Consider the following 115,343-nt stretch of genomic DNA (forward strand, 5'->3'; position numbering starts at 1 on the left):
GATTATAGTAATTATTCAGCTATTGTTACGGCAAAACCGTTACCAGCTGTACCAAGTTCAGTTAAAGCCGCATCTTCTTCCTATAATAGTATTAAAACTAGCTGGGCGGCAGTAAGCGGTGCATCAGGGTATGAGATTTATCGATCGACATCAAGCGCAGGTACGTATTCTAAGGTTGGAACGACGACATCTACAAGTTTTATGAATAGCGGCCTGACAACCAATCAATCGTATTATTACAAAATGAGAGCATACCAAACGGTTGGAAGTACCAGAGATTATAGTAATTATTCAGCTATTGTTACGGCAAAACCGTTACCAGCTGTACCAAGTTCAGTTAAAGCCGCATCTTCTTCCTATAATAGTATTAAAACTAGCTGGGCGGCAGTAAGCGGTGCATCAGGGTATGAGATTTATCGATCGACATCAAGCACAGGTACGTATTCTAAGGTTGGAACGACGACATCCACAAGTTTTATGAATAGCGGCCTGACAACCAATCAATCGTATTATTATAAAATGAGAGCTTATCGAACGGTCGGAAGTACGAAAGTTTATAGCAATTACTCAGCTATTGTTTCGGTAAAACCGATACCCGCAACACCGATTTCAGTCAAAGCAGCTTCATTGTCTTATAATAGTGTAAGAACTAGTTGGACCGCAGTAAGTGGAGCAAGTGGGTATGAAGTATATCGGGCCACATCAAGCACAGGGACTTATTCTCTTGCAGGATCAACAACCTCAACAAGTTATACTAATACAGGACTTACAACGAATAAACCATATTATTACAAAATTAGAGCTTACAGGACCGTAGGAAGTATGAAGGTATATAGTAATTATTCAACTGTAGTTACTGTAAAACCAGTACCAACTGTTCCAACTATTTTTAAGGCAAGCAGAATAAGTTCAACCAGCTTAAAACTGACATGGGGCTCTGTATCTGGAGCAAGTGGCTATGAACTTTACAGGTCTACATCATTCTCAGGAACATATAATCTACTAAAAAGCACAACTTCCTTATATTATACAAATAGTAGTTTAACAACAGGAAAGACATATTATTATAAATTAAGAGCATATAGAACGGTTGGCACAGCAAAGGTATACAGTGGTTGGACAACAATAATTAGTGCCAAACCTTAATTATTATTACCTGAATATGTATAAAAAGCTGACAAAATCAAAGCCCCCACTTCATACAGGAGGGGGCTATTTTCTTTTCACGGACAATTTATCAATTAAGGTGTACCATTACTTTTAGTTCCGTTACATCTTCCTTGAGAGGTTGATAATCTAAAAAATGCCATTTCAAAAGCGTAAAAATACGCTTATAGTAAGGTGAACAAAGCTACATCATCACTTTATTATTTTTTCTACAATCAGCAGTCCGCACATGTTGAATGTGTCTCGCAGCTCATTTTAAAAGAAGGCAACTAACCCTTATGGGAGTTGCCTTCTTATGTTTATTGTAATGGATTTACAAAGCTGTATTTAATATGAATTGTTATGTCTAAGGGTGCGATTCCCAATAATGAAGGATCGCTTTTTCTTATTCGAGTAAAAGGAAGTTTTATGGAAGAAGGAGTTTGTGTATTATTTGTAGAAGTTTAAAAAGTTACAAACGAATGGTTTGAGGAATTTCTCTGAACGACCTAATTTTTATTTTAGGAGGGAACAACATGGAAGTTTTTGCGAAATATTTAGCGGGTATCGATAACCCCGAGCACTGCGAACGAACAGAGGAAATTTTGGCGTGGGTTGCTAATAAATTCCCCAATTTGGAATCACAAATCAAGTGGAATACGCCAATGTTTTCCGATCACGTTTATATAGGGAATTATTAAACTAACGAGTGCATTAACTTAAGATTAGAGCTGTCTTTAAGGCAGCCTTTTCTTTATGGAACTAAAGGGCCGGATTGTGGAGGATTGGAAAATTTTGATTCTACAAAAAAAATGGGGGATTGGAAGAAGGAAAGCTATGTATAATTAGTGATGTAAGTTTATGCTTTTTATGTAATAATTATTTTGTAGAGATGTAAAGTTACAATTCATACATAGTGAAGGTGGGGATCATGATGGCAACGGGAACGCATACTGTAGTAGTTCCAGTAGATGTACAAGCAGTTTGGGATTATGTCAGTGATCTCGAAAAATGGGCAACGACAGTACCAGCCTATAAAGAACATGAAATCATAAATGACAAGCAATCTATTTGGACGTTTGAAGGTAGTGTGAAAGGTATTAAAAAAACAATACAAGCACAGGTAGATATTACCGAATGGAATGAACCTTCAAATATTAAGTTTGAATTAAAAGGTTTATCAGATAATTTTACAGGAAGCGGTCACTTTACTGCAGAAGATGTTAATGGTGAAACAATAATGACTTGTACGGTGGAAATACATGCAGGCGGATTATCTGGTGCGGTGTTAACACCAATTATTAAATGGGCTGTTCCAAAAGTAGCATCTCGTTTAACAGAATCTATCGCACGTAAAATTGCAGTATTCTCATAGTTTTCAAAGATTGAAAGCCAATTCATTTTGGAGATACCTTCTCTGAAGTATAGATGGTAACATTCTGAAGTGACCAATATAATTATATCGAGAAATTTTATAATTAGCGGAAGGGGGGCTGTCCAAAAAGGATGGCCTCTTTTTTTCAATATTCCAGAATCGCTTTTCTTAATGAACTAACATGAGCGTTAGCTGAAGATCGAGCTGTCTTTAAGGCAGCTTTTTCTTTATGGAACTATCGGGGCAGGTTAGTTGAATAAGCGTAGTGTATTCCTAATGCGACATAGCAAAATATTGTTTCTGTTTCTTTTTTAAAATTTGTAAAATTATAAATAGGGATAGTCCAATGACTATCCCTAACATTACATATGATTTCGATTAACGAGTTCTTCCGCCTAATTGTTGTTCAGCCATTTGCACTAAACGTTTTGTAATTTCTCCACCAACAGATCCGTTCGCACGGGATGGTGTATCAGCGCCAAGTGTAACACCGAATTCACTAGCGATTTCGTATTTCATTTGTTCTAGAGCTTGCTCTGCGCCATTAACTACTAATTGATTACTGTTGTTATTTCTAGCCATGTTGTCAGCTCCTATGAATGTAATGTGTTGCTAGTCATAGGTTTTGATATTGTTAAGAGTTATATGCATAGAATTTAAAATAAATCAAGGCAGTGATTAAGTGAAATTAAACTCATCTGTAGCTCTAGAAGGGAAGAGTTACAGGAAAACATTGAAGCCACCGGCAAGGTAAGGGTTTCAGAAGCTCCGAAAAGCAAATAATCTGATGTAGAGGTTTTCTCCTCCTATTGCACAGTTTATATCATAGCCGAAGTTAAGGTAAAGAAAAGGCGATAATAAACGGGATATTAATTAATAATCAGAGCTGTTCTTAGACGGCTTTTTATTTTTGAATAGAAGGTACAGATTAGTGTGAGGAGGCACTGCCTTCTGTTAACAACGGAAGGCCTCCCTTATGCCGGCGGTCTCGGTTAGAATCAAAGGCTAAGAAGTTATAACATTAATTTGGAGCCGGTGTTTTAGCACTGATGATAACACCTGTAACGATTGAATAAATAGACTATTGTCTTTTATAAATCTAAAACGGGCGCAGGCAATTTCGTATAAAAAATTCACCATGAAGTATTATAGGAAGATAATATCTATTTCGAAGGAGGAAAAAATTGAGCGATCATATTAAAAGCGAATTATCATTATTCACCGAGTACCTTGTATCATTATTATTCACAGCTTGCCTTGCGGTTTTTCTCACAAAGTTCACTGATTCATTTCCATGGCTTTCCTTTATTGGTGTTTCAATAGGTCTTGCCCTCATGATTTACTGTTGGGAACAAAAGAAAAACCAATGGTCTCTTTTTATTACAGGCTTATTATTGAACACTGTTGTTTGGTCTATTGTTTTGAATTGGTCCTCATTTTTTTAAATATATTTATTCCTGAAAAATACAAAACAGCCTGATCCATATTGATTGGATTTGGCTGTTTTATTTTAAGTTTAATTAAGGCCTTTTTTTAGAAAATTGCCTACTCACTTTTTCTGTGATAACCACTCTGCCACGATTGCAGCTTCTTCATTTGAAATAACGCCTGCTGGCATCCCATTTTTACCATTATTAATAATATCCTCTATATCACTTTGTGAATATTTTGAACCAATTTTATTTAAAGCTGGACCAGCTCCTCCTTGTAAATTTTCTCCGTGACAAGATATACAACTATTACTCACAATTTCTTCAGGATTACCAGCTGAAGTATCCTGTGGTCCCCCATTTGAATTTGGAGAAGGTGAGGGTTGATGGCCTCTGTAAAAAAACAGTAAAAATATTAAACATCCTGCAAGAGCAATACTGACTCCAGAAGTAAACCAAATTTTTTTCATAAATACCTCCGTATTTAATGTAGAGTGGAGTAAAAATCTTTTTGATAAAAGAACAAAGAAAGTTTCTAATTTATCTTCTACATAATAATAGAATCCGTGGAAAATACATAAACCTCTAAGTTTTTATTTACTCTTCCAAAGTACTTAAGCATTATTATTTAATTCATATCTTTCCCCAAAGTTATTTTTGCATGAATACATTTTTACTAAAAGGTGAGGTTCTTTTAATCTAATCTCGGGTACCAAAAATTCCTTTATAACATTTCCAACTTTCTGCATGGTATTTAATAAAAGTTAATACATATGGTCGAATTACTGAAAAACTAATATGAACTATTAGAAAGATGAGGAATTTGGATATTGAACTGTAAACAAAACAGGCATGTATAAATATAAGCTAGGTATAAAATTGAGCAGTTTTGTGAATATATTATAAGGAATAAAAAAGGCAACTAACCACCCTTTGGTGTAAATAATAAAGTTTACTGGAAAGGTTACAAACGGTTTTTAGTAAATGTAACTGATGTTTTTTATGGAGGATTGACGTGATGTTTCAGAATATTGGGATTCCAGGCTTGGTCGTAATTCTTATCATTGCACTTGTTATTTTCGGTCCGAAAAAACTACCTGAAATTGGTCGGGCATTTGGACGGACATTAACGGAATTCAAGGGTGCAACAAATGGATTAATTTCTGATGAGGATAAACAGGAAGAGAAAAAACATGAGTTATCGACTGCTGAAAAGAAGATGCTGGATAAACAGTAGAGTCCATAGTGGATATGAAGGTGGGCATTTTTCATATAACAGGAGGAGGCCACCATGGAAAACAAAGATTCACATCTCATTGAACATCTTGATGAACTTCGGCAACGAATGATTAAAACTTTGATAGCCTTCGTTATCTTTTTCGTTGGTGCGTTAGTTTTTGTTGAAGACATCTATAGTTGGGTAATTAGAGATCTTGGGAGGGATTTAGCTATCCTAGGACCAAGTGATATTTTATGGGTGTATATGATTATTTCGTGTGTTTTTGCCATTGCAGCTACGATTCCTGTAGTTGCCTATCAGACTTGGAAATTTATAGCACCTGCCCTGACAAAAGAAGAACGCAAAGTGACTCTAAGGTTTATCCCAGGATTATTCATTTTGTTTATTATCGGAATCTCTTTTGGATACTTTTTGTTATTTCCCATTGTGCTAGGATTTTTAACAAATATGTCAGCGGGGCAGTTTGAAATGATGTTTACAGCAGATAAATATTTTCGGTTCATGATTAATTTGATTTTACCGTTTGGCATTCTATTTGAAATGCCATTGGTAGTGATGTTTTTAACAAGATTAGGAATTCTCAATCCAGAAAGGTTGGCAAAAACGAGGAAGATATCCTATTTTTTTCTGGTAGTCGTATCTATTATGATTACCCCTCCAGATTTCATATCGGATATGCTGGTCATTATTCCTTTACTGGTTCTTTACGAATTGAGTGTCACTATATCCAGGATTGTGTATAAGAAAAAGATAGTAAGCGATGCATTAATGTGATAAGGGAATTCACACCTTTTTTTAAAAAATAGGAGGGTTTTTTTTGTCGGATAAAGAGAAAAGTCAAATTGAAAAACAAGGTAGTACGAGACGTACCTTTTTAAAGAACTCTGGATTAGCTGTTGGAGGCCTCATTTTAGGTGGAGCAGTTGGAAGCATGTTTGATAGAAATTCGGAAAGTGGTGTGACAACAGAACGGAAAGGTCAAACTCAAACTCAAGCTAATAATCCGAATGAAGCCCTGATGTTTTTTTATCCAGAAGAATATCAGACGACAGCGGCAGCGGCAGAACGTATTTTCCCAAAGGACGATCTTGGACCAGGGGCTATGGAATTAAATGCGGCGATTTATATTGACCATCAACTTAACAGTGGGTGGGGAGTAAATGAAAAGGATTATAAACTTGGACCCTATTATAAGCCAGAAATAACACAAGGTGAACAGAATAAGCTTTACCGAAAAGATTTGTTTCGGCTAGGCTTAAAAGAATTGAATACATATAGTAACAAAAACTATAAAAAGAAATTTACAGAATTAGAGGCTAATGAACAGGATGAAGTTTTAGCTGCGTTTGAGAAAGGTAAAGCAAGTTCACTTTCTGGTGCATCTTCTTCGGCATTTTTCCAATTGTTAAGAACTTTGACCATTGAAGGTGTTTATGCCGACCCATTGTACGGAGGAAATAAGGAAATGCTAGGCTGGCAGATGCGAAAGTATCCTGGTTCTCGAATGAGTTATACAAAAGAAATCCAAAGTAAAGAATTTTTAAAGCTAGATCCAAATAGCCTTCAAAGTCATATGAAACATTCATGATAGAAAGGGATGAAAAACATGGCAAAAAAACTACCTAAGGTACCCGTCGTTGTTGTCGGGATGGGCTGGGCTGGAGGTATTATTGCCTCGGAATTAACAAAGGCAGGAATCAAAGTCATTGGACTAGAGCGCGGGAAAGAACGGGATATGAGTGATTATTTAATGGTGCATGACGAACTGCGTTTCCAACATCGTGAAGAGTTAATGCAAGATTTATCAAAAGAAACTATTACTCATCGTAATAACCAAAAAATGAGAGCACTCCCTATGCGTAATTATGGAACTTTTATCGTAGGTGAAGGTCTTGGGGGAGCTGGTAGTCACTGGAATGGACAGACCTACCGTTTTCTTCCTTATGATTTTGAAATTAAATCTCTAACTGAAAAAAGGTATGGTAAAAATAAAATTAAATCAGACTATCCGATTCAAGACTGGGGCATTACATATGACCAAATAGAACCATATTATGATACATTTGAAAAAATGGCAGGAATATCTGGTGAAACTGTTAAGTTATATGGAAAACGCTCAAATCCTTATCCAACAGGACCGATGATAAAAACACCTGTTTTAGCGGAATTCGAACAAGCAGCGAAGAAGCTTGGCTACAAACCATATATGATTCCATCTGCAAATCTATCAGAGAATTACGAAAACCCTGATGGTATTTCACGTTCAGCCTGTCAATATTGTGCGTTTTGTGAAAACTTCGGTTGTGAGTATGGTGCAAAAGCAGATCCAGTTGTTACGGTCATTCCTGTTGCAAAAAAAACTGGTAACCTTGACTTGCGCACATTCTCAAATGTCACCCGTATTTTAAATGATGGTACGAAAGCGACAGGTGTTATTTATGTGGACACCTTCACGGGTGAAGAATTCGAACAACCGGCAGAAGTAGTGGTCTTAGCGAGTTATGTATTTAATAATGTTAGACTTTTACTTAATTCAAATCTTGGAACACCCTATGATCCAAAAACCAGAAATGGGGTAATTGGTAAAAACTATTGTTACCAAGTGAGTTCAGGATATTCAAGCCTTTATTATAATGACCGTGAGTTCAATATATATGGAGGTGCAGGTGCATTAGGGATTGAGATTGCAGAATTCACAGGTGATAATTTTGATCATTCGGATGTAAACTTCCTTCACGGAGCAGGAATTCGTACAACCCAATATGGGAATAGACCTATAGCAAATAATAACTCACCGATAGGGACACCTTCTTGGGGTGCAGAATTCAAAAAGCAATCAATCAAATATGCCAATAGTATCCTGCAAGTCAAATCACAAGGTGCAAGCATGCCACACATACAAAACTACCTTGATCTGGATCCTACTTATAAAGATGTATATGGTATGCCTTTATTACGGATGACATATGATTATACTTCCCAAGACCGTGAGTTAGTAAAATACATGGCGAAGGTAACAAGATCGATTGCTAAAAAAATGAGTCCAGATCATATTGATACGGTCGCAGAACAAGCAGATTTTAACGTAAACACAGATACGAATACGCATAACACAGGAGGCGTCATCATGGGGGCTGATCCTAAAGATTCCGCAGTCAACACTTACCTGCAAATGTGGGATGCTGAAAATGTATTTGTTGCTGGTTCTTCGGCATTTCCTCATAACAGTTCGTTTAACCCAACTGGTACATTAGGTGCTTTTTCATATAGAGCGGCAGAGGGAATTGTAAAATACCTTAAAAAAGGGGGTTCTCTCGTATAAGTTCTTTTCTTTGACCTAAAAATCATGACCTGCTCCCACAATAATTGGGGGCAGTTTTTTAATTTTAGGATGCTAAAAAAAACAAACATGCATGCTCCATTTAAGACTAAGGGTATCGTTTAAGGTACATATTAAAATTAATACCAAAAACTTAAGATACGGAGGGTTATAAAATGAAAGGCAAATGGAAAATCACTATTTTATTCGCATTACTTTCGGTAAGTATTCTGTCAGCATGTAACGCTGGTAATAACGACTTTAATGATCAAGAGGAAGTAGATTATCGTCCTGTTCGAAATGACACTGACACGAATCCAAATAATAATGATGATAATAATCGATCATTTAAGCATGATGAAAACCCTGATCAAACAGATAAACAAATGGAAAAAGGCGATAACCTTGAATTTAATAAAACGAGAGGCGATTTATAGAACCCTAATAACTAATGTCTAAAGGCTTTTCGATTCGATTTCTGGTGAAGTTAGTCTAATGTTGTTGGAACTGTTTCCATAAAAAGACAAAATTTCATTTGGGATACCATTGGAAAAACTCCCAAAACCCGCTTATCCTCCAGTTTGACTTTATTTCTCATTCTTGCACAAATGTATTCCATGGAGTTGACATGATAAAATGAAATTTAACAAGAAAAAAATCAACGTTGTAGATATTAAAAAAGCGAAGAAAAGTGTGTTTGCTACAGGGGTAGGAAATGCTATGGAGTGGTTTGATTTTGGCTTATATTCCTATTTAGCTGTTATCATTAGTCAAAACTTTTTTAGTGCCGTTGAAAATGATGAGCTAAAATTAGTGTTCACCTTTGCAACATTTGCGATTGCCTTTTTAATGCGCCCGGTAGGCGGTATCATATTTGGTAAAATCGGAGATAAATTAGGAAGAAAAGTCGTTTTAACAACCACGATTATTTTGATGGCTTTTTCAACATTACTAATTGGTTTATTACCTACATATGATCAAATCGGTATATGGGCACCTATACTCTTATTAATAGCTAGAATTATTCAGGGTTTTTCAACTGGTGGCGAATACGCTGGTGCAATGGTCTATATTGCAGAGTCTTCTCCAGACAATAAACGTAATATGCTTGGAAGTGGATTGGAAATTGGTACGCTCATTGGTTATATATTAGCTTCACTACTTGCCAGTACACTCTTTATCACTCTATCTGATCAACAGATGGCCTCATGGGGTTGGAGAATACCGTTTCTACTTGGCTTACCTTTAGGGCTTATTGGGTTGTACTTAAGAAAAAGTTTAGAAGAATCACCGATTTTTGAAAATGAACTTTCTGATGATGAAGCCCAAGAGGAAAGCTTTCTATCTATTTTTAAAAATCACAAAAAGGATATTCTTGTATGTTTTGTAGCTGTTGCATTCTTTAATATTACAAGCTATATGCTATTATCATACATGCCTTCTTATTTAGATGAGATTATTGGATTATCTAGTACAGTAGGAACCCTATTAATTACGATTCTAATGATCATTATGGTGCCACTTACTTTAATGTTTGGAAAGCTCAGTGATAAAATTGGAAATAAGACTGTTTTCTTAATCGGTTTAGGCGGTTTAAGTCTATTATCTGCCTTTGCTTTTTATTTAATAAACTTGAATGCTTTAGTATTTATTTCGTTAGGTGTTCTAATTCTAGGTGTTCTGCTTTCAATTTATGAAGGCACAATGCCTGGATCGTTACCAACCATGTTCTATACTGATATTCGATATCGAACATTATCAGTGACATTTAATGTTTCGGTTTCAATATTTGGTGGAACTACCCCTTTAGTTTCCACATGGTTAGTTCACCAAACGGGGAATAACTTAGCACCTGGTTTCTATCTAACAGCCGTGAATATTATCGGATTTTTAGTGATATTATTCTTGTTCAATAGTACTTCAGGAAAATCCCTAAAAGGTTCTTACCCAACAGTTGCTTCTAAATCTGAATATCAAGAAGCTGTTGAAAATCCAAAAGATTCCCTATGGTGGAAAACGGAAAAAAGAGAAAAATAAATGGAATTAAAAAGCACCCATTCAATGGGATGACTACTCGAAATACAGACACTCAAACATGAGTGTCTGTATTTCGGGTTTTTGTTTTACTTATTGAGGTCTCGCCAGCTATTTAACATTTCTATAAAAGGGTGGTGAGGAATTATGAAAAAGAATTATACGGTTTTCTTTTTACTTTTGTTTATTGAAGCTATTTCTAGTGGTATGCCACTTAAAAATTATTTCGACTATTCTATGATTATTGGAATTGGTTTAGCGACAGTATATTCGCTTGGAAAAAAGATCAGGGTAAATAATTCACATCATTAAATGGTTTACAATTGGTAGTCAGGGCAGGTGAATAGTGTTTGAACGTTGGTTGAAGAAGAAATTGAAGATTGATAAAAGTTAGGGGGCATTTTATAAAGGTGTCAATCCATTTCAGAGGTGGACTGAAATTGCTATGATAATAGCATTTTTTTTTTAATATGGTTTGTTGATAATCCTATTTCCTGGCTTATTGGCTACTTTCTTATTTCATTAAGTTTTCGTGCTTTCATGGAATGGAAATATAAAAGGGAAGAAAAAGAATACATCTTAACTTTATACTCTATGTTTATATACCTTTTGGTTTTGGTCATAGGCTTTTATTTAATTTAATTTAATATTATCTAAATAAAAACAGCCCCAATAAGGGACTTTTTTTACTGTGTCCTTAATGAACTAACGGGTGCTTTAGCTGAAGATCGGAGCTGTCTTTAAGGCAGCTCTTTCTTTATCCAATTAACGGTGCAGGTTAGTTTGTTTAATAAGCGTAGTATGTTCGTACTGTGTAAAAACAAACACGAACATTTTATGGAAAAAATTACATTAATTAGTTAAAATGTTTACGAGGTGATTTTGTTTTGGGATACACAGGTTTGTTCGTAATGCTGGCAATTATCTTTTTAATAGTAATTTCCAATAGGCATTTATTTTGGTGGATAAAAGCCACAATAGCAGCCTATTATTTTGTGATTTCTTATATCTTTATCACTACTAAAAACAAAATTGATAAACAATATGAGAATATACTTCCTGTACCAGATACATATTGGGATATGAATTCAGGATGGGTTAATACAATGGTTGGTTATTATTTCTGGCCTTTGGCTGTAATTCTCCTTTTTATTTACTACAAATGGTATAGAAGTGTACAAAGCAGGATAGCAAAAGGATGGATTGTTGTTAGTTTCATTCCAGCAACTGCTATTTTTTTAATTATTACTTTTTTCTTTGGATTCGGATACGGGTACAGACCATAAGGTTTGTACCTTATTTTTATTTATAGTTTGTGTCAACTCTACACTAAGCCTTTTAGAACTAATGGGTGCTTTACTTCAATAAGGCAAGCCTTTTTCTTATGGAACTATCGGGGGAGAGGGCTGTTTGATCTTTAATTGGGCCATATTCTGGAGTAACTGATTGTGCAAATGACTAAAATTAGAAAAGAAACTGGTGGATAAAAAAGGTAACACTAAGTCTGCAAGTAACTCCATAGTTTTTCCCCCACTAATGGGTTCCTTTCCGAAATATCCATGCTGCGTGAATATTCCAGGCACGAGCGTTCCGCACTCTACTAGTAAAAAATTTTAAAAGAATTTATGGATTTGAATTTGTTGCCATACAATTTTATAATTGTATGATTAATGATTGTATGAAAAAGGATGAGGAATGTGCCGATTAATTCGTTTGAGGATTATCCAATGACATGGAAGCCGACAATAAATCGAGAAGACAGACCGATTTATCAGGCATTAGCTAAGCAGTTAGAATATGACATTATAGAGGGGCGCTTAGTGCCTGGCACGAAACTTCCACCACAAAGGGAGTTAGCGGATTACTTAGAGGTGAATCTAAGTACTATTTCGAAAGCTTTTAAAGTATCTGAGTTAAAAGGACTGGTCAGTGCGACCATAGGTAGCGGCACTTATGTTTCGTATGATGCGATTTCGAACGCTTATTTGCTAGCAGAAGAAAAGCCAAAGCATTTAATTGAAATGGGAGCAATTTTACCAGATCGTGTGTCGTATGGGCCTTTATTTGACTTATTGCAATCGATGTTACAAGAATCAGATTGTGCGAGATGGTTTGGATACAGTCGGCCAGGCGATTCGATTTGGCAAAAAGATGCAGGCGTCAAATTATTGAAATTTGCCGGTTTTGAAACGACCAGAGAACATATCTTACTTGCTAATGGCGGACAAAACGCCATCACAGCAACACTTGCAAGCCTTTGTCAGCATGGAGATCGAATTGGAGTAGATCACCATACATATCCAGGCTTAAAGACAGCAGCCGCGATGCTGGGGATTCAGCTTGTACCGATTCGTTCAGAGTCTGATGAAATGAGTCCGGAAGCACTTCTTTATGCATGTAAAAATGAAAATATTAAAGGATTATATATTATCCCAGATTATCAGAATCCGATGACATATACGATGAGCGTTGAAACTCGTAAGGCTATTGCTGAGATTGCTGTAAAGTATAATTTATTTATTATTGAAGATGGAGCGTACCATTTAATCCAAGAAAAAGTCTTGCCGGCTGTAGCGACATATGCCCCTGAGCATACGATTTATATAGCGAGTTTATCGAAATCGATGGCACCTGGACTCCGTCTTGCTTATGTGGCAGTTCCTTTAAAATACCTGAATTCTACTCGAAAGGCTCTTTATAATTTAAATATTTCCGTATCGCCACTACTTGCAGAGTTAGCATCACGAGTAATTGTATCGAATCAGTTTGAAAACATTGTTGCATTTCATAAAGAGGAAACAAAAGCTCGCAATCAGTTGGTTAATCAATATTTAGGTAAAGAGAACTGTTTAGGTGAAGAAACAGGGATTTTTCATTGGTTACATCTGCCGCATCAGTATACAGGTGACCAATTTGAACAACTAGCTGCAGCACAAGGTGTACAGGTATATAGTGGACGGCGATTTGCGGTAGGTAATGTCGCTCCAGCAAATGCCGTACGTGTGGGGGTTTGTGCTCCAGAAACGAGAGAGGAACTTGAAAAAGCTCTTATTATACTTAAAAAAATAATTGAAATGTAAAATAAATATTGTTTGCCATACAATAATTATATTGTATGGCTTTTTTTTTACGTGTTATGATAATTCAAACTTAGTTGGGGGATGAAAGGCAATATTAATTTTGGTGTCATAAGCTTATCATTGGAATAAGTTTATTATAAAAAATCTGAATATTCCAATAAAATCGGAATTGGGTAGGTAAAAAAAATTGAAATGTTAAAGGAAGGAAGGTTTACAAATGGATAATAAATTTGCTGAGAGGGCCCGTCTAGTTAATTCGTCTGAGACCCGTGAAATATTAAAAGTAACAGAAAGGCCAGAAGTCATTTCTTTTGCGGGAGGACTTCCAGCTCCGGAGCTGTTTCCTGTTGAAGCCCTTAAAGTTGCTTGCAATGTTGTATTGAATGAAGAGGGCGCGGCTTCTCTTCAATATAGTACCACTGAAGGCTATGGTCCTTTGAGAGAAGCTATTTGTCAAAGGATGAAAGCCATTGGGATTAACTCTGCTATTAACAATGTTCTTATCACTTCAGGGTCCCAGCAAGCGATAGATCTTACTGGAAGACTATTTATCAACGAAGGAGATACTATTATTTGTGAAAGCCCAACCTATCTTGCAGCAATTAATGCATTTAAATCATACAATGCAAACTTTGTGGAAGTTGCTATGGACAATGATGGGATGATAATGGAAGAGCTGGAGAGGAAACTGCAAGAGCATCCAAGCGCAAAATTCATCTATACTATTCCCGATTTCCAGAACCCTACAGGTCGTACATTAACACTTCAAAGACGTAAAAGAATGATCGAACTTGCTAATCAATACGATGTACTGATTGTAGAAGATAATCCCTATGGAGCTATAAGGTTTGCTGGAGAGGGGATACCGCCGGTGAAACATTTTGACACAGAGAACAGAGTAATTTATATGAGCACGTTCTCTAAAATTTTCACTCCAGGCATGCGAATTGGATGGATTTGTGCAGATCAATCGTTTATTGATAAGTACGTGGCTTTCAAGCAAACAGCTGATTTACATACTGACAGCTTTGCTCAAAGGATAACAGCAAAGTATATGGAACTTTACGATATGGAGGAGCATATTAAAAAAATCAAAGCAGTTTATAAAGCAAGATGTACAATAATGTTAAAATGCATAAAAGAATTCTTTCCGGAAGATTTGTCTTACAGTAAGCCAGAAGGTGGATTGTTTATTTGGATTGAGCTCCCAATGGGGATTGATTCCAAACATATATTTTCAGAGTGCTTGAAAAATAATGTTGCTTGTGTTCCTGGTGTTCCATTCTTTCCAAATGGCACACAGAAGAACACTTTACGTTTAAATTACTCGAATATGCCTGAAGAGCAAATCATTGAAGGCATGAAGCGTATGGGTGATGTATTACATCGTGAACTAAATAAAGAGACAATATGTTTGTAACTAAAGGAAACAAAATATAATTAAATCAAACACCAAAACCATTAATAAATACCTTCTAAATGTTTAATGAAAGCACTAATCTTAAAAATATCCAATTCAAAAAATAAGATTTTAATTATATTTTTTTATAAATCTTACATTTGAATAATCAGGAGGCTTATTATGCCAATATCATTTATAAATCCATATATTACAAAGTCCGTTTCTACATCACCACCACCACCGTTTACTCCTTTATATACGCTTATATATAAAACAGATTAAGAATCTGCGAAATATATAAGCTGTTTCGCAGATTCGAAGGAGTAGACGATGAAATCTAAAATTCAGTTTATATTATCAATGATTATTTTCGGTACAATGGGTTTAGTTGTGAAATACATTGATTTATCTTCGAGTGAAACAGCTTTTCTAAGCAGTTCAATTGGGTGTCTATTTTTAATGTTTGTATTTTTCATTATGAAGAAATCCATTCCATGGAATTTAGTGAAAGTTAATGCTTCTGCCCTTTTTCTTTCTGCTATTGCATTAGGAGGGAATTGGATTTTTCTTTATCAATCCTACGATCATACAACACTTGCTAATGCAACACTGGGGTATTATTTTGCGCCAGTGTTTGTCATGGTTCTCTCGCCATTTGTACTTAAGGAGCTTTTACCAATTAAAAAAATTGTTTGTATTGGTGTAGCGATATTAGGTATGTTATTGATTATTGGAAACGGCATTAGCGCCTCTGGTAAAGATGATCTACTTGGAATCCTTTTCGGATTAGTTGCGGCTGCATTTTACGCAGCCTTAATGTTATTAAATAAATTCATTCAAAACATGGGCATGTTAGAGATTACAATCATTCAACTTGGAACAACTGCTTTACTTCTCTTTCCCTATGTATTATTCACTGAGGGATTTGGTATCTTGGAAGTCTCAAGATCTTCCATTCCTTTTATAATACTATTAGGCGTTGTTAACACTGGTATTGGCTTTTGGTTATTTTTTTCTGGTATGCTAAAGTTAAAGGGACAAAGCATTGCTATGCTAAGCTATGTAGATCCTTTTGTAGCTATACTGATTTCTGCTGTAATCTTACAAGAAAAAATGACAATTGTTCAAATTATAGGTGGCACACTCCTTTTAGGTTCAACTTTTATTAGTGAAAATAATTCTATTAATTTTCGAAAACGACATACGAAGATTTTAACAAAATAAAGAAATGGGGCAGTGAGGGGAAATCCCGCACTGCCTTTTATTATGTTCAAGTAAAAAGACTAAGCTTTATTAATCACCTTACTTCCACCAAACTACTTCTTTATTTAACTTACGCAGAGTTTGTGTCACTCTACAATAAGTCTTAATGAGCAAACGGGGCAGGATAGTTCAATAAGATGTCGCAGCACACACTAAAAGAATGGTACAGCTTTCAAGAAAAATAGAAAGCGGAAACCAAAAATGGTTTCCGCTTGTTCATTTTGAACTTAGGATTTTAATTGCATGATATGCTTTTCTTGGAAAATACTTAAACTTTTTGAAACTTTTCTTGTTTATAGATTCCACTAATTAGTAAAGGGGGTCAAATAAGATGGAAATAGAAAGCCACCGGCTAGTTAAAAAAGCAATCAAAGGTAATAAAAGCGCCTTTGAAAAGTTAGTTCAACAACATTATGAAAGAATCTACCGTACTGCCTATCTTTATGTACATAACGAAGAAGATGCGTTGGATGTTGTCCAAGAAGCAACCTATCAGGCCTTTACATCTATCCATTCGTTAAAAAATCCGGAGTACTTTATGACCTGGCTCACCAGGATTGTCATACGGTGTTCGGGACATGTCCTAAAGAGAAAAAGCAATGTCGTTCCTTTGAGTGATGAGATATTGTCAAACCTGCCGGGTCAAGTAAATCCAAACATTGAAGAATCATTACAGCTGATTGATGCAATTCAGCAGCTGAAAGAGAATTACCGTACTGTTATTATTCTATTTTACTATTACGACTACTCGATAAAAACGATTAGCAGTGTCATGGAAATTCCAGAGAATACCGTAAAAACTTATTTAAGCAGAGGGAAAGCGGAGTTAAAAAAGTCCTATAAAAATGAGGAGGAGGACAAATGCCATGGATAAGAAGGAACTCAAAGAAGCAATCGAACAAATAGCTGTACCGAAAGAAAAAGTATTTAGTGCCATTTCCAAAGGGATAAACAAGGAAGGTAATAGTGGAAAGGCAAAGAAAAAAAAGGTTCTTGCAGGTGTGGCGACTGCTGCTGCTCTTCTTGGAATCACCGTAGCCTCAGGATTTGTTAATCCTACAATGAATAGAGTATTAGCTAATACCCCTTTAATAGGCGGGATTTTTCAAGAATTTAATGATTCAACAGGCGTGGAATTAGCTAACCAGGATGCAGTTACAGAATTAAACCAATCAATTACAAAAAATGGGGTAACTGTAAGACTGACCAGCGCTTACTTTGATGGCAATGTAGTATCAATTACAGGATTTGTAGATGAAGATGTTGAAAAGGGGCATAACGAAAAAGGAGAAGTAAGCTTTGATGTAAACTTTGAACACAATAAAGGGGATCATGACCCTTGGTTAAATGGAAAGTCAAATGACATTAAGAAAGTGGAAAATGGATATAACTTTCAATGGAAAATGGTATATCCTTATAAATCATTTAAGGAGAATTCTACTCTTCCCATAACGATTCATAATATCAACGGGATAAAAGGTGAATGGAATTTTGATATTCCAATTCAACAAGAAAAAAATCGTACATTAGCTATTAATCAAGAGCAAGGATACCCGGACGATGAGGTCAAAATTCGTATTAAAGAGATTCTTACCGCAAAAGCGTCATCTTCGCTTGTTTATGAGACCGTGGAGAAATACAAGGGTGATGACATTATTATATTAAAAGCTGTTGATGATAAAGGAAATGTGTATAGGTTTGGAAACCAAACAGTTCTCGAGGATTCTGAACAAAAAGATGGATATCATAGTACCGTTCGGACAGAGATGACCAAGCTGAATTCTACTATTACTTCCCTTACTTTTAATCCGCAGATAAATATCGCAGATCCAAAAGTAAAACAGCTTTTGAATATTAAATCTTTCACCTTAAAAAGCACACGGTTCAATTTAGGCCTGCAGGTAAATGATGTTACTCAAAAAGATGAGAAATTGGTAATAGATTATCAACTTACAGGGCTTCCGAAGAATTTGAGTAAAGGTAAACTTGAAATAATTAACCATAATTTGAAATACCTTTTCTGGTTGGTTGATAAGGAATATTTAACTAAGATCGACCCGGAAAATCCATGGCCTCCTAAAAACCACGGTATTCACTTTAATAAAGTAAAAATGATTGATAAGGAAACAGCACACTTCCAATCTACCTTTGACTTAAACGGAGAAGAAAGGATTGAGAATTTTAAGCTGGAAAATACAATGTTGCTATTTGATTTTTCAAGCTTGGTCCCAGCTAAGGAATTAAAACCATTTACTGTTGTACTTTCAGTGGGGAATGAATAAACAATTAAAGCAGCTCATTTTAGGGACCATATAGTTGACGAGTGGAATGCTACTAGTGCATTGAATAATTAGTAATATCGGGGCGATGACTTATATAAGTCACCGTCTTTTTTTATTAGTTAGAAGTCTGTGAAATATTGTACTTAAACTATAGGGTGCTTTAGTTCATTAACAGGGGTTGTTTCGGCAGCCTTTTTCTTATGGCACTAACGGGGCAGGTTAGTTCAAGAAGGTATTAGTAAATCTTTTGACGAAAATATAAAGAGCTTAGTAAGAAGCGCTTAAAATACCATTTAATAATAAACAGGAAAAAACTAACTGCTAAAAACTTTAGGGGGGAAAATATTGAAACAAACATTACTGATAATCGATGCTCAACAGGAATTAATAGAAGGTAATAAAGAAGAACAAGGAGTCTTTGAGAAAGAAAAAATCGTTAATAACATTAATACTGTAATTGAAAAAGCGATAAATGAAAGTATCCCCGTTGTTTTTATAAGAGATTTAGATGTTTCAAATGGAGAAGGACCTGGATTCCAGATACACAGGGATATTAAAATACCATCAACTGCTATCATATTTGATAAAGCTGCCACAAATTCATTTTATGGAACTCCATTACACGAACATTTAAGTAAAAACAATGTAGACCATATTGTAATAATGGGATGTAAGACGGAACATTGTATTGATTCAGCTGTTAGAACAGCAACAATCAATCATTTTGATGTAACATTAGTTGGTGATGGACATTCCACTTCTGACTCCAAAAACTTATCTGCAAAACAAATAATCCTTCATCACAATGAAACCCTTCACGGTCACTATAATGTAGACAATTTTTCACTTGTTAGAAATTCTAATGAAGAATTGTTTAAACCTATTCACAATAATTACCGATAATAATCATCTTCAATTAACGAATGCGTTAGCCGAAGATCGGAGCTGTCTTTAAGGCAGCTTTTTCTTTATGCAACTAAAGGGGGAGGTAATCCGATAATAAAAAAATACATATATAACGAGATTTGGTAAAATTAATTAGAGGCTTTAATCATCTTGGTTATTTGTTTCTTTTCTAGAAATATAACACAAGTGGTTGACCCTAGAGTAACAACTTTTCGTGTATTGATGATATGTGGAATCATTATATCTTTCTCTTTCTCTTTTCTCAGTGAGAAAGGACTTTGGAGAAAATTAGCTTAGGTCTTAGTAGATTTGTTGGTTTAGTTTACTTTATGGTTGTTGAATTAATGAGAATAATATTCCAGGGTAATGGATTTTAAATTGTTTATTCAACAAACAGGTGCTTACTTAAAATTACCAGGAGCTGATCAACAGCTCCTTTTCTTATGGGGGTACCCTAATAGTTCTCACATGTCACTGCAAAATTCTATATACTAAAATTAATTAAACTAGAATACACGAAGAATCTTTAAATAGAAGTGTAATACGAGGAGGAGATATCATGCTTATTACGGAACGGCATCAATTAATTTTAAAGCTATTAAAAGAAAAGGAGAATGTTAAGATTCATGAGCTAGTAGAATTAACAAATACTTCAGAATCTACTTTGCGTCGTGATCTAGATCAATTAGAAAAGCAGAACTACTTAAAACGTGTACATGGTGGAGCTTCACTTTTACATAGTAAACGAGACGAACCGAGTGTGTTTGAGAAAATAACGCAGAACCTTGAGGAAAAAGCTAAGATAGCAAAATATGCGGCAGAACTAATTTTGGACGGCGACTGTGTTTATCTTGATGCTGGAACAACAACGTATCAGATGATCAAACATTTAAGACAAAAAGATATCGTTGTCATTACAAACGGAATTGATCATTTAGATGCATTACTTGAAAATGATATCTGTACATATTTTATTGGTGGATTTGTTAAAAAGATTACCAAAGCAACAGTTGGGCGTTATGCATACGAAAGTATAAAAAAATACAGATTTGATAAGTGTTTCATGGGTGCGAACGCTATTCATTATAATTTTGGATTGACTACCCCAGATCCAGAAGAGGCGCAAATTAAAGAAAGAGCCATTTTTTTGTCACGTGAGGCCTTTGTATTAGCAGATCATACAAAATTTGGAGAAGTATCATTTTCTAAGTTTGCAGATTTAAACCAGACAAAAGTTATTACGAATGAAGAAGGTACAATAACGTTAGGAAAATATAAGGAGAAAACGGAGATAATTATTGTGAAGGACTAAAAACTAAATTTGCTATCGTTGAAGGAAAGCTGGTATTCGAACTGTCTGATTCAGACATTTAGAATACTAGCTTTTTTTTGAAGATTCCGAAATTATTTTATAAAAAATTTTCCCCTTGTTGTATCAATATAATAAAGAATGCTTGATTTATTGTAATGTGGCCAATTAACAATGAGGGAAAATCTGCTCCATCTATTAAACATTCCATTGAAACGTTTAATATTTTGTTTTATCAATATATTTTTTGTAATAATTGGAACCATTGACAATTACAAACAGCTTTAATATAATCAAAATCAATCAAAATCAATCAAATTCACTCAATTATAATTCTAATGTGTAAAGGGTGATTATATTGTTATACAAAAGATGAAAGCGTTATCAATCGATTAAGATGTCATTTTAAAAACTATCAAAATCAACCATATTTCCATTGTTTCAACCAAAAATATTTATTTAAGGAGGTGATCTAGTTTAAGAGATTGAGAGCGTTAACAATTTCTCGTTCTGCAGCTAATTATTTTCATCTTCAAAAACTAGGGGGGACTAATATGGTGAAATATTTAAAAGTAATAGGAATGCTAGTTTTGGCGTTTGTAATTGCCGCGATGACGGCATGTAGTGGGGCTAGTGAATCATCAAATGGATCAACAGACGGTAACGAAGGACAAAAAGGTAACAAACAATTAACGATCGGTGTAGCGGTGGGTAGTTTAGCAAACCCTTTCTTCGTCTCCATGGCTAAAGGTGCTGAAGAAGCAGGAAAAGAATTAGGTGCTGAAGTTCTAGTTGAAAGCGCTGAATATGATTTAGCCAAACAAGCAGCTCAAATTGAAAACTTTATTACGAAAAAGGTAGATATCATTCTTTTAAATGCTGTTGATACAAAAGGAATTGCGGCAGCTGTTCAACAGGCCAAAGCGGCTGATATTCCAGTAGTTGCTGTAGATACCAATGCTGAAGGTGGTGTCGATGCCACTGTTACTTCAGACAACTATCAAGCTGGTAAACTGGCCGGAGAATATGTGATTGAAAAATTAGATGGAAAAGGAAAAATAGTTATTATTGATGGACCTCCTGTTTCGGCTGTATCTGATCGTATTCAAGGATTTGAAGATGCAATAAAGGATTCCGAAATTAAAGTTATCGCGAAGCAAAATGGAGAAGGGAATCGCGAAAAGGCATTAACGGTGATGGAAAGTGTTTTACAAGCTAATTCATCAGGCTCTATTGACGCTGTATTTGCGATTAATGATCCAGAAGCAATTGGTGTTGAAATTGCTCAAGAGCAAGCGAATCGTAAAGATGAATTTTTCATTGTCGGAGTGGACGGTGCTCCTGAAGCCACAGAAGCAATGGCAAAGGAAGGAAGTACAATTGCTGCTACTTCAGCTCAGTCACCTAGTAACATGATCAAAAAAGCTGTTGAAATCGGAATGAAAGTGAAAAATGATGAAAAAGTTGAGGAGCTTATTAAAGTTCCAGTTGAGATTGTAACTCAAGATACATTAGATTCTTACCAAGGTTGGTAAGAATCTTTCAATAAATAGGCTGATAAGGATTCCTCCTTTAATCAGCCGATTCAAATCAATATAAGGGGTGAGATAAAGGTATGGCAGTGAATGAAATGTCCCTTAAAGGCCAACAAAGTCTAAAAAAGCCAGTGTTGAATATGGAAGGAATTGGTAAGACGTTCTCGAGTGTAACCGTATTGAACAATGTGAGAATTGAACTTTATCCAGGTGAAGTACATGCATTAATGGGAGAGAATGGCGCTGGAAAGTCAACTTTCATGAAAATCCTCGCAGGCATTCATACACCTGATGACAATGGTGGGAAAATCTACTTGAAAGGTCAACCAATTTTATGGAAGGACCCTACTGATGCAAGGAACAAAGGAATTAGTGTTATTCATCAGGAGTTAAACCTTTCTCCTAATTTAACAATAAGTGAAAATATCTTAATGGGTTCCACCTTTCCTAGAAATGGTTTAGGAATGGTGAAATGGGATAAGGTCCATGAACGTGCCCAAGAGGTGTTAGATTCAATGGGGTCGAATCTAAATCCACGCCAATTGGTTTCGACCTTAAGTGTTGCTCAACAACAAATGGTCGAGATCGCCCGAGCATTATCCTTTAATGCAGAGGTACTCATAATGGATGAACCAACCGCCTCTTTAACAGATAAAGAAATAAAAAAGCTGTTTGAAATTATTGATGATTTGAAAAAGCAGGGAGTTGCCATTGTATATATCTCTCACAGAATGGAAGAAATCTTTAAAATTTCTAATAGGTTCACTGTATTACGTGACGGCGAATGGATTGCAAGTGGGCCGATTGAAGAGACAAATCCTGATCATCTCGTAAAGTTGATGGTAGGACGGGATTTAAAGGACTTGTTTAATCGGTCAAAAGCCTTTGGCACAAAAAATCCAAAGGAAGTTTCACCTGTACTTGAATTGAAAAATGTTTCTGATAACACAATTGTAAAGAATGTATCTTTAAAAATTTACCCAGGTGAAATTGTTGGTTTAGCGGGGCTTGTTGGTGCTGGCAGAACAGAATTGGTTAGGGCCATTTTCGGTTTGTCCGAGTTGAAAAGTGGCGAAATATTGGTTGATGGTCAATCTGTTAGAATCAAATCCTCAATAGATGCTATTGCTAATAGGATTGCACATGTACCTGAAAGCAGGAAAGAACAAGGGTTATTTTTATCAATGTCCGTAAAAGAAAACATCATAATGGCTGAATTGAAAAAACACGCTAAAGCAGGAATTGTTAGTTGGAAGCAAGCAAATGAAAGCGCTAACCAATATATTGAAGACTTAAATATAAAAATAGCTTCCCCAGAACAGCAAGTATCAAACTTAAGTGGTGGGAATCAACAAAAGGTAGTGATCGCTAGGTGGCTATCAATTGCACCAAAGGTATTACTACTTGATGAGCCAACACGAGGGGTTGATATAGGTGCCAAGACTGAAATCCACAAGATTGTTTCAAAGCTTGCAGATGAAGGATTGGCCGTTTTAATGATATCATCTGAACTTCCTGAAGTATTGGGGGTAAGTGATCGAATACTTGTCATGAGTGAAGGAAGGTTAACAGGCGAGCTTTCGAAGGAAGAAGCTACACAGGAAACTATTATGCGTTTAGCTACCATAGGGGGAAGAGAGAAATGAGAGGGAATACGCAAACTATTACACATTCACAACGCCTAAATATAGGAAATGTCCTTTATTCTTTATGGAATAGGCTTGGCATGATCATGATTTTATTATTATTGTGTGTAGTACTTTCATTTACAGCACCAAATTTTTTAGATACAGCCAATTTATTGAATGTATTAAAACAAGTTTCCATTATTGCTATTTTAGCTGCTGGGATGACAATCGTTATTTTAACTGGTGGTATTGATTTATCAGTTGGTGCAACAGTTGCTCTATCTGGCGTTATCTCAGTCATGGTCTCTTCTGCAGGAGTTAATCCTATAATTGCGATGTTATCAGGCGTACTAGTAGGGTATGCAGTAGGACTGATTAATGGGTTTCTCACAGCCAAAGCAAAGTTACCAGCATTTATTGTTACACTAGGCAGCTTCACATATGTTCGTGGACTCGCTTATGTCATTAGTGGCGGTTATCCAATTGTTTTACAAAACGAAACATTTAAATTCATCGGTGGTGGAAGTATTTTCGGAATCCCCACTCCTATTTATATCATGTCTTTAGTATATGTCGTGATGTTTTTTGTTCTTAAATATACGATGTTCGGTCGTCATATTTATGCGATTGGTGGCAATGAAGAGGCAGCTCGGTTAACTGGAATTAAGGTTGAAAAGTCTTTAATCAATGTGTATTCGATTAGTGGTTTACTAGCTGGTTTAGGAGGAGTCGTTTTAGCGGGAAGGTTGTTTTCTGGACAGCCAACTGCTGGTCAAATGTATGAGTTAGACGCAATTGCTGCTGTTATTCTAGGAGGAACAAGTTTAACAGGTGGAAAAGGGAAAATAATAGGAACAATTATTGGGGTTTTAATTATGGGGGTAATCAGTAATGGGTTAACTCTAATGGATGTCAACTATTATTGGCAGTTAGTTGTAAAAGGTGGAGTCATTGTAGCAGCCGTTCTATTAGATCGATTGCGCGGAAATAGTCCAGCATAACGATCACATATCATTTTAGATTTTAAAAAAAGGGATGTGAAATAAAAGTGAAGAGGATCATTAGTATTCTACTAATATGTTCAACTGTCACTTGTTTACCATTTAATCGTGCATATGCAGAAGACCCTGAGTATTATAATGAACCATACCGTAATCAATTTCATTTTTCTCCTGAAGCTAACTGGATGAATGATCCGAATGGTATGGTTTTTTATAAAGGTGAATATCATTTGTTTTATCAATATCATCCGTATGGAACGACATGGGGACCGATGCATTGGGGGCATGCTGTCAGTAAAGATCTTGTTAATTGGGAGCATTTGCCGATTGCTTTATCGCCGGATGAAAACGGTCAGATTTTCTCGGGGAGTGCTGTTATTGATTGGAACAATACAGCTGGCTTTGGAAAAGAAGCAATGGTTGCCATCTTTACGCATGCAGGGGATAAGCAAGTCCAAAGTATAGCGTATAGCCTAGATAAAGGAAGAACTTGGGAAAAGTATAAAGGGAATCCCGTAATGCCAGACCCTCCTTCACAAGATTGGCGCGATCCTAAAGTATTTTGGCATGAAGAATCAAACCAATGGGTTATGTCGTTAGCGGCTAAGGATAAGATCATGTTTTATACCTCACCTAATTTAAAAGAGTGGGAGTATGCAAGTGAATTCGGCGAAGATGGTGGAATACAAGCAAATAGCTTAGACAGAACTTCTTATACCATGTCATCCCAGACAGGTGAATCATTTAGCTATGAGGGAGATATTACCCTTAATGAGAAGAATGGGAGAGAAGGGGTAGGCGGTTTAGTTTTTCGGTCAGATAGGCGTGCAAAGAACGGCTATGTTGCGAGCTTAGATGCCAAAAACGATGTCATAACATTAAGTAAGAATGTAGATGGAACAAACGAGGAAATTGCGAGAAAACCTTTTACCCTCAAAACTTCAACTACCTACCAGGTGAAGGTGGAAACAGATGGAGATCAAATTCAAGTCTCTGTAAACGATCAATCTGTTATAAACAAAACAGATAAAGAATTCGATTATGGATACTACGGATTGTCAGCGTGGAATTCAACGGCTGCCTTTCGAAATGTGGAGTTCAAGAATACATCTAACTTTGAAACCAATTTATCAAAATGGACAGATGTAAACGGAAGCTGGGAGAACACGATGGATGGAAAAAGTGGAACCTCTACGGAGGATGCTTTTGTAATGAGTGGTCAAACAGGGGATAACTTCTTTTATGAAGCAAACATTGAGATATCTGGGGAAAAAGGTGGCAATGGAGCTGGCTCGCTCGTTTTTCGTGCAGATCCTAATGCAACAAACGGTTATATGGCGAATGTCGATGCTTTAAACGATACAATAAAAATCATGAAAATCGAAAATGGAGACATATCCATTCTAGCTGAAAAAACAATAAATCTAGATACAGATAAAAGGTACCATTTAAAAGCAAGCACCCATGGAAAAAATATTAAAATTTCTTTAGATGGAAATCTCATTCATGATGTAAATGATTCAACTTTTTCATCAGGGCATTTTGGCTTAAATGTTTGGAATTCATCCACGTTATTCCAAGATGTTCAAGTTGGTAAGAACATCATGACAAATGAGAAGGAAATTATTAATCATGATTTTGAGACAGGTGATCTAACTGGGTGGAGTACAATCGAAGGTAATGCTTTCACAAAAGACCATGTGACAAATGTACCATCATACTGGGGAGGGGATTTCGGCCACCAAGGAAACTACCACTTATGGGGGTTTACTGATCTTCAAAAGGGAGATGACGCAACAGGTGAACTGCACTCCTCATATTTTAAACTAGATGGCTCTGGAGAAATCAACTTTCTGTTGGGCGGAGGTAATGATATCAACAACCGCTATGTTTCGTTAGTGAGAGCCTCTGATGATCAAGAATTAATTCGACAAACCAATACCAAATTTAAAGAAGAAAAATATCAAAAATACGTCTGGGATGCTTCTAAATACATTGGAGAAGTGTTATATATTAAAGCTGTAGACCAAGCTACAGGTGGTTGGGGTCATATAAACATGGATGATGTTAATGTTTATAATGAAGGGGCCATGCCAAATGAAGTAGACCAAGTTGCCAAAGAGCCTGAGAAAGACGATTCGAAAGAAAGCGGTATCCTTACAGACTGGTCTGCTGTTTCTGGAGAGTGGATACCTTCTACTCATGGTAGTAACGGAGGGATTTGGGAATGTCCTACTCTCATCGAATTACCAATTGATGGTGACCCTTCAAAAACAAAATGGGTACTACAGGTAAGCATTAATGATGGCGCTCCTGCAGGCGGGTCAGGTATGCAATATTTTGTAGGTACCTTTGACGGGAAAACGTTTAGAAATGAAAATCCTTCCGATAAAGTGTTATGGACTGACTACGGGGCAGATTATTATGCCGCAGTAGATTGGAGCGGAATTGAAGGTAAGAATGGCGAGAAATATTGGATTGGCTGGATGAGTAATTGGCAATATGCAAATAATACACCAACTTCGACTTGGAGAAGTTCAACGACATTGCCAAGAAAGATGGAACTAACTCAGACAGATGAAGGTTTACGTTTAAAACAAACACCAGTTTCTTTAAAAACCATTCGAGATAAAAGTGAAAAAATTTCATATAAAAATAAAGTCATATCTGGTGAAAGTAATCTCCTATCTAAACTATCAGAAGATACATTTGAAATGATAGCTGAGTTTGATGTAGATGATATAAAAGCAACTGAATTCGGCTTTCAAGTTCGTAAAGGGGCAACTGAATATACGACTATTGGCTATGATGTTGCCACCAAACAGTTATTCGTAGACCGTTCAAGTTCAGGAAGCTTTGATTATGGGAACAATGTAGTCGGTAAGCATGACGGACCGTTAAATGCATTAAATGGGACTGTGAAAATGCATATTTTCATTGATCAATCTGCTGTAGAAGTGTTTGGAAACAAAGGTGAAACGGTTATTTCTGATCAAATTTTCCCGGATCCATCAAGTAAAGGATTACAAATTTATAGCAAGGGTGGAGAAGTTACATTAAAGTCTTTGAAAATATACCCTTTAAAGAGTATATGGAAAAGATAGATGGGTTGATAGTAAGAGTTTATGAAGGCTGTCGAAAATGATCGATAGCCTTTCATTTTACCTAAATCACAAGAATGGAGATGTAATGTAAATGAATAAAACAAACCGCGCAGTCATATGCGTTGGGGAGCTTTTGATCGATTTTTATTGTACAGATATTGATGTTAATTTAATGGAAGGTAATCATTTTCTAAAGAAAGCAGGGGGTGCACCAGCGAATGTCGCAGCTGCTATTTCAAGGCTAGGGGGGGAAGCAAGTCTTATTGGAAAAGTAGGAAATGACCCATTTGGATTATTTTTAATAGAAACGATAAAAGAGGTGGGGGTTGATACATCGATGATTGTTACTGATGATTTGGCACCAACTACTTTGGCATTTGTTTCTTTACAAGCAAATGGTGAAAGGGATTTTGTATTCAATAGAGGAGCGGATCGAAATTTAACAGAGGATAACTTATACCCAGATAGATTAAGTGGTGCAAAGATCATTCACTTTGGATCTGCAACTGCATTTCTGGAAAACCCTTTTAAAACAACTTATTTAAAGGCAATGGAATTTGCACAAAATAGGGGGATATTTCTATCGTTTGACCCTAACTTCCGACATGATTTATGGAAAAATAGAATGGCTGAATTTATTAGTTTAGCCAGAAAGGGTATATCAATGGCTGACTTTGTAAAAGTAAGCGAAGTAGAGCTTGAACTAATCACGGGAAAAATGGATAAATATGATGGAATAGCAATGCTCCATCATTTAGGGGCAAAAATAGTGGCTGTTACCCTTGGATGGGAAGGCACTCTTCTTTCAAATGGAAGTGGAATGAGTGTAATAAACAGCGTCGAAGTAAATTCAATTGACTCAACTGGTGCTGGTGATGCATTTGTCGGTGCTGCTTTATTTCAATTTGCAAATCTTGAGTCCTATGACACAATTCTTAGTGATTTTAGTAAACTTAAAGAGATCATTCTTTTTGCAAATAAAGTGGGTGCCGTCGTGTGTACGAAGGTAGGAGCGATTTCTTCTCTACCAAACGAAGAGGATATATATAAGGTTTAGTCTACATCGTATTGTTTCGGATTTTTAGTTTATATTGGTCCCTTAGCGGATAAATATTATATATATATAAATAAGAAGAACCATGAACTGAAGTGAATTAGATTTTATTTTGATTAACTAGTAAAAAAACAGATGAATAACAAAATCATGCCTTAATCGTTACTTAGAACAGTAATTAGGTAATTACTAATAGTGCCTCGCCCATTTGGATTGAAGGCACTATTTAGTGATTTAAGAAAAATGAGCCCACTTAATGTGAACTTTGTGAAATATTGTACATAAACTAACGGGTGCGTTAGCTGAAGATCGGAGCTGTCTTTAAGGCAGCTTTTCCTTATGGAACTATCGGGGGCAGGTTTGTTCAATAAGGGACTTGAGTACAAGCTGCTAAAATAGTTAGAAATAGGCAGGGAAGGGTGAAGTAAATGTGTGGAATCAATTTCATTTTAGCTAACACTTATAAAGAAACGTATAAGGAAGAAACATATGTAGAATTTGAAGAGGGAATACATTCATATCTTTTAAGCAAGGAAAAGGACTCTAATAACGAGTTATGTTTACTTCTAAATCTTAATATTTATGGTGAAACAATATTGTATAGAGACGAGATTAATGAATTAAATTTTTTTTGCATAGAAGCGTTAGAGCGAAAAAAACATATATTTGCCATAGGTGATTAGTTTTAAAAAGTCTTAAACTTGGTGCGTTAATTCAAGATCGGAGCTGTCTTTAAGGCAGCTGTTTCTTATGGAACTAACGGTTTAATAAGGAATGCTATAATAGCCTTAATTTTCAAAACGATTTTAAGGAGTTAAACTCTTATGATAATAAAAATTGACTTTGGTGACGATTTTATTCAATACCTTTCTTGTTCAACAAAAGTAGGTAGGAAGATGAATAGTATTCAGGAGGACTTTCTAAATTGGATTTTTGACGAGGAAAAGAATACAGAACATTGGGCTTTAGAAAATGGGGAAAGAATTCACCCTAATTATGATGCAAAAGCAATTGTTGAATGGTTAAACAATGTAAGATTTAAGCGAGGAATGGCGAAAGCTAAATTAATCACGAATCCTCAATTATGTGTTAAAAAAAATTATATTTTTAGAGTGTTTTTTTAATATTTACTGGTCAAACCATAAGATTGTGGAAAAATGCACTTAAAATATCGGGGAAGGTTAGTTAAAGAAGGTATAATCAATTAATCAACAAGAATATGAGGAACACGAGGTCAAAAGTGATGTATCAACCATAAAAGGCTGTCAATTGGCGGCCTTTTGAAAGTAAATCAAAGTCATTGTTTTTTATTAAATCCTTGAAAATGTAAGCGCTTTCTATTATAATGATAATGGGTTGGATGGCATGTGTGGCTGTCATAGTATCTGGCGTAGGCGGGGCCGATACTAGGAAGAGGGCTTAGGCAATGTCCTTTTTTATTTGTTAAAACTAGTTTTTTTATGCGGTCAGAAGTCAAAATGTTAATGTCCAACGATGTATAAATACATACATAAACAATAAAAACGAAAGACATTAAACCCCTTGAGGCCTAAGGGGTTTTTAGCATGCTGCTTAATTACATTCGTTAAATTACACTATTATGGACCTACAGCATTCATAATTAGATAAATCAATGATTGAAATAGAAAAAGCTCTAGTGGTTAATCTAGTGGTTTTATTGATCATCTAGCAAACCCTTGCTACATCAAGGTTGTATAAAATCCTGAATATACGATAATAAATGACTAAGAACCAAACCCTTGATACACATGGGTTTGGCTTTTTTAGCTACTACCTAAAATAGAGTTGTATAACATATGCATTCGTTCCTTTGAGGTCTTCTTCAACGGGGCAGTTTATTTTCTTAATTTAATGGACAAATTATTATAAGTTGAATTGTGTAATGGTACGTTAGTACAAATAGGTTTATGTTAGTCAAAAAACATATAGAAATTGGAGAAAAATGAATAGTAAAATAGAGAACTTAACAAAACGACTATCTGCTGCTCAAATAATTGTTTTTTATTACCTAGTGGCTGTAGTGGTTTCAACCATTTTATTGCTGCTTCCTATTACTCAAACGCAGAATGCAGAGCTCTCATTTATTGATGGAGTATTCATTTCTATTAGTGCGGTAACTGTAACAGGATTATCTCCGGTAGATGTAAGCCAGCTGCTTAGTGTTCCCGGTACGTTTATTTTTGCAATCATCCTCCAGTTTGGTGGAATTGGGATCATGGCTTTCGGAACAATACTATGGCTTGCATCAGGAAAGAAAATAGGACTCAGGGCAAGAATACTCATGACGACGGAACAAAACAGCTCCACTTTTTCCGGGATTGTTCGGTTCATACGAATGATCTTCTTTTTCTTTGTCATGATTGAGCTATTAGGGGCTATTGTCTTCGGTACATATTTTTTGAAGTATTTCCCAACATGGCAAGAGGCATATTTACAGGGTTTCTTCGCCTCTGTGTCTGCTACGACAAATGCCGGTTTTGATATCACAGGAAAATCACTGATTCCGTTTGCAGACGATTATTTTGTCCTGACCCTTAATATAGTACTCTTTATTATCGGATCCCTTGGGTTTCCTGTTCTAATGGAGGTAAGTCAGTGGCTGAGGCATAAGGGTAAGATGCCATTCCGGTTCACCTTGTTCACAAAAATTACAACCGTAACTTTTTTCATACTGATCGTAATCGGAGCCATTTTCACTTATCTGTTTGAGTACAGTCATTTCTATTCAGAAACCTGGCATCAATCCTTTGTCCATTCTTTGTTTTATTCGATATCTTCAAGGACTGGCGGAATGGCGATCAGCGACGTCAACCAATTTTCAGTGCCTACCATTTTGTTACTGAGTATTTTTATGTTCATAGGGGCATCCCCCAGCAGTGCTGGGGGTGGGATAAGAACCACCACGTTTGCTGTGATGCTGCTTACCATTTACAACTATGCGAAAGGGAACAGAACAATAAAAATATTCAAAAGGGAGATCGATGAGGAAGATATCATCAAGTCATTCATCGTTTTCACAACAGGTATGATACTGTGCAGTTTGGCAGTTATCATTCTTGCATGCATTGAATCTGCCTTTTCCCTAATGGAAATTTTATTTGAAGTTTCCTCTGCTTTTGGCACTGTAGGCCTTTCGCTTGGCATTACACCGGAATTGAGTACTGCTGGGAAGGCCGTAATCATGATTTTAATGTTTATAGGGAAAATCGGGATGTTTACCTTCTTATTCAGTATGGGAGGCAAACCAGTTAAACATCCGTATCACTATCCCAAAGAGCGCATCATTATAGGATAAAAAATGTACTACAGCAAAGGTAATCAATTAATAAAGATATACAAAAGTGCAATAGTTGTATTGAAAATCCTTTTCTTCTTCAACTATCTCCTCCACTTATATTAAACAAGCAGTAAAAAGGATCCTTCAGTTTTGAAGATCCTTTTTTTATACCGTCTCATGAGGATAAATACGTATAAGAGACATATATAAATCAGACTCTCGAATATACCCCGTAATTCTTCTAATAATGCGTTCCAAAAAAATCGTGAAATCTTCATTATTTAAACATAATCAATTTTATTATGCATAACAATAAACGTAATTAACTTTTGTTTGCAATATAACAAACATAATAATATAATGTTTGTTAATTAGCGGGAGTAGAATGTGGTGTTTAAAATATGAATTTCGCCTGTCCTATGTTTATCAGAAATCTTAAATAAGAAGATAATTAGGATTTCTAAGCAGAAATTTCTGACGGAACATCGTATTGGGGGAAGGAAAAAAACGAAAAAATAAAAAGGAGCAATGATATGAATAAAGGTGAATATAAGTATAAATCAATTATCACTGTTGAAAATTACGACAAAGTAGATGGTAAGGCTGCCTATGGTAAAGAAATCGAATCGTTAAGCACAGGAATGCTACAGGGGAAATCGCCCAGAACAGGAGATATCGTTGGAAAAATTGTAATGATTGATGATTCTGCTCAAGAAATTGAGTTATCTGCCACTAGAATTTTAGATTTAGCCATCCTTATTTTATCGACCAACTTATATTTTAGAGATGCTTATAAATTTGAAAAACTGTATGATCCTGAAAATCCAATCGTTACAGCTTTAGGGTTGCAGGGAAATAAGATGCAATTAGAAATTGACACAAAAAATGAGAATTTAGATAAAGATATTCAATATTTTTATGATATGTTGCAATCGGATGGCGAAATTTTGGGAGAAAGATTTAGAATCATCAACGATATTATGAAGGAAATGGGATATCGGTAAGGAGAATCATAATGATAAGAGGATTTGTCGTTTCAGATGGCAGAAAATTTACAGAAGAAGAAAAACAAATGATTTGGAAAAAGTCTCCTAGCCATCAAGAAAGTGTGGAGGAATTACGTGTTGCAGATACAATCAATAGGAATTGGCATAATGGAGAACTGCGAGTCATCAATGTACTGCTAGAGGGGGATGCTGGCTCAGGTAAAACACAACTTGCCAAAGCTCTCTCTCATGATCTTCGATTGCCATATACGAAAATTACCTGTTTTGCCGACATGGATAAATCAGATATTTTCGGCTCACTTTTGCCAGTAATGGAAGAAGCACAAGTGGAAGATAAAAAAATAATTCAGTTTTTTGAAAATAATAGCACGGCGCAGCAGTTTTTAGAAAATTTGTCTTCCTATCTACAGTTAAATATGGCAGAAACGAAAGAATACTTGGCAAAACTTGAAAAGAAAATCAAAGACACCGGTAAGAATGTAACATATAAGTATTATCCATCAGAAATCGTTCGTGCACTACATGAAGGCTACCTGTTAGAGATACAAGAACCTACTGTCATTAGAGATGCATCGGTTTTAGTTGCATTGAATTCTGCTCTTGAAATTGATGGTATTTTAAATACTCCAACTGGAATGATCAAACGGCACCATGATGCTGTAGTAGTTATTACAACCAATAGAAATTATCAGGGGAATAGACCCCTTAATGAATCATTACGTGATCGAGTTCAACACACGGAACGAATGAATCTTCCTTCTAAGGGAGTGATGGTCAACCGGGCTCTCAGTAAAGTTGGTTTTGCAGATGAAGAGCTATTAGCAATGATGGCTGAAATCATTATTTTATTAGATGCTACTTCAAAAGCTAATGGAATCAAGGGTGTAGCAGGAATGAGAAGTTATTTCTATTGGGTGAATGCAGTGCATCAAGGAGAAAATATCTTTGATTCTATTTATCAAAAAGTCATCTATAAAATTACCACCGATGAAACTGAGATTAGAATACTAGAAAAAGAATTAGAAAGCAGTCAATTATTGGAGCGTATTCAATCTTATTTACTGAATCAAAAGAATCCAATGAATAAACCGCAAGCTCCTCCAGGGTCACCAATGGTAGATAATTATGAGGAACAACAAGACGGTGAGGAGGAACTTCAAAAAGATACATCTTCCATTTATTTTACAAAAGAAGAGGAGAAAATTCAAAATAGTGATTCCGCTCTGCCTCAACAAGAAAAAGGGGAACCCTTAGAGATTTTTTCTGAAAAGAGATCAAAGGACATTGAAATCGATAGTAATAAAGGAAAAGAGCATGAGGAATCTCAAACAGGTATTTCTCAGCAACAAGTAAAACAGTTGCCGGAAATACTAGAGAAGCAAGAAGCTGATAAGAAAAAAGAGTTGAATAAAGAAGCTCGAACGCTTATGAAAAACACGATTCATCAAAAAGAAGGGATCATTATCCACCGCCCTCATGCAACGAAGGAAAGTATGAGTGAAGCAGAACATATTAAAAAGGAAATAACACCTCTTGTGGAGAGTATGGCAAGAAAAATTCTTGCTGTATTAGAAAAAAAAGAGTCAGTAACATACACTCCAGGGAAGTTATACGGTACGCGATTTAATGCTTCTAAGGTTGCGATGGGAGACTATCGTTACTTTGATAAAAAAAATCCTCCAACTGAAAATCCCTCTCTAGCTATAGCGATACGTATAGATGAGTCTGGTTCCATGGTTCGGGCTCAACGAATGGAGAGTGCCAAAAAAGCAATAATCGCTTTAACAGAGTTTTGTAGAATGTTAAATGTTCCTTTGATGATTTATGGAGACACTGCAGATATTAGTCAAAGGGAAATGACTTCACTATACTCGTACAAAGAGTTTGATGATGGGTACGATGGGGCTATAGGGAAAATTGCGACAATGAAGCCTCGCCAAAATAATCGTGATGGTGTTAATTTACGAATATTGGCAGACAAACTATCGAAACAAATCGCTTCTACCAAGCTATTGATAAATATTAGTGATGGACAACCAAAAGCCATGCCTAATTATTCAGGGGATGCAGCGAGGGTGGATATCCAATCAGTTATTAGAGAATATGAAAGAAAAGACGTGCTATTCCTATCTGTTGCTATTGGAGAAGATAAAGAAAAGATTGCAGAATTACACGGAAGAGAGAGATTCCTTGATATGACTGACCTTAAATCGTTTCCTCAAAAATTAGTGGAAACAATCAGTCGCTTTTTATAGGAGGGATTTGAAAATGGTTGAAAAAAGCAAAAAGGCACTGGTACGGTATCAATAAAGATTTTTCCGTTTTTTTAACCCCGTCCTATATTTAGAACGGGGTTATGCTTGTTTGAGGTTTTAAAATTAAATAACTTTGTTGTCTTTGTGCAATTTTCTCGGTATTGTAAGCGAAAATTATAGTCTAACCATAACCTCAGTGCCGTCCTTAGCTTTGACATCTACTAGCACGATCCCCCTATAATTTTTCAGTTCCTTGACGATAGGCTTTAGCGTTTTTTTGTCTATTAGTGGAAAGGTAAAGTCCAGTTTTTTTCTTTCGAAGTGCACTTTTGTCCATTTGTTTGCATTTTGCTGAATAAATTTTGAAGATAAAATTGAAATAACAATGTTTAAAATGGCATATGGAATTGGAAGGGTAAACCGAACGCCTTTCGCTTTCACTTTAACATGCATCATAAGCGAATCACTAATCAATGATGACTGAAACGGTATCCCCGTTTGCCGATTTAATATCAACAATTTGTCCATCTAATTCGTTTTCGATTGCTTCAATAATAAGACTTATGTCTATATCTTTAACGTATTTTTCCGATTGAGGAATACTCGCTGCGATGCTGTGTCCAGCCACTAATACTGCCTTGACAAGTTTTATAGGCAAATTGACCGTGACATTATCATTTTCGGCGGATACAACACGAACTTTTAAGGTTTTATCTAAATATTTAGTCGGTTTTTCAAGAAGCTTGTTACCTGTTTCTTCTTTCTCTTTTAATATTTGAATCAGTTCTGATCCCTTATCTGCATCAATCTTCCCTTCTTGAACCATTGTTAACACTCTTGTAATTTCCTCTTTCATGATAAATTCCTCCCTATTCCTCTTTTAAGAGCTTAATGGCTTCTTCTGTTGTGATTTCGCCATTTTCCAACATGGTGACAACTTTTTTCTCGTCCACTTCATTTTTCTTCTTCTGTACATATCCAAGGGATGAAATGATGTCAGTTAGCTTGCCTCGAACCGTTGGATACGAAATCCCCAGTTCCTTTTCAACTTCTTTGATATTCCCTCTGCATGTTAAAAATACTTCCACAAAATGAAGCTGATCCTTTGATAAGGATGCCAGCTTAGATATTTCAAACTCATTTTCAATCGTAGTGTGACAATGAGAGCACTGCAACTTTGTAATTTTCAATGTTTTACTGCAAACAGGGCAATTTGTGATTAATTTATAAGCCATAATGAAATCACTTCCTTTTAGTTAATTCGATTATAAAACAAGGAATTAAAAATATAAATAATAAAATTTAAATTTTTAATAAAATAATTCAATAATATTAATTTAAGGTTTAATATTATTGATTATTCGTTTTTATTATCCATTCAAGTATTATAATGGTTGAAATTGTAGATATTTTTCTTGGGTAAAATAACCAGTCACATAATGAGCACAATTACATAGTCTTTGAGATGCTGTTCAATAATCCATTTGATATTAATATTCCAATTATGATGATTCAGCAGTCGGTGGCATTGATGTATTATTTATTGATTTAACTTGAAAATTATAAGCTTACGGGTTGATTAATCTCCGATTATGCAGTGAGTTGAGGACTTAGTCTTTATTAATGTGTGGAATGCCGTTTTCAGCTAAGCTCCTCTAATGTACCAAAACAAGGGTGATTAAGAATTTGAGATTTTCCAGTATTGTACTATGATAAATTTATATTATTTGAGTTTGGAAGGGTTTGGGGCAGTGACCATACTCTTACAGATTTATTTAAGGAGTGGTAAAATGGCACGTGTTTTATTTATTAATGCTGGATCAGAAGGACATATCAATCCAACTATTGGAGTTGTGCAAGAGCTTATTTCGCGTGGAGAAGAGGTAGTGTACTTTACGATAGAATCTTTTCGAGAACGTATCGAGAAGACGGGAGCTACTGTACGAACAATTGACGGTGAAAAATTTATAGAAGCTTTTCTCTCAGGCGGAAGAAATTATTTACTCGAAAGAATCAACGGTCTTTTAAATACGGTAGATATCGTCATACCTAGCGTTCTTGAACAGATCAAAGGAGAGCATTTTGATTACATCATCCATGATTCCATGTTTGGCTGTGGACGTTTACTTGCCCAAATCCTTAAGCTTCCCGCAATCAATTCTTGTACTTCTTTTGCGCAGACAAAAGCATCATTCGATAAAATGCTGGAACAGCTTTCTAAAGAAATTCCTCCAGAAATAGTTAAACCTATACACGATGAATTTCAAAGACTGACGGTAATGGTGAAGGAAAAATATGATGTGGAGATCCATTCTACTTACGAAGTTTTTTGTAATCCTGCACCACTTTCAATCGTTTATACAACTAGGGAGTTTCAACCTTTTAAAGAAGCATTCGACCAAACTTACAAATTTGTAGGTCCATCCATCTCTTCACGGTTAAAGCAGGATAACTTTGACCTTGCTGATATCAAAGGAAAAAGTCCCATTTACATTTCTCTTGGAACAGTTTTTAACCGGTCTCTTGATTTTTATAAGCTTTGTTTTGAAGCATTTGGAAATAGCAATCACACGGTTGTCATGTCGGTCGGTCAACAAACCCCACTAATTGAATTAGGAGAGATCCCCCAAAACTTCATTGTGAAAAAATATGTTCCACAAACGGAAGTGCTAAAATGCACTAAATTATTTATCACACATGGTGGAATGAATAGTACCAATGAGGGTCTCTACTACGGGGTTCCGCTAATTGTAATCCCACAAAGCGCGGATCAGCCCATAATTGCAGGGCAAGTTGCCAATATCGGAGCCGGTATTAAATTACAAATGCAAAGCTTGACTGCAAATCAACTGCGTGAGGCCGCAGATCATGTTTTAAACGACCCATCTTACCATAAATCTGTTTCAAATATAAGCGAATCCTTTCAAAAATCGGGTGGATATCACCAAGCTGTTGATGAGATTTTTGAATTTATAGGTCAATACGATATTTAAAATAAATTATCGGTGGCATTTTCTTAGTGGCAATTCTTTTTTTAATGTAAATGAAGGAATGAATCAATTTGTATTTTTGAAAGATGGAAAAGTGGTCTGCTATTTATATGGTTATCCTAAGAATAATGGATATGGTATATTTTTGAATCTGAGGATGCTGGCTAATTAAGGATGATTTAAAATTTCGAGTAGACAGAAATGACATTGTCGTATATTTGAGAAAATAGGCAAGGGTTTAATTGAGGGTTGCTGCGGCAGCCTTTTTTTGTTGAGCTAAAGGGGCAATTTAGCTGAAGAGTAGTGACATATAAAGGTATTGTCTTTTTTACATAGAATATTTTAAGAGAATAGCATGTGAATAAATGGGGGACATATATGGACATTTGTTTTATTGGTGGTGGAAATCACATGAATAATGAATTAGGCGAAGTGTTCCTGGAACTTTCAAAAATGATTAAACGTGATGCTAAGCTTTTAATCATTCCTTTTGCAACCGACAATTCCAGGTATGAAAGTTGGATGGCAAGTATCAGACAAGTCTTTTCAATCATGGATAATATAAGCGTTGATTTATTAAATGAAGATCTTTCAGACAAAGAAATGAAAAAGTCTATAAAAGAACATGATATTCTTTACTTTATTGGTGGAAAGCCAGAAAGGTTAATCCATGTTATAGAAGAAAAAGGACTTGTCCCCATTATCAAAGACTTTCAAGGTTTAATCATCGGATATAGTGCGGGTTCATTAGTCTTCAGTAATGATTGCATAATAACAAAAGATAAAGACTACCCAGTAACGGTAGTGATCAACGGCTTAGGATTAGTTGGGTTTAGCGTTGAAGTCCATTACGATGAAAGTATAGATGGAGAATTATTTCCCCTATCAAATGAACGAAAGATATATGCTATACCAAATGGAAGTGCGATTTTCTCCAAGAACGGGGAACTATTTAAAGTTGCAAATGATATCTATTCCTTTCAAAATATGAAAAAGGAAATAGTGAATTCCTAAGTCTTAAAGAACCAACAAGCTCTTTACCTCAATTGGAGCAAGGGCGCCGGGCGCTAAAGGATAGAGAAAAGGAGACTGCAATGAAAATAAATTTAATGATTTTCATTACATCAATAAAAGAACAAGAAAATGGTATATCAATGATGAAAACAGTTGAATCTGATATTCGTCCTGTTAAAGGGGATATAATGGATGATCCAGGATTCGATTCAGGATTTCATAATGGATATGAAGTTGTAAAGGTTTCGATTAATTATGCCTCAAATGAATGTTTTGTTTCGCTGCACCCGCTTGCGATTGAGATTAAGGAAATCAGGATGGAAACCTATATAGAGAAACTGGAAGCAAACGGTTGGCGTGCTGTCTCAAAAGAGGAATTGAAAAGTATGTAAAAAGGTAAACCCATAAAATTGACGTAAGGAGCATGTAAATGGAAAAATACTCAACAACCACTTTAAAGATGACAAGAAATTTTGATGTAGTGCCTGAAATGGTTTTTGATGCATGGCTGAACCCTGAGATGATGAGAAAATGGTTTTTTACATTGGAAGGGACAAATAAGGTGGCACAAAATGATCCTCAAGTGGGAGGTACTTGGGAAATTATTGATCATCGCGATGGAAAAGATTATCGGGCGATAGGGGAGTACCTTGAAATGGACCCTCCCAATAAATTAGTGTTCACTTTTAAAATGCCGCAATTCAGTGAATCAGAAGATACAATTACAGTTGAGCTGAAAGAACTTCAACAAGGCTGTGAAATGACATTTTCACAAAAAATCATCGTTCCTCATGAAGAAAATTGGACAGAATCCGATATCGAAAAAGCTCTTGGAGAGTATCACGATGGATCTGAACATGGCTGGAACTTAATGTTTATGGGACTGAAGGAACTGGTTGAAACTGGACAAGTTAGCTATAAAGGCTAATGATTCGAATTTCAGAGAGGGATGGGACAATGGAAAGTAAATGGCCAAATGATATGAAAGTAGCGCAAATGCGGGTTGCACGTCCTACTGATCAACTAAAAAAGGTTATAAACTTCTATTGTGAAGGATTAGGCTTGAAAAAAATCGGTTCTTTTGAAGGGCACGAGGGATATGACGGTATCATGATCGGTCTTCCTGATTCCAGCTATCATCTGGAGTTTACTCAACATAAGGATGGCAGTCCTTGTCCTGCCCCATCAAAAGATAATCTGCTTGTCTTTTATATTCCTGAACGTAAAACCATTGAGGAAATCACGAATAGGTTGAAAGGTATGGGATATGAACCGGTTTCTCCGGAAAATCCATATTGGGAAAAATCAGGTGTTACTTTTGAAGATCCGGATGGTTGGAGAATTGTATTGATGAATTCGCCCGGCATAGGAAATTAAATTTTGAAATGAAAACGACCGAAAAGCACCATGCTTTTCGGTCGTTTTGGGTTTATGAGGACATCGTGATCCCGCCATTGATGTGAATGCACTGTCCTGTTATATAGGCACCTTCATCAGATGCCAGCAGCACGTAGGCACCTGCATGATCTGCAGGCTGCCCGGGGCGGCCAAGCGGTGCCTCGGTACCAAATTCGGCAACGGATCGTTCGTCGAATGTCGCAGGGATGAGCGGAGTCCAAATCGGTCCTGGTGCAACCATATTGACCCGGATCCCTTTTTTAGCCACATTCTGTGCAAGGCTGCGTGTGAATCCGACGATTGCTCCTTTTGTCGCTGTATAATCCATCAAAGTTGCATGGCCTCTGTAAGGATTGATCGATGTTGTGTTGATGACCGAGTTGCCTTGTTTCATATGAGGAACCGCGTGCTTGCTCATGTAAAATACTGAATAAATATTGGTGCGGAACGTTCTGTCCCATTGCTCGTCCGTGATATCTTCAATGTTTTCCGTCGGAAATTGCACCGCAGCATTATTGACGAGGATGTCCAGCTTTCCGAACTCGTCCAGCGTCTTAGTAATCAATTCTTTACAATTCGCCTCCACGGAAACGTCACTTGGAAGTAGGAGGCAGCGAACGCCTTCCGCTTCAATCAGCTGCTTTGTTTCTTCGGCATCACCGTGCTCATCTAAATAATTCACAACCACATGGGCGCCTTCCTTTGCATAAGCAATGGCAACCGCACGTCCGATGCCGCTATCTCCGCCTGTAATCAAGGCAACGCGGTCCTTAAGCTTACCGCTTCCTATGTAATCCTTTGGCTGAATCGGAAGTGGATTCATCTCAGATTCAATACCAGGCTGTCTTTCCTGCGTTTGTCCGGGCTGTCCATTCTTTTGCTGTTCATATATATTCAATGAAATCTCCTCCTTTTAAACTATTGATCTAGTCATACTTTAGCCGGTAAAAAGTACGGTTAAACATCGACATTCCCACCGATTCCATCTGCAAACGATTACAAAAATATAGTGAAGAAGGACTTACGGTGTTCAAAGTTGAATTACATTTAAATAAAAATTTCAGGGGTGAAATATGAATTCGACAGGAACAATACAAGAATTGACCAAAAAAGAACAATGGTTAGAATCCTTTCCAATCATGAAACAGTTGCGTACTGACTTAACTCAAAAAACATATCTGGAGTTACTTGAAGAAATGAGGAAGGACGGATACTGTTTGTTTGCTTTATATAAAGATAACCAGGTTGTATCCTTGGCTGGTTTAAGCTGGAGAGTGAACTTTTATAATAAACGTCACGTGTTTATTTATGACCTTGTAACAGATTCTGCACACCGCTCATTTGGATATGGAGAGAAGTTATTAAGTTATATACATAACTGGGCAAAAGAAAACGGAGCTGCATATGTGGCATTGGAATCTGGGATCCAACGAAACGAAGCCCACCGTTTCTATGAAGAGAAATTAGATTATGATAAATGGTGCTACTCATTTAGAAAAACGCTGTGAGTAAGAATAGCGACGTAAAAGAGCTGAGTATTCAGCTTTTTTTGTGCCATTTTATGGAGTAAATGGAGTGAATGTAAGACACGTTGTCCACTATGTGTATTGGATTATAAACATTTTTAGTAAGAAGAGATCAATTAAAGATAAATTCACGAGTAAACACATGAAATTCACGAGTAAATTGCCAAAACTCCCGACGATTCACAAGTAAAAGTTCGAAATTCAAGAGTAAATCGCTGAAACTCACAAGAATAAGCCCCAAACTCACCGCAAATGCTCCAATACCCACGAAATTTAACAACTTATAGAAATTGGCACTTTTATTGCAAGTATAATAACGAATCCAATTCCTTTGAAAAAATATATTGAACTACTCATCTTACTAACGAGAATATCCTTCTGCTGCAGAGTTTGAACAAAAGTCCTTATTTTGATGTTTACGTCAGGATGAAAAGTGAGGAGTTCGATGAAGTGTTGGAAATGCTAGTTTGTTTCAATACAATTGGCTGTATAAGGGTGTAAAGGAGATTGAAGAAGACAATGATTTTCCTTTCATAAGCAGTTATTGGTTCTGGCGGATTTTGTTCATCGGAATCAGTTTATTCATCATCTTTACGACTGTAAATTCATTCTTTCGCTGAAAAACCCAAATTTTTGTAATGATTTATTTAGCCTTGGACATACTTAATTAAGATATCAAAATGTAACATTTAATTAAGGAGGAAACCAAATGGCTAACGAAAATATACAAATGAAAATGGAACATATTTGGCAGGATACCTGTGGTTCTTGGGAAAATTGTACGGAAACCACAATTCAGTCATTCTTGGCAAAATCCGAAGAAGGCAATATAGATCCGCAGTATTGCATGAGCTGGGTGGAACAACATAAAGCCCAAATACCCGAGTGGGATGCCGTTTCAAAAGTGTCGCTCGACTGGGTTAATCAACATACATCAACGGGTTCACCCATTTCAATCAAGGAAGATTATTAAAAGGCTTATGAATGGTTCGAATTCCACTATATTTAAGAGGTGAAGATAGTTGTCAAATAATGAGGAAAACGGTAAATCAAGTTGTCGGGATCCAGATTACAGAGTTAATGCTTGGGATGAAATGAATGGTGAAGATAAGTTTGTACAATCAGCCATCCAAGAGGAATTCAATAATCCAGTAATTGAAGAAACGATTTTGAAGTTCAATAAAATAGCGAATGAAGAAGAAAAGGAAACTTGATTTTTGTACGCGCCCTATAGGGCGTTTTTTTTTTGAAAATAGGAAGAAGGAGCTGCTAATAACTTATTATTCAAAAGCTTTATCTTTTAGATTTATAAAAAACAATAATATACAAATAAAGGGAAAAGGCATCTTGGTATCGTATAAAGCATAGTATAAATCGTTTTTAATAATAAGTTAGCAATATCATTATGGGAGTGAAGATCATGGAAGCTGCTGTAGAACGGATTTTTTCTAATGAATTGGTGAAATTGGCTGGAGATTTTTTTCAAGTGAATGCGGGGAATCCGGTTAAACTTGGAGATGCAGAGAACTACGTATTTGAGGTTTACAGGGATGGAACGCCATACATTTTAAGAATGACACATCAATCACATCGTACAAAAGCTCAAGTGCTTGCTGAGTTAAAGTGGATTGAGCATTTACAGAATAATGGTAGTGAAATTCCTAAGGTTCTCTTTTCGGAAGATAATAACTTAGTTGAAATTGTAAAGGGCTCGGATGGTTCAGAATTTTATTGTTGCCTGTTTGAAAAAGCTCCTGGTGTAAGAATGAAAGTCACCGATGAAAATTTCAATGAACCTTTATTTTTTGAATGGGGAAGAACCATTGGCCAAATGCACAAACAAACTAAAAGTTATAAGCCAAAAGCGGAATATAAAAGGCTGGATTGGCATGAAGAAGAATTATTGAATGCTCAGCTCTTTCAATCCGATGTACCGGAGCAATTGATGCGCCAACAAGAATTAGTCACGAAGAAGTTAAATGCCCTTCCGGTTCATCAAGATAATTTTGGATTGATTCATTCTGATATACATAACGGCAATTTCCATTTTCATGAGGGGAAGATTCATGTTTTTGACTTTGATGACTGTTCTTATCATTGGTTTGCCAGTGATTTGGCCATACCTCTGTACTATCTGATGTGGAGCTTGGAACGTGAAGGGACAAAAGGGCTCGATGAATATGCTGCCAAGTTCATGAGGGAATTCATAAAAGGCTATGAGACGGAAAATATTCTTGCGCCTATAGAATATGAAACGATTCCTCTATTTTTAAAGCTAAGGGATTTAACGTTATATAATTTTTTCCATAAAAAATACGATTTGAAGAATGCGGATAGTCCATTATACAAAACCGTTCAAAAAATCGAACAAAGAATCATCGAAAGCCGTCCTATTGTTCACTTCGATCCGAACATGGTTCATTAAGGGGGATTGGAATGTCAGATATAAAAAATAATGGGCTTGCATATAGAATTCGGACTGGTGTATTGGAAGATGCGGAAGCGGTTTTGGATGTGCAAAATTCCGTTATTTCCGAAGGCGAGTATTTTATTGCCGTATCGGAGGAGTTCAATAAAACATATGAACAGCAACGAGATTGGATACGAAGGTTATTGGAAAATGAACGGGAAACCATCATCGTGGCCGAAATAAATGATAAAGTGGTTGGATGGATAGCCTTTCAATCGGAGAATAGGAAGAGAATGTCCCACAAGGGTTCATTTGGGGTGATGATCAGAAAAAATTTCAGAGGGATGGGATTGGGAAAGGAGCTTATTGAAGCGTTATTGGATTGGGCAGAAGCCAATCCGTTGATTGAGAAGGTGAGTTTAGGAGTTTTTTCCACAAATCATCGGGCAATATCATTGTATAAAAGGCTGGGGTTTGTTGAAGAAGGCCGTAAAATAAAAGAATTCAAGATGAGCGAAAGTGAATACGTTGATGATATTATCATGTACAAAATGGTTTGATCAGACCGAAAGAGCATGAATGGATTCATTACATGCTCTTCCGGTTTGGTTATGTATCTATTTTTATAGTAAAACGATATTTATGTCATGCATTATTTAATTACTCTTACCTTCACTTGCTTTCTTCCCCACGTTAAAGCATCCGCTTCCTTCGCGATGAAGACATCGATTCTGTTTCCTTTGATCGCACCGCCCGTGTCTGCAGCGATAGCTTGTCCGTAGCCTTCGACTTCAACGATGGAGCCTAGCGGAATCACGTTCGGATCGACTGCTATCAGTTTGGCATCATCATATTTTTCTAAATCGACACCCATTCTTGTAGTGCCTGAGCATCCCTCGCAACTTGCTGTATATGCTGTACTTGTAACCGTCAGTTCTTTAACGGCTGAGCTTGCCGAACTGGCTCTTTCTTCTAATTTACTGATGGTCCGTGCACCGGCTATACCGTCAGCGGATAAGCCCTTTTGCTTTTGAAAGTTGATAACGGCTTGCTTTGTACCTGAACCATAAATGCCATCGACCGTTGATGAGTAAACATCCCAGGCTTTCAATAGCCTTTGCAGTTCAGCTACAGGCCTTCCCATATCCCCGCTTTTCAGTACCTGTATTTTCTGATTCGTTTGTGTTCCTGCTATTCCATCGACTTTCAGCCCTGATTTTTCCTGGAACTTCTTTACGGATTCCTTTGTAATCGGTCCGTAGTAACCTGTTGCTTCATGATAGGGAAAAACCCCTTTTGTCAGTAATAATTCTTGTAATTGTTTTACATCACTATTACTCATCCCAAATGAAAGTGTGCGATCCAAAGCAGCGGCTTCGCCTTTTGTTGGCATGCAAACTCCTAGAATGAATACAGAAGTCGTTAGGATCGTTAATAAAATTTTCTTCATGTTTATCCTCCTCGTTGTTTCCTGCAATTAAACCATTCGTTAAACTATCACTCTTTTAGGCGCAGTAAAGGAAAAACACCGCGAAGGCACTAAGTAATTGTTAAAACATGTAACATATAAAAAAGAAATGAGGCGGACATCGGGTTACCATATCCTTAGTGATTAACTAATTATGGGAAAAATCACCTTCATATGGAAACGGACCGGAACCGTTTGGTTGAACAGGGGCATTCATTCATGTACGTTTAAGTTAATAGAAGTTCTATTTTAAGGTTAAAGGAGGAAATCATTTGATTAAGGCAGTTATTTTCGACTTTGATGGTTTAATTTTAGACACGGAAACGGCTTGGTATGAGGCTTATAAAGAAACGATGGCTTTTTATGAATCTGATTTGCCCCTCGAACATTTTGTTACATGTATCGGAACGGATAATACTGAGCTTAATCAGTACTTTAAAGATCAGCTGGGGGCAAGGTGTAATATTGAAGAAATTGAATCCAGAGCAAAAAGCCTCCATGAAGTAAAGATGAAAACATCACAGGCACGTGAAGGTGTGAAGGATTATTTAGAAGAAGCAAAAAGAAATGGATATAAAATCGCCCTCGCTTCAAGCTCGACAAAAGAGTGGGTCACTCATCATTTGGCGGAACTCGGACTGTTACACTATTTTGAAGTTATTATCACAGGGGATGAAGTCGAGAAAGTAAAACCAGCGCCTGATTTGTATGTAAAGGCAATTGATGTTCTGGCCATTCAGCCGACAGAAGCCGTAGCATTTGAAGATTCGTTAAATGGGCTTCAAGCGGCCCTGACTGCAGGTTTAAAATGTGTGATCGTTCCTAATCCCGTGACGGAAGCTTTAGCTTTTGAAAATCATCATTTACGCCTCCGTTCCATGATGGATAAGAGCTTGTCTGACGTCATAAAACATATTGAGCAATAAGCGTTCGAAGGAAAGTATAGTATGATAAAGGGATGAAACCGAGCCGAAGATGGCAGAGTCTTCGGTTTTTCTGGTTTTAATGAAAGTTATATTTTGGTGGGGAGGGTGAGTTTATGGGATTGCATATCAATGACGAAGGAGTCCGGCTGCGGGAGGTCAATGAGAGCGATCTTCCAATCTTTTTCGAGCAGCAATTGGATCCTGCCGCAAACTATATGGCTGCCTTCACATCTAAAGATCCATCAGACAAGGCGGTTTTTTTGACACACTGGAAGAACATCTTATCGAACCGGGATATTCAAAAAATGACCATAATCCACAACGGATGTGTTGCGGGCAGTATTCTCAAGTTTGAACAGTTTGGTAACCCGGAAGTGAGTTATTGGATCGGGAAGCAATATTGGGGGGAAGGGATCGCTACAGGGGCACTGCTCCATTTTTTGCCGAAAATAAAAGTCCGCCCTCTTTATGCCCGCGCAGCCAAGGATAATCTTGGTTCCATCAGGGTGCTGGAGAAATGCGGATTTGAAAGATTTGATGAAGACAAAGGTTATTCCCATGCAAGAGGCAAAGAGGTTGAAGAATTCATTTTGAAACTTGAAAGTTAAGATAATAATAACAATATCGTTTAGCCTATGAGGAAACGGGTGACAGACAATGGGATATAAGATTTTTTCGATCATTTTTATTTTATGCGGTCTATTTGTAATGTGGTTCGCCATTTTTGGCAAAAAGAAAGAGATTAAAGAGATCGGCATACCAACGAATTTCATCGATGTAGTTTTAATGATGATATATAAGCTTTTACCTTCCAGTATTAGAAAAATCCTTCTTTTTGCATTGGGTCTGTCCATTTCTATCGGATTTACCTATATATTGATTAAGTTATGAAAAATTTTCCTTATTAGATTAAATAATCCTGAAACTTTATTCTTGCGGAATCGTATTAAATGGTAACGATATATAGGAGTTGTTGCTATTTCGAGGAAAAAAAGTGATGGCAGTGTTTAGGATAATTGGGGCGGGAAGTTGACGCAGACGGAAGGCTTGATGTTATTTCACAATAAGGTCAAGAACGGGAAACCATAAAATTCAAATCTATTGATTGCAGCTGATTCAAGGGGTATTTATATCCAAATGGAAGAATATCAGTATAGTAATAATATGCATAATATGGTAATGTTGAATTTGTGTGATTTTGGAAATTTATAAAAAAAGGAAGGTATTATATGTCTGAATCGGTTCTTAAGGTTCAATCCTTAACTAAAAAAATTGGAAAAGCAACCATCGTAGACAATGTTAGCTTTGAAATAAAAAGCAATGAAATATTCGGTTTGCTTGGTCCGAATGGAGCGGGTAAGACCACGATCATCCGTATGATCACAGGTCTCATCAATCGTACGGGCGGTACTGTCATGATCAATGGCAGTGACCTGGATAATGATTTTGAAGGTGCGATGAATCAATTGGGGGCCATTGTTGAAAACCCGGAGTTCTATAAGTACATGACAGGCAGAAAGAATATCCTGCATTATGCCCGAATGTCATCCAATGACATATCCACTGAGAGAATAGAAGAGGTCATTAAGCTTGTCAAACTGGATCATGCCATCGATAAGAAGGTTAAAACCTATTCATTGGGAATGCGCCAGCGCCTTGGAGTGGCACAGGCCATTTTACATAAACCATCGTTATTGATTTTTGATGAACCGACGAATGGCTTGGATCCGCAAGGGATCCGCGAGTTTCGTGATTATTTGAAAGTACTGGCAAGTGAAGGCGTCGGGATATTGATTTCATCACATTTACTATCGGAAATGCAATTGATGTGTGATAGTTTTGCCGTTATCGAAAAGGGAAAACTGATCCATACGAAAGAACATATTGTTGATGAAAAAACCGAAACGATCAATGAAGTTTCATTCACTGTCAGTGATGGGAAGCTAGCTAAAAAAATCCTTCAAGAACAGTTTGCGGATATTACGATTCTAAAAAATGGTGCGAAGACAATCTCCGTATCGGCCACCCGAGAACAAACGGCCAATATAAACCGGAGTTTTAATGTAAATGAACTGGATGTCTTTGAAATTGGCATAACCAGAAAATCGCTGGAAGATAAATTCTTCGAAATCACTGAGCAGGAAATGAGGGAGTCTGTATGATGTCCTTAGTAAAAAATGAATGGATGAAAATCTTCTCAAAAGTATCAACTTATATATTCATCGCTTTTCTATTATTGGCAGCATTAGGGGCTGCGGTCATCGATTATAAACTAAGTCCTGACGAAACGAATAAAGATTGGAAGCAAGAGTTAAACGCAGATATCCAAGAACAGGAAAAGGCTTTGGAAGCTAAGGAAATCAGTGAAGATGAAAAAGCCGCCATCATGGAAGACATTAATTACAACAAGCAACTGTTGGCTGATAATATAAACCCTGACTTAAACACGAATTGGACCTATATGGCTGAATGGACTACATCACTAACATCATTTGTCACTTTATTCGTCGTTATAGTTTGCAGCTCGCTCGTTTCTTCGGAATTTTCCGATGGCACCATTAAACAACTGTTGATCAGGCCTTATAAACGTTGGAAGATCCTATTTTCCAAATATATTACTTCCCTGTTATTTGCAGCGTTACTACTTGCGAGCCTTCTTATATTCAGTTATCTAATCGGAATCATATTCTTTGGCAATGGTTCGTATTCAGATAAAATCATGGATCCTGCATCTTTCGAATTCAGTCCGGTGGTAGTCGGCGAATATTTCGTAGACATGATCGTTTACTGGATACCAGGATTCCTAGTCATCACGACCATCGCTTTCATGTTAAGCACATTATTTAAAAACCAAGCACTTGCAGTAGGGATATCCATTTTCATCCTATTTGCATCTTCGACATTAAATATGGTCATTCAATCATTCATCGGAAAATACGAGTGGTTAAAATTCGTCTTATTCCCCCACCTTGATTTAAGGGGCTATATTTCCGGAACCATAGAAATGTTCGATGGAGCTACACTTGGATTCTCGATGGGTGTACTCGGCATCTATTATCTTATCTTTTTAGCGCTAACTTTCTTCTTCTTCCAGAAAAAAGATATCACTAATTAAATAGAGCGAAAAACCGAAATCAGTGGCTGATTTCGGTTTTTCTTATGCAAAAGGAATGTTGCTACTTAGAATCTGGCATAAAGTGAAACCTTTATCCAAAATTATCCGTATAAGATAATATGAGGATATTCAGTTGGGTGTAGGGGTGAAAAATGAATAAAAACAAGGTTCTATGAATTGGACTTATAGGATTTTCTTTATTTCTAATAGGCATGATGATTTCACAATGGACAGTTGCTGGCGTAGTGATCGGGATAGGCGGAGGGTTCATAATGTGGATCAGTTCCTACCTGCTTGCTAGTCAGTAGCTCCATGTACATATGAACAATACACTAGTTAATTGCGGGCTTCGCGGAAATAATCTGATAGAGATGGAGCAGATTTAAAGATGGGGAAAATGCATTATAAACGAAAGTTAGTCATTGTATTTATAATTATTGGAACAGCATTAGGGCTCTATGTGTACTCGGCATTCTCTGAAAAATTGACAAAATCAACAGATTTGTCTGATGAATCCATCGGGGGATTTAAAGTGTTGGATAACATATCGAGTCCAGAATTCATTAGGGAATATGGTGAACCCATCGATCAAGATAATAATAATGCTTATGATTATTATTATTGGAAGGGCGGGTTGAAAACGGCCTCTATCAATACAGACGAGGATAAAGGGAAAATCATGCGGTTGATCATTTCAAGTACGGACGACGCCCAATTTGAAAACTCCCTTCAAACAAGCAAAGGTATTAAATTAGGAAGTAAGAAAGCGGACGTCCTTTCGAAGTACGGGGATCATTATTATAAAAGTTATGAACAGGGAGCGGATATTATCGGATACATTGACCATAAACGAAATATTACCTTAGAATTCTGGTGTGTACCAGGTGGAAGGGTCGCAGAAATACGATTGGATGATGCAGATGTCATGTAATGTTTTTTCACCAGCGTCCCCGATTAAGGGTCTTGGCTGTTTAAGTGAATAAGAAAGCGATGCGATAAATAATATGTTCATAAAAAATTTCATCTATCATTACATCATTTTTCCAATCATATTTGTTGGGGTATATGCAGCATTTACCATTTTCAAACTTGATGATACCCCGGTTCCTATAAATGATGCTCTGCATATGGTTTTACTCTATTATTTTGCAATAAGTGTGTATCATGCTTTTCCTACTATAAATTCTAAGGGGAAACAGAAAAAATTTCCATTTTTTTCATGATCTCCGAAACCATTTATTACTTTATCCGTATATCTAAGTATGTACGGTGCTTAGGAGCACCGGTATTTATCGGCATTTATCATTTTAATAAATTGGGAGATGAAGGATCATGAGCGAAAAGGGTTGTATGAAATGCGGAAGCAATGATGCGGCTAAGAAGGATGTAGCCATGACAGGAACAGGCTTGTCAAAAATGTTCGATGTCCAGAATAATCAATTTACGGTTGTGTATTGCAAGCAGTGCGGTTATTCGGAGTTTTATAATAAGCAATCATCTGCAGGCAGTAATCTGCTGGATCTATTCTTGGGATGATCATTGGCAAAACAAGAATCCCCTTTTTCATGAAAAGGGGATTCTTGTTTTTTATTCATTTTAGGAAGAGAATTACTGATGGAACCGGACTAGGCCGCCAAAATAAAGGAAGGCAGGGAAGACGAGATCATGACAATCTTGCCGCGAGATAGCAGGTGTAAATTAAGTATTCCGGATCAAATGTGGGCGAATATCATTACTCGTGACGGCATGCCCGAGAAATGATAGTATTAATGTAAAAAATGGAAATTTCATGAGGGGAATTAAATGAATAAAATAGCACTTCTTCAACTGTCTCTAGCCATGACAATCTTCGGTTCTGTCGGTTTCTTTTCGGAACTATCAGGACTTCCTGCATTGGAATTGGTTTTTGTTCGCTGTATTTGTGCTGCCGTATTCTTATGTGCAGCCTGGATGATTACCGGACATTTCAAGAACGAAATATGGAATGGCAGGGAGGTAATGCTCATCATTTTCTGCGCGGTGGCGAACTTGTTAAACTGGATATTCCTCTTTAAATCTTTTGAGCTGATATCAGTGACAATCGCCATTTCGCTTTATCATTTAGCGCCGATCATTGTACTCATTATAGGGAGCTTCATCTTTAGGGAGAAAATGAATTTATTCTCCATCTTAGCCATTTCCCTTTGCTTCATCGGCACATTACTCATTATGGGAACAGATGGATTTCGATCATCATCTCCTGAATGGGAGGGCATCATGTATGGAATCATTGCTGCATTTTTCTATGCGGCAACCATGCTTTTAGGAAAGAGCATTACAAAGACCAGTGTATATGCGACCACATTTCTGCAAATGTTCATTGGATTTCTATTACTGATTCCTTTTGTCGATTATTCCGTATATACAACTTTAAATTCTTCCGAATGGTTTTATACGGTTCTTACCGGCATCATCCATACAGGCGTCGTGTATTTGCTGTTTTTTAATAGTATTCGCCATTTGCCTACAAATGTAGTATCTTTCATGATTTTTGTCGATCCGGCAGTTGCCATCCTTTTGGATATTCTGCTTTCAGGATTTAAACCGGACGGTATTCAAATTCTGGGTATTTCCTTGATATTTATTGGGGTGGTCTATTCACTTAAAACGACTAGACCGACTGAAAATGATGTCATGCAGAAAAGGCCGCACACAATGTGAGGCCTTTTTCCTTTATGAATTTACCTATTGATTAAAATGATAGACATCCCAAATGTCAGGGGTTTCTGATCCAATGTACCAAGCAGCTGCACCGCCTAGATGATTTTGTTTTACCAGGTCAATCCGGAGCTTGATCGATTTTTTATCCTCTATCCAAATTTGATGCTTTTTCCCTTTGGAAGTATACACCACGTAATTTTGTTGAGTCTTTTTATCCCATACCTTTTTAAGTTTTTGAGATGAAATGATTTTGTTGACCTCAGCCATGGTACGGTCATGACTTATCACTTTTTTGGTCGACAAATCGGTTACCCATTCTCTCGTATAAAATGGTACAGCCAATATGATCTTATGAGCAGGTACTTCTTTCATTAAAAGCTTGGTTCCTTCTTTGATCCAAGGTAACGAGGAAACGGACCCGGCTACTGGGCTCCCTCCCCAATGCTCGTCATAACCCATTATGATTATATAGTCCGCTATTTTGCCAAGTGCTTTCCTATCTAGACTTTTTGACCAATAAGGGTCGTCATTTTCTCGGGTGACATCCACAGACACTTTAATTCCATGCGGTTTTAGTGCCTTTTTTAGTTCGCCTATGAAAAGTACAAAGTCCTTCTTATTTTTTGGGTCGATGTTTTCGAAATCTACATTTATTCCATCACTTTTCGTTTTAACAAGTGAATCCCGTAAAGTTGAAACTATTTTCTGGCGTTTTTTTGTATTGCCTAGTACTGAACCAGTTAAAACAGGGTCAAATTTATTCCCGATTAGCTGCCAAACTTGTTTTCCTTGTTTATGTGCAGCTTGGATGTATTTTGTATCTACAGAAACCGAAACGTAATTACCGGTATCCGTCAGTGTATAAGAACGGGGAGAAACTACATTCAAATTGGGTTGTTTAAGTTGCTGGGTATAGTTTTCTTTCGATCCATTATGCTTCCAGCCCATGACGATACGGTTTTGCGCCTTTTTTTGAAGTTGGGATTTCTTTATCCATCCCTTTTTTCCGCCAAGCAATTGGACCTGGTAGTAATAATCCGGAACCTTCAATTTTTGGCCCACTTTAAGGGTAACCGAACCTAAGTTATTTAATTTCGTCAATTCACTTGTTGTTACCTTGTATTTAGTAGAAATCTTCCACAATGTATCTCCTGATACAACCTTATGAATCTTATATTTCTGGGGAATCTTCAGGTTTTGGCCGACAGTTATTTCGGAAGATGTTAATTTATTTTCTTTTTGTAGCGCACTTACTGTAACACCATATTGATTTGCTATTTTCCATAGTGTGTTTCCAGTCTTTACTTTATGAATGATGGGCCCAGCGGAATCCCCTACTGAAGAAGAAATGACGGGAAACGCCTCGCCCTTTTTTAAAGTCTTTAATAGAGTAGAACCTAATTTAGGAGAACTAAAAACTTTTGTATTGTCCACTTTAACAGAACCTATGTATTGGGTTTTACTTGATGAATGACCACTGGTTGGAAAGAGACACATACAAAGAAGGATTAACATAATAAAATATCCAAAGAATTTTTTCACAATTTTTTTATTCCCCTTTGTAAAATTTAACTTTACTAGTTTACTATGGAGAATAGCTTTAAAAATAGAGGTACATTGTGGAAAGGCATTTCTAACCTCGTGTGGGTTGAATTAATTCATGTGTAGGTCGAATTATTCGCTGTAGGTCGAATTAATTCATGTGTAGGTCGAATAATTTCGCTGTAGGTCGAATTAATTCATGTGTAGGTCGAATTATTTCGCTGTAGGTCGAATTAATTCATGAGTAGGTCGAATAATTTCGCTGTAGGTCGAATTATTCCGTATGAAGACCGTTAATTCGTAAGTTCTAGTCTATATATGAAGAAGGGGAGATTTCATATGTCACATTTTGCATTACAGTTTCATGATTTTAACGCATGGGCAAACGAACAAATCTTTAACCGCTTAAAAGAGCTTCCAAAGGATGTTTACCATCAAGAAGTACAAAGTGTGTTTCCATCGATATCGAGTGTGATGGCCCATGTGTATCTTTCCGATCTGGGGTGGGTGGAGGTTTTTTCCGGTAAAAGCATGAAACATGCATTGGAGTTGGCTGAACAACTGAAGGAACAAACAGAGTCAAAGGAATTAGAGGAAATGGAGGCCATGTTTTTTGAGTTGTCCGGTCGGTACAAATCGCTGCTTAGCCAAAAAGAAAATTTAGATAAGCCTCTTATAATTGAGAATCCAGCTGGCGGTCTAATGAAAACAGGTGTTGCCGAATTGATTCCGCATGTCGTGAATCATGGAACATATCACCGTGGCAATATCACAGCTATGTTGCGACAAATGGGTTATGCCTCTACTTCAACGGATTACGGTCTTTATTTATTTGTTAAAGGAGAGTAACTGGATTTCATTTGCTTACTGCTGGGACTTTTAGCCTGACATGAAAAATTGACAGTCCTGTTCTTAATGTGAGGTTACCTGTCATTTTGAAGATAATGAAATCCTATACATGTGAGCAGGTTAACCGGTTTTTACTGGTTGGCCTTTTTTACGTTTGCAGCTGGAAATGACTAGTACATGACATTTGTCATCTTCTAGTCATGACACCTGGTACTAATAATTTCAGGTTGATTTCTTTATACTATGTAATAACGACAAATAAAAGGAAGTGCAATTGAATAATGACCTTGCAAAATACGAAGAACTTGAAAAAACAAATTGCTCCTTTTGAACAATCAACGACAAAGCAAAGTATATGGCAGATCATCAATACCTTGGGGCCATTCATTATTTTATGGTACCTAGCATATATAAGTCTTTCCGTTTCTTATTGGTTAGCTTTAATTCCAGCTGTGTTTGCTGCTGGCTTCTTGACAAGAATATTCATCATATTTCATGATTGTACGCATCATTCATTTTTCAAAAACCGCCGTGCGAATAGAATAGTCGGTACAATTATGGGTGTTTTGACTTTATTCCCGTTTGATCAATGGGGACATGAGCATTCTGTTCATCACGCAACAAGCGGTAATTTGGATAAGCGGGGTACAGGGGATATTTGGACCCTTACGGTCGATGAGTATTTGGCTGCACCGTTTAAACTTCGTTTTGCCTATCGTTTTTACCGCAATCCAATTGTTATGTTTGGTTTGGGTCCGATTTATGTTTTCCTTCTTAAAAATAGATTTAACCGTAAAGGCGCTAGAAAGAAGGAAAAAAATAATACGTATTTGACGAATGCATTAATCGTCGTTTTAGCGGCATTGCTTTGCCTGGCAGTAGGCTGGCAGTCGTTCCTTCTTGTACAAGGTTCCATTTTCATGATTTCTGGTTCAGTCGGCATTTGGCTGTTTTACGTCCAGCATACATTTGAGGACTCTTATTTTGAAGAAAATGAGGAGTGGGAATATGTATTGGCAGCAGTGGAAGGAAGTTCTTTTTATAAGCTTCCAAAACTGATGCAGTTCCTCACTGGTAATATCGGTTACCATCATGTTCACCATTTAAGTCCAAGGGTACCTAACTATAAATTGGAAATGGCGCACAATAATACGCAGCCTTTAGAGAACGTTCCAACGATTACTCTTGCGACAAGCTTGCGCTCACTCCGTTTCCGTTTATGGGATGAGGAATCCAAGAATTTTATCGGTTTCAAAGATATAAAATATTTAACGAAAAAAAGCGTTCCCGCTCAAGTGAAATCTGAACTGTAACGTTCAGTATCATTCCAGACTCCCTTAATAATCCTCGGATTTGGGGGAGTCTTTGCTTCATATAAGGAACTCGATAAAGGAGAGAACTTAAAATGATTCGAATTGTCATTGCAGAGAATCAGCAAATGCTGTTAGAGGCAATAAGTTCTCTACTCAATCTTGAAGAAGATATAGAAATTGTCGGGCAAGCCGGTAATGGAGTAGAAGCGGTGGCCCTTGTACACCAATTACAGCCTGATGTGTGTATCATGGATATGGAGATGCCTGTAATGAGCGGACTTGAGGCAGCAGAAGCATTAAGGTCAATTGGATGTAAAGTGGTCATTTTAACGACATTCCGAAGAACTGGTTATTTTCAACTCGCAATAAAGGCTAATGTAAGTGGTTATTTATTGAAGGATAGCCCGGGTGAAGAGTTAGCTTGCTCGATTCGCAGCATAATGGATGGCAAGCGAATATATTCCCCAGAACTTATAGATGAGACTTCCAGCAATAATGGCCGGGAAATGGGAGTGTTAGGTTTGTTAGCCGATGGTCAATCAAAAATTGAGCCGTCAAATCAGCAAAGCGGCACAATTGGGACAGTAAGGAAATATTTTTCCACCATCAAAGATAAAATGAAGTTACCGGCTGGTTAGGATTTGTTTCTTAAATCCTGTTGACACGTTTTTTTAAATTGTGTACGATGGATTAAATTATAATATTGAAAATTCTGTGATGAAGAGAGTAGTTCATTTTGAAATGGCAAGCGAGTTAGGGATGGTGGGAGCCTAATGCAGGACGGATGAATGAAGCGCACTTTGGAGAAATTTCTTGAACCGTTTAGTAGGGAATATCGGGGAGTCACCTCGTTAACAATGGAAAGTGGTCACAATTTGTGGCAACTAGAGTGGTACCACGGGAATTCATGCTCTCGTCTCTTATTTAGAGGCGGGGGCTTTTTTGTTTAGGAGGGAAAATGACGATGAATAAACCAATTGCAGAATTGATTTCAACTGCTTTGAACAATGAAATGCCAGCTAGTGAAATAGAAAAATTAATGGAAAAGCCAAAATTGATGGAATTAGGCGATGTCGCCTTTCCATGCTTTACTCTTGCGAAAAAATTCAGAAAGTCGCCTCAGGTGATTGCGTCTGAAATAGCCCAACAATTAAATAGTAAGTTGATCCAAGAAGTGAACGTTGTGGGTGGTTATCTGAATATCTTCGTCAATCAACAGCTGGTGACGGAAAACGTGCTGCAAACGATATTAAGTGAAAAGGATCAGTATGGTTCGATGCAGCCTGTACAGGAAAATGTCGTGATTGATTATTCCTCCCCGAATATTGCCAAACCTTTTTCCATGGGGCACTTACGCTCAACGGTCATAGGGAATGCACTGGCTAACATCGCCGAAAAAAATGGCTACAATGCTGTGCGTATTAATCATTTAGGAGATTGGGGCACGCAATTCGGCAAGTTGATTGTCGCATATAAGCTGTGGGGCGACAAAGAGGCAATCGAAGCTTCGCCGATTCAGGAATTATTGAAGATCTATGTGAAGTTCCATGATAGAGCCGAAAGTGATGAATCGTTGAATGAACAAGCACGAGAAAGCTTCAAGTCGCTTGAAGATGGGGACGAGGAAGCACTGGCATTGTGGAAATGGTTCAGGGATGCGTCTCTAAAAGAGTTTGAGACGATTTATGATTTATTGGGCATCCGTTTTGATTCCTATGCCGGCGAAGCGTTTTACAATGACAAAATGGATGCGGTTGTCGGGGAACTAAAAGAAAAAGGCTTACTTACCCTATCCGAAGGTGCCTATGTCGTGCAATTGGAAGATATGCCGCCTTGTTTGATTACGAAAACGGATGGTGCGACACTTTATGCCACGCGTGATTTAGCTGCCGCCATGTATCGTAAAAAACAGTATGAGGCGAAGAAAACATTTTATGTTGTCGGAAACGAACAATCCCTGCACTTTAAACAACTCTTTAACGTCATTGAAAAAATGGGGTATGATTGGTCAAAAGATTTGCAGCACGTAGCATTTGGCATGATGTTAAAAGATGGTAAGAAAATGTCGACTCGTAAAGGGAAAGTCGTGCTCCTTGCGGATGTATTGGCAGAGGCGATCGAAACTGCGAAGCGCAATATTGAAGAAAAAAATCAAGCGCTTGAACAGAAGGAACTGGTTGCAAGACAGGTCGGTGTCGGAGCGGTAATTTTTAACGATTTAAAAAATAACCGCATGAACGATATTGATTTTTCATTAGAACAAATGATGAATTTTGAGGGAGAAACAGGTCCATATGTACAGTACACATATGCGCGAATTTCCTCATTGCTTGAAAAAGGTGAATTTAACGAGCAGGCCATCCATTTTGACGCTTTAGGTGAATATGCGTGGCCAGTCATCCAGCTGCTGGAGCAATATCCGAGCATTGTCCAAAAATCGTTTGAACAAGCCGACCCATCACAAATCGCGAAATTCAGCTTGCATTTATCGCGTGCATTCAATAAGTATTATGCACATACAAAAGTTCTAGTTGAAGACGAATGGAAACAAATGAAACTCTCATTCGCTTTTTCCGTAGCGATTGTATTGAAGGATGCGCTAAGTTTATTGGGAATTTCCGCGCCGAAAAAAATGTAAAGGTAAAATGAAAGAATCCATTTTGAACTTTCAAAATGGATTCTTTAAAATCTTATTCAATGACATCGAACCATAAGGGGGATTTATCATCAATTTCACCGTTGTAATTGATCGTGATTTCTTCGCCAGCCTTTATGTCTTTATGTGCATAAAAGTCTATCGTTAAATCATCTAAATTATTATCATACTTCGCATTCGGAGTGTATGAATGATTGAATAGCGATCCATTTCCTAAGGCAATGGCCGTTTCATCGTCATCTCCCCAATAGAAACAGTGATGAAAGAGTGACGTTTTCTTTAAATATTTCCATTCTCTTTTGGGTGAAATGATGACAGGTGATGCCTCAATGAGTTCATCCTTTTTAATATCCCTTACCGCATATATTCCCCTGCCGTATTTCCCCGTATTTTTAATACAGATTGGTGATACGGCCTCTATTGCTTTTTTCCAGTCCTGCTTGGCTTTCAGTTTTGTTTCGTCTAGGTCACCAAGATGCTTATTTAAGTAATCACTGCGATTGCGAATGAAATCGAAGATGAATTCTGGTTCCTTGTCAAATAGATCCACTTTATTCTTTTTATATGGATCAAGAAGGATGTGGGGGCGTATCGCCTGGTGCAGTGATAATACTTTATTTTCCATGTGATTCACAGTAAATGTGGTTTCCAATTGTTCAACCAAGAGGTCTTTGTAGAACTTGCGGTATTCCGGAACCTGCAATAGAAGATAACTAAGGTGATTTGTCCTTTTTCCTCCAATAGGGACATATGTGTGTTCCATGATCCCGCCACTGACTTTGCGTCCCCAAGTGGCATCATAATCCCAAGGAATGATTTCAAATAAGTTTGTTTCACTATTGCGATATAATGCATAGTTATGAGTGAAACCGTCGTTATTCATTGAACATACAGCTCCAGCCAGCCAGCGTAAGTATTTATGAATATCAAGATGCTGCGAGACTTCTTCAGGAAATTTGGCAAGCGGGGTGGTATTGATTTTTCTGATCAATTCAATAAGGTATTCATCGTCGGACGGTTTTCCAAACGCTTGTTTATAGCCTGATACAAGGGAATCTTTCGGTTTCCCATCCCTTTCCAATGAAAAGTTGGCATGATTGTTGACTGCATAATAAATGGGACCGGTAGGAAGTCCTCTTTTTTCCAAAAAGAATTCATCAACGGACTCCAGTTGTAAATATACCCCTTTACACGAGCCGTTACGATATAAGTCAATATGCTGACTATGGGGGGAAAGAACTCCAAGGTCTTGGAAGTAATCGAGTGAGAGTTTATTGCGAATGAGGGAAGGATCTTTGTATTCGGCATTGAGATGGATTTTGTGGGCACCAAAGAATTTTTCTGGCTTGATGAAATCAATCCAATAGGATCTTTTCCTGAATTTTCGGGTATAAGAGCCCCGATAGGCAATATCGATATCATAAATGTCGTTTTCCACTTTCAAATAGGCGGGAATGGGGTCATTACTCCATACGTCCGCACGTAAATCTTCTAGATCTTCTTCTTCAATCATTAAGAAATAAGATGGAATATGATAAGGCATACACTCACCTTCCTTTCTTGAAGATGTATTATGGTCAAGCGCAAACATGTAATGTATGAAAAAATTCAACTTAATCAACCAGAGATTGATCAAGTTGAAGCTTTTTAGATTTAACTATCTTCTTCTTTTTTTCTTTCCACTTCCAGTGGATGTACTAGATGTAGATGAGCTGCAAGTAGATGAGCTGCCAGTAGATGTGCTGCCAGTAGATGTGCTGCAAGTAGATGTGCTGCCAGTGGATGTGCTGCAAGTAGATGTGCTGCCAGTGGATGTGCAGCCAGTGGACTTGCTGCCAGTGGACTTGCTGCCAGTGGACTTGCTGCCAGTAGATGAGCTACAGCTGCTGCTGCTACAGCTGCTGCTGCTGCTACTGCTACTGCCAGATGAACCGCCTTTTCCTTTTTTTCCTTTCGGCATAAAGACCCCTCCTTTAATAAGGTTAATTTCATGATATGCAGTATGGTACAAACTTGAACACTGGTTAACGACAAAAGGGCTAATAAAAATGGCGGAGATTAAAATAGTAATGTAGAGTTATGGCGGGTCACTTCAATTAGAGTGTCTGCCTTTTCTGAAATGAAAAATGCCCCTTACTCCCAAATGGGAATAAAGGGCATGTACCGTGAACTTGTCACGGCGATCATGAATTAATAAGCCAAGCTGAATAGGGCTTTGATGTGTGATAGATAGCGAACATTACTTGCTTCTTTCATCAATGTAGCCGGAAGTCCTTTAAGGGACGTGTTATTGGCCCCAACCGTTGCCACCGCATCCTTACGGCCAAGGCTCGCAAGCGTACCTGAGTTTACAGGCGAAAATGCTTCAAGTTTCTTGCCTTCAAAGGCTGCAAATAGGTTGTAACCAACAAGCTCACCCATTTGCCAAGCATTTTGAGCAGTAGGAGCGTATGGCCGGCCGCCTTCTGGAGGGAAAGCCACGGCACTGTCGCCGACAACGAATACGTCTTTATGGGATTTGGATTGCAAATACTCATTAACGGTTGCTTTGCCGCGATCCACTTCAAGGCCTGATTCGCCTACGATAGGAAGAGCCGCAACTCCGCCTGTCCAAACAAGCGTATTGGCCGTTATCGTTTGTCCATCTTTCAATTCGATTTGATTGCCTTTAACACCCGTTACAGGCAGACCTGTCAAGAATTCAACGCCGCGTGCTTCCAAGCTTGTCATCGCACGTTCGATTAAGTGGTCAGGCAGGACCGGAAGGATTTTTGGACCTGCTTCCACAAGCTTGATTTTCAAGTCCTTGAAGTCCACTCCGAACTTTTTGGCGATTTTAGGGAAATGATCCACGATTTCACCGATTAATTCGACGCCCGTCAAGCCGCCGCCGCCGATCACGATGGTTGCGTCCGCTTCATTATTCGTTTGTGCATATTCGCGAATGCGATCTTCGATATGTTTGTAAATCTTGTTTGCATCATTTACGGATTTCAAGACCATGCTGTTTTCCTCAAGTCCCGGAATGCCGAAGAATCCTGTTTGGCTTCCCAAAGCAACAACTAGGGCATCATAAGATAAAGTGGAACCATTGGCAAGTTTCACTTCTTTGTTATCGACTGAGAAAGACTCCACTTTGGAAATGACAAGGTCGATATCTTTTCCTTTGAAAAGCTTTTCCAACGGAATGGAAACGGCTTGTTCGGAAATGGATCCGCCTGCAAGACGGTGCAATTCGGTGATGATTTGGTGCGTTGGAAATTGGTTCACCACTGTAACCTGCACTTCATCTCTTTTGTAATATTCACGTACGGATAAGGCAGTTAGCAATCCAGCGTAACCTGCACCTAAGATGACGATTTGTTTTGACATAGTTAATCCCCCGTCCTTACTGATTGAAAATTAATCAAATTATTTTTGGTTTTTACGTTCTGAAGAGACTTCAAGAAAAGCTTGGGCGAAACGGAAAAGCTTTTGTGCTTGCGGATCTTTCATCATTCTTAACAGACCAAAAAGACCGATCACATCAGTATTCGCTTCTGCACGATCCTTAGCTTCGATGGCATTAGCCGCAAGACCTTTCACTGAACCCACTACAGGTGTAGCGATCTCCGAAATGGCGCTGACCGTATCATTTTTCAAGACATCATCAGTCGCAACCGATTGAGCGAAATCATAAGACTTTGTTAAAATATTCACTAACTCAGTCAGTTTTGGTAACTGCTCAACTAAAGTGTTCAATGATTCCTGAACCTCAGGCTTTAATAATTGGTCCAGTACATCTAATTGTTTTTGGCGGGCATTAAGTTGTTCAGTTTGTGATTGGGTAATCGTTTCTGACATATCCAATTCTCCTTTGCAATAAGCATTTTGTTGAGGTAAATAGAAAAACTTGTAAAATATTACACAATGTGTGACCAGAAAAAATACTAACAAAAATGTAATAAATGCTATCCTATAGTATATCCCTTTAGTGGCTTGAAAACAGCTGATTTTTTAAAAAAGATTCATAAAATAATCTTTTCCTGCTTATTTTAAGTACAGATTCTAATGGTAGTTACCATTATTTACCTATAATGGACTTTAAGAGGGGGTCTAACATCGAAGCCTGTCATACATATTTCCATCTTGATTTGCCATCCTAAATGATGGAGGTGAAAAAATGTGACTGATTCAGAATCTAAACTTACAGAAGAGAATAATGATAAGAAGCTTCATAAACTGGTTGGCAGTATGGAATATACCAAAGCGCAACTATCGGAAGGTATGAATGGAATTTCTGAAGTTTACCTCAAAAACAGTGAGGAAGGCACATCGGTAACACCTGATAATTAATATTGTTGTGTAAGCATAGCGAAACAGTTATGCTTACTTAAAATATCAAAAACAACCGCAAACAATGGCTTGAGGAAAACATACAAAGCGTGGAAGATAAATTCGGCAAGGGAGAGCTGGATAGTCTCGATGTCATTCGCCAGTATGGTGTCATCATCGATTATGCAACGAATAAAGTCCTGCCAGAATCAACGAAACAGTTCCGTGAATCCATGAAAACCCGTTCGTTGGCATATTGGAAGTAACGTGAAAAAAATTAGGAACCTTAGACTGCAGACGAACTCGAAGAAAACGAGTTTGCCTGCAGTTTTTTCCCTTAAAAAAGATTTAGTTAGTTTCAGAAATTCGGCTCCCTTTCCGCCGACTGCCTGCGGAATGCGAGCGCCTGGATCGGAACCCAACATCCAAATTGTATAGGTTCCTAATACATTCTTAATGGAAACCCATCAATTCCTTCACATGTTCACAATTATCTCTTGAAGTGAGCATTTCCAAGAGCGTAAAGGCAACATCGAAAGCTGTGGATGGATTGTAGGATGTAATGATATTGTCCGTGACGACAATCGGTTCGTTTACGACAATCGCACCAAAATCTTTTAGCTGCCTTTGTCTCTTACTGGCTGGATGGTTGTATGTTGTGGCTTTTCTTCCATTCAATATCCCGCTTTTTCCTAGTGGGAGAGAACCTACACAAATGGTTGCTATGATTTTGTTCTTATTATGAAAATGCTTGATCACATCAAGAAACCTCTGATCATAGGCATCCTCATAGAAACCGGCTTCTTCAAAACCTCCTGGAATGGCCAAAGCATCGAAGTCATCCAGGTTCACTTGATCGAGGGTCAGTTCGGGCTGCACGATGAAATTCCATGTGCATTTCAATTGTTCGTGAAGTCCCACCGTAACCAGGTCTGTGGTGCCATCACCCTCTAATTTATTCCATCCCAATACATCTGTAAACACACTTGCTTCAACCGCTTCGAATCCATTGGATAGCAGCAGCAATACTTTTTTCATAGCAGTGTCCCCCTTGTTTATATTTGAATTAATTATATAAAAAGCAAATCCCCTAATACATACGATTAAATACGTAATCATTCCTTTTATATTTATTTTATAATGTATTTGAAAGGAATCGGTTTATAAAAAAAGTAGGGGTGATTGAATTGGATCGAACGGATAAAAAAATACTTTCCTTACTGGAGAATAATGGTCGCATGTCCATGAAAGAACTGGCACATGAAGTTTCCTTAACGGCTCCAGCAACGAAAGAACGTGTGAATAAATTAGAGGAAAGCGGAGTGATTAAAGGTTATAAAACAGAAATATCCCTTGAAAAACTTGATAGAAGCATAACGGCATTCATATTATTCGAAACGGATCGATGCAAAGACTTTTATCAATTCAGCTTGAACCATCCGGAAGTTCTGGAATGCCACCGGTTAGCCGGTCAATACAGTTATCTTATTAAAATAAGTACATTTTCCATGGAAACGCTGGAAGACTTCGTCGATGAAGCCATTAAATATGGGAAATCGTCCACCCATCTGATATTCTCTTCCGCATCGAAAAATGTTTTTTCAGGAGATGAGATCTAACCGGCTTTAACCCATTTACTTGCCAACTTTTTAATATATGACCAATTAGCAGGAAAAAACTCCACCAATATAGAAAGTAAATAGTAACAAAAATCACAGTTGGATGTTCAAAAAGGGAGTGGAGAGAGTGAGTTTTGTTTATGAGGAAGATAAAATAATGGAATTCCTTTTGCAAAATAAAAGTGAGTTTGAAGAATATCTTTTATCAGCAGCGGTCAATGTCAGGGATAAAATCGAAGAAATTTTACTGATTGGAAATGTCGACCTTTTGAATAATGCACATAAGCTCATTCGATATATAGTGGAACAGAATGAAACGGATATGATTGCCTTTGCCGAAAAAGAGGGAGTTACGTGGGCAACCCACTCCTTGACGCTTTCATTCAAGCTGGAATGGATTCAAGCCCTTCGCAGAACGCTTTGGACCTTTCTTTATAAGTTTGAACAAGATAAGAAAGCGTTTATTGAGGATTCCAAGGTCTTTTTTGAATTAGAGAAAAAAGTGAATGAGAGTGTTGATGTTTTTCTTAAATCCTTTTTCGTCAGTTACTCCGATTATAAAGACAAATTGATTCTCGCTCAGCAAAACTTGGTGGAAAATCTATCCGTCCCTATCATTCCCGTCACTTCCACCACCTGTGTCCTTCCTTTAATCGGGACAATTGATTATTCACGAATACAGATAATCGAAGAAAAAGTATTGATGGAGATAGGTAAACTGCGGATACAGACCTTGATCTTGGATTTGTCCGGTATCATCGAAATGGAAGTTGAAATGATCAATGATTTGATGAAAATCCTCGATGGTACAGCAATGATGGGGTGTAAAGCTGTGGTGACTGGATTACGCCCAGAGGTTGTTACGAAAATGATCCGTTCAGGAATTCAGCTCGATAATAAAGCAGAAACAAAGGGTACACTGCAGCAGGCCTTGAAGGACTATCTTGTAGTCACCTAAATCGTGAAGTGGAGTCGCCATGGTTTGGTGACTTTTTTTTGTGGGTAATTTGGAATATTAAGGTAATTTATTTGCTGTTTTATCATATCCGAATAAGTATATGGAATGGGGAACAGATGCTCCGAAAAGAACTGAATCTTGGTTTCAGAGTGAATCTATTCCGAACCCCCAATTGTTGATAAATTCAAGAAAATCCAGTTTGCCTCCAGTTTTTTCTAAAAAAATTCCATTTGATCTCCGCCGGAAACTTTATTCGACCTACCCAGCAGTTTATTCGACCTACCCGGCGGTTTATTCGACCTACCCAGCAGTTTATTCGACCTACCCGGCGGTTTATTCGACCGTTCACAAATTTATTCGACTCTACTTCGGATTCCGGAGCATTTGTCTTGCGGTCCACGCATTAAATCCCGCTCCCGATTGTTGCCAAGCCCTCATCAAAGCAAGCATCTAGCAGGTCTCGTCTAGCCAGTTATCGGCAGGAGTGCGCCAATTTCTTCTATGCAACCTTCCAAAGAAGGTTGGTTTCACTTCAGCAAGGAATAGACATATGTATCATGAGGGATACCGTTTTGGTAAATATAACTCCTTAATATTCCTTCCCGAATGAAGCCCAGCTTAAGCAAGAGCGCACTTGATGGCTGGTTTTCCAGAAAAACGACCGCGCCGATTCGGGTTAAATCAAGGTCGTTGAAACCGTAAGCGATAATTTCTTTAAGCGCTTCTGACACAAATCCTTTGCGCCAATGTGAAGGATGGATTTCATAACCGATTTCCGCTCGTCTGTATTTGGGACTGTGGGCATGAAAACCGATGGTGCCAATCAATTCCTGCGTATCTTTTCTTTCAATTCCCCATCTTATGGCTCGTTTTTCACGATGGTTTTTCGCAAAAGATGCTACAATATCCTTCGCTTGTTCGACATTTTCCAATGAGTCCTGGCCATAAAAGCGGGTGACTTCATCTTTTGATAAACATTGGAAAAGAGCTTCCGCATCACTTTCATGAATTTCCCGTAAGCGTAACCTTTCCGTGTTCAATAAAGGAAACATTTTTTCTCCTCCTCCTATATCAGTTTTCTATTTATTCGGGCTCCACGAAGGTTTTTCCTTTATTATGAAGTGCCTAATTTTCTGGTGATTTCGGTGATAATCGGACAAGCTAAAAAGGTTAGATGCATTAAACAGTTCAACCTAAAAAAGCATTAATGAAGGGGAGATAGATCATGGGAAAAAAACACCGCAACCGTATCGCTTCACCGAAAAAGAATAACCATATTCCGAAAGCGGATATCATTGCAGAACATGAAGCCCACGGTAAAGAATACTCTGCGAATAAACGAAAGAACGGTCCTGGCTCCAATACAGATTGAGTAACCTAGTGACCGCTCTAGCCTTTAAGGGCAGGGCGGTCATTTGTGTTTCTTGCCATCAAAGGGTTCATCCTATATCTTAAAGAATGAAGAACCATTGAAGGGAGTTAGGATGATGAAAGCACTTGTCTTTGAGGATTTCGGCGGGCCGGAAGTTCTGTCTGTAAGGGAAATTGCAGAACCTGAACATTCAAAATCAGCCGTGATCGTTCGAATGAAAGCAATCGGATTGAATTTTGCTGATGTATATAGAAGGAAAGGGAATTATCATTTGGTGGGTGATCCCCCATTCATTCTAGGGTATGAAGGAGCAGGGGTCATCGAATATGTCGGGGAAGAAGTCCGTCATGTGAAAGTGGGTGATCGCGTCGGGTTCGCTGATGTTCCCCATGCCAACGCGGAGCTGGTTTCAGTTCCAGCTGATAAACTTTTACCGCTGCCTGAGGGCATTTCCTTTGAAACGGCCGCTTCCGTTTTACTTCAAGGATTGACTGCCCAATATTTAACTCATGACAGCCATCCAGTTAAAAAAGGGGAAACCATTCTGGTCCATGCCGCTGCAGGGGGAGTCGGTCAATTACTGACACAGATGATCAGGATGAAGGGCGGTCAGGTCATTGGCTTGACCTCATCGAATGATAAAGCGGCTGTTGCCAAACAAATGGGTGCGGATCATGTTATCCTTTACGGATCGGACTGGGTGGATTCCATTAAGGATGTAACCGGTGGTAAAGGCGTTGATGTTGTTTATGAATCAGTGGGTCAAACCTTGATGGATAGTTTCAGTGCGACTAAGACTGGAGGAACTGTTGTATTTTTTGGGATGGCAGGCGGTGATCCAGAAAAAATCGACCCGAGAATGTTAATGGATACATCCAAGGCATTAATTGGTGGTGACCTTTGGAACGTCCTGACTACTCATGAAGAACGGACAAGAAGAACAGCAGAGCTATTCCAATGGATTCTGTCAGGGGAAATCCACATCAAAGAACCGACTCTTTTTTCGTTGGAAAATGGGGCGGATGCGCATAGACTTCTTGAAAGCCGGAAGAGTTCGGGGAAAATATTATTAATACCATAACAGGTCATGGGGCTTTCCATTCTAAATGGGGCCCATTTCTTTTACCTGTATAGCGTCCTGTCACATTCAATACCTTATTCATACTGATGAATCAGAACCTTTTTAAGTTCCTTATTATAGACCCATTCTCCCCTTAGAATAACTCCAGATAAATGTCCCTGTCCTTACAGGGGTTATGACCTGCTGTCAAAACAACTTGATGACCAAGTTGGCTTAACACAAGATTCATATGCAACACGCGAATTCAGAGGAGAAATCCACAATGGGCCAATCACCAAACAACAATCGTCATTCTTCAATCCACAGGCGTTCGTTACAAGCAAAAAAAGAGAACGGACCCGTTCCCTTGGAAAACTTATGAATAGCAGGATTAGGTAATGAGAGACAAACACTTTTTTTAGTGATCCTTGTGGTGCGGTGAATATATGAATGATCTGCCTTAAGTACTTTTCTGTCGTTCTGACTCCCGGGCCATCATATGAAGCGGGCTCTGGATGGCCCCGTCCCAATCACTGTGGAGCAATGCATACAATCACGTATCGAATTCAGTGGAAGATACATTCCTTAATAGGTATTGGTAAGTTTATTCATAAATCATAAGGCTTCGTCCCCTTTGGCATCCATCCTTTTATAGAGTCTATATAAACATTAAATCGGTAAAAGTAGCATCGTTGGGGTAAATAGTTTTGGAAGTATTTTGACGTTATTTCGCTATATTAAAAAAATAGTAAATTAGTTGCACAAAAGTGATAAAATGGGTAAATGGAAACATACATGACAAGGAGAGACATTTCAAACCATGATACTTTCACTACTCGGTTTCATCTTAAAAGGAATTTTAATGAAAATGCCATTTGCCATATTGGGACTTTCCTTGATTCCGCAGAGATGGACAAACGCAATCACCAAAAAAGATATACCTTTTTTCATTGAACAAGTGCTGAGACTTTTAGTTTCTGCTGCCGTATTGTTTTTTGTTATCGATATCATGCTGCTGGATCTTACTGCCGCTGCATTCTTTTCGTGTTTTGCCATTATTCTCGGGCTCATTCTCATCATCGATTCAAGAATGTATATGTACAGTGCCAGTGAATCTTCAAGCACCCGACGGAATCGGAGGGGAAATGAAGCGACAAAGCAGCCAAAAACACCTTGGAACGTACATTTCAACAGTTTGATGGGTGTCGTGTTGATTGCCGCATGGGTCATCATGCTGTTTTACCCGCTCACTTTTGCCGCAGATCTGCATGGATTGGCGAAGGTCGATAAGAAAAAAGAGCTGGAAGAAGTTCAAGATATAAAAACCATGCCGCTCGTTACAGTGAAAATGGCTGACGCAAAAGGCGATGCAGCGATTAATAAAATAGAAAATGCATCATATTTCACTGAAGGCGAATACCGTCTGACCAATATCAATGATGAATTGGCTTATACATCCCCAATTGAAATTGACGGGTTTTTAAAAGCCTGGAAAGCGGAATACACGCCAGGTTATAATCTGATTTCCGCCGTATCGACGGATAAAGGGGCAAGTACTGTCAAAGGGAAGATGCTGTATGCTCCCTCACAGTACCTCGATCATGATTTGGAAAGGACCATCCGCAAGGCATATCCGAATAAAATCATCCATGATTCATATTTGGAACCGAACGAAGATGGAAAGCCCTTCTTCGTAGCTTCAGTCGGACATTATTTGAAATACCGCAGCGGTCCAGTGGTGGACGGGGTGGTATTGGTTAATCCGGAAACGGGTGACACGAAATACTATCCAAAAGGAAAAGAACCTAAATGGGTAGATCGGACATTCACATTGGAAACAGCCCTGGAATATTGGACTTACTGGGGAAAATATGTTCACGGGTGGAAAAACCAGTCCTTGATTGGACCGAAGAAAGATGTCCTGATTCCTAATGAGGATAATATGCAAGTTACGTTTAACGAAAAAGGCGAATTGATTTATGTAGTGGACTTTACCCGGGCTAAATCAAAAGGCAACTCCAAAACCCTTGTAGGTTATGGTGTTTTCAATGCCAAAACCGGTGAAATGTCGTACTATAAAGGCGTCACTTCCGTTCTGACAGGAAAGGAAGCAAAATCCAACGCCAATGCGAGTGAGTTTTTGTCTAAATATCCAGGCTGGAAAGCCACTAATGGAATTTTCTATACGATTTACGGTGCTCCCACTTATGTCATTCCAGTTACAAAGGGCAGCAAGTTCCAAGGTGTGGCGATCGTTTACGCAAATAGCGATAATCCCCAAGTGGTCTTTGGGAAAACGAAAGACGAAGCTTTCCGTAATTATAAAAAGCTGATTGCCTCTTTAGGGAAAGTCAGCGGTGTGACGCCTCAAAAAGGTTTTGAGATGAAAGAAATAAAAGGGAAGGTATTAAGGATCAATGATGCCAATCTTTCAAATGGATACGTCTTCCATTTAATCGTCGAAGGCAATTTCAAGAGGTTCTCGGTGGACCCTGGTGTCAACGCGCTATCTGATATTGTGTTGACGAATGTAGGAGACAGGGTTGTGCTGAAGGTGATGGATATGGAAGAAGACATCGTTCCAGTCGATGAATTCACTAATCTGGATTTGCCAAGGAAATGATAATGGATCGTGGACATATAAACTGGCCATCTCCAATATAAGCATGAAAAAAAGCATTGTCATCCGCAATGCTTTTTTCATGTTTTCGAATGATTGTCATGATAAGTCCGATAAATTGAATGAATGGATGGATTCCATATAATATCCCTTTTGAATGACGGCTTTTATTGCAAAGTGCTCATTTAACCGTTTCCGCACGCGGTACAGAAGTGAAGCGATTTCCTCTGCCGTCACAATTTGCTCGGGATCACCGACTCGCTCTGGCCAGACTTGCTGAACAATTTCTTCCTTTGAAATAAGATTGTCCAAATTTTCATAAAGGAGCTTAAAGCAATTGAATTCCTTGGTCGGCATTTTAATGGGTGCTTCTTCATTGATGATTACAGTCTGAAGGTGCTCATTGATAGCGACGGTTTGCAGGAACTCGGGGTTCACCGGCGTGAAATCCATTGTTAAATCGTTGTCGATGGAGATTATGAATTCAATCAATCCATTGACCAAAGTAATCGAATCCCCCGGTTCAATGTGACATGGATTGCCCGGTACGAGCGGCATCTGGTTTACGGAGGTGCCGTGTTTGCTTGCCAAATCCTCAATGAGGAGCTGCCCTTCCTCCATATAAATCCGGCAATGTTCCCTGGAAACAAAGTCATTGTAAAGCCTGAAATCAGCTTTGGAGTGCTGGCTTGCTCGGCCGATCAGCAGGCTTTTCCCTTCAAATACATAGGCGAATTCCTCGGTTTGGCCTTTGTGCATGGTTCTCAATACAACCTTGAAAGTTTTATAGATCATTCACTTCATACCCCTTAAAAATCTGAAAATTTAAATTATTTTCATGAATTTATCATTTTGGCTACATGGCTGTTTAGTGGGTTCAATTTTATAATTATAAATTATCAGTCGCTTACTTACTAACGAAAAATGAAAAAAATCCAAATTAGGCACACAGCCATTATAACAAAGAGGAACGAAGGATGAAGAAGAAACTCTATTTTTGCTGATGTTCGCTTTGACTGTGGGAGAAGTGGTTCCTCAGCACCGGAAGAAGTTTGCGATGAAAATGTACCTTACGCTTGTGGAAAAGGAGTTGACCAAAGGTGAGTATGTGGAGAGATAGGATAAATGCCTTCAGCATCCTGCTGATGATCATTAGTATGATCGTATATATTATTTTTCCCCAGCCCTTTACCCTCATTCTGTACTGTATATTTGGCATTGCCTTTATCAGCCTGACTTTACTGAATTAAGACTACCTTTGAATGGGTGGAGGACGGAACCAATAAGAAGAAAAGAAACAAGCCTGCCGAATCAATGGCAGGCTTTTTTGATGCATAATGTTTCATGATGAAATTATAACTATTGGCATATGAAATTGGGGGAGATGGAGTTCTGAGCGAGATGCAATTTTCCTGGTTAGTAATGCGGGTAATATTGAACGAGGCCACTAAAGTGAGTATTCATATCATGATTTAAAAAATGAGATAGGAGATTTTAATTATGAAAAAATTAATAGTGCTAATAGGATCCTTGCTGTTTGGACTAATCTTAATGAATGTTTATACTGATTCAGGAACAATGGCACGTGATGGACTTGAAATTAATACATCATATATTAAAAACTCGAAAGAATTAGTGGCTGAAATGAGTGTCTCTGGCTATATTCATAAAAAGAAAACGCTAGAAATCAGAACTACTTTAAAAGAAAAGAATACAATTTACATAGATCAAACTGGTAGTGAATTAGAATATATAGTAATCGATTCAACGGGAGAAAAGGTATACTCTGAAAAAATAAAAGGAGATACAATTCGTGCATTTGAATCAATGTCAGGAGAAGGAATCATCAAAATAGTTTTAAGTAGCGGGAAACTTACTGCGATGATTAATATAAATGAAGATGAGCTTAATAATGAATAAAACAGATTCTTAAAATCTATACGGGAGCTAACCCGCTTCACAAGTGTAAAACGGAAGCTGATATTTAAAGGAGAAGAAGCAGGAACCGTTATGGGTTCCTGCTTCTTTCATTCAAAGGGAACCGATGAGGATATTTCCACACAATCGTACTATGAAATCCCGGGGCGCCATGGATTTAAAACGACTTTATAAGAGCCATTTTAATGCAGAAACGGTATAATTAATTGGCAGAAGTAGACATTAATATGGACTGCAACAGAGTTATACCGCGTGTTTTAATATGAATCTTGAGAGAAAGAACATTTATACAAAAGTCAAAGTAAGAAAAGGAGAAACCATGACTAATGAAACAGGATGGAATTTAGACAATAGCTATGCGCGTCTTCCGGAAAAGTTTTTCACGAGCACGAACCCGACTCCTGTACATTCACCGGAGTTGATCATTCTAAATGAACGTTTGGTGGATTCTCTTGGTTTGGACGTTAAGTCGCTGCAAAGCGAAGATGGTGTGGCGGTATTTGCGGGAAATGAGATTCCCGAAGGTGCTTCGCCGCTTGCTCAAGCATATGCTGGGCATCAATTCGGTCATTTTAACATGTTAGGGGACGGCCGGGCGATATTGCTTGGCGAACAGGTCTTGCCCGAAGGCGATAGGGTCGATATCCAGCTGAAGGGTCCAGGAAGAACGCCATACTCCCGCGGGGGCGATGGCCGGGCTGCACTTGGACCGATGCTGCGCGAATACATCATCAGTGAGGCGATGCACGGGCTCGGCATTCCTACCACCCGGAGTCTGGCAGTGGTGACGACCGGTGAAACGGTAATCCGTGAAACCGGGCTGCCTGGTGCCATCATGACTCGTGTGGCTTCGAGTCATCTTCGTGTCGGCACTTTTCAATTCGCTGCAAAATGGGGCACGATCGAGGAACTCCGGACACTTGCCGACTATGCCATTAAGCGTCATTTTCCAGACATTGAATCCGATGAAAACCGTTATCTTTCGCTGCTGCAGGAAGTGGTCAAGCGTCAGGCTGAGCTCATTGCCCAATGGCAGCTGGTTGGCTTCATTCATGGGGTGATGAACACCGACAACATGACGATTAGCGGGGAAACCATCGATTATGGACCTTGCGCCTTCATGGATGCCTATGACCCTGCAACGGTATTCAGTTCAATTGATAGACAAGGCCGCTATGCCTATGGTAACCAACCTGTTATTGGAGGTTGGAATCTTGCGCGATTCGCTGAATCCCTATTGCCGCTGTTGCATGATGACCAAGATCAGGCCGTTACTTTGGCCCAAGATAAGATTTCCGTTTTTAATGATCTGTATCATTCTAATTGGTTAGCGGGAATGAGGTCGAAACTGGGGATATTCAACGAAGAGACTCAGGATGAAGCGCTTATTAATGGCATCCTCAGTATGATGAAAAAGCATGGTGCCGACTATACTAATACCTTCCGTGCCTTGACCTTTGATAAAGTGGAGGATACGGTCCTTTTCGGGACACCGGAATTCGCTCAGTGGCAAGAGCTTTGGAAGGCGAGACTGGGCAGGCAGAAGGAATCGAAAGAATCTTCGAATCAGTTGATGCAGAACAGCAATCCTGCAGTGATCCCACGGAACCACCGGGTGGAAGAAGCGTTGGAAGCGGCAGTGGAGCAAGGGGACTACGGCGTGATGGAACGGCTGTTGGATGTTCTTGCAAATCCTTATGCACACTGCGAGGAACAAGCTGAATACGCCGCACTGCCTTTGTCAACAAAACCTTACCGAACTTTTTGCGGCACCTGATTATGAAACATGTATGAAGCAGCTCACGCGATTGAAGTCGATTCTTTGTCAACTTCAATTGCGGGAGCCTTTTTGTGTATTCATTAGTAAAAAAGTTTTGTTTGAAGAATGTCCAGGGCACGGTCAATTTCCGCTAAATCTTCCTTCGATGCATGTTGCAGCCGGCTTTGGAAACGGGATTCTACGATTGCAAAAGCCTCGTTCATCATCATTTCCCCCTCTTTGGAAAGGCGGATGTATTGTTTCCTTCTATCTTCCGAATCACTTATTTTTTCAATTAAATTCTTTTCGCTTAATTTTTTCAGTTCACGGCTCGTGTTAGGCATGGAGATATGCTGACAGTCACTGATTTCACTTGGTGTGACAGGCTGACTGACTGTTATATATTCAAGAATTTTATATTGTACCGGCGTGATGGAATCGGATTTGGCGTTTTGTGTCAATTCGTGTGTGACTTGATGTACGGAAGTCGTAAATGTGACCATTTTTTCAAAAAGAGCTTTTTTGTCCATAACTTTCACCTCTTACTGAGAAGATAACAAAAGTGTTATCAAAATACAATTATCATTTGACAACAAAAAAGGGGGTGTAATATGATTGTTATCAAATGATAAGTAAATAGGGGGTACGTCATGAACATGCTGGTCATCTACACATATCCTAATCATAAAAGCTTAAGCCATTCTTTTTTAGAAAAAGTCATTCAAGGAAGTCAGGAGAACCCTAACATAAAAGGGATTCAGGTCTTGGATTTATATGATGAGGGCTTCAATCCGATCTTGGAGTTCAATGAGCATAAACGAAGGCGTGATATGCATCGTGATCCTCAGCTTGAAAAATATAGAAATCAGATTACCTGGGCCGACCAGATTGTCTTTGTCTATCCAATCTGGTGGGGGAGGCCTCCAGCAATGCTGATGGGATACATTGATCAATTATTTTCTGCGAATTTTGCCTACAGGGACAAAAAGGGATTGTTCCCGGAAGGCCTACTGAAAGGAAAGTCGGTCGTATGTGTGTCCACGATGAAGGGACCTGCAAAGTATCCGCTTCTCTGGTTGAATGATGCGCATAAAATATTGATGAAAAGAGCACTATTCAATTTTGTCGGAATCAAAAAAGTGAAATTTTTTGAATTCGGAAATATGGAAAGTCCAAAGGGGAAACAAACCCAAAAGCTAGAGAAGGTTTATCGGTATTTCAGAAAGGTGGCAGTCTAAGTTTTTACGTGATTGATAGGGGCACTTGATTTGTATATTTTGCTATGAACCTGATTTGCTTTTTTGATTTCCACCCCAGGCACTCGCTTTCCGTGGGCGGTCCGGAAGCCTCCTCGGCGCTCTTTGCGCCTGCGGGGTCTCCCTTGGACACGTTTTCCCCACAGGAGTTCCAATCAACATTGGGTTGGGACTTTATGTCGGCGACCTTTCTTTTTTTATCTATTTACGTGTATCAGATTACATAGTTTGTTATGTAACCACTTTGCCGTGCAGCTTCGGAATCAATCCCGTTTTGTTTTCACGGATATCCATTTGTTCTTGATAAGCGTAAGGATCATACAAATCACTAGGATCGTAAATGAAGCTAATCCGCTGAACCATATGCTTTGGAATTCACTTACATAAGGCTGGATGATGTATGAAGCGACAATGGCCAGGACCGCGCTTATCGGTATGTAGTCAGCGACTTTCCCTTTGCTGAATACGATAACAAGGATTGGTGCAAGTAATGCCGAGTATATGTTGCCTGAGTAAAATAAGAGCTCCAATAGGTTGGGGGAATAGAAGAGTGTAGCAATGAAAACCAATCCTCCAATACAGATTGAAAGCAGGCAGGCCATCCTTATTTTTTGCTGGTCGCTTTTTTTTGTTTGTAATGGTTCAAGTATATTGGCTACGATCAGGCTTACCAATGAATGCAGGCAGGCACCGAATGTTGAGGTGATTGCACTGAAAGCGCAGAGCACAAAAAGGATGAAAAAGAATGGTGTCGTTATTTTGTTTGCCAATCCAGCCAGAATCGAGTGTATATCAGTGAAGCCGCCCGTAAAGATAACCATGATGAACAGGGATGAAAAGGAGAGCGGGAATATGATCCATATAAGGCCGGATAAAGAGAATGTCAATCGAACCTTTTTCATTTCTATCATGAATAATCGCTGCCATGATGTCAGGTCAAAGAAAAACTGGCCGAACCCGACTAGAAGCCCTGCAAAAAGAAAACTCCATAGATCATATTTATTGATTACGAGCATGTATGGATGGTATAAACGGATTCCATCATAAACGGGCTGAATCCCTTCCTTGACGAAAAAGTATAAGGGGATTAATATAACCGCGGCAAACATGAAGACGACTTGAAAAGCTGCGAATCCATGAATGAGCTTTAACCCGCCGAATCCAGCATAAAGGACACAGAAACCGAAAAAAAAGAACAGCCCGACATAGAGTGGCGTATCGAAAAGAAACTGACATAGGGTGGACGCAGCCATTCCCTGAATGAATAAAATGTGTAAGCTGGTTATGACCAGAATCACGATCAATATCCAATATCCGAGGGGATTGAGCCGGGCTTTTAAATAGTCCCCAATGGTCAAGCCCATGGGGAAGTCCTGCCGGACCCTCTTCCCGATGAAGCTGAACATGAACAGGGCGATCGCTCCCATCAGGGCGTATCCGATCCCTCCGAAAACTCCATACTTCACCATCGATTCGGGGGAGGATAATATCGTGGTTCCTGTCACCCAGCGTGCCAGGAGGGAGATGATCCCTAATCCCATCCCGATTTGAATGGGGCCTTGTACGTATTCTTGAAATGTACGTGATCGCAATGTTCATTTTCCTTTCTCGCGGAACTCCTTTGGCGTGATTCCCTCTATCTTCCGGAATAAAGTGCTGAAATAATGCTGGCTATTGAAACCCGATTTTTCAGCGACGTCTGATATGCTCCAGCTGGTGTTATTGGTTAAGGTCCTTTTTGCGGCCTTTATTCTATAGTGCATTAAATATTCCGAAAAGGAAGTGCCGACTTCTTCATGGAATTTCCTGCTTAAATAAGTCGGGTTGGTATGCACTTCACGGGCGATGTCCGAAAGGGAGAGTTTTTCGGCATAGTTTTCATGAATGAATGAAAGAGAATGGTGAATAAGGGTTGAATAATTGTGGGAAGATTCCCTTTTGTCATACTTGGCCAGGACTTTATGCAAATCACTTTCTATTACAGGTTTCGTTAAATAATCAACCACGCCTATCCTGATGGATTGCTGGGCATAATCAAAACTTTGATGCGCGGTCACCATGATGATTTCGACCTCTTTGTTTAATGCCCTTAGGTCTTCACCAAATTCAAGACCCGATCGCCCCGGCAGGTTAATATCAAGGAAAGCGAGGTTGATTTTATGATTTTGGTTGAGGGTCAGTGCCTGACAGGCATCAGCAGCTTTATGAAACTTCCAAAAAGGGTATATGGACTGAATCATATATTCCATTTGTTCAAGGACCAATGGTTCGTCATCAACTAATAATACATTCATTCCGGCTCCGCCTCCTCCGATTTCTTATCAAAAACCAGTGGCCATGATACCTCTACCTTAGTTCCCGAATCAGTAGAAGCTATATTCAATTGTGCACGATCATTGAAATACAAATATAAGCGCTTTTGGATATTATCCAGGCCATGGCCGCCTTCGTCCGTAACGAATGGTTCCTTTCCCATTAACCCATTATCCGCCACTTCCAGATACACCATCTGCGATTCCAGATAAAACCGGATATGCAGCAGGGCTTCACCCACTTTTTTTTCCAAACCGTGTTTAAACGAATTCTCCACCAATGTCTGAAGAATGAAGGGGGGAACAAGTGCGATTGCTAATGGTTCCGGGCAATCCATGTCAATCTTGAGCCGATCACCGAAGCGAAGGGTCTGGATGTCGAGATAATGCTGGGTATACTGAATTTCCTGGGAAAGGGGGATCAATGGTTCTGATGCTTTATATTTGAATTTCAGGAATTGCGAAAATGCCTCCAAGGCCCGTATCAATTCAGCCGTCCTGTTCAGGCGGGCCAAGCCCAATATGACATTTAGTGTATTAAACAAAAAGTGTGGCTGGATTTGCTGGTTCAATTTATTATATTGTGCTTCTTGCAGTGCTTGCTCCAGGCGGATCTCTTTGTTTTTATTTTCAAGAAGGTCGATCCTTTTCTCGAATATGAATAGAAATAAAAGAGCGATAGCTCCCATGATGGGAGCTAAAATGAAGAGCATGATAATTAAGGTGAATCCCTCGTAACTTAGCATGGAGAACCTCTGCTGGTTATATTTTTAAATAACTTGAATTATTCTGTTTATTAGTATCATACTAAAGACCCCTCCGGAAATCTACAGCTTATGACACAATGTGACAAGCGACTTGATGATTTTGTGCAGATTGTCTCAGTTCGGGTAGCTGTGTTTTGCAGATATCCTGTACGAAAGGGCACCGTGTATGGAAGCGGCAGCCGTTTGGAGGGTCTATGGGTGAGGGCACATCACCCGTCAATAGGATCCGTTCTCTTTCATGCACAGGATTCGGTACTGGGATGGCCGATAGCAATGCCCTTGTATATGGATGCTGGGGCTGTTCGAAAATGGACTTTTTATCGGCTATCTCGACTATCTTTCCGAGATACATGACCATCACCCGATCCGAGATATGTCTGACCACACCTAAATCATGTGATATGAAAAGAAAGGTAAGGTCGAACTGGCGCTGTAAGGATTTTAATAAATTCAGCACTTGCGCTTGAATGGAGACATCCAGTGCAGAAACTGCTTCGTCACATATGATCAATTTTGGATCCACTGCCAGAGCCCGCGCAATGCCGATCCGCTGTCTCTGGCCGCCGCTGAATTCATGCGGGTATCTTTCCATGGATTCAGGTCTCAGCCCTACATGTCCCAATAATTCTTCGATCCTGCTCTTTCGTTTTTCTTTAGGGACTACATTTTGTATCGCTAAAGCTTCTCCGAGAATTTGGCCGATAGTCTGTCTCGGGTTAAGGGAGGCAAATGGATCTTGAAAAATAACTTGCAGATCCTTCCTGGTACGCCTCATTTCTTTTTTTCCTAAACTCAGTAAATCCCTGTCCTGAAAGTGAATGCTCCCGCTTGTCGGTTCATCCAATCTAAGGATTGCCCTTCCGGTAGTCGATTTTCCGCAGCCGGATTCGCCGACTATGCTTAAGGTTTCACCCTGTTTGATATCGAAGGTAATGTCATCAACGGCTTTTACATGATTGATGGTTCTTCCGAAAAATCCGCCCTTGATCGGAAAATACTGTTTCAATTGATTCACTTTAAGCAGGACCTTTTTCTCTGCAGCTGGTACACCCATCATTAAACCCCTACCTTCTCTTGAGCGTCATATTCCTTCTCCCATTGGGGGGTGAACATCCAGCAGCTGACCTCGGTGCTTGGGCCGATAGCCTGGAGATCCGGTACGGCTTGTTCACAAATGCTCTTCGCATGTGCACAGCGGGGAGCGAAGCTGCATCCCTTGGGCATGTTGTAAGGACTTGGAACGGTCCCTGGAATTGTAGTCAGTTCTTCCTGGTCCATGTCAAGACGCGGAAGGGAGTTTAATAAACCGATTGTGTAAGGATGTTTTGGGTTTGTGAATATTTCCTTGGCCAAGGTGTATTCAACGATTTTCCCTGCGTACATGACAGCAACCCGATCACAGGTTTCGTATACGACTCCCAAATCATGAGTAATCAAAATGACAGCCGTCCCGAAATCCTTTTGCAGCGTCTTGATCAGTTCGAGAATTTGGGCTTGGATCGTCACATCCAGTGCTGTTGTCGGTTCATCCGCTATTAAAACCTCAGGATGGCAGGCAAGTGCCATGGCAATCATGACCCTTTGCCTCATTCCGCCGCTTAGCTCATGCGGCTCCTGTTTTGCCCTTTTTTCAGGTGAGGGGATCCCGACGAGCCGAAGCATGTCGACCGCTTTATTCCATGCTTCCTTTTTTCCCAGCTTTTGATGGAGCCTGATCGCTTCTGCAATTTGCTCGCCCGCTGTATATACGGGATTCAGTGATGTCATCGGCTCCTGAAATATCATCGAAATTTCATTACCGCGTATGGACCGCATCTGTTTTTCAGACTTCGTAAGCAGATCCTCCCCTTTAAAAAGGATGCTGCCACCGGCAATCTTACCGGGTGGCGATGGAATGAGCCTTAACAATGATAGTGATGTTATGCTTTTCCCGCTTCCCGACTCTCCGACGATTCCGAGCGTTTCCCCTTTATTGAGGGAGAAACTGATTCCATTGACTGCCTTACTCGTTCCTTCATCAGTGAAAAAGTATGTCTGCAGATTTTTTACCTCCAGTATTTTATCATCATCCTGTTTCATCATCATACCTCCTTAGTTCAAGTCTATTCTTTTGTTAAAGTATCGATAGAGGACATCCACCGCTAAATTCATGAATACGAAGATAACGGAAGCGATGAGGACCCCGCCTTGGACCATCGGCAAATCCCTCGTTCTGATTGCATCGACTATCAATCTCCCAAGTCCATTGATGGCAAAAACGGACTCTGTCAATACCGTACCGCCAAGGAGTGCACCGAACTGGAGGCCAACTACGGTAATGACGGGGATAAGCGCATTTTTCAGGCCGTGTTTATAAATGATGATATATTCTTTTAATCCCTTGGCTCTCGCGGTCCGGATGTAGTCCTGGCGAACGACTTCAAGCATGCTCGACCTGGTCATCCTGGCAACGATGGCCGCACCGCCGGCCCCAAGGGTTATGGCTGGGAGAACCATGTGGCTGAAAGTTCCCCAACCTGAAACCGGAAACAAATGAAGGTTCACGGAAAAGAAGTAGATAAGCATGAGGCCCAGCCAAAAACTAGGTAACGAGATTCCCAATAAAGCAACGATCATGATGGAAATGTCAGCTGCCGAGTATTGCTTGGTAGCCGAGATGATTCCTGCGATCATTCCAAGCACAACGGTTATGAAAATGCTGGCAAGTGCCAGTTCAAGGGTAATGGGCAAGCGGACCATGATTTCGTCCAAAACAGGGCGGCTGCTGCGGAGTGATTCTCCAAAGTCACCTTGAACGGCATGAAGGACATAGTCAACGTACTGATAGAGGATTGGACGATCCAATCCAAGCTCATGACGCAGTGATTCAATCGTTTCTTTAGTCGCTCCTTCACCTGCAAGCAGTGTTGCCGGGTCTCCCGGGACCATTTGCATGATGAGGAAAACAACAAGACTTACACCCAGTAAAACCGGTATGGTTTGAAGTACCCGTCGGATAATGAATACGAACATTTTCTCTCCTCCTTATTTTTTCATTCTTGGATCCAGGGCATCTCTAAGTCCGTCCCCGAAGATGTTGAAACCAAGTACCAGTGTTGATATCGCTATCCCCGGAAACAAAGCGATGTGGGGGGCACTGAACAAATAATCCCGTCCGCTGCTCAGCATCGCGCCCCATTCTGGTGAGGGCGGCTGGGCTCCCAGTCCCAGGAATGACAATCCGGCTGCCGACAGAATGGCCGTTGCCAGACGTAATGTGGCTTGAACGATGACGGGAGATAGAATATTCGGAAAAATATGCTTGCAGATGATCGTGAAGTCAGTTGCTCCCAATGCACGAATGGCATCGATATATTCCAGCTTCCTGACTGACAATGTGGAACCTCGTACAATCCGGGCAAACATCGGTATGGAAAAGACACCGACCGCTACCATTACATTGATTAAACTTGGACCAAGGGCACTAATGATCGCAAGTGCAAGCAGTATTCCCGGGAAAGCCAGCAGAACATCGACAATCCTCATAATGACGGTATCGATCCATTTTCCGTAATAACCAGCTGTTAACCCGAGGAGTATGCCAATGAACGCCCCGAAGAATACAGAGACAAATCCAACCGTTAATGAAAGCCGTGTTCCATATAATAATCTGCTTAAAATATCCCTTCCCTTATCATCTGTACCCATCCAATGTTCGGCTGACGGAGTCTGGAGTTTGTTGACTAAATCAATTTCATAGGGATCCTGAGGTGAGATCAAAGGTGCAAAGATAGCCAATAAAATATAAAAAAGTACGATGTACCCGCCTACCAATGCCAATTTATTTCGCTTGAATTTTTTATAAAAAGCTTTCCAGTGTCTTAGTTTCGGAGTTTTTCTTTCTTTTACATTCAATTCGGTATTATTGATGACGACCTCTGGCTTCATTGGATTTCCTCCTTTTCTTTCATTCAATTTATTCAAAAAAGGTATTGAAGTAAATATGATGCGGAAAAGCAGTAAAGATAATTAAAAAATGAGTAAAGATTCTGAAAATATAAAATTCGGTTTTTTTTTATAATTTACATTAAGCCCGATGTACTCATAGCTGAAAGTTACTTGGAGAAACAAAGGCAGGTTGAAAAGGGAGGAAATAGAATGAGAAAAAGTATGATTGGGTTGCTTTTTGCTTCTTTATTAGGCATCTCATCCGTTTTATCAGGCTGTGCAACAGAAGAAACCGGCAGTAAGGAAACAGTAGAAAAAGCGAAGGAAGGAGGAACGCTGATCGTCGCGCGATTATCTGATGCGACCACCCTTGACCCTCATTTCATAACAGACATTCCATCTGCAAACGTCGTTTATGAAAAGGTTTATCAAACATTGGTCGTTCCTGACAAAAACATGAACCCTAAACCGCTGCTCGCAAAAGAGTGGAAACAACTGGATGATGTCACTTGGGAGTTTAAATTGCAGGAGGGAGTCAAATTCCATGATGGAGCTCCATTCAATGCCGAAGCGGTGAAAACCAATTTCGACAGGGTACTGGATCCGGCAACAGCTTCTCCGCAGGCTGGTAAATTGGAAATGATCAAAGAAATTAAAGTCGTTGACGAAACGACTGTACAATTCAAGCTGAAATATCCTTATGCTCCGCTGTTATCGATTTTAGTGAGTAATGAAGGAAGCATCATCAGCCCTAAAGCGATTAAGGAAAATAGTGACAAACTGGCTCAAAACCCCGTTGGGACAGGGCCATTCGTTTTTAAATCGTGGAAGCCTGGTGAAGAAATCGCACTTTCGAAAAACAAGGACTATTGGGGGGATAAGCCTAAGATCGATGGGGTGGTATTCAAGGTTGTCCCTGAAGATGCCACGAGGATTGCAATGATAGAAACGGGTGAAGCACATGTGACCGATCAAGTGCCAGTGACGGAGATTGATAGAATCGAAGCGTCAGGCACGATGGATTTATATCGCACGGAGGGACTTGCAGTTGAATACTTAAGCTTCAATGTTAAGAAAAAACCCTTTGATGATGTACGGGTCCGTAAGGCGGTCGCACATGCCATCGAGGTTGATTCCATTATCAAAGGGGTTTATAACGACGTCGGTACGAGGGCGAATTCAACAATGAGCCCGAAGGTGTTTGGTTATGATCCGGATATAAAAGGCTACGACTATGATATTAATGAATCGAAGAAGCTCTTGACTGAAGCGGGGGTCAAGGATGGTTTGGAGTTTACATTGACGACGAGTGATCGTAAGGAAAGGATCAATATGGCCGAGGTGATTCAATCCCAGTTAAAAGGAATTGGAATTAAGGTCAAGATTCAAGTCCTTGAGTACGGGGCTTACATTGATGCGACAGCCAAAGGTGAGCACCAGGTAGCGATAGGCGGCTGGGGCAATGCTACCGGGGATGGAGATTATAATCAATACAATCTTTTCAATAGCAAATCCCAAGGTGCTGCGGGAAATAGTTCATTCTATAGCAATCCGGAAGTTGATAAATTGATTGAAAGTGCACGTAAAGAATCGGATGGAGATAAACGTAAGGAACTATATTCCAAGGCTCAGGCAATTGAAAGGGAAGAAGTTCCATATGTTCCTATCCGTAACTATGAACACTTGGCCGTATATGGCGGGACGGTTAAAGGACTTTGGCTGAATCCGGCAAATTATTTAATGCTTGATGACGTAACCGTGAAGTAGGAATTCATCACAAAAGGAAGGCAGCATAAGGAAGTTATGCTGCCTTCTCAATTAGGAGGGGAAAATATGATAGATTTACTGCTAATCCATGGGACCGTGATAACCATGGATCAAAACAGGAGAATTCTGCAAGATGGCGCCATTGCCATACATCAAGGAAGGATTTTAGCCGTAGATTCAACGGAAAAACTGAAATTGAAGTATGAGGCAGTTAAAGTCATGGATTGCAGCCATCAGTGCATATTGCCTGGATTGATAGATGTTCATGGTCATGGGGGGCATTCCATGTTCAAAACGATTGCAATGGAGAATATTGATTTTTGGATGCCGATCATGACGAATGCGTATAAGCATTTTGTTACGGATGACTTTTGGTATTACGAAGGAAAGCTATCCTCGCTTGAGAGATTAAAGGCGGGCGTGACAACTGGGGTTAGCGTGTTGGGATCCATGCCGCGGTCCGATGAACCGATTTTCGCCATCAATCATGCAAAAGCATACGCCGAAGTGGGAATCAGGGATGTGGTATGCACGGGTCCTTGCAACCCTCCATGGCCCCATTCATTCAGCCGGTGGATCGAAGGAAAGCGAGTGGTAAGGGAAGTTTCCTATGAAGAAGTGTTACAGGGGGCGGAAGCTGTAATCGAGGCGCTGAACCATGCGAATGAAGACCGCACGAGAGCCTTCATTACACCATTTGTCATCGTTACATCAGTGGATCCCTCGAATCCCACCTCACCGGACAGGCTTTATGGGCTGACTGATCATGACCTTTATCAAGCGAAGAAAATAAGGGAGATTGCCAGGAAATATAAAACACGCATTCACTCAGATGCCTTTGGCGGGATGATTCATTTAGCGATACAGGATAAGGAAAATGCCCTATTGGGTCCAGATGTCCATTTACAGCATTGTCGGGGCATTTCCTTCGATGAGGCAAGAATACTGGCTGAAACAGGTACCAACGTCAGTGCATCACCTGGTTTTGGCCAGGTTCATGCCCGTACCCCGATAACCGAATTATTGGAGATGGGGACAACTGTGGCAATCTCCACGGATGGGACTTCCCCTTCCACAAGCTTTGATATGTTTCAGGCAATGAGGAAAACACAGTTTGTTCACCAGGCAGCGCTTAGGGACTACTATTATTTACCTCCAGGCAAGCTACTGGAAATGATCACGATAGATGCTGCGAAATGCATTGGCTGGGATGATGAAATAGGCTCCCTTGAGATCGGGAAAAAAGCGGATGTCATTACGGTCAATCTGCATCAGCCTCATCTGACCCCTGAATTCATGCATGTTCACCGGCTTGTATTTCAAGCAGTGGCGAATGATGTGGAGCATGTCATCGTGGATGGCAAATTGATCATGGAAGGAAGGAAAGTACGGACGGTCCATGAAAGTACAGTGCTTGATGAAGCAAATGAGGAGGCCTTTTCAACGATAAAGCGTGCCGGGCTCGAAAAGTATATGCAGCCGACGAAATACTTCTGGGGGCATGCCAGGGCCTATGTAGATGAAAAGCGATATGACGAACGCGAAGACGCTGCCGTGATGGTGAAAGGGGAATAAGATGAAAACCAAGCTTAAAGGAAGATATGTAATTGGATATGATGGATACGATCATGTCATTTTGGAAAACGCAGAAATTGTTTATGAAAAAGACACGATTCTGTATGTCGGAAAAAATTATCCTGAAGAAGTGGACAAGGTAATGGATGCCGGTAACGCCATTATCAGTCCCGGGTTCATAGATTTAAATGCATTAGGGGACATTGACCATGATATTTTACATTTTGAGGCCGGTGCCGACAGACAGAAAAACCTTCTTTGGTCAGAGAATTATATAAAAAGCGGACATCCTGAATTAATGACCGAGGAAGAAGAAGCTTTTAAATCTCTATATGCTTATTCACAACTCATTCTTCATGGCGTGACGACGGCGATGCCCATCACTTCCGTTTTTTATAAAAGCTGGGCTGAAACCTATAATGAATTGGCAGCTGCGGCAGAACATGCCGCTGGATTGGGATTAAGGATTTACCTTGGTCCGAGTTTCCAATCAGGAATGAGAGTCATCCAGCCTGACGGGAAAATTAAACTGCATTGGGATGAAAAAGCCGGTGAAGCAGGGTTACGGAAAGCGGTCGAGTTTGTGGGGAAATTCGATGGAGCCTATGAAGGCATGGTCAGGAGTATGCTTGCTCCAGAACGTATAGAGTCTCAAACGGCAGAGCAATTAAAACAGATTAAATATTACAGCGAAAAATTGGAAGTACCCATAAAGCTTCATGCTGCACAAGGAAGTTTTGAATTCAACACCATATGGGAAGCCCATCAGGTTACACCGATCAGATATTTATACGACCTTGGCTTTCTCGGTCCAAGAACAGGGATCCCGCACTCCCACTTTGTATCAGGATATAGTAAAGCGAAATATGGCCAGGGCGATGACTTGAAGCTGCTTGCTGAAACGAATACAACGGTGATTCATTGCCCGCTGATCATCGGTAGGCATGGGGAAGGGTTGGAATCTTTCGCTAAATATAAACGGGCTGGGATCAATATAGCCCTTGGAACGGACACATTCCCTCCGGATATGTTCCAGAACGTTAGGACAGGCAGCATGCTCTCACGGCTGGCGGAAGGAGAAACGGAAGGCTCTGTATATGCCGATTTCTTTCGGTCAGCCACACTTGATGCGGCCGCTTTTCTTGGCAGGAACGATCTAGGACGCATCGCAGTTGGGGCCAAGGCGGATATCATCGCGATTGACTTGGACGGTTTCCATATGGGAGTAATCGATGATCCGATTCGAACCATGTTCTTAAGCGGGTCTGGGAGGGACGTTAAATTATCGATCATCAATGGAAAGGTGGTCATGAAGGATCAAATAATCCCCGAACTTGATTTAACGGAAATCAAATATAAGGGGCAGCAATATTTTAAAAAGATGAGAAAAGGATATATGGAAAGGGATTATCAGGAGCTTCCCGAGAAAGAATTGTTTAAGCCATCATTCAAGGTCGTGGAATCGATAAGCGATCCAGAAGCCATTTATGAAAACAAGTAAAGAAAATGAAAAACATAGTAAAGATATTCGAAATGAATAGTCAGAATATTTCCTATAATTAGATAAGTATTCAAAAAATGAAATTGGGAGGTCGAAGTCTATGGGGTTAAAACGTGGGACAGGAAAGTTTTTTCTAGTCATGATCATGGCCATCATCATTACAGGCTGTTCTTCTAACAATGACGTAAGCACAACAGCAAGTGATCCGAACAAAGCATCAAACGAAGGGGGTACATTGGTTATTGCCCGCTTATCCGACGCCGAGAATTTGGATCAGCAGTTCATGTCCACGATTAACGCCGCTAGCGTCACTCACCATAAAATCTATGAAGGTCTTGTACAACGGGATGAGAATAGTGAGATACAGCCAATGCTAGCAGAAAAATGGAAGCAAATAAATGACACGACCTGGGAATTCAAGCTTAGGGAAGATGTAAAGTTTCATGATGGCACACCATTTAATGCAGATGCGGTAAAAAAGACGTTTGATCGACTATTGAATCCGTTGGTCGCTTCTCCCAGAGCGGTAGTATTCGATATGGTAAAAGAGGTGAAACCGGTTGATGAATTTACCGTGCAATTCATTTTGAAGGAACCTTTTTCCCCTCTCCTTTCCATATTGGCGAATCATGAAGGCGGAATCATCAGTCCGAAAACGATTGAAAAGTATGGCAAAAAGATTATCCAGGAACCGAATGGAACAGGTCCTTTCGTTTTTGATTCATGGTCCCCGGGCCAGGAAATCATATTGAAGAAAAACGACAGCTATTGGGGAGATGAGCCAAAAGTGGACAAGGTCCTATTCAAGGTCGTCCCGGAAGACTCCACGAGGATATCGATGATAGAAACCGGTGAAGCGCATATCGCAGAGCCTCTTCCTGTTGCTGTAATGGACCAGGTGGAATCTTCACCGGCAATGGACGTTTACCGCAGTGAAGGGTATGGAACCGAATATTTAGGGTTCAATGTCAATAATGAACCGTTCAATGATGTAAAGGTACGTAAAGCTATTGCTCATGCCATTGAAATGGACTCGATCATCAAGGGTGTCTTTAATAATGTGGGAGTAAAGGCGAACTCCTTGATGGGCTCTAAAGTATTCGGGTACAACGAAGATCTCGAAGCCTATGATTACAACCTGAAGGAAGCAAAGAAACTGATGGCCGAAGCTGGATATTCTGAGGGACTGGATGCAACCATCCTGACAATGGACAGTAAAGAAAGAGTTAACTTGGCCGAGGTCCTGCAATCCCAACTGAAGGGTATCGGCATTAATTTGAAGGTACAGGTGATGGAGTACGGTTCGTTCGTGGAACAAGTGAATAAAGGGCAATCGGAAATGTTCATCATCAGTTGGAGAAACGCGACCGGCGATGCTGATTATAATCAATATAATCTATTTCATACCGATTCACAGGGAGCGGCAGGCAATACATTCTTTTACAGCAATCAAAAGGTTGATCGTTTAATAGATGCCGCGAGGAAGGAAAAAGAAGAAGAGAAGCGCAAAGAACTATACGCAGAGGCACAGGAAATCGAGATGGGTGACACCCCGTATATTCCTGTAAGGGTCATAGAAAATGTTGCTGCAGTCGCGAAAGATGTAAAAGGATTTTCAATCAGCCCTTCAGGCTATCTGGAGATAAATGACGTAACGATAAAGTGATGCGCAGATAAGAACAAAGGGTTCATCCATTTTAGGGTGAGCCTTTCATTTTGTAAACGAATGGGGTTCGGAAAACGATATTTAATCAAATGATGTTCCCGAACCAATTGACCCAAAGCATTTTCATTTCCTCAGATAAGGTTACGATCTAAATGTTCTAACAAAGTTGATTGGAACGGGTGTGCGAGACTCCTGCGGGAAAAGCACGACCCCACAGGCGCAAACGCCGAGGAGGCTCCCGGACCGCCCGCGGAAAGCGAGTGCCTTACGATTCAATCAACGTCTACAAAAAAAGGGAGCGGCTTTCTAAATCAATTGAACTTATTAAATAAAATACTGCAGGCAAACTGAGTTTTCATAGAGTTGTCTCCAATCTGAAAGAGTTCATCCATTTTAGGGAGCCTTTTCTTTGGCACAATAAGTAAAAATAACATAAAAACGAGTAAAAATTCTGAAATTATTTGCTGATCTTTAAAACTATAATGAAAGTGATGCATGTTCAATCTGAAATGGAAGGGTGAGTTTAATGTCTCAATCGTATTGGTTGACGAATGTACGCTTGGAAAATGGTTTTACTTATAATGAAAATGAAACGATCACCGGCACTGAAACCGGTCATTACCACATCAAGATTGAAAATGGAAAAATATCCTCCATTTTATTGGCGAAGGAATCGATAACGGATCAGGACCCGCAGCATGATGTTCATGGTCTCCTGATGGTCCCCTCGTTTAAGGAAATGCATATCCACATAGATAAAACCTACTATGGCGGTCCGTGGAAGGCTTGCATGCCTGCCATTAATGGCGTGAAAACCCGGATAGAGGAAGAGCAGGTTTTACTGCCAGAATTATTGCCTACCGCTAAAGTAAGGGCAGAGAAAATGCTGGATTTATTATTGGACTTCGGATCTACCCATATACGCACACATTGCAACATTGACCCCGTTATAGGACTGAAAAACTTAGAGGCGACCATTCAGGCACTGGAAGGATATAGTGATAAATTGACGTATGAAATCGTCGCATTTCCGCAGCATGGACTATTACGCAGCAATTCCGCTGGTTTAGTAAGGGAGGCCATGAGGAATGGGGCAAATCTGGTAGGAGGCGTGGATCCAGCCACCATTGATGAAAACATAGAGCGGTCACTTGAAACGATCATGGATATCGCGGTTGAATACAATTCCGATATCGATGTCCATTTACATGATCCGGATCACCTTGGTCTCTTCACCATGCAACGCCTAGCTTCACTTACGGAAGACGCAGGCTGGCAAGGAAGGGTAACGGTTAGCCACGCCAGCGGTTTGGCAGATCTTTCAGTCCCGGAGGCAACGGGCATCGCCGAAAGATTTTCGGAAACAGGCATATCGATTACATCCACAGTGCCCATCTTCAGAACGATCCCCATCCCCCTGCTTCATGAAAAAGGGGTGAAAGTCGAATTGGGTAATGATAGCATCACTGATCATTGGACACCCTTTGGCATCGGGGACAATCTGGAAAAGGCCGGTCGCCTTGCAGAGAGGTTCCGCATGATTGAAGAACGTTCCTTAGCGCAAAGCCTGCAATTCATAACAGGTGGGAAGACCCCATTAAACCAAGACGGGGTCAAGACATGGCCTAATGTCGGGGATGAGGCAAATATCGTTTTGCTTGAAGCAAGCTGTTCAGCGGAAGCGGTGGCTAGAAGGGCAAAGCGTGCCGCTGTCATCTTCAGGGGCAATGTTGTTAGCGGATCTATTTCATCTTTTGAGACGACAGGTGTTTAATCTTCTATTAAAGAGAGTGATTTGATGAATGAAGCATACTGGCTTACAAACGTTACGCTTGATAGTGGATTTGTTTTTGAGAATGAACGAATTGATCGGACGAAGACAGCTACATACAACATGTATATACAAAATGGGGTCATAAAGGATTTGCAATTGGCTTCAACTATGCCTTTGAAAACGGATGGTCCTGTTCACGACGCGGGAAAGCTGCTTGCACTTCCTCCTTTTAAAGAGATGCATAACCATCTTGACAAGACTTATTTAGGACTGCCATGGAAATCATGCACTCCGGTTCCGAACTTAATCGAACGCTTAAAATTAGAAGCAAAAGAGCTTGCTGAACTGGCTGAAACCGGGCGGCTCCGGGCTGAACGGATGCTTCAACTATTGTTAAGCGGCGGGGCAACGCATGTAAGGACGCATGTTAACATCGATCCATACATCGGTATGAAGAACTTGGAAGAAATTCAAAAGGCGCTAAGTAGTTTCAGTGGGAAAATGACATACGAGATCGTGGCTTTCCCGCAGCATGGACTGCTAAGAACGAATTCAAAAGGGCTGATGAGACAGGCGATGAAAGAAGGGGCGTCATTAGTGGGCGGCCTGGATCCTGGCGGAGTGGATAATAATATAGAAGCTTCCCTATATGAAATGGTTGATCTGGCCGTTGAATTTGATGCAGATATTGATATTCATATACATGATCCCGGTCATCTTGGTTTATATACGATCAAGAAACTGGCTTCTTTGATCGATGAAGCAGGGTGGAAAAACAGAGCGGCCATCAGTCATGCTTTCGCACTTGGTGATGTTTCAATCGGAGAATCAAATGAACTGGCCGGTGAATTATCAAACCTGGGGATAGCCGTCATGTCTACGGTTCCGATTAACCGGGTCATTCCCCCGATTGATTCACTGCATGAAAAAGGTGTCCATGTTGCTCTCGGATGCGATGGCTTTTATGACTCCTGGTCACCATTCGGTACCGGAGATATGCTGGAAAAGGCCGGCCGATTGGCCGAGAGGTATAACTGGAAGGACGAGTATGCATTGTCCCAATCGCTTCAATTCATTACGGGCGGGGTCAAGACACTGGACCATGAAGGTAATCGTTTATGGCCGAATGTGGGAAATGACGCAAGTATGGTTTTTGTGGATGCATCATGTGCTGCCGAGGCAGTTGCCAGGAGATCGACGCGTGCTGCCGTTATGGTCGATGGAAATGTGGTTTTTGGCGGACTCGATCGCGAATTTGCCTTGAAGAAGAATTGAAGGTCTATATCAAGAAGGGATGAAGATCATGAATACAATCTATTGGTTAAAGAATGTTCGTTTGGAATGTGGCTACCGAAAAGAGAATGGTAGAGTTACAGGAACGATGACCGGGCTATTTCATCTGTTGATCGAGGATGGGAGAATCACGAAGATTGTCAAAGATGGAGAAGCCATACGTGATGATTTACCAGTGGAAGATGCAAAAGGATTGCTGGCGTTACCATCCTTCATTGAAAAGCATGTTCATCTTGATAAAACACTGATGGGGGATGTTTGGAGGGCGTGCACTCCTTCTTCAAGTGTCATTGAACGCTTTGAAAATGAGAAGAGGGTGCTGCCTTCCATTGCAACAAGCACATGTAAACGTGCAGAATCATTACTGGAAATCCTTTTAGCTTCTGGATCTGCACATATCCGTACTCACGTTGATATCTATCCGGAAGTGGGCTTGCAAAACTTAGAGCAAGTACAACAGGCGCTTACTGGCTATTCCAATAGACTCAGTTCGGAAATAGTCGCATTTGCCCAGCACGGATTGTTGCGGTCCGGTTCTGTCAAGCTTGTCAGGGAGGCATTGCGAAACGGAGCAGGAATCGTCGGGGCGGTGGATCCAGCGACAGTCGATAACAATATTGAAGCATCGCTGGTTCAATTGATGGATTTAGCAGTGGAAGCGAACGCTGATGTGGATTTGCATTTACATGATCCAGGCCATCTGGGCACGTTCACCATGAAACGTTTGGCAGCTCTGACAAAGCAAGCGGGCTGGGAAGGCAGGGTGGCATTAAGCCATGCTTTCGGTATCGGGGACGTATCCAGGGAAGAAGCCTATGAACTGGCTGACGTTCTGAGGGATGCGGGGATTTCCATCGTCACCAGTGTCCCTATTAACAGGCAGATGCCCCCTGTCGATTTATTACAAGAAAGAGGGGTTGAAGTATCGGTAGGAAATGATAATATCTTTGATGTATGGTCACCTCTTGGGAATGGTGACATCCTAGAGAGAGCAGGGAGGCTCGCAGAACGTTTCAAATGGATTGATGAAGTCTCACTTTCCCGAACACTCGGGTATATAACTGGGGGAAAAACCCCATTGGATGAAAAGGGTAACAAGGTCTGGCCGAAGGCGGGGGATGCTGCAAGTCTTGTGTTGATTGACGCAAGCTGTTCGGCAGAGGCAGTTGCCAGGCGTTCTGAACGTAAAGCGGTCATTTACAAGGGGAACTTAGTTGCCGGTTCACTATATAAACAAAAGCAGTCAATTTAACGGTAGTACTAAACGAAAAAGGAATTCTGGATACTTCCGGATTTCCTTTTTCGTTTTGGGTATGGAACGGCTTCCATGTACTTTTACTTACTTATGTTATATGCTGAGGAAGTGTTTTTTTTGCTCTCATTTCATTACTGTTATACCCCAATTTATTTAAAACGGTCTCGCTTCTGATTGCCCATTTGCCTTGCAACAGTAGTCAAGCCAACAAATTAGCAGGGAGACTCAGTCTTTGTTACTATTAATGGTAACGTTATCATCTTGCATACGATCTGCAAAGATCATATGCCATAAAACATCTGTCCAGCAATGGCAGCGACCCTCGGGGGACCGCGTTTACTATCATGATGTTGCCCTATCGCCTTTGAAGGGAAGGGCAATTGAAATTCACCATGAGCTTTAAAAAGTATCATGTTCAAAGGAGATGGAATCTATGAAAAGTTGGAGATCTTCTGTGACTCTATTTTCTTCTTTTCAATGGTTGTTTTTTATTTTTGCAAATACGGTAGTAGTGCCCATATCTATTGGCGCAGCTTTTGATCTTCCTCCCAATGTCACGGAAATGACCATGAGAAGCTCGCTCATTTTCACCGGGATCGCTTGCGTGTTTCAGGGGTGGAAGGGGCATAAGTATCCACTTATGGAAGGTCACTCCGGTCTATTGTGGGGAGTGATGTTGAATTTAGGACTATCTGCACCATCCATAGGGCTAGGTTATGCCGAGATAGGAGGGGGAATTGCTACTGGACTCATTGCCGCTGGTGTCGTGACTGTCATTATTTCTGCCTTCAACCTTATTTCTTATGTCCAGAAGATTTTCACTCCCATGGTCATGACGGTTTATTTATTCCTTCTGACGTTCCAGCTCATTTTTGTCTTTTTTAAGGGGATGCTGGGGATAACGGAGAATGGGGAAATCAACATCCCGGTCAGTTTCCTATCAGTGGGGATTGTACTTTTAGTAAGTATACTAAAGATAAAAGGTCCAAGGACCATAAGCAATTTCTCGATATTGATCGGAATTATGGTGGGATGGATTTTTTACGAGCTGTTATTTCCGGAGGCCGGGGGAGAAATAGGCTCGACGGGTGCCGCTTTTTCATTTTTCCCATTAGGTGCTCCAAACCTGGAATTCGGGATCATAGCGATTTCCTTTTTCGCAGGATTACTGAATTTGTGCAACACGTTCGCTTCGATTCAGGCTGCATCGGAATTAATCGGCGATGAAGCTGAACACAAGCAGTATCGAAATTCTTTATTCATGACTGGCGGCTTTACCATTTTCGCTCCGGTGCTTGGTCTTGTTCCGTATACACCTTTTACTTCATCCATCGGATTTTTGCAGAGCACTCAAATCTATGAGCGGAGGCCCTTCTTACTTGGAGGCATGTTATTGACCATAATTGGGCTCATTCCTCCTTTCATCTCTTTCCTGGCCACCATGCCGATAACAGTCGGGAATGCAGTATTGTTCGTTGCTTATCTACAGCTGTTCGGTACGGCTTTCAACAGCGTCAAGGGTCAGCATTTCACCTCAGATACGATTTTCAGGCTTGCCGTGCCGGTATTGATTGGAGTAAGTTTGATGAACATCCTTCCTAATGCATTTTCGAACGTTCCCGCGCTTCTACAGCCCTTTTTGACCAATGGGCTCATAATGGGCGTATTAATATCAATCGTGCTGGAAAAATCGGTAAACTGGAATCGATATGAACAACTGCAGAACTAATTGGAAAGAGTGATGTGTGGAATTCTTATTAAGCACAAGAGGTAACTTCCTATTAAAGATTCTATACAGCTTTCTTATATTTTAAAAGACATGGAGAAACGCCTGATTGGATACGGCAGTACATAAGTGATTCTCCCATCAACAAGGGTGGGGCAATCTTTATAATAAGGATTTTTTCATTGTAAATGACGAAGAAAAAAGGTACTTGTAAGGCAATTAATATGAAAACCAGAAGGGTGTTGGGGCCTTCTGGTTTTTTTGATTGTGTTTAAGGTTTAACAATTTTATAGCATAAACTTGTTCGGTTTGAGACATCAAACTTTCTATAAAGATTTTGCAAATGTCTTTTTACTGTATTAACACTAATAAATAGTTCGCTGGCAATGGTGATATTGGTATGGCCTTTTAGAACCAGTTGTAATATTTCTGCTTCTTTTGATGTTAAATCTGGTTGTCTGAGATCTTGAGAACTAGCCAGAATCTTATTTTTCAAAGGATTAATGTTTTCTTTGGGAACGCTTACAGAAGGATAAGGGAAATCACTTGTTTTTTGCGATAAGAACCTAGAAATAACCTCTAAACACATAATATCGGATGTACTAAAAGGCTTCTCCTTTTTGGATCTAACGAAGTTCAGAACACCTTTAATGCTGTTTCTATCATATAAAAAAACACCCACATCATAATAAAATCCATATTTAAACATGAAATCATTGTAGTATACACTTTTTTCATATAATTCAGGCGGAAGTAAATCAAGGTTTTTTATAACAGTTTGTTTACTTGCTTTTAGCCTATTATATTTTGGGGCTAGCAAATCTAATTGATAAAAGTTATTAAGATAATCATCCATAACATATTTATCTATATTTAACGTAATAGGTTCGATCAAGTCATTATTATCATCACATAACCAAAAAACAGATTGGCAGTAACCAAATAAATTTTCAAAGGTCTGTAGTACTTTTTCACGGAAATTTACATTAGAAAAAGTAATTTCATCCATAAAAGATAAAATTTTTTTATAGCTGGGGTTAGACATATCCTTCATAGGCTTTCCTCCAAGTTAACTTTTTTTGATTATATAACATTTTAAAATAAAATGAATTACTTTTTGATATAAAATGACCCATTTGGGTAATAGTAAATTTTTTGATTTTTCTGGATAATATAAAATACTAACATGTAATAGTTCATAAATTAAAAGACTTTTTAAAATTAACCTAAGGAGATGAAAGGAACGGAAGTGTGTGAGGTAGGAAAATAAACATCTCCTTATCAAAACCGAATAAGTGGATGCATAGTACACTTCTGAGTTATTGAATTAAGGGTAATTGAAGGAGAGTAATGTTTATTTATATAACGTTTTTGTAACGGTTGTTGAATTTTTAGGTATATTTATGTGATTTTTAGAGTTACTAATTACTCTATCTCTTTAAAAAAATCAATAAAATAATGGAAGAGGTATGCTTTCATGGACAATTCAGAAATTGAAACGCTAACTCGTGCTGAAATAGAAGCACTGTAAATGAGCAGATTTCAGACTACATTATGACATATCTATCTGAATATAGAGTTTATCGAATGAAGTTTAAAGAGCTAAGGATTACTCCTGATGACATTCAATTTTAATGGATGCCATTTACCAAAAAACAAGACTTAAGAGTTCATTATCCATGTTGAAAAATCATAATAATGTAGTCGCTTTCAACTCTGTGTGTAAACAAAGTTAGGGGCTTTTAGCTTATTCAAGATACGCATCACATAAGGAAACCTAGCTATTTTTTTCAAAATTGTATGGTTAGTAATTTCGATTTTTTATCAAAAAAATAAATAAGAGGTGGAGAAAATGAATAAATATCAACTATTTATCGATGGAAAATGGACAGATTCACTCTCAGGAGAAACATTTGAAACGATTAATCCTGGCACAGGAGAAGTTTATGCCCTTGTTTCACAAGGGGGCGAGGAAGATTTAAACCATGCAGTTAAAGCAGCTCGAAAAGCGTTCGAATCCGGACCATGGGCGACTATGTCTCCTAGTGACCGAGGTAGACTTCTGTATAAAGCAGCTCAGAAAATGCGGGAGAATTCAGACTTTTTAGCGGAAGTAGAATCAAAAGATAATGGTTTACCAATCAATGAAACCAAGCATATAGCGCTTCCTTCTACCATAGATGTACTGGAGTTCTATGCAGGACTTGCAAACAAGGTTCAGGGTGATACATTAGCATCACCTCATAATCGTTTCAACTACACACTAAAAGAACCATTAGGTGTAATTGGCGCCATTGTCCCTTGGAACTTTCCTTTAATGCTGACGATGTGGAAATTAGCTCCTGCTTTAGCTGCTGGAAATACAATTGTAATTAAGCCAGCAAAAGAAACATCAACAAGTATTTTAGAGCTGGCTAAACTGTTCCAAGAAGTCGGTATTCCTGATGGGGTGATTAATATTGTACCCGGTCCAGGTTCAACCGTGGGATCTGCTTTAGCTTCTCATCCAGACGTCGATAAAATTGCCTTTACGGGGTCAACGGACACGGGTCGCTTAATTATGCAAGCAGCTACAAAAAACTTGAAACCAGTTTCGTTAGAATTGGGAGGGAAATCACCTAACATTGTATTTGACGATGCCACTCTTGAAGATGCAGTTAATGGAGCGATGTTTGGCATTTACTTTGCACAAGGTCAAGTTTGTGCTTCTGGTTCTCGTTTATTTGTCCAAGAAAGTATTTATGATAAATTTATGGATCTTTTTGCTAGTAAAGTACAATCAATACGGGTAGGAAATCCCCTTGAAGCGACAACACAAATGGGTCCACAAGTTTCCGCACAACAGTTAAAGACGATTGAAAAGTATGTAGCGATTGGTCTTGAAGAAGGTGCGGAATTAGTGACGGGTGGCAAAAGAGGCAAGAAAAATGGATATTATTTCACACCTACCATCTTTGGAGATGTAACCAACGAAATGACAATTGCGCGTGAAGAGATATTTGGACCAGTCGTGTCGGTTATTCGCTTCAAAGATGAAGAGGATGCTCTACGACAAGCAAATGATACTATTTACGGTTTAGCTTCAGGGATATGGACCAATGACTTAAAAAGAGCTCATCGTATGGCGCGCGGTATCCAAGCAGGAACTGTCTATGTTAATACGTACAGTATGCTAGATAGTACAACTCCTTTTGGAGGAATGAAACAAAGTGGATTTGGTAGAGAATTAGGGGTACAAGCCATGGATATGTATACACACTCAAAGAGTGTATGGATTGATTTAAGTGAAAAAGGCTTAAATTGGTACGGTGGCTAAGACTATTATTTCTAATGAAAGTTAAAAATATAAAATGAAAGGAAACATTCTATGAAAACAATGCAAAGAACTTTCAAAGCAGCAATTATTGTAATGACTGCACTAACTTTCATATTCTCTCCTTATTCACTAATTCATAATAACAATGCTTCTGCTCATGGCGGTGAAGTGGAATTAATTAAGCTAGAATCAGCTTTAGAAGGTACTGGTGCAACTGTTAAATCTGATTTTTGGAGTTTTTTCACAAAAAAAATCACCATCGAAAAAGATGATACGGTCATAAAAATAATACCTGATTCTGATAAAGCGTATATTAATGGAAAAGCGATTACACTCGAATCAAACGTGATAGAAAAAGATGAGAAAATCTACGTAACTGATCATTTTGTGAATGAAGTTCTCCCTGAAATCAAGCAAACAGCTAAAATAAAAGAAGCTTATCATCCTTTAGATCCTTTAACTCCTAAAGAAATTAAAGCAGTGGTTAATGTAATCAAAGAGGCAGGGAAATATAAAGATACTCTTCGTTTTACAGAAATTACACTGAAGCTTCCCGAAAAAAAGAAAGTGTGGGAGTGGGAGTACGATAAAGAGAAAAAAGACAACGCATTTACAAGAAAAGCAGAGTTCATTGCATTGAATGGCAAACAAGTTATTGAGGGTGAAGTGAATATATCATCAAAAAAACTAGTTTCATGGAATGAAATGGACGGCGTTCAGGGCATGGTAATTATGGATGATTTTGCTACTGTCCAAGGAGCCATTGAAGCAAGTGAAGACTATGCAAAAGCGCTAAAAAAGCGGGGGATAGATGACCCTAAAAAGGTCGTTGCGACCCCTTTGACAGTAGGTTATTTCGATGGTGAAGATAAATTGGAGCATGATAAGCGTCTATTGAAAATAGTATCTTATTTGGATACAGGTGATGGGAATTTTTGGGCGCATCCAATTGAAAATTTGGTCGCAGTTGTAGATCTTGAAAAGAAAGCGGTTATTAAAGTAGAAGATGATGGTGTCATTCCAATCCCGATGCAATTAAACGCATATGATGGTAGAGATTATGAGAAGAAATCCGATGTAAAACCGCTTAATATTACCGAGCCAGAAGGCAAGAACTATGAAATAAAAGGAAATACGATTAGCTGGCAAAACTGGGATTTCCATTTGCGATTGGATACTCGGGTAGGACCTGTGTTATCAACCGTTACTTATGATGACCATGGGAAAAAAAGAAAAATTATGTATGAAGGATCACTCGGTGGGATGATAGTTCCTTACGGAGATCCTGACGTTGGCTGGTACTTCAAGTCCTATTTGGATGCTGGTGAATATGGAATGGGCACATTAACTGCACCGCTGGAACTTGGAGCGGACGTACCAGAAAACGCCGTGCTGCTAGATGCAACAATTGCAGATAACTCGGGCAATCCTTACGTTATTAAAAATGCCATTGCAGTATTTGAACAATATGCGGGGCCAGAATATAAACATGCCGACCTTGCGACATTTAAAGAAGAAAATCAAAGCCGTGAACGCCGTGAATTAGTGGTTCGCTGGGTTAGTACAATAGGAAACTATGATTATATCTTTGATTGGAAGTTATCACAAAATGGAATAATTAATATTGATGTAGGAGCATCCGGTATTGAAGCAGTAAAAGGTGTTAAATCAAAAACAATGCATGACAAAACTGCAAAAGAGGATACAAAATATGGTACTTTGCTTGATAATAATATTGTCGGAACCACTCACCAGCACATTTACAATTTCAGGCTTGACCTAGATGTTGATGGCGAAAGTAATTCCCTAATGGAAATTAATCCAAAGGTAGAAAAAAATCAAGAGGGCGGTCCACGCAAAAGTGTTATGGTAACAGAAGAAAAAACAGTAAAGACGGAGCAAGAGTCGATTCAAAAATTTGATTCTTCCACTATTCGACTGTTCAGTAATCTTAATAAGGAGAATAAGGTAGGAAATCCTGTTTCCTATCAAATCATCCCTTTTGCAGGAGGCACTCACCCGATTGCCAAAGGAGCCTTATTTAGTGATGATGACTGGCTTTTTAAGCGAGTTAACTTTATGGACAAGCAGTTGTGGGTCACAAATTATGACCCGGACGAGCGATATCCGGAAGGTAAATATCCGAACCGCAGCAAAACAGATACAGGATTAGGACAATATTCGGCAGACAATGGTTCCATTGACAATACAGATAATGTGGTATGGATGACCACAGGTGCAACTCATATAGCACGAGCTGAAGAATGGCCAATGATGCCAACAGAATGGGTACACGCCATGTTAAAACCGTGGAATTTCTTTGATCGTACTCCAACATTAGATTTACCAAAAGAAAATTCAAAGTGATTAAATAAAGTCCTTGTATAAGTTAGTGCAAGGGCTTTATTTTGGTTCGAAGCGAGATTGAATTTCATACATTATTGTTTGGAGTAGCATCGTAATTCATAGATGAAAAGGATATTGAGGTTCTATGTTTCTAACTAGCAAAGGACCCCTTTTCGAGTTGATAAGCTAAGCTCCTATAGGCTTGCCAACTTAGTTCCAGGTTCTTTCAGCTTTGTCTCGAAGTTTTTCATTTGTACTAAGCCACATAATTAATATAGTGATTATCCTGTTTCCGTCTTGAACCGTTTTAAGGAGATTCAAGGAAATTAGGCGCTTTAATCAGTGGCAATACCCACTCCCCTGACATAATTTGTTGGAGGGAATACTTGATGTGGTGTTAAATTCCCTGACCATTTCGTTCAGGTTTCCTGTTCTAAGCATTACCTTTAAAAAAAAACGGAGGTTATATAAAATGTATGAATTTCAAAATCAATTGCAAAATCTGAATGTAGATGATTTCCAGGTGACTCAGCCAGTTCCTTGGGATCAAAACCAGTACAATCTGGATGATTCGTCCCGACAATTCATTGGTGTGGGTGGCTGCTTCGGCTGTTTTGGCTGTTTCTTGTGCTTTGGTTGCTTTGGTTGTGGCGGTCGCTGCGGTCGTTGTGGTCGCTGTGGTGGATGCGGACGCTGCGGAGGTTGCGGCGGTCGTTGCGGTCGTTGCGCCGGTTAAGTATCCAGGTTTTCTAAAGGAAGTCCCTGCATGTGCAGGGACTTTTCTTTATAGCATGAGACATAAGGGACAAATTGTCGTACATAGGATTAAAGTGAAGTGCTAATAGCAGTACTTAGAATGCTTCGGGTTAGGAGGAGCGGAATGGTGAATTTGACCCCTTCTATGCGTTTAAAAGTGAAAAGGGATACGTTTTTTCTTCCGGAACCAAACAGAGGTGTGTATTTCAGGAATAACATAAGTTCATTCCGTATGGAGGGCAGCTCGATCGTTCAATGGATTGAAAAGTTATTACCGATGTTCAATGGGAACCATACATTAAGCGAGTTGACGGATGGATTGCCTGGCCCATACCGGAACCGGGTGATGGAAATTGCCGAGGTTTTGTATGGTAATGGGTTTGTTCGGGATGTAAGTCAGGACAGTCCCCATCAATTAAGGGAACAAGTTCTTGAAAGGTATGCTTCGCAAATCGAGTTCCTGGAAAGTTGCGGCGATTCCGGGGCTTACCGTTTTGAAACTTATCGAAAGAAAAAGGCGTTGGCTATAGGCTCTGGTCCATTGTTCCTTTCATTGGTGTCCTCACTGATTGAATCTGGATTGTCCACATTCCATATCTTCATTACGGACACGGTACCGACCAATAGAAAGAGATTGAATGAAATCGTGGCACATGCACGTAAGACGGACGACGAGGTTGTGATAGAGGAGGTCGTGCTTGAAAAGGGAACAGAGATTGAATGGCGGGAGATCGTGCAGCCCTTTGACTCGATATTATATGTGTCACAGGAGGGTGATATAGAGGAATTAAGAGAACTTCATTCGGTTTGCAGGCAAGAGGAAAAGACCCTGTTTCCTGCAATGATCATCAATCAAGTAGGCATGGCTGGTCCGCTTGTCCATCCAGATTCAAATGGTTGTTGGGAGTCAGCCTGGCATCGTTTACATCAAGCTGAACTGGAAAAGAATCAGACATCATCTTCTTTTTCCGCCACAGCCGGAGCGATGTTAGCCAATATAATGGTATTCGAATGGTTTAAAGACGCTACAGGAGTTATGAAAGCAGAACAAGCCAATCAATTTTATCTGTTGGATATGGATACATTGGAGGGAAAGTGGCATCCGTTCATTCCCCACCCGGGGGTGACGGGAAAAGGGACTGCTGCATGGATTGAAGATTTTGAACGGCGGCTTGAACAGAATTTGGACCCGGTTGAACCGGGGAAGGTATTTATGTATTTCAGCCGGTTGACATCCTCGGAATCCGGTATCTTTCATCGTTGGGATGAGGGGGATTTAAAACAGCTGCCGCTGGCTCAATGCCGCGTTCAGGCTGTTGATCCGCTGTCGTCCGGTCCGGCAGAACTCCTGCCCGAAATCATCCGTTCAGATTTGACGCATGAGGAAGCGAGGAGGGAATGCGGTCTTGCAGGAGTTGAAGCATATGTATCCAGAACACTCAGCCAACTTGTTGCGACTCTTCCTCCGATTCGGGGAGCAGACGAAATAAAGGAATCGATCGGTGTCGGAGCAGGGGAAACATTTGCTGAATGTGTTTGCCGTGGACTGCAAAGCAGTTTGGATACAGAGTTTTTAAATAAGCGGTTCAACCAAGAGAAACTTGTGACAGTGCAATTGGCTCAAGTGGAAGATGAGCGCTGCAGGTATTATCTACAAGCGTTGACCCGGCTGCAGGGAGATCCGATCATCGCCTTGGGTGAGGGAGTGTCAGGCTTCCCGGTAGTTTGGGCAGGAACGAGCGATGGCTGGTCCGGCGCTGTCGGTTTGAATGTTACGATCGCATTACGGAACGCATTGCAAAAGGCCGTCATGAAAGTCCAAAACCAGACCGTTTGCTTAACAGCTCCAGGTTTAGTGGCATCGCCTGTTCTTGAAGAAGAAAAGGTCGATCTTGTGATTCCTTCATGCGGGGTGAAAGGGAATCTCGAATTGGTACAGTCCGCCATTCAAGTCTTGAAGAAGAACAGTAAGCGAATCCACGTTTTCGAAATAGATCTGGAACCTTTCTTGAAGGAAGAAATTGCAGGTGTGTTTGGGGTGTTTTTGCGAGAGGAGGAATCAGGGTGAAAACTGACGTATTGGTTGTCGGGGAAGGAGTGTTGGCCGACCATGTTCATGGGGACCTGTCCGGCCAATATCAGGTAAATCGCCATACCGATTTCGAGGCAGGAATCCCGCAAACGACGGCAATGGTCCTTCTGCTGCAAGACGCTTGGAATCCCGCTGACCATGTAAAGGCGGAAGAGGTGATAGGGAAAGCGGGCATTCCATGGCTGCGGGGGTTTGTATCATTTGGAGAGGGAGTGATAGGTCCGCTGGTGCGCCCGGGTGTTCCTGGCTGCTCACAGTGCGCGGACCAAAGGTATCTCATGGCTGGGCGTGATCGAAAGGAAATGTGGGGAATCCGCCAACAGCTGCAGGAAAATGGGGGGATAGAGCGTGATCCGGCGGCATCCCGCACAGGCCTTTTACAGATGGCCCACTTGATTTGTGCAGAGGTAAGGAAGGTGATGAAAGGAGAACGCGCCCGGTCGGAAGGGCATGTATCATTAATCAGCCTGAAAACGCTGAATGGTTCGTGGCACTCTTTTTTACCTGACCCATTGTGTCAGGTTTGCTCAACATTACCTGATGACTCGAAGGAGCGTGCAAGGATTTCGTTGAAGCCAAGTCCAAAAATCAGTCCCGAAAGTTACCGTACCCGTTCGATGGAGGAGCTGAATGAAGTTCTGGCCAAGGATTACTTGGACCACCGAACAGGATTCTTGAATAATAAAATGATAGACCTTGTACCGCCATTTGCCGATGTAAGTGTTAATTTGCCTTTGTTCATAGGAGATGAGGGATCGGCGGGCCGGACTCTATCATATGAGGTCAGTGAGATGACTGCCATATTGGAGGGACTGGAAAGGTATTGCGGAATGGAGCCCCGCGGCAAACGGACAGTCATTCATGACAGCTACAACAACCTGAAAGATTTTGCGCTCGATCCCATCAGGATAGGGGTACATTCGAAGGAAAATTATGCACAGAGGGATTTCCCGTTTCAACCGTTTAATCCTGACCGCTCGATAGATTGGGTGTGGGGCCACTCATTTTTGCAAGAGCGGCCAATCTTGGTCCCGGAATTGCTTTCCTATTACAGCTTGGGCTGCGGTCATGGATTTGTCTATGAAACTTCCAATGGATGTGCTCTAGGGGGAAGTTTGGAGGAGGCCATTTTCTACGGCATCATGGAAGTGGTCGAACGTGATTCGTTCCTGCTGACCTGGTATGCGCAGCTGCCCCTCACACGGCTTGATCCTTATTCAGCAAAAGACAAAGAACTGGAGCTGATGATTGACAGGGCAAGGGCGGCAGCGGGATATGATATCCATTTATTTAACTCAACGATGGAACATGGTATACCGAGCGTATGGGCGCTGGCAAAAAACAGGAAACAAAAAGGGTTGAATATTATTTGTGCGGCAGGGGCCCATCTGGATCCGGTCCGGGCGGTGAAAAGCGCGGTCTTCGAGCTGGCTGGCATGATGCTGACCCTTGACGATAAATTGGAAGAGAATCAGGATGAGGTTGAGAAAATGCTGCATGATTCCTCACTGGTACGGAAAATGGATGATCATGGCATGCTGTACGGTTTACCGCAAGCCGAAGAGCGATTGCAGTTTCTGCTGGATGATGACCGCTCGATGCGAACTTTCGCTGAAGAATACGGGGAAAAGGTCAATCATCCGGACTTGACGGAAGATTTGCAGGAAATCCTTCAGGAGTTTCGCCGCTTGAAACTCGAGGTGATTGTGGTGGATCAAACGACACCGGAAATTGCACGAAATGGACTACATTGCGTGAAAGTGATGATCCCGGGGATGCTGCCGATGACATTCGGCCATCATCTTACCCGCATAACGGGGCTTGAGAGAATACTGAGGGTTCCGATGGAACTTGGATATGCAAAACGGCCGCTTGAATTCGAACAGCTCAATCCGCATCCGCATCCATTTCCATAAGCGGTGACTTAGGAGGTTGGAGGATGAGTCTAGAGGCATTTTTGCAAAATTTGCATTTTGATATCGAAAAGGCAAGTCCGCCGGATTGGGAAGTGGATTGGGAAGATGCACCGCTAACGTATAAGCTTTACCGTGACTTGCCTGTTTTTCCACTCTCACTGGAGGTACCGCTGACGCTCGAGGGGGGAAGCGGGCCTTCACGGCAGGACCTTGAAGGAATCGGTCATTTCCTCTGGTACGCATATGGCCTGACCCAAGTCAGCCAGGTCCCGAGATCTTCGGAATCTGAGGACCTCATGCAGTCATTCCGGCGTTTTCCGCCATCAGGGGGAGCTTTGTATCCAAGTGAATTGTACGTATACTTGAAGATGGAGGGATTACCTGCTGGCGTATACCATTATGATGCAGCACACCACCGGTTGGTTTTGCTGCGGGAAGGGAATTTTGATTCCTATTTAACAAAGGCTCTTGGTGATTCCTTTGATATGTCAGCATCCTTTGGCACGGTTTTCGTATCGACGATGTTTTGGAAAAACTTCTACAAATATAATAACTTTTCATACCGTCTGCAAGGTCTGGATGCGGGCGTGCTTCTTGGACAGTTGCTCGAAGTGGCGAAACGGTTTGGAATCGCCGCCGGAGTGTGCTTCCAATTTCTTGATCGGGCCATCAATCATCTGCTTGGGCTTTCGGAAGAGGAAGAGAGCACGTATGCGGTGATCCCCTTATCGGCAGAACCTTCTTTTAGATTTAGAGAAGAAAGGAGTATGGACAGAAATGTCACCTCGACGGAATTATTGCTGGAATTGACGGATATCCAGCCTGAACACTATGTTCGGTCGCAGAGGATCAGGGAATTTCCGATGCTAACCAAAATGAATGAAGCATCCATGATGGCATCCACTCAATCATTCCGGCGGGTCAATCCAAAGAATGGGACGGAATTCGAAGGGAAAATTGTAGCCCTTCCTATCGTGAAGCGGTTGTCCTATGACTTGGCATCAGTTTGCCGGAAGCGATTTTCACCTGAAATGGACTTTGTACTCGGGAAAGTCAGTCAATCGCAGCTGGCCGCTCTCCTGCAGGAGGCAACCGCTTCGTTCTCCTATCGAAATGACTTGGATGGAACAAACGAGAACAACGAAAATCGCGTTTCCCTCTATGCTTGTTTATATAATGTGGAAGACATACAAGATGGTGCATACCATTATGACAGCACGACCCATTCATTACGACAGATACAACCAGGAGATCATCGGCTCCTATTGCAATACGGAATGTCCCTCGATATCATGAATTTTCAGCAAGTGCCGATCTGCATACATGTAGTTGGTGAGCGGGACCAATCCAAAACGCAACTTGGATATAGAGGATACCGCATCCAGCAAATGGAGGCGGGGATGCTCGTTCAGAAGCTACTGCTAGCGTCATCAGCCCTCGGAATGAACGGGCACCCGCTGCTCGGCTTTGATGTGAATATGTGTGATGAACTTTATAAGATAGACGGACCGCAAAGGAAAACGAGCCTGATCCAAATCCCGATCGGACACTATCTGAATCGCCCTTGGCTAAAGGGGAGTCTGCATAGTTGAAGAAGATGAAACGAAAGCCTCCATTTCATTTAAGAAATGGAGGCTTTCGTTTTTATTTTGTAGTACGGCAGAGTGCAATAATCTCTGCTGAAGATTATACTGAAATAAGAGGTTTTACTGCTTTTGGGAATGAATAAGTATATAAAGTTAATAATTTAGTATGCTTTTAACTAAATAATTTAAAGGATGTAGCTTATGGAATGGAAAACTGACAGAAAATCCAAGAAGCCTTTATATAAACAAATAGCGGCTTACATCGAGAGTGGAATAGCTGATGGAACATTTTTATTGGATAAGCCGCTACCGTCTGAACGCTTCTTGGCAAGTGAACTGGGAGTTAACAGAAGCACAGTTGTTGCGGCATATGATGAATTGGAAGCAAATGGACTGGTTGAACGAATAAAAGGTAGCGGAACGATGATCAGCAAGGATATCTGGGGAATTACACGAAAGCGCATACCCAGCTGGAATAGATATATCGAAGCGGGTTCTTTTTTGCCCAATATGCCAGTAACCCAAAGAATACGTAGAGAGGCGGAAGGGCATAACCTTATTAACTTAGCTAGCGGGGAGCTTTCAGAGGACTTATTTCCAGTCCAACCCTTACGTGAAATCATTTCCAATAGGTCCTTCATTGGTAGCTTGGGTTATGATCACCCTCAAGGCAATGCAATTTTAAGGGAAACGATAACCAATCATGTGAAACAGTATAGGAGAATTGACACGGATCCATCTTCCATACTCATTACTTCTGGTGCACAGCAAGCCCTGCATCTGGTGGTCCAATGCTTGTTAAAGCCAGGTGATACAGTCGTATTGGAAGATCCTTCATATAGTTACAACCTTCCCATCTTTCAATCCGCTGGCCTAAGAATTTTTCCTTTACCAGTTGATAAAGATGGCATCAACCCAGAGGATTTACTGGAACTCCATAAAAAACATCGGATCAGGATGATTTTTTTGAACCCTATATTTCAAAATCCTACAGGAACTGTCCTTCATATCAACCGTCGTAAAAGGATTCTTGAACTTTCATCCCAATATGGAATACCGGTCATAGAGGACGATCCTTATAGTTTAACTTCCTTTGCCGGTGAAGAAATTTCCACTCTTAAATCGATGGACAACAACGGAAATGTTTTATATATAAGCTCTTTGTCAAAAATTGTTGCTTCCGGTTTAAGAATTGGGTGGATCATTGGACCGAAACCAGTCATAGATAGACTATCTGATGCTAAGCAGCAGGTTGACTTCGGTCATGGCTCATACACTCAATGGATAGCAAACGATTTTTTGGATTCAGAGTATTTTCCTGCCCATATTGCCGGCTTAAGGGGGCATCTGGAAAATAGAAGGGATGCAATGGTTTCGAGTCTTCAACAATTCCTGTCAAAAAAAGTTGAATATTATTCGCCAAATGGCGGAATTCATTTGTGGTGTAAGCTGAAAGTGGCATTGAACGAAATAAAGTTACTGGAGGAATCCATCAAAAGGGGAGTCATATATGTTCCGGGTTCAACGCTAGGTACAGATGAGGGATACGTACGATTTACTTTTGCAAGGGAAAATGAGGCTTCCATTCACGAAGGCATCAAAAGGTTTGCAGAGGCGGTAAAAAGTTTATAATCATACGCTTTGATATTCACGAGAAAGAGTCATGATGATTCCAGACTGTAGACAAACTTGATGAAAACTCAGTTTGCCTGCAGTTTTTTTTATTAAAAAGTGTTGATTTCAGAAATCCGCTCCCTTTCCGCCGACTGTCTGCCAAGCCTCCTCGACTCAAGCGTCTGTGGGGTCTCGGCTAGCCAGTAATTCGGCAGGAGTGTCGCAAATTTCTTCAACCTAATGAGGGTTCCATCCATATAAAAAATAAAAAAACATGAAGGATAATCAGGTCTTCTTTAAAATCATGGTTCAGGATGAGACCATTTCGAACCATGATTTTAAAACAAAGTTGATTGGAACGTAAGGTACGAGACTCCTGCGGGAAAAGCGCGTCGAAGGGAGACCCCGCAGGCGAGCGCCGAGGAGGCTCCCGGACAGCCCGCGGAAAGCGAGTGCCTGAAGTGGAAATCAACATCTAAAAATTGTAACCATACCCGAGGGGTTGAAGGTCTTTTTTGTGGATACAAGTTAGGCATGAGTTCCTGCAATCCGCGGTATCTTAGCCATTTCTTCAGTAGCACTTTGCACTTTTCTATGTATATTACGAAAGAATTCAGCAAGTGGATGGTGGAAATTTCACTTAATTGGATGGTCCAAAAATTGGTTGTTCTTTTATTATAGAGAAGTGGGCTTTTTCTAATATATCTACTCATTAAACATGAAGCGCGATCTACGATGGGAATCGGAATGATTTTAAATGGATCAAGGTAATGGATAATAATATTTGGAGGCGTTGAATCATGACGATAAGTGTAATATTAGTAGTGGCCATTAGTTTAGTTGCTCTGGTTGGCACCCTTTCATTAACGGGGAAGAGTGATAGTAATTATTCTGCAGCAACGAGAGGGAATTTGTTGAACCTTAGTTATATTTATATTGGTCTTGCGCTAGTATTAACTGTGGGTATCATCTACTTCGTAATAAAATCAGCCTAAGAAAGCGTGAATGATTATTATAATAGTATATCAAAATGCATAGAAATATTGCCTTGATTCGTAAGACATACTCTATTTGCTTGTGAAAAAATGTGAATTTGTTCACAAATGTTACGGAATATGAACAAAAAGAATCTGATAGATGCCTTGAAACAATCACCTTTGTAAGCTGAGTGAACAATCCTTTCGACATAATTATGGATGAAAAATATATAGATGAATCATTAAATAATAGTGTAGCGGAGATGATCAAATATGACATGGCCTGTATTGATTTTGACAATTATCTTAAGTTTGCTTAAATTATTAGTTACCTGTCTTCCAACCGATGCCGTGAATTGGATTATGAGTAAATTTAAAATACATTCTGAAATTAGTGACGCGGATGCAATCGTGACCTTTGATGGAAAGCGCTTGGAAGGTGAAGATAAAATTCAAGTGCTTAATTACTTTAACGAAGCTAAGTTTTTGAAAAAAAATCATATATTTCCCGGGAACGAGAAATTGTTTTTGCATCCAGAGAACAGTGGGACTCCCATTATAATTGATGTAAAAAGAGGAAAAAACGATGTTAGATTATATGTGTATATGTACAACGACCATGTGGACGTAGTCAAACAGTACAAGAATAAAGTAGTGGCGTATAGTCTTCTTTCCGAGAGCCTTCAAGAACGTTCCATGCCAGTAATAAGGAATTTAGTTTAAAAGGAATAAAAGTGAACTGCACCCCAATTGGAGATGCAGTTTTTTTATGAAGAATAACGAAAAGGACTATCGCTCAGGTTCAGCTAAACAAGCAAACTGATAACTTTTAGATGCCAAAAGTCAGTCGGTCTCGGTTAATACCTTTAAAGTCTTTTCCCTGATGCTTATCCGGTTTTTATAATCTTTTGCTACCAACTCTGTATATAATAAATCAAAAAGCAATAGGAGCGGAAGCAATGGAGAGATGTTTTGTCCCATATGCATGCTGTTTTTGCTTGTGACCAATAGTGTTAGATCGCCAAGCTGGGAGAGCTCGGAATTCTTATCTCCAGTAAAGACCAAGATGCATGCGCCTTGCTTCTTTGCGATTTTAACTGCAGAAATCACTTCTTTCGTCGTTCCGGAAATGGAAATGCCGATGACAACACTATTCTCGTTACTTAAAGCTGCATCCATCATGGACTGATGGGGGTCTGTAATGGCTTCGACAGTTAAGCCGATACGAAAGAACTTAGACTTGAACTCCTGGGCCGCTATACCAGAACTCCCTATTCCATATACATGAATCTTATTTGCCTTTGTAAGGAAAGAGACAGCTTTTTGGATATTGTCATATGTCGTTATATGAAAGGTATTATCAATGATACCTAAGTGATCTTGATACAGTTTAGCGAAATAATCCACCTGCTTGATGTTCTTCATGTTTTTCGGCGTATTTCGGAGATCGACGAACCTTTTTAACTCATGCCTGAACTCATTAAACCCAGAAAAGGCTAATTTCTGGCAGAAACGCGTAATGGTTGCAGGTGAAATATGGAGCTTTTTAGCTATTTGGCTGATCGTTAACTGACTTACTTCTTCAGGGCGCTGCAGAATATAATGGGCCAATTCTTCCTCTGTTTTGGTGAACTTGTCCATGCTGCATTCTATGCCATATATGAGGTTTTCTGCTAGGTATTCCATTTGATCACCCATTTCGGATTTCTTATCTGTATTTATAGTTTAATGTATCCAGTAGGGACGTCAATAACCGGAGGAACGTTTGCAGCAATTTGAATCGAAAAAAAGACCCAAACTGCTGCCAGTCTGGGTCTTTTCTTTACCATGTGCCATTTTCTATTCTTGGATGGCGTCCACGAATCTTTTGGTGATTTGCTGCGGCCTGGTAATGGCACCGCCCACCACTACTGCATGGACGTTCATATCCAAAACAGAGCGGGCGATTTCTGGTGTGATGACATTTCCTTCAGCGATCACTTTCGCTTTGTTCACTGCTTTTACAATCTCTTTGAGCACAGCATAGTCATCCTGATATATTTTCTCGCCGAGAGTTTCGTTCGTATAGCCGTATAAAGTGGGCGCCACAATATCGAATCCTAAATCGTCAGCGTATTTGGCTTCCTCAATGGTGGATACATCCGCCATTAGCAGGACGTCCGGATATTTTGCTCTTATTTCACCATAAAACTGCTTTAGCGTTTTACCGTCCGGCCTTACACGGGATGTAGCATCCGTCGCAATGATTTCCGCTTTGGTTCCCATCAATGCATCAATTTCGGCCATGGTGGGAGTGATATAGACATCGTTTTGTCCATACACCTGTTTAATGATCCCTATGACTGGAAGGTCCACATTTTTCTTGATTTCCATTATGTCAGCTACAGAGTTTGCGCGAATGCACTTCGCACCGCCTTCTTTGGCAGCAATGGCCATGCGTCCCATAATAAAAGAGCTGTGCAGCGGCTCATTCTCCAATGCTTGACATGATACAATTAAGCCCTTGTGAATTTTATCCAGCACCTGTTGCATGTTTAACACGTCCTTATCGTTGTCTATATTCTCAATGTCCCAAGAATTCTTCCACTTCATTTTTGATGATCGTCACTTGGGGACCGTAAACTATTTGAATGCCGTTTCCTTTTTTTACGACACCTTTTGAACCGGTTTGTTTTATGACGTCTTCTTTCACCAATGTTTCATCCTTTACCGTGACACGGAGACGGGTTGCACAGCAATCGACGATCTCGATATTTTCCTGTCCGCCCAATCCATTAACGATGGTCTGGGTTCTCTCTGATGCCGTTACTTGTGTAACAGCGGCCTGCTCATCATCTTCACGGCCAACCACTTTCAAATTCTTCTTCCTGATCAAGAATTTAAAAGTGAAGTAGTATAGGAAAAACCACGGAATGCCGACGAGAAGTACATAAATCCAGTTTGTTTTACTGATGCCCTGGAGTATCCCGAATAAGGTAAAATCAATAAATCCTCCAGAGAAGGTTTGACCGATCGTTATATTGAATATATCTGCCATCATGAAGGCAAGTCCGTCAAACAAGGCATGAAAAACATAAAGGATCGGTGCGACAAATAAGAAACTGAATTCAAGCGGTTCGGTGATGCCTGTTAAGAAAGAGGTCAAGGCAGCTGAAAGCAGCAAACCGGCCACGACTTTCTTATTTTTAGGTTTAGCGCAATGGTAAATGGCCAATGCCGCGCCAGGCAGACCAAACATCATCGTGATGAACCGTCCCGACATGAACCGGGAAACACCCTCATAATATTTGACGGTAGTTGGGTCGGCCAATTGCGCAAAGAAGATATTCTGGGTCCCGCTGACAAGCTGCCCTTTAATCTCCATCGTTCCGCCTAAAGCTGTTTGCCAGAAGGGAAGGTAGAAGATATGGTGCAGCCCTAACGGCCCGAGCATCCGTAATATGAATCCGTAAAAGAAAGTCCCGATCGTACCTGTGCTCGTTACCAGCGCACCTAATTGGTTTATGAAAAGTTGGAAATAAGGCCATACGATAAAAAGCACGGCTCCAACCAAGATGGACGCGAAGGAAACGATGATGGGAATGAAACGGGAACCCCCGAAAAACCCTAACACTTGCGGAAGCTGAATTTTATTATATTTATTGTGCAAAAGTGCGGCAACGATCCCTACTACGATACCGCCGAACACACCGGTCTCCAGTGTCTGGATCCCGACCGCCATTCCTTGTCCGGCACCTGCCAAATTGTCTTTGGCAAGTTCCCCGGTTATTTGAAGCAGTGCATTTATTGAACTGTTCATGACGAAATAGCCAATCATGGCAGCCAGTGCAGCGGTACCTTTATCCGAACGTGCCAATCCTACTGCAACACCTACGGCAAAAATAACCGGCAAGTTGCCGAATACGATGCTTCCTGCAGAACTCATTATCGTGAAAATGGCCTGCAGCCAAGCAAAGTCTAAAAATGGATAGGCTTCAACTGTATTTGGATTGGAAAGAGCACCGCCAATTCCCAGCAATAAACCGGCCGCTGGCAAAACGGCAATCGGGAGCATAAAAGATTTACCGAATTGCTGCGCTTTCTCGAAAGCTTTCTTCATAATGATTCCTCCCTCATTTAACGAGCCTTTGATACTCTTTATTTTTTATCGCTCTATACTAGCTATATTAAATCCCTTTGAGAGCGTTTTCAATGCGATGCAAGGTTATATCAACTGTTTTCAATCTTGTGCTTATTTCTCTGAAAAAGTTTTCATTAATAGAAGGTGCTGGATTGGATAAAAAGTTATATGAATATATTGAAATCTTTATTGCTTATTTTTATAATTCGTGTATTGGTGAGTAAACGTACTATTTAATAAGAAAAAACATTTTTTTTATCCAAAATCCGAATATTATCTTGTGCAATTAAGAAAAAGTATATATAATTACCTCAAACGATAGTTTGGCAGGTGATAGTCATCTTACCGATAAACGCTAACGAAACGAAGAAATTGCTTTCTCATATGTATAATGAGGTATCGAAGGAATTGTTCGGCTTTGGTACGACGCTGCTGAAGGTTACTGTTGAGCAGAATGTGATTACATTTCAGGCCAAACATCGACGTGCCCCGCGCTCTGAAGCTTTAGAAGGGGAAGTTCCCAGCCTGAAGCAGGAGGTTGACTTTCATATGTCCCTGCTTTATAAAAAGAAACTGAAACAAAAGC

At 39.7% G+C, this 115,343-nt stretch carries 105 protein-coding genes, 3 pseudogenes and 1 other annotated feature (1 of these 109 cut by a window edge); of the genes and pseudogenes, 80 read left to right on the plus strand and 28 right to left on the minus strand.

What is annotated here, in order from left to right:
* From ACIROD_RS10675 to ACIROD_RS10685, 3 genes and pseudogenes are all read left to right on the plus strand, one after another.
* Positions 1–1,146, plus strand: a 1,146-nt coding sequence (locus ACIROD_RS10675; protein WP_402940550.1) for a fibronectin type III domain-containing protein, incomplete at its 5' end; no start/stop codon positions are given.
* Positions 1,147–1,682: 536 nt separating this feature from the next.
* Positions 1,683–1,826, plus strand: a pseudogene (locus ACIROD_RS10680) (iron chaperone); the annotation flags it as partial.
* Between the two features lie 254 nt (positions 1,827–2,080).
* Positions 2,081–2,521, plus strand: coding sequence for an SRPBCC family protein (locus ACIROD_RS10685; protein WP_089364937.1), 441 nt, complete (start codon positions 2,081–2,083; stop codon positions 2,519–2,521).
* Positions 2,522–2,899: 378 nt separating this feature from the next.
* On the opposite strand, the gene ACIROD_RS10690 is transcribed toward ACIROD_RS10685, so the two are convergent.
* Positions 2,900–3,103: an alpha/beta-type small acid-soluble spore protein gene (locus tag ACIROD_RS10690; RefSeq protein ID WP_402940554.1), complete on the minus strand. Its 204-nt coding sequence runs from the start codon at positions 3,101–3,103 to the stop codon at positions 2,900–2,902.
* Positions 3,104–3,705: 602 nt separating this feature from the next.
* On the opposite strand from ACIROD_RS10690, the gene ACIROD_RS10695 reads away from it, so the two are divergent.
* A complete protein-coding gene (locus tag ACIROD_RS10695) occupies positions 3,706–3,966 on the plus strand; it encodes a hypothetical protein (RefSeq protein ID WP_260356706.1) in 261 nt (86 codons plus the stop codon).
* Between the two features lie 104 nt (positions 3,967–4,070).
* Here ACIROD_RS10695 and ACIROD_RS10700 read toward each other — a convergent pair whose 3' ends face one another.
* Positions 4,071–4,421, minus strand: coding sequence for a c-type cytochrome (locus ACIROD_RS10700; protein ID WP_402940559.1), 351 nt, complete (start codon positions 4,419–4,421; stop codon positions 4,071–4,073).
* A gap of 548 nt (positions 4,422–4,969) precedes the next feature.
* On the opposite strand from ACIROD_RS10700, the gene ACIROD_RS10705 reads away from it, so the two are divergent.
* The 26 genes and pseudogenes from ACIROD_RS10705 to ACIROD_RS10830 all read left to right on the plus strand — a co-directional run bounded on the left by ACIROD_RS10705 (position 4,970) and on the right by ACIROD_RS10830 (position 35,668).
* Entirely contained in the window at positions 4,970–5,188 is a 219-nt protein-coding gene (locus ACIROD_RS10705) for a twin-arginine translocase TatA/TatE family subunit (protein ID WP_034312681.1), read from the plus strand.
* 54 nt (positions 5,189–5,242) lie between these two features.
* On the plus strand, positions 5,243–5,965 hold the full coding sequence (gene tatC / locus ACIROD_RS10710) for a twin-arginine translocase subunit TatC (RefSeq protein ID WP_402940562.1): 723 nt from the start codon (positions 5,243–5,245) through the stop codon (positions 5,963–5,965).
* Between the two features lie 43 nt (positions 5,966–6,008).
* Positions 6,009–6,779 carry a gluconate 2-dehydrogenase subunit 3 family protein gene (locus tag ACIROD_RS10715; RefSeq protein WP_101225724.1) on the plus strand — a complete coding sequence of 257 codons (771 nt, stop codon included), beginning with the start codon at positions 6,009–6,011 and terminating at the stop codon, positions 6,777–6,779.
* Positions 6,780–6,797: 18 nt separating this feature from the next.
* On the plus strand, positions 6,798–8,513 hold the full coding sequence (locus ACIROD_RS10720; RefSeq protein ID WP_402940566.1) for a GMC family oxidoreductase: 1,716 nt from the start codon (positions 6,798–6,800) through the stop codon (positions 8,511–8,513).
* A gap of 173 nt (positions 8,514–8,686) precedes the next feature.
* The gene (locus ACIROD_RS10725; RefSeq protein WP_230178574.1) at positions 8,687–8,947 is read left to right on the plus strand and encodes a hypothetical protein; all 261 of its coding nucleotides are present in this window, start codon (positions 8,687–8,689) and stop codon (positions 8,945–8,947) included.
* Positions 8,948–9,146: 199 nt separating this feature from the next.
* A complete protein-coding gene (locus ACIROD_RS10730; RefSeq protein ID WP_101225727.1) occupies positions 9,147–10,547 on the plus strand; it encodes an MFS transporter in 1,401 nt (466 codons plus the stop codon).
* Positions 10,548–10,691: 144 nt separating this feature from the next.
* Complete coding sequence (locus ACIROD_RS10735; RefSeq protein WP_230178570.1) at positions 10,692–10,856, plus strand: hypothetical protein; 165 nt, start codon at positions 10,692–10,694, stop codon at positions 10,854–10,856.
* Between the two features lie 189 nt (positions 10,857–11,045).
* The gene (locus tag ACIROD_RS10740) at positions 11,046–11,186 is read left to right on the plus strand and encodes a DUF4181 domain-containing protein (protein ID WP_402942866.1); all 141 of its coding nucleotides are present in this window, start codon (positions 11,046–11,048) and stop codon (positions 11,184–11,186) included.
* A gap of 245 nt (positions 11,187–11,431) precedes the next feature.
* Positions 11,432–11,830: a hypothetical protein gene (locus tag ACIROD_RS10745; RefSeq protein ID WP_402940571.1), complete on the plus strand. Its 399-nt coding sequence runs from the start codon at positions 11,432–11,434 to the stop codon at positions 11,828–11,830.
* A 411-nt stretch (positions 11,831–12,241) separates the two neighbouring features.
* Positions 12,242–13,624: an aminotransferase-like domain-containing protein gene (locus ACIROD_RS10750; RefSeq protein WP_402940573.1), complete on the plus strand. Its 1,383-nt coding sequence runs from the start codon at positions 12,242–12,244 to the stop codon at positions 13,622–13,624.
* 217 nt (positions 13,625–13,841) lie between these two features.
* Positions 13,842–15,044, plus strand: a complete 1,203-nt coding sequence (locus ACIROD_RS10755; protein WP_402940575.1) for an aminotransferase-like domain-containing protein — start codon at positions 13,842–13,844, stop codon at positions 15,042–15,044.
* Between the two features lie 312 nt (positions 15,045–15,356).
* Positions 15,357–16,250 carry a DMT family transporter gene (locus ACIROD_RS10760; RefSeq protein WP_101225732.1) on the plus strand — a complete coding sequence of 298 codons (894 nt, stop codon included), beginning with the start codon at positions 15,357–15,359 and terminating at the stop codon, positions 16,248–16,250.
* A 370-nt stretch (positions 16,251–16,620) separates the two neighbouring features.
* Entirely contained in the window at positions 16,621–17,163 is a 543-nt protein-coding gene (locus ACIROD_RS10765) for a sigma-70 family RNA polymerase sigma factor (protein ID WP_402940579.1), read from the plus strand.
* Positions 17,156–18,571 (plus strand): DUF4179 domain-containing protein, encoded by a 1,416-nt coding sequence (locus ACIROD_RS10770; protein WP_402940582.1) that lies wholly within the window; start codon positions 17,156–17,158, stop codon positions 18,569–18,571. The genes ACIROD_RS10765 and ACIROD_RS10770 overlap by 8 nt, the downstream gene beginning before the upstream one ends.
* 345 nt (positions 18,572–18,916) lie before the next feature.
* Positions 18,917–19,474 carry a cysteine hydrolase family protein gene (locus ACIROD_RS10775; RefSeq protein WP_101225737.1) on the plus strand — a complete coding sequence of 186 codons (558 nt, stop codon included), beginning with the start codon at positions 18,917–18,919 and terminating at the stop codon, positions 19,472–19,474.
* A gap of 562 nt (positions 19,475–20,036) precedes the next feature.
* Positions 20,037–20,789 (plus strand): DeoR/GlpR family DNA-binding transcription regulator, encoded by a 753-nt coding sequence (locus ACIROD_RS10780; RefSeq protein WP_402940586.1) that lies wholly within the window; start codon positions 20,037–20,039, stop codon positions 20,787–20,789.
* Positions 20,790–21,340: 551 nt separating this feature from the next.
* A complete protein-coding gene (locus ACIROD_RS10785) occupies positions 21,341–22,321 on the plus strand; it encodes a substrate-binding domain-containing protein (RefSeq protein WP_402940589.1) in 981 nt (326 codons plus the stop codon).
* 80 nt (positions 22,322–22,401) lie between these two features.
* Positions 22,402–23,967 (plus strand): sugar ABC transporter ATP-binding protein, encoded by a 1,566-nt coding sequence (locus ACIROD_RS10790; RefSeq protein ID WP_241637500.1) that lies wholly within the window; start codon positions 22,402–22,404, stop codon positions 23,965–23,967.
* An 80-nt stretch (positions 23,968–24,047) separates the two neighbouring features.
* The gene (locus ACIROD_RS10795) at positions 24,048–24,950 is read left to right on the plus strand and encodes an ABC transporter permease (RefSeq protein WP_225988884.1); all 903 of its coding nucleotides are present in this window, start codon (positions 24,048–24,050) and stop codon (positions 24,948–24,950) included.
* 56 nt (positions 24,951–25,006) lie between these two features.
* A pseudogene (locus ACIROD_RS10800) lies at positions 25,007–26,041 on the plus strand (glycoside hydrolase family 32 protein); the annotation flags it as partial.
* 999 nt (positions 26,042–27,040) lie between these two features.
* Entirely contained in the window at positions 27,041–28,054 is a 1,014-nt protein-coding gene (locus ACIROD_RS10805) for a glycoside hydrolase family 32 protein (RefSeq protein WP_402942869.1), read from the plus strand.
* 91 nt (positions 28,055–28,145) lie between these two features.
* Positions 28,146–29,111: a carbohydrate kinase family protein gene (locus ACIROD_RS10810; RefSeq protein WP_402940593.1), complete on the plus strand. Its 966-nt coding sequence runs from the start codon at positions 28,146–28,148 to the stop codon at positions 29,109–29,111.
* Between the two features lie 821 nt (positions 29,112–29,932).
* Positions 29,933–30,232 carry a hypothetical protein gene (locus ACIROD_RS10815; protein WP_101225743.1) on the plus strand — a complete coding sequence of 100 codons (300 nt, stop codon included), beginning with the start codon at positions 29,933–29,935 and terminating at the stop codon, positions 30,230–30,232.
* An 839-nt stretch (positions 30,233–31,071) separates the two neighbouring features.
* Positions 31,072–32,424: a TrkH family potassium uptake protein gene (locus ACIROD_RS10820; protein ID WP_402940597.1), complete on the plus strand. Its 1,353-nt coding sequence runs from the start codon at positions 31,072–31,074 to the stop codon at positions 32,422–32,424.
* A 515-nt stretch (positions 32,425–32,939) separates the two neighbouring features.
* The gene (locus ACIROD_RS10825; RefSeq protein WP_402940600.1) at positions 32,940–33,410 is read left to right on the plus strand and encodes a DUF6530 family protein; all 471 of its coding nucleotides are present in this window, start codon (positions 32,940–32,942) and stop codon (positions 33,408–33,410) included.
* Between the two features lie 11 nt (positions 33,411–33,421).
* Complete coding sequence (locus tag ACIROD_RS10830; protein ID WP_402940603.1) at positions 33,422–35,668, plus strand: AAA family ATPase; 2,247 nt, start codon at positions 33,422–33,424, stop codon at positions 35,666–35,668.
* A 174-nt stretch (positions 35,669–35,842) separates the two neighbouring features.
* Here ACIROD_RS10830 and ACIROD_RS10835 read toward each other — a convergent pair whose 3' ends face one another.
* Genes ACIROD_RS10835 through ACIROD_RS10845 form a run of 3 tightly spaced genes read right to left on the minus strand, consistent with a single transcriptional unit; the run spans position 35,843 to position 36,903 of the window.
* Positions 35,843–36,124, minus strand: a complete 282-nt coding sequence (locus ACIROD_RS10835) for a hypothetical protein (RefSeq protein WP_402940606.1) — start codon at positions 36,122–36,124, stop codon at positions 35,843–35,845.
* Positions 36,125–36,134: 10 nt separating this feature from the next.
* Positions 36,135–36,524 carry an SHOCT-like domain-containing protein gene (locus ACIROD_RS10840; protein ID WP_063236560.1) on the minus strand — a complete coding sequence of 130 codons (390 nt, stop codon included), beginning with the start codon at positions 36,522–36,524 and terminating at the stop codon, positions 36,135–36,137.
* A gap of 13 nt (positions 36,525–36,537) precedes the next feature.
* Positions 36,538–36,903, minus strand: a complete 366-nt coding sequence (locus tag ACIROD_RS10845) for a DUF2089 domain-containing protein (protein ID WP_101225747.1) — start codon at positions 36,901–36,903, stop codon at positions 36,538–36,540.
* Between the two features lie 555 nt (positions 36,904–37,458).
* Between ACIROD_RS10845 and ACIROD_RS10850 the strand changes: the two genes are divergently transcribed.
* The 5 genes from ACIROD_RS10850 to ACIROD_RS10870 all read left to right on the plus strand — a co-directional run bounded on the left by ACIROD_RS10850 (position 37,459) and on the right by ACIROD_RS10870 (position 41,049).
* Positions 37,459–38,661: a macrolide family glycosyltransferase gene (locus ACIROD_RS10850; RefSeq protein ID WP_402940611.1), complete on the plus strand. Its 1,203-nt coding sequence runs from the start codon at positions 37,459–37,461 to the stop codon at positions 38,659–38,661.
* 375 nt (positions 38,662–39,036) lie between these two features.
* Positions 39,037–39,672 (plus strand): Type 1 glutamine amidotransferase-like domain-containing protein, encoded by a 636-nt coding sequence (locus tag ACIROD_RS10855; RefSeq protein WP_402940614.1) that lies wholly within the window; start codon positions 39,037–39,039, stop codon positions 39,670–39,672.
* 80 nt (positions 39,673–39,752) lie between these two features.
* Complete coding sequence (locus ACIROD_RS10860; protein ID WP_101225754.1) at positions 39,753–40,064, plus strand: hypothetical protein; 312 nt, start codon at positions 39,753–39,755, stop codon at positions 40,062–40,064.
* Between the two features lie 38 nt (positions 40,065–40,102).
* Positions 40,103–40,600: an SRPBCC family protein gene (locus ACIROD_RS10865; protein WP_402940618.1), complete on the plus strand. Its 498-nt coding sequence runs from the start codon at positions 40,103–40,105 to the stop codon at positions 40,598–40,600.
* Between the two features lie 29 nt (positions 40,601–40,629).
* Positions 40,630–41,049, plus strand: coding sequence for a VOC family protein (locus ACIROD_RS10870; RefSeq protein WP_402940621.1), 420 nt, complete (start codon positions 40,630–40,632; stop codon positions 41,047–41,049).
* 52 nt (positions 41,050–41,101) lie between these two features.
* Here ACIROD_RS10870 and ACIROD_RS10875 read toward each other — a convergent pair whose 3' ends face one another.
* The gene (locus ACIROD_RS10875; RefSeq protein ID WP_402940624.1) at positions 41,102–41,968 is read right to left on the minus strand and encodes an SDR family oxidoreductase; all 867 of its coding nucleotides are present in this window, start codon (positions 41,966–41,968) and stop codon (positions 41,102–41,104) included.
* 175 nt (positions 41,969–42,143) lie between these two features.
* Here ACIROD_RS10875 and ACIROD_RS10880 point away from each other — a divergent pair, with 175 nt between their 5' ends.
* From ACIROD_RS10880 to ACIROD_RS10900, 5 genes are all read left to right on the plus strand, one after another.
* Positions 42,144–42,578, plus strand: a complete 435-nt coding sequence (locus ACIROD_RS10880) for a GNAT family N-acetyltransferase (RefSeq protein WP_402940626.1) — start codon at positions 42,144–42,146, stop codon at positions 42,576–42,578.
* Positions 42,579–43,305: 727 nt separating this feature from the next.
* Positions 43,306–43,569, plus strand: a complete 264-nt coding sequence (locus tag ACIROD_RS10885) for a hypothetical protein (protein ID WP_101225759.1) — start codon at positions 43,306–43,308, stop codon at positions 43,567–43,569.
* Between the two features lie 49 nt (positions 43,570–43,618).
* Entirely contained in the window at positions 43,619–43,810 is a 192-nt protein-coding gene (locus ACIROD_RS10890; RefSeq protein ID WP_402940630.1) for a hypothetical protein, read from the plus strand.
* 206 nt (positions 43,811–44,016) lie between these two features.
* A complete protein-coding gene (locus tag ACIROD_RS10895) occupies positions 44,017–45,021 on the plus strand; it encodes a phosphotransferase enzyme family protein (protein ID WP_402940633.1) in 1,005 nt (334 codons plus the stop codon).
* Between the two features lie 11 nt (positions 45,022–45,032).
* Entirely contained in the window at positions 45,033–45,566 is a 534-nt protein-coding gene (locus ACIROD_RS10900) for a GNAT family N-acetyltransferase (RefSeq protein WP_260356733.1), read from the plus strand.
* Between the two features lie 92 nt (positions 45,567–45,658).
* Here the strand turns inward: ACIROD_RS10900 and ACIROD_RS10905 are convergent, their stop codons facing one another.
* Positions 45,659–46,456: a peptidoglycan-binding protein gene (locus tag ACIROD_RS10905; RefSeq protein WP_402940636.1), complete on the minus strand. Its 798-nt coding sequence runs from the start codon at positions 46,454–46,456 to the stop codon at positions 45,659–45,661.
* Between the two features lie 293 nt (positions 46,457–46,749).
* On the opposite strand from ACIROD_RS10905, the gene ACIROD_RS10910 reads away from it, so the two are divergent.
* The 8 genes from ACIROD_RS10910 to ACIROD_RS10945 all read left to right on the plus strand — a co-directional run bounded on the left by ACIROD_RS10910 (position 46,750) and on the right by ACIROD_RS10945 (position 53,215).
* On the plus strand, positions 46,750–47,400 hold the full coding sequence (locus ACIROD_RS10910; protein WP_402942872.1) for an HAD family hydrolase: 651 nt from the start codon (positions 46,750–46,752) through the stop codon (positions 47,398–47,400).
* Between the two features lie 113 nt (positions 47,401–47,513).
* Positions 47,514–48,008, plus strand: a complete 495-nt coding sequence (locus ACIROD_RS10915) for a GNAT family N-acetyltransferase (protein WP_402940639.1) — start codon at positions 47,514–47,516, stop codon at positions 48,006–48,008.
* Between the two features lie 49 nt (positions 48,009–48,057).
* Entirely contained in the window at positions 48,058–48,291 is a 234-nt protein-coding gene (locus ACIROD_RS10920) for a hypothetical protein (protein WP_402940642.1), read from the plus strand.
* Between the two features lie 338 nt (positions 48,292–48,629).
* On the plus strand, positions 48,630–49,562 hold the full coding sequence (locus ACIROD_RS10925) for an ABC transporter ATP-binding protein (protein WP_101225767.1): 933 nt from the start codon (positions 48,630–48,632) through the stop codon (positions 49,560–49,562).
* The gene (locus ACIROD_RS10930; RefSeq protein ID WP_402940645.1) at positions 49,562–50,515 is read left to right on the plus strand and encodes an ABC transporter permease; all 954 of its coding nucleotides are present in this window, start codon (positions 49,562–49,564) and stop codon (positions 50,513–50,515) included. Before ACIROD_RS10925 ends, ACIROD_RS10930 begins: the two co-directional genes overlap by 1 nt.
* Before the next feature lie 388 nt (positions 50,516–50,903).
* Entirely contained in the window at positions 50,904–51,446 is a 543-nt protein-coding gene (locus tag ACIROD_RS10935) for a hypothetical protein (protein WP_402940648.1), read from the plus strand.
* 401 nt (positions 51,447–51,847) lie between these two features.
* On the plus strand, positions 51,848–52,051 hold the full coding sequence (locus tag ACIROD_RS10940) for a zinc ribbon domain-containing protein (RefSeq protein WP_137020214.1): 204 nt from the start codon (positions 51,848–51,850) through the stop codon (positions 52,049–52,051).
* Positions 52,052–52,318: 267 nt separating this feature from the next.
* A complete protein-coding gene (locus ACIROD_RS10945) occupies positions 52,319–53,215 on the plus strand; it encodes a DMT family transporter (protein WP_402940651.1) in 897 nt (298 codons plus the stop codon).
* Positions 53,216–53,239: 24 nt separating this feature from the next.
* On the opposite strand, the gene ACIROD_RS10950 is transcribed toward ACIROD_RS10945, so the two are convergent.
* Positions 53,240–54,649, minus strand: coding sequence for a LysM peptidoglycan-binding domain-containing protein (locus ACIROD_RS10950; protein ID WP_402940654.1), 1,410 nt, complete (start codon positions 54,647–54,649; stop codon positions 53,240–53,242).
* 447 nt (positions 54,650–55,096) lie between these two features.
* Here ACIROD_RS10950 and ACIROD_RS10955 point away from each other — a divergent pair, with 447 nt between their 5' ends.
* From ACIROD_RS10955 to argS, 4 genes are all read left to right on the plus strand, one after another.
* Positions 55,097–55,606, plus strand: coding sequence for a DinB family protein (locus ACIROD_RS10955; protein WP_260356740.1), 510 nt, complete (start codon positions 55,097–55,099; stop codon positions 55,604–55,606).
* Positions 55,607–55,887: 281 nt separating this feature from the next.
* Positions 55,888–56,919, plus strand: a complete 1,032-nt coding sequence (gene desA / locus ACIROD_RS10960) for a Delta(5) desaturase DesA (RefSeq protein WP_101225773.1) — start codon at positions 55,888–55,890, stop codon at positions 56,917–56,919.
* Positions 56,920–57,011: 92 nt separating this feature from the next.
* Positions 57,012–57,557 carry a response regulator gene (locus ACIROD_RS10965; protein WP_101225774.1) on the plus strand — a complete coding sequence of 182 codons (546 nt, stop codon included), beginning with the start codon at positions 57,012–57,014 and terminating at the stop codon, positions 57,555–57,557.
* A 67-nt stretch (positions 57,558–57,624) separates the two neighbouring features.
* Positions 57,625–57,843, plus strand: a binding site (T-box leader).
* Positions 57,844–57,877: 34 nt separating this feature from the next.
* Positions 57,878–59,557, plus strand: coding sequence for an arginine--tRNA ligase (gene argS / locus ACIROD_RS10970; RefSeq protein ID WP_402940659.1), 1,680 nt, complete (start codon positions 57,878–57,880; stop codon positions 59,555–59,557).
* 52 nt (positions 59,558–59,609) lie between these two features.
* Here the strand turns inward: argS and ACIROD_RS10975 are convergent, their stop codons facing one another.
* The 5 genes and pseudogenes from ACIROD_RS10975 to ACIROD_RS10995 all read right to left on the minus strand — a co-directional run bounded on the left by ACIROD_RS10975 (position 59,610) and on the right by ACIROD_RS10995 (position 63,418).
* Positions 59,610–60,026, minus strand: coding sequence for an SET domain-containing protein (locus ACIROD_RS10975; protein ID WP_232783037.1), 417 nt, complete (start codon positions 60,024–60,026; stop codon positions 59,610–59,612).
* 12 nt (positions 60,027–60,038) lie between these two features.
* A pseudogene (locus ACIROD_RS10980) lies at positions 60,039–61,118 on the minus strand (CotH kinase family protein); the annotation flags it as partial.
* A gap of 110 nt (positions 61,119–61,228) precedes the next feature.
* Positions 61,229–61,567 (minus strand): hypothetical protein, encoded by a 339-nt coding sequence (locus ACIROD_RS10985; RefSeq protein WP_402940662.1) that lies wholly within the window; start codon positions 61,565–61,567, stop codon positions 61,229–61,231.
* A 198-nt stretch (positions 61,568–61,765) separates the two neighbouring features.
* The gene (locus tag ACIROD_RS10990; protein ID WP_402940665.1) at positions 61,766–62,947 is read right to left on the minus strand and encodes an NAD(P)/FAD-dependent oxidoreductase; all 1,182 of its coding nucleotides are present in this window, start codon (positions 62,945–62,947) and stop codon (positions 61,766–61,768) included.
* Between the two features lie 39 nt (positions 62,948–62,986).
* Complete coding sequence (locus ACIROD_RS10995; RefSeq protein ID WP_101224421.1) at positions 62,987–63,418, minus strand: helical membrane plugin domain-containing protein; 432 nt, start codon at positions 63,416–63,418, stop codon at positions 62,987–62,989.
* A 321-nt stretch (positions 63,419–63,739) separates the two neighbouring features.
* Between ACIROD_RS10995 and ACIROD_RS11000 the strand changes: the two genes are divergently transcribed.
* Positions 63,740–63,910 carry a hypothetical protein gene (locus ACIROD_RS11000; RefSeq protein ID WP_157831108.1) on the plus strand — a complete coding sequence of 57 codons (171 nt, stop codon included), beginning with the start codon at positions 63,740–63,742 and terminating at the stop codon, positions 63,908–63,910.
* An 89-nt stretch (positions 63,911–63,999) separates the two neighbouring features.
* Positions 64,000–64,155, plus strand: coding sequence for a hypothetical protein (locus ACIROD_RS11005; protein ID WP_157831107.1), 156 nt, complete (start codon positions 64,000–64,002; stop codon positions 64,153–64,155).
* Between the two features lie 187 nt (positions 64,156–64,342).
* Here ACIROD_RS11005 and ACIROD_RS11010 read toward each other — a convergent pair whose 3' ends face one another.
* The gene (locus ACIROD_RS11010) at positions 64,343–64,927 is read right to left on the minus strand and encodes a DJ-1/PfpI family protein (protein ID WP_402940670.1); all 585 of its coding nucleotides are present in this window, start codon (positions 64,925–64,927) and stop codon (positions 64,343–64,345) included.
* A gap of 149 nt (positions 64,928–65,076) precedes the next feature.
* On the opposite strand from ACIROD_RS11010, the gene ACIROD_RS11015 reads away from it, so the two are divergent.
* Together ACIROD_RS11015 and ACIROD_RS11020 are read left to right on the plus strand one after the other, a co-directional pair.
* The gene (locus tag ACIROD_RS11015) at positions 65,077–65,508 is read left to right on the plus strand and encodes an Lrp/AsnC family transcriptional regulator (RefSeq protein ID WP_101224419.1); all 432 of its coding nucleotides are present in this window, start codon (positions 65,077–65,079) and stop codon (positions 65,506–65,508) included.
* Between the two features lie 127 nt (positions 65,509–65,635).
* Positions 65,636–66,466 (plus strand): STAS domain-containing protein, encoded by an 831-nt coding sequence (locus ACIROD_RS11020; protein WP_402940674.1) that lies wholly within the window; start codon positions 65,636–65,638, stop codon positions 66,464–66,466.
* 527 nt (positions 66,467–66,993) lie between these two features.
* Here the strand turns inward: ACIROD_RS11020 and ACIROD_RS11025 are convergent.
* Positions 66,994–67,518 carry a GNAT family N-acetyltransferase gene (locus ACIROD_RS11025; protein ID WP_402940677.1) on the minus strand — a complete coding sequence of 175 codons (525 nt, stop codon included), beginning with the start codon at positions 67,516–67,518 and terminating at the stop codon, positions 66,994–66,996.
* A gap of 173 nt (positions 67,519–67,691) precedes the next feature.
* Here ACIROD_RS11025 and ACIROD_RS11030 point away from each other — a divergent pair, with 173 nt between their 5' ends.
* From ACIROD_RS11030 to ACIROD_RS11040, 3 genes are all read left to right on the plus strand, one after another.
* Positions 67,692–67,838, plus strand: a complete 147-nt coding sequence (locus ACIROD_RS11030) for a hypothetical protein (RefSeq protein WP_100298038.1) — start codon at positions 67,692–67,694, stop codon at positions 67,836–67,838.
* Between the two features lie 115 nt (positions 67,839–67,953).
* Complete coding sequence (locus ACIROD_RS11035) at positions 67,954–68,919, plus strand: quinone oxidoreductase family protein (RefSeq protein WP_402940680.1); 966 nt, start codon at positions 67,954–67,956, stop codon at positions 68,917–68,919.
* Positions 68,920–69,760: 841 nt separating this feature from the next.
* Positions 69,761–71,521, plus strand: coding sequence for a hypothetical protein (locus ACIROD_RS11040; protein ID WP_402940683.1), 1,761 nt, complete (start codon positions 69,761–69,763; stop codon positions 71,519–71,521).
* A gap of 96 nt (positions 71,522–71,617) precedes the next feature.
* Here the strand turns inward: ACIROD_RS11040 and ACIROD_RS11045 are convergent, their stop codons facing one another.
* On the minus strand, positions 71,618–72,313 hold the full coding sequence (locus tag ACIROD_RS11045) for an FHA domain-containing protein (RefSeq protein ID WP_402940686.1): 696 nt from the start codon (positions 72,311–72,313) through the stop codon (positions 71,618–71,620).
* Positions 72,314–73,018: 705 nt separating this feature from the next.
* On the opposite strand from ACIROD_RS11045, the gene ACIROD_RS11050 reads away from it, so the two are divergent.
* Both ACIROD_RS11050 and ACIROD_RS11055 read left to right on the plus strand, forming a co-directional pair.
* Positions 73,019–73,438: a hypothetical protein gene (locus ACIROD_RS11050; protein ID WP_402940689.1), complete on the plus strand. Its 420-nt coding sequence runs from the start codon at positions 73,019–73,021 to the stop codon at positions 73,436–73,438.
* 337 nt (positions 73,439–73,775) lie between these two features.
* Positions 73,776–75,233 carry a protein adenylyltransferase SelO gene (locus tag ACIROD_RS11055; protein ID WP_402942875.1) on the plus strand — a complete coding sequence of 486 codons (1,458 nt, stop codon included), beginning with the start codon at positions 73,776–73,778 and terminating at the stop codon, positions 75,231–75,233.
* Between the two features lie 83 nt (positions 75,234–75,316).
* Here the strand turns inward: ACIROD_RS11055 and ACIROD_RS11060 are convergent, their stop codons facing one another.
* A complete protein-coding gene (locus tag ACIROD_RS11060; protein WP_230177115.1) occupies positions 75,317–75,745 on the minus strand; it encodes a MarR family winged helix-turn-helix transcriptional regulator in 429 nt (142 codons plus the stop codon).
* A gap of 120 nt (positions 75,746–75,865) precedes the next feature.
* Here ACIROD_RS11060 and ACIROD_RS11065 point away from each other — a divergent pair, with 120 nt between their 5' ends.
* Positions 75,866–76,453: an NAD(P)H-dependent oxidoreductase gene (locus tag ACIROD_RS11065; RefSeq protein WP_402940693.1), complete on the plus strand. Its 588-nt coding sequence runs from the start codon at positions 75,866–75,868 to the stop codon at positions 76,451–76,453.
* A gap of 281 nt (positions 76,454–76,734) precedes the next feature.
* Here the strand turns inward: ACIROD_RS11065 and ACIROD_RS11070 are convergent, their stop codons facing one another.
* The 7 genes from ACIROD_RS11070 to nikC form a co-directional block, all read right to left on the minus strand.
* Entirely contained in the window at positions 76,735–78,063 is a 1,329-nt protein-coding gene (locus tag ACIROD_RS11070) for a transporter (protein ID WP_402940696.1), read from the minus strand.
* A 3-nt stretch (positions 78,064–78,066) separates the two neighbouring features.
* A complete protein-coding gene (locus ACIROD_RS11075; protein WP_101224408.1) occupies positions 78,067–78,765 on the minus strand; it encodes a response regulator transcription factor in 699 nt (232 codons plus the stop codon).
* Complete coding sequence (locus ACIROD_RS11080; RefSeq protein WP_101224407.1) at positions 78,762–79,529, minus strand: sensor histidine kinase; 768 nt, start codon at positions 79,527–79,529, stop codon at positions 78,762–78,764. Before ACIROD_RS11080 ends, ACIROD_RS11075 begins: the two co-directional genes overlap by 4 nt.
* An 88-nt stretch (positions 79,530–79,617) precedes the next feature.
* Positions 79,618–80,604, minus strand: a complete 987-nt coding sequence (locus tag ACIROD_RS11085; RefSeq protein ID WP_402940701.1) for an ABC transporter ATP-binding protein — start codon at positions 80,602–80,604, stop codon at positions 79,618–79,620.
* A gap of 2 nt (positions 80,605–80,606) precedes the next feature.
* On the minus strand, positions 80,607–81,629 hold the full coding sequence (locus ACIROD_RS11090; protein WP_402940704.1) for an ABC transporter ATP-binding protein: 1,023 nt from the start codon (positions 81,627–81,629) through the stop codon (positions 80,607–80,609).
* Between the two features lie 12 nt (positions 81,630–81,641).
* A complete protein-coding gene (gene nikB / locus ACIROD_RS11095) occupies positions 81,642–82,562 on the minus strand; it encodes a nickel ABC transporter permease (RefSeq protein WP_101224404.1) in 921 nt (306 codons plus the stop codon).
* A gap of 12 nt (positions 82,563–82,574) precedes the next feature.
* Positions 82,575–83,477: a nickel transporter permease gene (gene nikC / locus ACIROD_RS11100; protein ID WP_101224403.1), complete on the minus strand. Its 903-nt coding sequence runs from the start codon at positions 83,475–83,477 to the stop codon at positions 82,575–82,577.
* A 210-nt stretch (positions 83,478–83,687) separates the two neighbouring features.
* Between nikC and ACIROD_RS11105 the strand changes: the two genes are divergently transcribed.
* The 8 genes from ACIROD_RS11105 (at position 83,688) to ACIROD_RS11140 (ending at position 96,037) form a co-directional block, all read left to right on the plus strand.
* Positions 83,688–85,244 carry a glutathione ABC transporter substrate-binding protein gene (locus ACIROD_RS11105; protein ID WP_101224402.1) on the plus strand — a complete coding sequence of 519 codons (1,557 nt, stop codon included), beginning with the start codon at positions 83,688–83,690 and terminating at the stop codon, positions 85,242–85,244.
* 66 nt (positions 85,245–85,310) lie between these two features.
* Complete coding sequence (locus ACIROD_RS11110; protein WP_402940709.1) at positions 85,311–86,819, plus strand: amidohydrolase family protein; 1,509 nt, start codon at positions 85,311–85,313, stop codon at positions 86,817–86,819.
* A 1-nt stretch (position 86,820) separates the two neighbouring features.
* On the plus strand, positions 86,821–88,320 hold the full coding sequence (locus ACIROD_RS11115) for a chlorohydrolase family protein (protein WP_402940712.1): 1,500 nt from the start codon (positions 86,821–86,823) through the stop codon (positions 88,318–88,320).
* Between the two features lie 100 nt (positions 88,321–88,420).
* Complete coding sequence (locus ACIROD_RS11120) at positions 88,421–89,986, plus strand: glutathione ABC transporter substrate-binding protein (RefSeq protein ID WP_402940714.1); 1,566 nt, start codon at positions 88,421–88,423, stop codon at positions 89,984–89,986.
* Between the two features lie 526 nt (positions 89,987–90,512).
* Positions 90,513–91,760 (plus strand): amidohydrolase family protein, encoded by a 1,248-nt coding sequence (locus ACIROD_RS11125; RefSeq protein ID WP_230177120.1) that lies wholly within the window; start codon positions 90,513–90,515, stop codon positions 91,758–91,760.
* A gap of 24 nt (positions 91,761–91,784) precedes the next feature.
* Positions 91,785–93,035, plus strand: coding sequence for an amidohydrolase family protein (locus ACIROD_RS11130; protein WP_230177122.1), 1,251 nt, complete (start codon positions 91,785–91,787; stop codon positions 93,033–93,035).
* A gap of 28 nt (positions 93,036–93,063) precedes the next feature.
* The gene (locus ACIROD_RS11135) at positions 93,064–94,305 is read left to right on the plus strand and encodes an amidohydrolase (protein WP_402940720.1); all 1,242 of its coding nucleotides are present in this window, start codon (positions 93,064–93,066) and stop codon (positions 94,303–94,305) included.
* A gap of 436 nt (positions 94,306–94,741) precedes the next feature.
* Entirely contained in the window at positions 94,742–96,037 is a 1,296-nt protein-coding gene (locus tag ACIROD_RS11140; RefSeq protein WP_402940723.1) for a uracil/xanthine transporter, read from the plus strand.
* 268 nt (positions 96,038–96,305) lie between these two features.
* On the opposite strand, the gene ACIROD_RS11145 is transcribed toward ACIROD_RS11140, so the two are convergent.
* Positions 96,306–97,088, minus strand: coding sequence for a response regulator transcription factor (locus ACIROD_RS11145; RefSeq protein ID WP_402940726.1), 783 nt, complete (start codon positions 97,086–97,088; stop codon positions 96,306–96,308).
* A gap of 798 nt (positions 97,089–97,886) precedes the next feature.
* Between ACIROD_RS11145 and ACIROD_RS11150 the strand changes: the two genes are divergently transcribed.
* The 9 genes from ACIROD_RS11150 to ACIROD_RS11190 all read left to right on the plus strand — a co-directional run bounded on the left by ACIROD_RS11150 (position 97,887) and on the right by ACIROD_RS11190 (position 111,360).
* Positions 97,887–99,350 carry an aldehyde dehydrogenase family protein gene (locus ACIROD_RS11150; RefSeq protein ID WP_402940729.1) on the plus strand — a complete coding sequence of 488 codons (1,464 nt, stop codon included), beginning with the start codon at positions 97,887–97,889 and terminating at the stop codon, positions 99,348–99,350.
* A 51-nt stretch (positions 99,351–99,401) separates the two neighbouring features.
* Entirely contained in the window at positions 99,402–101,717 is a 2,316-nt protein-coding gene (locus ACIROD_RS11155; RefSeq protein WP_402940731.1) for a copper amine oxidase, read from the plus strand.
* 451 nt (positions 101,718–102,168) lie between these two features.
* Positions 102,169–102,432 carry a heterocycloanthracin/sonorensin family bacteriocin gene (locus ACIROD_RS11160; RefSeq protein ID WP_402940734.1) on the plus strand — a complete coding sequence of 88 codons (264 nt, stop codon included), beginning with the start codon at positions 102,169–102,171 and terminating at the stop codon, positions 102,430–102,432.
* A gap of 144 nt (positions 102,433–102,576) precedes the next feature.
* The gene (locus ACIROD_RS11165) at positions 102,577–104,520 is read left to right on the plus strand and encodes a putative thiazole-containing bacteriocin maturation protein (protein WP_402940737.1); all 1,944 of its coding nucleotides are present in this window, start codon (positions 102,577–102,579) and stop codon (positions 104,518–104,520) included.
* Positions 104,517–106,460: a TOMM precursor leader peptide-binding protein gene (locus tag ACIROD_RS11170; RefSeq protein WP_402940740.1), complete on the plus strand. Its 1,944-nt coding sequence runs from the start codon at positions 104,517–104,519 to the stop codon at positions 106,458–106,460. Before ACIROD_RS11165 ends, ACIROD_RS11170 begins: the two co-directional genes overlap by 4 nt.
* Positions 106,461–106,483: 23 nt before the next feature.
* The gene (locus tag ACIROD_RS11175) at positions 106,484–108,052 is read left to right on the plus strand and encodes a SagB family peptide dehydrogenase (protein ID WP_402940742.1); all 1,569 of its coding nucleotides are present in this window, start codon (positions 106,484–106,486) and stop codon (positions 108,050–108,052) included.
* Between the two features lie 195 nt (positions 108,053–108,247).
* Positions 108,248–109,678 (plus strand): MocR-like pyridoxine biosynthesis transcription factor PdxR, encoded by a 1,431-nt coding sequence (gene pdxR, locus ACIROD_RS11180; protein ID WP_402940745.1) that lies wholly within the window; start codon positions 108,248–108,250, stop codon positions 109,676–109,678.
* A 782-nt stretch (positions 109,679–110,460) separates the two neighbouring features.
* Positions 110,461–110,655 carry a hypothetical protein gene (locus tag ACIROD_RS11185; protein WP_101224389.1) on the plus strand — a complete coding sequence of 65 codons (195 nt, stop codon included), beginning with the start codon at positions 110,461–110,463 and terminating at the stop codon, positions 110,653–110,655.
* A gap of 255 nt (positions 110,656–110,910) precedes the next feature.
* The gene (locus ACIROD_RS11190) at positions 110,911–111,360 is read left to right on the plus strand and encodes a YfmQ family protein (RefSeq protein WP_048687504.1); all 450 of its coding nucleotides are present in this window, start codon (positions 110,911–110,913) and stop codon (positions 111,358–111,360) included.
* 120 nt (positions 111,361–111,480) lie between these two features.
* On the opposite strand, the gene ACIROD_RS11195 is transcribed toward ACIROD_RS11190, so the two are convergent.
* The 3 genes from ACIROD_RS11195 to ACIROD_RS11205 all read right to left on the minus strand — a co-directional run bounded on the left by ACIROD_RS11195 (position 111,481) and on the right by ACIROD_RS11205 (position 114,736).
* The gene (locus tag ACIROD_RS11195; RefSeq protein ID WP_053537367.1) at positions 111,481–112,323 is read right to left on the minus strand and encodes a MurR/RpiR family transcriptional regulator; all 843 of its coding nucleotides are present in this window, start codon (positions 112,321–112,323) and stop codon (positions 111,481–111,483) included.
* Positions 112,324–112,476: 153 nt separating this feature from the next.
* Positions 112,477–113,169, minus strand: a complete 693-nt coding sequence (locus ACIROD_RS11200; protein ID WP_402940750.1) for an N-acetylmannosamine-6-phosphate 2-epimerase — start codon at positions 113,167–113,169, stop codon at positions 112,477–112,479.
* Positions 113,170–113,200: 31 nt separating this feature from the next.
* Complete coding sequence (locus ACIROD_RS11205) at positions 113,201–114,736, minus strand: maltose/glucose-specific PTS transporter subunit IIC (protein WP_048687501.1); 1,536 nt, start codon at positions 114,734–114,736, stop codon at positions 113,201–113,203.
* A 360-nt stretch (positions 114,737–115,096) separates the two neighbouring features.
* Here ACIROD_RS11205 and ACIROD_RS11210 point away from each other — a divergent pair, with 360 nt between their 5' ends.
* Positions 115,097–115,343, plus strand: the 5' portion of a protein-coding gene (locus ACIROD_RS11210; RefSeq protein ID WP_402942878.1) for a DUF2294 domain-containing protein. It continues 104 nt past the right edge of the window; 247 of the gene's 351 nt are visible here — the first part of the coding sequence; its start codon is at positions 115,097–115,099; its stop codon lies beyond the right edge, outside the window.

The organism is Peribacillus sp. NPDC101481 (assembly GCF_044767165.1).
Lineage (GTDB): Bacteria > Bacillota > Bacilli > Bacillales > DSM-1321 > Peribacillus.

Coding starts and splice junctions, on each gene's coding strand:
- ACIROD_RS10685 (WP_089364937.1), top strand. CDS start 2,081: ATGGCAACGGGAACGCATACTGTAGTAGTTCCAGTAGATGTACAAGCA.
- ACIROD_RS10690 (WP_402940554.1), bottom strand. CDS start 3,103: ATGGCTAGAAATAACAACAGTAATCAATTAGTAGTTAATGGCGCAGAG.
- ACIROD_RS10700 (WP_402940559.1), bottom strand. CDS start 4,421: ATGAAAAAAATTTGGTTTACTTCTGGAGTCAGTATTGCTCTTGCAGGA.
- ACIROD_RS10705 (WP_034312681.1), top strand. CDS start 4,970: ATGTTTCAGAATATTGGGATTCCAGGCTTGGTCGTAATTCTTATCATT.
- tatC (WP_402940562.1), top strand. CDS start 5,243: ATGGAAAACAAAGATTCACATCTCATTGAACATCTTGATGAACTTCGG.
- ACIROD_RS10720 (WP_402940566.1), top strand. CDS start 6,798: ATGGCAAAAAAACTACCTAAGGTACCCGTCGTTGTTGTCGGGATGGGC.
- ACIROD_RS10725 (WP_230178574.1), top strand. CDS start 8,687: ATGAAAGGCAAATGGAAAATCACTATTTTATTCGCATTACTTTCGGTA.
- ACIROD_RS10730 (WP_101225727.1), top strand. CDS start 9,147: ATGAAATTTAACAAGAAAAAAATCAACGTTGTAGATATTAAAAAAGCG.
- ACIROD_RS10735 (WP_230178570.1), top strand. CDS start 10,692: ATGAAAAAGAATTATACGGTTTTCTTTTTACTTTTGTTTATTGAAGCT.
- ACIROD_RS10755 (WP_402940575.1), top strand. CDS start 13,842: ATGGATAATAAATTTGCTGAGAGGGCCCGTCTAGTTAATTCGTCTGAG.
- ACIROD_RS10760 (WP_101225732.1), top strand. CDS start 15,357: ATGAAATCTAAAATTCAGTTTATATTATCAATGATTATTTTCGGTACA.
- ACIROD_RS10765 (WP_402940579.1), top strand. CDS start 16,621: ATGGAAATAGAAAGCCACCGGCTAGTTAAAAAAGCAATCAAAGGTAAT.
- ACIROD_RS10770 (WP_402940582.1), top strand. CDS start 17,156: ATGGATAAGAAGGAACTCAAAGAAGCAATCGAACAAATAGCTGTACCG.
- ACIROD_RS10780 (WP_402940586.1), top strand. CDS start 20,037: ATGCTTATTACGGAACGGCATCAATTAATTTTAAAGCTATTAAAAGAA.
- ACIROD_RS10785 (WP_402940589.1), top strand. CDS start 21,341: ATGGTGAAATATTTAAAAGTAATAGGAATGCTAGTTTTGGCGTTTGTA.
- ACIROD_RS10790 (WP_241637500.1), top strand. CDS start 22,402: ATGGCAGTGAATGAAATGTCCCTTAAAGGCCAACAAAGTCTAAAAAAG.
- ACIROD_RS10795 (WP_225988884.1), top strand. CDS start 24,048: ATGATCATGATTTTATTATTATTGTGTGTAGTACTTTCATTTACAGCA.
- ACIROD_RS10805 (WP_402942869.1), top strand. CDS start 27,041: ATGCCAAATGAAGTAGACCAAGTTGCCAAAGAGCCTGAGAAAGACGAT.
- ACIROD_RS10810 (WP_402940593.1), top strand. CDS start 28,146: ATGAATAAAACAAACCGCGCAGTCATATGCGTTGGGGAGCTTTTGATC.
- ACIROD_RS10815 (WP_101225743.1), top strand. CDS start 29,933: ATGATAATAAAAATTGACTTTGGTGACGATTTTATTCAATACCTTTCT.
- ACIROD_RS10820 (WP_402940597.1), top strand. CDS start 31,072: ATGAATAGTAAAATAGAGAACTTAACAAAACGACTATCTGCTGCTCAA.
- ACIROD_RS10825 (WP_402940600.1), top strand. CDS start 32,940: ATGAATAAAGGTGAATATAAGTATAAATCAATTATCACTGTTGAAAAT.
- ACIROD_RS10830 (WP_402940603.1), top strand. CDS start 33,422: ATGATAAGAGGATTTGTCGTTTCAGATGGCAGAAAATTTACAGAAGAA.
- ACIROD_RS10835 (WP_402940606.1), bottom strand. CDS start 36,124: ATGATGCATGTTAAAGTGAAAGCGAAAGGCGTTCGGTTTACCCTTCCA.
- ACIROD_RS10840 (WP_063236560.1), bottom strand. CDS start 36,524: ATGAAAGAGGAAATTACAAGAGTGTTAACAATGGTTCAAGAAGGGAAG.
- ACIROD_RS10845 (WP_101225747.1), bottom strand. CDS start 36,903: ATGGCTTATAAATTAATCACAAATTGCCCTGTTTGCAGTAAAACATTG.
- ACIROD_RS10850 (WP_402940611.1), top strand. CDS start 37,459: ATGGCACGTGTTTTATTTATTAATGCTGGATCAGAAGGACATATCAAT.
- ACIROD_RS10855 (WP_402940614.1), top strand. CDS start 39,037: ATGGACATTTGTTTTATTGGTGGTGGAAATCACATGAATAATGAATTA.
- ACIROD_RS10860 (WP_101225754.1), top strand. CDS start 39,753: ATGAAAATAAATTTAATGATTTTCATTACATCAATAAAAGAACAAGAA.
- ACIROD_RS10865 (WP_402940618.1), top strand. CDS start 40,103: ATGGAAAAATACTCAACAACCACTTTAAAGATGACAAGAAATTTTGAT.
- ACIROD_RS10870 (WP_402940621.1), top strand. CDS start 40,630: ATGGAAAGTAAATGGCCAAATGATATGAAAGTAGCGCAAATGCGGGTT.
- ACIROD_RS10880 (WP_402940626.1), top strand. CDS start 42,144: ATGAATTCGACAGGAACAATACAAGAATTGACCAAAAAAGAACAATGG.
- ACIROD_RS10885 (WP_101225759.1), top strand. CDS start 43,306: ATGGCTAACGAAAATATACAAATGAAAATGGAACATATTTGGCAGGAT.
- ACIROD_RS10895 (WP_402940633.1), top strand. CDS start 44,017: ATGGAAGCTGCTGTAGAACGGATTTTTTCTAATGAATTGGTGAAATTG.
- ACIROD_RS10900 (WP_260356733.1), top strand. CDS start 45,033: ATGTCAGATATAAAAAATAATGGGCTTGCATATAGAATTCGGACTGGT.
- ACIROD_RS10905 (WP_402940636.1), bottom strand. CDS start 46,456: ATGAAGAAAATTTTATTAACGATCCTAACGACTTCTGTATTCATTCTA.
- ACIROD_RS10915 (WP_402940639.1), top strand. CDS start 47,514: ATGGGATTGCATATCAATGACGAAGGAGTCCGGCTGCGGGAGGTCAAT.
- ACIROD_RS10920 (WP_402940642.1), top strand. CDS start 48,058: ATGGGATATAAGATTTTTTCGATCATTTTTATTTTATGCGGTCTATTT.
- ACIROD_RS10925 (WP_101225767.1), top strand. CDS start 48,630: ATGTCTGAATCGGTTCTTAAGGTTCAATCCTTAACTAAAAAAATTGGA.
- ACIROD_RS10930 (WP_402940645.1), top strand. CDS start 49,562: ATGTCCTTAGTAAAAAATGAATGGATGAAAATCTTCTCAAAAGTATCA.
- ACIROD_RS10935 (WP_402940648.1), top strand. CDS start 50,904: ATGGGGAAAATGCATTATAAACGAAAGTTAGTCATTGTATTTATAATT.
- ACIROD_RS10940 (WP_137020214.1), top strand. CDS start 51,848: ATGAGCGAAAAGGGTTGTATGAAATGCGGAAGCAATGATGCGGCTAAG.
- ACIROD_RS10945 (WP_402940651.1), top strand. CDS start 52,319: ATGAATAAAATAGCACTTCTTCAACTGTCTCTAGCCATGACAATCTTC.
- ACIROD_RS10955 (WP_260356740.1), top strand. CDS start 55,097: ATGTCACATTTTGCATTACAGTTTCATGATTTTAACGCATGGGCAAAC.
- desA (WP_101225773.1), top strand. CDS start 55,888: ATGACCTTGCAAAATACGAAGAACTTGAAAAAACAAATTGCTCCTTTT.
- ACIROD_RS10965 (WP_101225774.1), top strand. CDS start 57,012: ATGATTCGAATTGTCATTGCAGAGAATCAGCAAATGCTGTTAGAGGCA.
- argS (WP_402940659.1), top strand. CDS start 57,878: ATGACGATGAATAAACCAATTGCAGAATTGATTTCAACTGCTTTGAAC.
- ACIROD_RS10985 (WP_402940662.1), bottom strand. CDS start 61,567: ATGAAATTAACCTTATTAAAGGAGGGGTCTTTATGCCGAAAGGAAAAA.
- ACIROD_RS10990 (WP_402940665.1), bottom strand. CDS start 62,947: ATGTCAAAACAAATCGTCATCTTAGGTGCAGGTTACGCTGGATTGCTA.
- ACIROD_RS10995 (WP_101224421.1), bottom strand. CDS start 63,418: ATGTCAGAAACGATTACCCAATCACAAACTGAACAACTTAATGCCCGC.
- ACIROD_RS11010 (WP_402940670.1), bottom strand. CDS start 64,927: ATGAAAAAAGTATTGCTGCTGCTATCCAATGGATTCGAAGCGGTTGAA.
- ACIROD_RS11025 (WP_402940677.1), bottom strand. CDS start 67,518: ATGTTTCCTTTATTGAACACGGAAAGGTTACGCTTACGGGAAATTCAT.
- ACIROD_RS11030 (WP_100298038.1), top strand. CDS start 67,692: ATGGGAAAAAAACACCGCAACCGTATCGCTTCACCGAAAAAGAATAAC.
- ACIROD_RS11035 (WP_402940680.1), top strand. CDS start 67,954: ATGAAAGCACTTGTCTTTGAGGATTTCGGCGGGCCGGAAGTTCTGTCT.
- ACIROD_RS11040 (WP_402940683.1), top strand. CDS start 69,761: ATGAAAATGCCATTTGCCATATTGGGACTTTCCTTGATTCCGCAGAGA.
- ACIROD_RS11045 (WP_402940686.1), bottom strand. CDS start 72,313: ATGATCTATAAAACTTTCAAGGTTGTATTGAGAACCATGCACAAAGGC.
- ACIROD_RS11050 (WP_402940689.1), top strand. CDS start 73,019: ATGAAAAAATTAATAGTGCTAATAGGATCCTTGCTGTTTGGACTAATC.
- ACIROD_RS11055 (WP_402942875.1), top strand. CDS start 73,776: ATGACTAATGAAACAGGATGGAATTTAGACAATAGCTATGCGCGTCTT.
- ACIROD_RS11060 (WP_230177115.1), bottom strand. CDS start 75,745: ATGGACAAAAAAGCTCTTTTTGAAAAAATGGTCACATTTACGACTTCC.
- ACIROD_RS11065 (WP_402940693.1), top strand. CDS start 75,866: ATGAACATGCTGGTCATCTACACATATCCTAATCATAAAAGCTTAAGC.
- ACIROD_RS11075 (WP_101224408.1), bottom strand. CDS start 78,765: ATGAATGTATTATTAGTTGATGACGAACCATTGGTCCTTGAACAAATG.
- ACIROD_RS11080 (WP_101224407.1), bottom strand. CDS start 79,529: ATGCTAAGTTACGAGGGATTCACCTTAATTATCATGCTCTTCATTTTA.
- ACIROD_RS11085 (WP_402940701.1), bottom strand. CDS start 80,604: ATGGGTGTACCAGCTGCAGAGAAAAAGGTCCTGCTTAAAGTGAATCAA.
- ACIROD_RS11090 (WP_402940704.1), bottom strand. CDS start 81,629: ATGAAACAGGATGATGATAAAATACTGGAGGTAAAAAATCTGCAGACA.
- nikB (WP_101224404.1), bottom strand. CDS start 82,562: ATGTTCGTATTCATTATCCGACGGGTACTTCAAACCATACCGGTTTTA.
- nikC (WP_101224403.1), bottom strand. CDS start 83,477: ATGAAGCCAGAGGTCGTCATCAATAATACCGAATTGAATGTAAAAGAA.
- ACIROD_RS11105 (WP_101224402.1), top strand. CDS start 83,688: ATGAGAAAAAGTATGATTGGGTTGCTTTTTGCTTCTTTATTAGGCATC.
- ACIROD_RS11110 (WP_402940709.1), top strand. CDS start 85,311: ATGATAGATTTACTGCTAATCCATGGGACCGTGATAACCATGGATCAA.
- ACIROD_RS11115 (WP_402940712.1), top strand. CDS start 86,821: ATGAAAACCAAGCTTAAAGGAAGATATGTAATTGGATATGATGGATAC.
- ACIROD_RS11120 (WP_402940714.1), top strand. CDS start 88,421: ATGGGGTTAAAACGTGGGACAGGAAAGTTTTTTCTAGTCATGATCATG.
- ACIROD_RS11125 (WP_230177120.1), top strand. CDS start 90,513: ATGTCTCAATCGTATTGGTTGACGAATGTACGCTTGGAAAATGGTTTT.
- ACIROD_RS11130 (WP_230177122.1), top strand. CDS start 91,785: ATGAATGAAGCATACTGGCTTACAAACGTTACGCTTGATAGTGGATTT.
- ACIROD_RS11135 (WP_402940720.1), top strand. CDS start 93,064: ATGAATACAATCTATTGGTTAAAGAATGTTCGTTTGGAATGTGGCTAC.
- ACIROD_RS11140 (WP_402940723.1), top strand. CDS start 94,742: ATGAAAAGTTGGAGATCTTCTGTGACTCTATTTTCTTCTTTTCAATGG.
- ACIROD_RS11145 (WP_402940726.1), bottom strand. CDS start 97,088: ATGAAGGATATGTCTAACCCCAGCTATAAAAAAATTTTATCTTTTATG.
- ACIROD_RS11150 (WP_402940729.1), top strand. CDS start 97,887: ATGAATAAATATCAACTATTTATCGATGGAAAATGGACAGATTCACTC.
- ACIROD_RS11155 (WP_402940731.1), top strand. CDS start 99,402: ATGAAAACAATGCAAAGAACTTTCAAAGCAGCAATTATTGTAATGACT.
- ACIROD_RS11160 (WP_402940734.1), top strand. CDS start 102,169: ATGTATGAATTTCAAAATCAATTGCAAAATCTGAATGTAGATGATTTC.
- ACIROD_RS11165 (WP_402940737.1), top strand. CDS start 102,577: ATGGTGAATTTGACCCCTTCTATGCGTTTAAAAGTGAAAAGGGATACG.
- ACIROD_RS11175 (WP_402940742.1), top strand. CDS start 106,484: ATGAGTCTAGAGGCATTTTTGCAAAATTTGCATTTTGATATCGAAAAG.
- pdxR (WP_402940745.1), top strand. CDS start 108,248: ATGGAATGGAAAACTGACAGAAAATCCAAGAAGCCTTTATATAAACAA.
- ACIROD_RS11185 (WP_101224389.1), top strand. CDS start 110,461: ATGACGATAAGTGTAATATTAGTAGTGGCCATTAGTTTAGTTGCTCTG.
- ACIROD_RS11190 (WP_048687504.1), top strand. CDS start 110,911: ATGACATGGCCTGTATTGATTTTGACAATTATCTTAAGTTTGCTTAAA.
- ACIROD_RS11195 (WP_053537367.1), bottom strand. CDS start 112,323: ATGGAATACCTAGCAGAAAACCTCATATATGGCATAGAATGCAGCATG.
- ACIROD_RS11200 (WP_402940750.1), bottom strand. CDS start 113,169: ATGCAACAGGTGCTGGATAAAATTCACAAGGGCTTAATTGTATCATGT.
- ACIROD_RS11205 (WP_048687501.1), bottom strand. CDS start 114,736: ATGAAGAAAGCTTTCGAGAAAGCGCAGCAATTCGGTAAATCTTTTATG.